The sequence below is a fragment of the Stenotrophomonas sp. YJH_SMC_48-3 genome, assembly GCF_059369375.1.
The window spans coordinates 223,431-336,026 of record NZ_JCAFSQ010000004.1; the positions used below are offsets into that span (position 1 = coordinate 223,431).

General features: G+C 67.1%; 100 protein-coding genes and 7 tRNA genes (2 of these 107 running past the window's edge). 47 read left to right on the top strand and 60 right to left on the bottom strand.

Annotation, left to right across the window (positions count from 1 at the left end; all coding sequences use genetic code 11):
* Positions 1–1,011 carry the 3' portion of a methyl-accepting chemotaxis protein gene (locus AC5P65_RS08270; RefSeq protein WP_111099250.1) on the top strand. Its footprint begins 816 nt before the window's first position, so the window shows 1,011 of its 1,827 coding nt (coding positions 817–1,827); its start codon lies beyond the left edge, outside the window; it ends in the stop codon at positions 1,009–1,011.
* Here the strand turns inward: AC5P65_RS08270 and AC5P65_RS08275 are convergent.
* From AC5P65_RS08275 to AC5P65_RS08285, 3 genes are all read right to left on the bottom strand, one after another.
* A complete protein-coding gene (locus tag AC5P65_RS08275) occupies positions 1,008–2,447 on the bottom strand; it encodes a GGDEF domain-containing protein (RefSeq protein WP_111099249.1) in 1,440 nt (479 codons plus the stop codon). The two genes, AC5P65_RS08270 and AC5P65_RS08275, sit on opposite strands and share 4 nt — an antisense overlap.
* A 115-nt stretch (positions 2,448–2,562) precedes the next feature.
* Positions 2,563–3,105 carry a GNAT family N-acetyltransferase gene (locus AC5P65_RS08280; protein WP_111099248.1) on the bottom strand — a complete coding sequence of 181 codons (543 nt, stop codon included), beginning with the start codon at positions 3,103–3,105 and terminating at the stop codon, positions 2,563–2,565.
* Between the two features lie 70 nt (positions 3,106–3,175).
* A tRNA-Leu gene (locus AC5P65_RS08285) sits at positions 3,176–3,261 on the bottom strand.
* 132 nt (positions 3,262–3,393) lie between these two features.
* Here AC5P65_RS08285 and AC5P65_RS08290 point away from each other — a divergent pair.
* Complete coding sequence (locus AC5P65_RS08290) at positions 3,394–3,774, top strand: response regulator (protein ID WP_069138248.1); 381 nt, start codon at positions 3,394–3,396, stop codon at positions 3,772–3,774.
* 124 nt (positions 3,775–3,898) lie between these two features.
* Here AC5P65_RS08290 and AC5P65_RS08295 read toward each other — a convergent pair whose 3' ends face one another.
* On the bottom strand, positions 3,899–4,855 hold the full coding sequence (locus AC5P65_RS08295; protein ID WP_005417123.1) for an SOS response-associated peptidase family protein: 957 nt from the start codon (positions 4,853–4,855) through the stop codon (positions 3,899–3,901).
* Positions 4,856–4,931: 76 nt separating this feature from the next.
* Between AC5P65_RS08295 and AC5P65_RS08300 the strand changes: the two genes are divergently transcribed.
* Positions 4,932–5,348: a GNAT family N-acetyltransferase gene (locus tag AC5P65_RS08300; RefSeq protein WP_111099247.1), complete on the top strand. Its 417-nt coding sequence runs from the start codon at positions 4,932–4,934 to the stop codon at positions 5,346–5,348.
* Between the two features lie 95 nt (positions 5,349–5,443).
* Here AC5P65_RS08300 and AC5P65_RS08305 read toward each other — a convergent pair.
* The 7 genes from AC5P65_RS08305 to AC5P65_RS08335 form a co-directional block, all read right to left on the bottom strand.
* Positions 5,444–5,519: transfer RNA gene (locus AC5P65_RS08305), tRNA-Glu, on the bottom strand.
* A 47-nt stretch (positions 5,520–5,566) separates the two neighbouring features.
* Positions 5,567–5,642, bottom strand: a tRNA-Ala gene (locus AC5P65_RS08310).
* Between the two features lie 44 nt (positions 5,643–5,686).
* Positions 5,687–5,762, bottom strand: a tRNA-Glu gene (locus AC5P65_RS08315).
* Positions 5,763–5,811: 49 nt separating this feature from the next.
* A tRNA-Ala gene (locus AC5P65_RS08320) sits at positions 5,812–5,887 on the bottom strand.
* A gap of 186 nt (positions 5,888–6,073) precedes the next feature.
* Positions 6,074–6,149 (bottom strand) — tRNA-Glu (locus AC5P65_RS08325).
* 54 nt (positions 6,150–6,203) lie between these two features.
* Positions 6,204–6,279, bottom strand: a tRNA-Ala gene (locus tag AC5P65_RS08330).
* A 103-nt stretch (positions 6,280–6,382) separates the two neighbouring features.
* Positions 6,383–6,781, bottom strand: a complete 399-nt coding sequence (locus AC5P65_RS08335) for a heavy metal-responsive transcriptional regulator (protein ID WP_111099246.1) — start codon at positions 6,779–6,781, stop codon at positions 6,383–6,385.
* A gap of 184 nt (positions 6,782–6,965) precedes the next feature.
* On the opposite strand from AC5P65_RS08335, the gene AC5P65_RS08340 reads away from it, so the two are divergent.
* The 8 genes from AC5P65_RS08340 (at position 6,966) to AC5P65_RS08375 (ending at position 16,979) form a co-directional block, all read left to right on the top strand.
* Positions 6,966–8,033: a GlxA family transcriptional regulator gene (locus AC5P65_RS08340; RefSeq protein WP_019660248.1), complete on the top strand. Its 1,068-nt coding sequence runs from the start codon at positions 6,966–6,968 to the stop codon at positions 8,031–8,033.
* Between the two features lie 80 nt (positions 8,034–8,113).
* Positions 8,114–8,917: a TlpA disulfide reductase family protein gene (locus AC5P65_RS08345; protein WP_021204509.1), complete on the top strand. Its 804-nt coding sequence runs from the start codon at positions 8,114–8,116 to the stop codon at positions 8,915–8,917.
* Positions 8,918–8,947: 30 nt separating this feature from the next.
* Positions 8,948–9,790: a thiol:disulfide interchange protein DsbG gene (gene dsbG, locus AC5P65_RS08350; protein WP_111099245.1), complete on the top strand. Its 843-nt coding sequence runs from the start codon at positions 8,948–8,950 to the stop codon at positions 9,788–9,790.
* Positions 9,791–10,303: 513 nt separating this feature from the next.
* Positions 10,304–11,752, top strand: coding sequence for a DcaP family trimeric outer membrane transporter (locus AC5P65_RS08355; protein ID WP_111099244.1), 1,449 nt, complete (start codon positions 10,304–10,306; stop codon positions 11,750–11,752).
* A 76-nt stretch (positions 11,753–11,828) separates the two neighbouring features.
* Positions 11,829–13,181 (top strand): arginine/agmatine antiporter, encoded by a 1,353-nt coding sequence (gene adiC, locus AC5P65_RS08360; protein ID WP_021204506.1) that lies wholly within the window; start codon positions 11,829–11,831, stop codon positions 13,179–13,181.
* 20 nt (positions 13,182–13,201) lie between these two features.
* The gene (locus AC5P65_RS08365) at positions 13,202–15,490 is read left to right on the top strand and encodes an Orn/Lys/Arg family decarboxylase (RefSeq protein ID WP_019660243.1); all 2,289 of its coding nucleotides are present in this window, start codon (positions 13,202–13,204) and stop codon (positions 15,488–15,490) included.
* Positions 15,491–15,518: 28 nt separating this feature from the next.
* Positions 15,519–16,421 (top strand): cation diffusion facilitator family transporter, encoded by a 903-nt coding sequence (locus tag AC5P65_RS08370; RefSeq protein WP_111099243.1) that lies wholly within the window; start codon positions 15,519–15,521, stop codon positions 16,419–16,421.
* 123 nt (positions 16,422–16,544) lie between these two features.
* On the top strand, positions 16,545–16,979 hold the full coding sequence (locus tag AC5P65_RS08375) for a RidA family protein (protein ID WP_019660241.1): 435 nt from the start codon (positions 16,545–16,547) through the stop codon (positions 16,977–16,979).
* On the opposite strand, the gene AC5P65_RS08380 is transcribed toward AC5P65_RS08375, so the two are convergent.
* The 9 genes from AC5P65_RS08380 to AC5P65_RS08420 form a co-directional block, all read right to left on the bottom strand.
* Complete coding sequence (locus tag AC5P65_RS08380; RefSeq protein WP_134730737.1) at positions 16,976–17,689, bottom strand: energy transducer TonB family protein; 714 nt, start codon at positions 17,687–17,689, stop codon at positions 16,976–16,978. The two genes, AC5P65_RS08375 and AC5P65_RS08380, sit on opposite strands and share 4 nt — an antisense overlap.
* Positions 17,682–18,482: a ChaN family lipoprotein gene (locus AC5P65_RS08385; protein WP_111099241.1), complete on the bottom strand. Its 801-nt coding sequence runs from the start codon at positions 18,480–18,482 to the stop codon at positions 17,682–17,684. Before AC5P65_RS08385 ends, AC5P65_RS08380 begins: the two co-directional genes overlap by 8 nt.
* A complete protein-coding gene (locus tag AC5P65_RS08390; protein WP_111099240.1) occupies positions 18,469–20,940 on the bottom strand; it encodes a TonB-dependent receptor in 2,472 nt (823 codons plus the stop codon). The genes AC5P65_RS08385 and AC5P65_RS08390 overlap by 14 nt, the downstream gene beginning before the upstream one ends.
* A gap of 64 nt (positions 20,941–21,004) precedes the next feature.
* Positions 21,005–21,931: a FecR family protein gene (locus AC5P65_RS08395; protein ID WP_111099239.1), complete on the bottom strand. Its 927-nt coding sequence runs from the start codon at positions 21,929–21,931 to the stop codon at positions 21,005–21,007.
* A complete protein-coding gene (locus tag AC5P65_RS08400; protein ID WP_111099238.1) occupies positions 21,928–22,437 on the bottom strand; it encodes an RNA polymerase sigma factor in 510 nt (169 codons plus the stop codon). Before AC5P65_RS08400 ends, AC5P65_RS08395 begins: the two co-directional genes overlap by 4 nt.
* 124 nt (positions 22,438–22,561) lie before the next feature.
* Entirely contained in the window at positions 22,562–23,068 is a 507-nt protein-coding gene (locus tag AC5P65_RS08405) for a hypothetical protein (RefSeq protein ID WP_111099237.1), read from the bottom strand.
* A 94-nt stretch (positions 23,069–23,162) separates the two neighbouring features.
* Positions 23,163–23,387 carry a hypothetical protein gene (locus AC5P65_RS08410; protein WP_010485009.1) on the bottom strand — a complete coding sequence of 75 codons (225 nt, stop codon included), beginning with the start codon at positions 23,385–23,387 and terminating at the stop codon, positions 23,163–23,165.
* Positions 23,384–24,085 (bottom strand): glutamine amidotransferase, encoded by a 702-nt coding sequence (locus AC5P65_RS08415; RefSeq protein ID WP_111099236.1) that lies wholly within the window; start codon positions 24,083–24,085, stop codon positions 23,384–23,386. Before AC5P65_RS08415 ends, AC5P65_RS08410 begins: the two co-directional genes overlap by 4 nt.
* Positions 24,082–24,855 (bottom strand): YggS family pyridoxal phosphate-dependent enzyme, encoded by a 774-nt coding sequence (locus AC5P65_RS08420; RefSeq protein WP_111099235.1) that lies wholly within the window; start codon positions 24,853–24,855, stop codon positions 24,082–24,084. Before AC5P65_RS08420 ends, AC5P65_RS08415 begins: the two co-directional genes overlap by 4 nt.
* 76 nt (positions 24,856–24,931) lie before the next feature.
* Here AC5P65_RS08420 and ptsJ point away from each other — a divergent pair, with 76 nt between their 5' ends.
* Positions 24,932–26,218 (top strand): MocR-like B6 salvage transcription factor PtsJ, encoded by a 1,287-nt coding sequence (gene ptsJ, locus AC5P65_RS08425; RefSeq protein WP_111099234.1) that lies wholly within the window; start codon positions 24,932–24,934, stop codon positions 26,216–26,218.
* 102 nt (positions 26,219–26,320) lie between these two features.
* Here ptsJ and AC5P65_RS08430 read toward each other — a convergent pair whose 3' ends face one another.
* From AC5P65_RS08430 to AC5P65_RS08460, 7 genes are all read right to left on the bottom strand, one after another.
* Positions 26,321–26,827 carry a hypothetical protein gene (locus AC5P65_RS08430; protein WP_021204499.1) on the bottom strand — a complete coding sequence of 169 codons (507 nt, stop codon included), beginning with the start codon at positions 26,825–26,827 and terminating at the stop codon, positions 26,321–26,323.
* 81 nt (positions 26,828–26,908) lie between these two features.
* Entirely contained in the window at positions 26,909–30,019 is a 3,111-nt protein-coding gene (locus AC5P65_RS08435) for an error-prone DNA polymerase (RefSeq protein ID WP_111099233.1), read from the bottom strand.
* Positions 30,020–30,025: 6 nt separating this feature from the next.
* Positions 30,026–31,435, bottom strand: a complete 1,410-nt coding sequence (locus AC5P65_RS08440; protein ID WP_019660230.1) for a Y-family DNA polymerase — start codon at positions 31,433–31,435, stop codon at positions 30,026–30,028.
* Positions 31,436–31,444: 9 nt separating this feature from the next.
* Positions 31,445–32,059 (bottom strand): translesion DNA synthesis-associated protein ImuA, encoded by a 615-nt coding sequence (gene imuA, locus AC5P65_RS08445; RefSeq protein ID WP_019660229.1) that lies wholly within the window; start codon positions 32,057–32,059, stop codon positions 31,445–31,447.
* Between the two features lie 218 nt (positions 32,060–32,277).
* Positions 32,278–33,285, bottom strand: coding sequence for a cyclase family protein (locus tag AC5P65_RS08450; RefSeq protein ID WP_111099231.1), 1,008 nt, complete (start codon positions 33,283–33,285; stop codon positions 32,278–32,280).
* Positions 33,286–33,318: 33 nt separating this feature from the next.
* Positions 33,319–33,969, bottom strand: a complete 651-nt coding sequence (locus AC5P65_RS08455; RefSeq protein ID WP_111099230.1) for a DsbA family oxidoreductase — start codon at positions 33,967–33,969, stop codon at positions 33,319–33,321.
* 92 nt (positions 33,970–34,061) lie between these two features.
* The gene (locus AC5P65_RS08460; protein ID WP_021204494.1) at positions 34,062–35,012 is read right to left on the bottom strand and encodes a LysR family transcriptional regulator; all 951 of its coding nucleotides are present in this window, start codon (positions 35,010–35,012) and stop codon (positions 34,062–34,064) included.
* Positions 35,013–35,128: 116 nt separating this feature from the next.
* Here AC5P65_RS08460 and AC5P65_RS08465 point away from each other — a divergent pair, with 116 nt between their 5' ends.
* The gene (locus AC5P65_RS08465) at positions 35,129–36,007 is read left to right on the top strand and encodes a sterol desaturase family protein (protein ID WP_227844431.1); all 879 of its coding nucleotides are present in this window, start codon (positions 35,129–35,131) and stop codon (positions 36,005–36,007) included.
* A 9-nt stretch (positions 36,008–36,016) separates the two neighbouring features.
* Here AC5P65_RS08465 and AC5P65_RS08470 read toward each other — a convergent pair whose 3' ends face one another.
* Together AC5P65_RS08470 and AC5P65_RS08475 are read right to left on the bottom strand one after the other, a co-directional pair.
* The gene (locus AC5P65_RS08470; RefSeq protein ID WP_111099229.1) at positions 36,017–36,721 is read right to left on the bottom strand and encodes an AraC family transcriptional regulator; all 705 of its coding nucleotides are present in this window, start codon (positions 36,719–36,721) and stop codon (positions 36,017–36,019) included.
* Positions 36,722–37,105: 384 nt separating this feature from the next.
* The gene (locus AC5P65_RS08475) at positions 37,106–37,540 is read right to left on the bottom strand and encodes a VOC family protein (RefSeq protein WP_111099228.1); all 435 of its coding nucleotides are present in this window, start codon (positions 37,538–37,540) and stop codon (positions 37,106–37,108) included.
* A 338-nt stretch (positions 37,541–37,878) separates the two neighbouring features.
* Here AC5P65_RS08475 and AC5P65_RS08480 point away from each other — a divergent pair, with 338 nt between their 5' ends.
* The 3 genes from AC5P65_RS08480 to AC5P65_RS08490 all read left to right on the top strand — a co-directional run bounded on the left by AC5P65_RS08480 (position 37,879) and on the right by AC5P65_RS08490 (position 41,811).
* The gene (locus AC5P65_RS08480) at positions 37,879–40,674 is read left to right on the top strand and encodes a beta-glucosidase family protein (protein WP_111099227.1); all 2,796 of its coding nucleotides are present in this window, start codon (positions 37,879–37,881) and stop codon (positions 40,672–40,674) included.
* Positions 40,675–40,683: 9 nt separating this feature from the next.
* A complete protein-coding gene (locus tag AC5P65_RS08485; RefSeq protein WP_134955606.1) occupies positions 40,684–41,262 on the top strand; it encodes a hypothetical protein in 579 nt (192 codons plus the stop codon).
* An 84-nt stretch (positions 41,263–41,346) separates the two neighbouring features.
* Complete coding sequence (locus AC5P65_RS08490; protein ID WP_495215500.1) at positions 41,347–41,811, top strand: hypothetical protein; 465 nt, start codon at positions 41,347–41,349, stop codon at positions 41,809–41,811.
* 33 nt (positions 41,812–41,844) lie between these two features.
* Here AC5P65_RS08490 and AC5P65_RS08495 read toward each other — a convergent pair whose 3' ends face one another.
* Positions 41,845–42,750 (bottom strand): LysR family transcriptional regulator, encoded by a 906-nt coding sequence (locus AC5P65_RS08495; protein ID WP_111099226.1) that lies wholly within the window; start codon positions 42,748–42,750, stop codon positions 41,845–41,847.
* 105 nt (positions 42,751–42,855) lie between these two features.
* Between AC5P65_RS08495 and AC5P65_RS08500 the strand changes: the two genes are divergently transcribed.
* The 3 genes from AC5P65_RS08500 to AC5P65_RS08510 all read left to right on the top strand — a co-directional run bounded on the left by AC5P65_RS08500 (position 42,856) and on the right by AC5P65_RS08510 (position 46,724).
* The gene (locus AC5P65_RS08500; RefSeq protein WP_111099225.1) at positions 42,856–44,214 is read left to right on the top strand and encodes an MFS transporter; all 1,359 of its coding nucleotides are present in this window, start codon (positions 42,856–42,858) and stop codon (positions 44,212–44,214) included.
* Positions 44,214–44,600, top strand: coding sequence for a DUF4440 domain-containing protein (locus AC5P65_RS08505; RefSeq protein ID WP_111099224.1), 387 nt, complete (start codon positions 44,214–44,216; stop codon positions 44,598–44,600). Before AC5P65_RS08500 ends, AC5P65_RS08505 begins: the two co-directional genes overlap by 1 nt.
* Before the next feature lie 213 nt (positions 44,601–44,813).
* Positions 44,814–46,724 (top strand): CocE/NonD family hydrolase, encoded by a 1,911-nt coding sequence (locus AC5P65_RS08510; protein ID WP_111099223.1) that lies wholly within the window; start codon positions 44,814–44,816, stop codon positions 46,722–46,724.
* Positions 46,725–46,796: 72 nt separating this feature from the next.
* On the opposite strand, the gene AC5P65_RS08515 is transcribed toward AC5P65_RS08510, so the two are convergent.
* Both AC5P65_RS08515 and AC5P65_RS08520 read right to left on the bottom strand, forming a co-directional pair.
* Positions 46,797–47,234, bottom strand: a complete 438-nt coding sequence (locus AC5P65_RS08515) for an SMI1/KNR4 family protein (RefSeq protein WP_111099222.1) — start codon at positions 47,232–47,234, stop codon at positions 46,797–46,799.
* Between the two features lie 325 nt (positions 47,235–47,559).
* A complete protein-coding gene (locus tag AC5P65_RS08520; RefSeq protein ID WP_111099221.1) occupies positions 47,560–48,513 on the bottom strand; it encodes a helix-turn-helix transcriptional regulator in 954 nt (317 codons plus the stop codon).
* Between the two features lie 323 nt (positions 48,514–48,836).
* Here AC5P65_RS08520 and AC5P65_RS08525 point away from each other — a divergent pair, with 323 nt between their 5' ends.
* The 7 genes from AC5P65_RS08525 (at position 48,837) to AC5P65_RS08555 (ending at position 56,740) form a co-directional block, all read left to right on the top strand.
* Positions 48,837–49,595, top strand: a complete 759-nt coding sequence (locus tag AC5P65_RS08525; RefSeq protein WP_111099220.1) for an SDR family NAD(P)-dependent oxidoreductase — start codon at positions 48,837–48,839, stop codon at positions 49,593–49,595.
* A gap of 128 nt (positions 49,596–49,723) precedes the next feature.
* A complete protein-coding gene (locus AC5P65_RS08530) occupies positions 49,724–50,176 on the top strand; it encodes an MgtC/SapB family protein (RefSeq protein WP_005413774.1) in 453 nt (150 codons plus the stop codon).
* A gap of 222 nt (positions 50,177–50,398) precedes the next feature.
* Positions 50,399–52,057, top strand: a complete 1,659-nt coding sequence (lldP, locus tag AC5P65_RS08535) for an L-lactate permease (protein WP_111099219.1) — start codon at positions 50,399–50,401, stop codon at positions 52,055–52,057.
* A 53-nt stretch (positions 52,058–52,110) separates the two neighbouring features.
* Positions 52,111–52,875, top strand: coding sequence for a transcriptional regulator LldR (lldR, locus tag AC5P65_RS08540; RefSeq protein WP_005417039.1), 765 nt, complete (start codon positions 52,111–52,113; stop codon positions 52,873–52,875).
* Between the two features lie 4 nt (positions 52,876–52,879).
* A complete protein-coding gene (gene lldD, locus AC5P65_RS08545) occupies positions 52,880–54,019 on the top strand; it encodes an FMN-dependent L-lactate dehydrogenase LldD (RefSeq protein ID WP_111099218.1) in 1,140 nt (379 codons plus the stop codon).
* Complete coding sequence (dld, locus tag AC5P65_RS08550) at positions 54,016–55,722, top strand: D-lactate dehydrogenase (RefSeq protein ID WP_111099217.1); 1,707 nt, start codon at positions 54,016–54,018, stop codon at positions 55,720–55,722. Before lldD ends, dld begins: the two co-directional genes overlap by 4 nt.
* 133 nt (positions 55,723–55,855) lie before the next feature.
* Positions 55,856–56,740 carry a hypothetical protein gene (locus AC5P65_RS08555; RefSeq protein WP_111099216.1) on the top strand — a complete coding sequence of 295 codons (885 nt, stop codon included), beginning with the start codon at positions 55,856–55,858 and terminating at the stop codon, positions 56,738–56,740.
* Positions 56,741–56,836: 96 nt separating this feature from the next.
* Here AC5P65_RS08555 and AC5P65_RS08560 read toward each other — a convergent pair whose 3' ends face one another.
* Positions 56,837–57,133 (bottom strand): I78 family peptidase inhibitor, encoded by a 297-nt coding sequence (locus AC5P65_RS08560; RefSeq protein ID WP_010485066.1) that lies wholly within the window; start codon positions 57,131–57,133, stop codon positions 56,837–56,839.
* 171 nt (positions 57,134–57,304) lie between these two features.
* Here AC5P65_RS08560 and AC5P65_RS08565 point away from each other — a divergent pair, with 171 nt between their 5' ends.
* The gene (locus tag AC5P65_RS08565; protein WP_111099215.1) at positions 57,305–57,967 is read left to right on the top strand and encodes a decarboxylase; all 663 of its coding nucleotides are present in this window, start codon (positions 57,305–57,307) and stop codon (positions 57,965–57,967) included.
* Between the two features lie 68 nt (positions 57,968–58,035).
* A complete protein-coding gene (locus AC5P65_RS08570; RefSeq protein WP_058981810.1) occupies positions 58,036–58,812 on the top strand; it encodes a CDP-diacylglycerol diphosphatase in 777 nt (258 codons plus the stop codon).
* On the opposite strand, the gene AC5P65_RS08575 is transcribed toward AC5P65_RS08570, so the two are convergent.
* Positions 58,809–59,408 carry a GNAT family N-acetyltransferase gene (locus AC5P65_RS08575; protein WP_495215501.1) on the bottom strand — a complete coding sequence of 200 codons (600 nt, stop codon included), beginning with the start codon at positions 59,406–59,408 and terminating at the stop codon, positions 58,809–58,811. The genes AC5P65_RS08570 and AC5P65_RS08575 overlap by 4 nt on opposite strands.
* A gap of 216 nt (positions 59,409–59,624) precedes the next feature.
* On the opposite strand from AC5P65_RS08575, the gene AC5P65_RS08580 reads away from it, so the two are divergent.
* Positions 59,625–62,351 carry a TonB-dependent receptor plug domain-containing protein gene (locus AC5P65_RS08580; RefSeq protein WP_111099212.1) on the top strand — a complete coding sequence of 909 codons (2,727 nt, stop codon included), beginning with the start codon at positions 59,625–59,627 and terminating at the stop codon, positions 62,349–62,351.
* Positions 62,352–62,431: 80 nt separating this feature from the next.
* Here the strand turns inward: AC5P65_RS08580 and AC5P65_RS08585 are convergent, their stop codons facing one another.
* A complete protein-coding gene (locus tag AC5P65_RS08585; protein WP_111099211.1) occupies positions 62,432–63,073 on the bottom strand; it encodes a hypothetical protein in 642 nt (213 codons plus the stop codon).
* 182 nt (positions 63,074–63,255) lie between these two features.
* On the opposite strand from AC5P65_RS08585, the gene AC5P65_RS08590 reads away from it, so the two are divergent.
* Positions 63,256–64,416, top strand: a complete 1,161-nt coding sequence (locus AC5P65_RS08590; RefSeq protein WP_111099210.1) for an amidohydrolase family protein — start codon at positions 63,256–63,258, stop codon at positions 64,414–64,416.
* A 78-nt stretch (positions 64,417–64,494) separates the two neighbouring features.
* On the opposite strand, the gene AC5P65_RS08595 is transcribed toward AC5P65_RS08590, so the two are convergent.
* The 3 genes from AC5P65_RS08595 to AC5P65_RS08605 all read right to left on the bottom strand — a co-directional run bounded on the left by AC5P65_RS08595 (position 64,495) and on the right by AC5P65_RS08605 (position 66,624).
* On the bottom strand, positions 64,495–64,932 hold the full coding sequence (locus AC5P65_RS08595) for a DUF3806 domain-containing protein (protein WP_111099209.1): 438 nt from the start codon (positions 64,930–64,932) through the stop codon (positions 64,495–64,497).
* Positions 64,933–65,108: 176 nt separating this feature from the next.
* Entirely contained in the window at positions 65,109–65,582 is a 474-nt protein-coding gene (locus AC5P65_RS08600) for a DUF3806 domain-containing protein (RefSeq protein WP_495215502.1), read from the bottom strand.
* A 160-nt stretch (positions 65,583–65,742) separates the two neighbouring features.
* Positions 65,743–66,624, bottom strand: coding sequence for a LysR substrate-binding domain-containing protein (locus AC5P65_RS08605; RefSeq protein WP_111099207.1), 882 nt, complete (start codon positions 66,622–66,624; stop codon positions 65,743–65,745).
* A 122-nt stretch (positions 66,625–66,746) separates the two neighbouring features.
* On the opposite strand from AC5P65_RS08605, the gene AC5P65_RS08610 reads away from it, so the two are divergent.
* Positions 66,747–67,448 (top strand): ankyrin repeat domain-containing protein, encoded by a 702-nt coding sequence (locus AC5P65_RS08610; protein WP_111099206.1) that lies wholly within the window; start codon positions 66,747–66,749, stop codon positions 67,446–67,448.
* A gap of 51 nt (positions 67,449–67,499) precedes the next feature.
* The gene (locus AC5P65_RS08615) at positions 67,500–68,957 is read left to right on the top strand and encodes an amidohydrolase family protein (RefSeq protein WP_111099253.1); all 1,458 of its coding nucleotides are present in this window, start codon (positions 67,500–67,502) and stop codon (positions 68,955–68,957) included.
* A 114-nt stretch (positions 68,958–69,071) separates the two neighbouring features.
* Here AC5P65_RS08615 and AC5P65_RS08620 read toward each other — a convergent pair whose 3' ends face one another.
* Positions 69,072–70,001: a LysR family transcriptional regulator gene (locus AC5P65_RS08620; RefSeq protein WP_111099205.1), complete on the bottom strand. Its 930-nt coding sequence runs from the start codon at positions 69,999–70,001 to the stop codon at positions 69,072–69,074.
* 92 nt (positions 70,002–70,093) lie between these two features.
* Here AC5P65_RS08620 and AC5P65_RS08625 point away from each other — a divergent pair, with 92 nt between their 5' ends.
* Positions 70,094–71,287, top strand: coding sequence for an MFS transporter (locus AC5P65_RS08625; protein ID WP_111099204.1), 1,194 nt, complete (start codon positions 70,094–70,096; stop codon positions 71,285–71,287).
* Between the two features lie 690 nt (positions 71,288–71,977).
* Here the strand turns inward: AC5P65_RS08625 and AC5P65_RS08630 are convergent.
* Together AC5P65_RS08630 and AC5P65_RS08635 are read right to left on the bottom strand one after the other, a co-directional pair.
* Positions 71,978–72,631: a response regulator gene (locus AC5P65_RS08630; RefSeq protein ID WP_019659979.1), complete on the bottom strand. Its 654-nt coding sequence runs from the start codon at positions 72,629–72,631 to the stop codon at positions 71,978–71,980.
* Positions 72,624–75,653, bottom strand: a complete 3,030-nt coding sequence (locus tag AC5P65_RS08635) for a sensor histidine kinase (protein WP_180833037.1) — start codon at positions 75,651–75,653, stop codon at positions 72,624–72,626. The genes AC5P65_RS08630 and AC5P65_RS08635 overlap by 8 nt, the downstream gene beginning before the upstream one ends.
* Before the next feature lie 97 nt (positions 75,654–75,750).
* Here AC5P65_RS08635 and AC5P65_RS08640 point away from each other — a divergent pair, with 97 nt between their 5' ends.
* The 7 genes from AC5P65_RS08640 to AC5P65_RS08670 all read left to right on the top strand — a co-directional run bounded on the left by AC5P65_RS08640 (position 75,751) and on the right by AC5P65_RS08670 (position 82,527).
* Positions 75,751–76,083: a hypothetical protein gene (locus AC5P65_RS08640; protein ID WP_019659977.1), complete on the top strand. Its 333-nt coding sequence runs from the start codon at positions 75,751–75,753 to the stop codon at positions 76,081–76,083.
* Positions 76,084–76,133: 50 nt separating this feature from the next.
* Positions 76,134–76,577, top strand: coding sequence for a helix-turn-helix transcriptional regulator (locus AC5P65_RS08645; protein ID WP_111098151.1), 444 nt, complete (start codon positions 76,134–76,136; stop codon positions 76,575–76,577).
* Positions 76,574–77,230 carry a hydrolase gene (locus AC5P65_RS08650; protein ID WP_021204298.1) on the top strand — a complete coding sequence of 219 codons (657 nt, stop codon included), beginning with the start codon at positions 76,574–76,576 and terminating at the stop codon, positions 77,228–77,230. Before AC5P65_RS08645 ends, AC5P65_RS08650 begins: the two co-directional genes overlap by 4 nt.
* A gap of 2 nt (positions 77,231–77,232) precedes the next feature.
* Positions 77,233–77,658, top strand: a complete 426-nt coding sequence (locus AC5P65_RS08655) for a DoxX family protein (RefSeq protein WP_005417004.1) — start codon at positions 77,233–77,235, stop codon at positions 77,656–77,658.
* A 119-nt stretch (positions 77,659–77,777) separates the two neighbouring features.
* A complete protein-coding gene (locus tag AC5P65_RS08660) occupies positions 77,778–79,625 on the top strand; it encodes an amidohydrolase (protein WP_495215515.1) in 1,848 nt (615 codons plus the stop codon).
* Positions 79,604–80,887 (top strand): alginate export family protein, encoded by a 1,284-nt coding sequence (locus AC5P65_RS08665; protein WP_021204295.1) that lies wholly within the window; start codon positions 79,604–79,606, stop codon positions 80,885–80,887. The genes AC5P65_RS08660 and AC5P65_RS08665 overlap by 22 nt, the downstream gene beginning before the upstream one ends.
* The gene (locus tag AC5P65_RS08670) at positions 80,881–82,527 is read left to right on the top strand and encodes an MFS transporter (RefSeq protein ID WP_495215503.1); all 1,647 of its coding nucleotides are present in this window, start codon (positions 80,881–80,883) and stop codon (positions 82,525–82,527) included. The genes AC5P65_RS08665 and AC5P65_RS08670 overlap by 7 nt, the downstream gene beginning before the upstream one ends.
* A 122-nt stretch (positions 82,528–82,649) precedes the next feature.
* On the opposite strand, the gene AC5P65_RS08675 is transcribed toward AC5P65_RS08670, so the two are convergent.
* Positions 82,650–83,474: an alpha/beta fold hydrolase gene (locus AC5P65_RS08675; protein WP_111098148.1), complete on the bottom strand. Its 825-nt coding sequence runs from the start codon at positions 83,472–83,474 to the stop codon at positions 82,650–82,652.
* A gap of 186 nt (positions 83,475–83,660) precedes the next feature.
* On the opposite strand from AC5P65_RS08675, the gene AC5P65_RS08680 reads away from it, so the two are divergent.
* Positions 83,661–84,047: a hypothetical protein gene (locus AC5P65_RS08680; protein ID WP_111098147.1), complete on the top strand. Its 387-nt coding sequence runs from the start codon at positions 83,661–83,663 to the stop codon at positions 84,045–84,047.
* Positions 84,048–84,114: 67 nt separating this feature from the next.
* On the opposite strand, the gene AC5P65_RS08685 is transcribed toward AC5P65_RS08680, so the two are convergent.
* From AC5P65_RS08685 to AC5P65_RS08745, 13 genes are all read right to left on the bottom strand, one after another.
* On the bottom strand, positions 84,115–84,828 hold the full coding sequence (locus tag AC5P65_RS08685) for a DUF2968 domain-containing protein (protein WP_019659968.1): 714 nt from the start codon (positions 84,826–84,828) through the stop codon (positions 84,115–84,117).
* 99 nt (positions 84,829–84,927) lie between these two features.
* The gene (locus AC5P65_RS08690; RefSeq protein ID WP_134731540.1) at positions 84,928–87,081 is read right to left on the bottom strand and encodes a TadG family pilus assembly protein; all 2,154 of its coding nucleotides are present in this window, start codon (positions 87,079–87,081) and stop codon (positions 84,928–84,930) included.
* Between the two features lie 8 nt (positions 87,082–87,089).
* On the bottom strand, positions 87,090–87,548 hold the full coding sequence (locus AC5P65_RS08695; protein ID WP_019659966.1) for a DUF3613 domain-containing protein: 459 nt from the start codon (positions 87,546–87,548) through the stop codon (positions 87,090–87,092).
* On the bottom strand, positions 87,545–88,441 hold the full coding sequence (locus AC5P65_RS08700) for a tetratricopeptide repeat protein (protein ID WP_111098145.1): 897 nt from the start codon (positions 88,439–88,441) through the stop codon (positions 87,545–87,547). Before AC5P65_RS08700 ends, AC5P65_RS08695 begins: the two co-directional genes overlap by 4 nt.
* On the bottom strand, positions 88,441–89,376 hold the full coding sequence (locus AC5P65_RS08705) for a type II secretion system F family protein (RefSeq protein WP_111098144.1): 936 nt from the start codon (positions 89,374–89,376) through the stop codon (positions 88,441–88,443). Before AC5P65_RS08705 ends, AC5P65_RS08700 begins: the two co-directional genes overlap by 1 nt.
* 25 nt (positions 89,377–89,401) lie before the next feature.
* Complete coding sequence (locus AC5P65_RS08710) at positions 89,402–90,358, bottom strand: type II secretion system F family protein (protein ID WP_019659963.1); 957 nt, start codon at positions 90,356–90,358, stop codon at positions 89,402–89,404.
* A 2-nt stretch (positions 90,359–90,360) separates the two neighbouring features.
* The gene (locus tag AC5P65_RS08715) at positions 90,361–91,710 is read right to left on the bottom strand and encodes a TadA family conjugal transfer-associated ATPase (protein ID WP_019659962.1); all 1,350 of its coding nucleotides are present in this window, start codon (positions 91,708–91,710) and stop codon (positions 90,361–90,363) included.
* Positions 91,695–92,951 (bottom strand): CpaE/TadZ family protein, encoded by a 1,257-nt coding sequence (locus tag AC5P65_RS08720; protein WP_019659961.1) that lies wholly within the window; start codon positions 92,949–92,951, stop codon positions 91,695–91,697. Before AC5P65_RS08720 ends, AC5P65_RS08715 begins: the two co-directional genes overlap by 16 nt.
* Before the next feature lie 27 nt (positions 92,952–92,978).
* A complete protein-coding gene (locus AC5P65_RS08725; RefSeq protein WP_019659960.1) occupies positions 92,979–94,337 on the bottom strand; it encodes a type II and III secretion system protein family protein in 1,359 nt (452 codons plus the stop codon).
* Positions 94,338–94,355: 18 nt separating this feature from the next.
* A complete protein-coding gene (gene cpaB, locus AC5P65_RS08730; RefSeq protein WP_111098142.1) occupies positions 94,356–95,393 on the bottom strand; it encodes a Flp pilus assembly protein CpaB in 1,038 nt (345 codons plus the stop codon).
* Positions 95,394–95,416: 23 nt separating this feature from the next.
* Positions 95,417–95,893, bottom strand: a complete 477-nt coding sequence (locus AC5P65_RS08735; protein WP_021204286.1) for a TadE/TadG family type IV pilus assembly protein — start codon at positions 95,891–95,893, stop codon at positions 95,417–95,419.
* Positions 95,890–96,435 (bottom strand): A24 family peptidase, encoded by a 546-nt coding sequence (locus AC5P65_RS08740; RefSeq protein WP_058982314.1) that lies wholly within the window; start codon positions 96,433–96,435, stop codon positions 95,890–95,892. Before AC5P65_RS08740 ends, AC5P65_RS08735 begins: the two co-directional genes overlap by 4 nt.
* A gap of 67 nt (positions 96,436–96,502) precedes the next feature.
* On the bottom strand, positions 96,503–96,694 hold the full coding sequence (locus AC5P65_RS08745) for a Flp family type IVb pilin (RefSeq protein WP_021204284.1): 192 nt from the start codon (positions 96,692–96,694) through the stop codon (positions 96,503–96,505).
* A gap of 684 nt (positions 96,695–97,378) precedes the next feature.
* Between AC5P65_RS08745 and AC5P65_RS08750 the strand changes: the two genes are divergently transcribed.
* The 4 genes from AC5P65_RS08750 (at position 97,379) to AC5P65_RS08765 (ending at position 104,912) form a co-directional block, all read left to right on the top strand.
* A complete protein-coding gene (locus AC5P65_RS08750) occupies positions 97,379–98,359 on the top strand; it encodes an AraC family transcriptional regulator (RefSeq protein ID WP_021204283.1) in 981 nt (326 codons plus the stop codon).
* A 236-nt stretch (positions 98,360–98,595) separates the two neighbouring features.
* A complete protein-coding gene (locus AC5P65_RS08755) occupies positions 98,596–103,602 on the top strand; it encodes a YadA-like family protein (protein WP_495215505.1) in 5,007 nt (1,668 codons plus the stop codon).
* Positions 103,603–103,665: 63 nt separating this feature from the next.
* Positions 103,666–104,502: an outer membrane protein assembly factor BamE gene (locus tag AC5P65_RS08760; RefSeq protein WP_495215506.1), complete on the top strand. Its 837-nt coding sequence runs from the start codon at positions 103,666–103,668 to the stop codon at positions 104,500–104,502.
* Positions 104,503–104,621: 119 nt separating this feature from the next.
* A complete protein-coding gene (locus tag AC5P65_RS08765) occupies positions 104,622–104,912 on the top strand; it encodes a DUF6959 family protein (protein WP_019659952.1) in 291 nt (96 codons plus the stop codon).
* Between the two features lie 85 nt (positions 104,913–104,997).
* Here AC5P65_RS08765 and AC5P65_RS08770 read toward each other — a convergent pair whose 3' ends face one another.
* Positions 104,998–105,825, bottom strand: a complete 828-nt coding sequence (locus tag AC5P65_RS08770; protein ID WP_111098138.1) for a class I SAM-dependent methyltransferase — start codon at positions 105,823–105,825, stop codon at positions 104,998–105,000.
* A gap of 63 nt (positions 105,826–105,888) precedes the next feature.
* Here AC5P65_RS08770 and AC5P65_RS08775 point away from each other — a divergent pair, with 63 nt between their 5' ends.
* Positions 105,889–106,296: a MerR family transcriptional regulator gene (locus tag AC5P65_RS08775; protein WP_019659950.1), complete on the top strand. Its 408-nt coding sequence runs from the start codon at positions 105,889–105,891 to the stop codon at positions 106,294–106,296.
* Positions 106,297–106,368: 72 nt separating this feature from the next.
* Here AC5P65_RS08775 and AC5P65_RS08780 read toward each other — a convergent pair whose 3' ends face one another.
* The 3 genes from AC5P65_RS08780 to AC5P65_RS08790 form a co-directional block, all read right to left on the bottom strand.
* A complete protein-coding gene (locus AC5P65_RS08780; RefSeq protein ID WP_010485159.1) occupies positions 106,369–107,085 on the bottom strand; it encodes an MgtC/SapB family protein in 717 nt (238 codons plus the stop codon).
* Positions 107,086–107,213: 128 nt separating this feature from the next.
* Entirely contained in the window at positions 107,214–108,986 is a 1,773-nt protein-coding gene (locus tag AC5P65_RS08785; protein WP_329866533.1) for a chloride channel protein, read from the bottom strand.
* A 62-nt stretch (positions 108,987–109,048) separates the two neighbouring features.
* The gene (locus tag AC5P65_RS08790; RefSeq protein WP_495215507.1) at positions 109,049–111,130 is read right to left on the bottom strand and encodes a TonB-dependent receptor family protein; all 2,082 of its coding nucleotides are present in this window, start codon (positions 111,128–111,130) and stop codon (positions 109,049–109,051) included.
* Positions 111,131–111,261: 131 nt separating this feature from the next.
* On the opposite strand from AC5P65_RS08790, the gene AC5P65_RS08795 reads away from it, so the two are divergent.
* Positions 111,262–112,182: a M14 family metallopeptidase gene (locus tag AC5P65_RS08795; protein ID WP_021204276.1), complete on the top strand. Its 921-nt coding sequence runs from the start codon at positions 111,262–111,264 to the stop codon at positions 112,180–112,182.
* Between the two features lie 68 nt (positions 112,183–112,250).
* Here AC5P65_RS08795 and AC5P65_RS08800 read toward each other — a convergent pair whose 3' ends face one another.
* Positions 112,251–112,596, bottom strand: partial view of a LysR family transcriptional regulator gene (locus AC5P65_RS08800; RefSeq protein WP_021204275.1) — the end only. The gene runs 506 nt beyond the window's last position; 346 of the gene's 852 nt are visible here — the last part of the coding sequence; its start codon lies beyond the right edge, outside the window; it ends in the stop codon at positions 112,251–112,253.

Here is a 112,596-nt window from a genome sequence, read left to right on the forward strand (position 1 = left end):
TTCAAGGTCGTGAAGTATGCCGCCGACATCACCGCGCAGGTGCACGAGAACCAGGCCATGCAGCGCGCCGTGGCGCAGACCCGAGAGGTGGTGGCTGCCGCCAAGCTGGGTGACCTGACCCAGCGCGTAGCCACCGCCGACAAGAGCGGGCCGATTGCCGAGTTGTGCGAAGGCGTGAATTCGCTGGTCGAGGCGATGGCCGCGATCATCGGCCAGATCAAGTTCGCGGCCGACACCATCGCCGTGGGTGCGACTGAAATCGCGCAGGGCAACAGCGACCTGTCGCAGCGCACCGAGCAGCAGGCGGCCTCGCTGGAGGAGACTGCGGTGTCGATGAAGGGTCTTGCCGAGACGGTGCAGCGCACCGCAACCAATGCCCGCCAGGCCAGCCAGCTGGCCGGTGGGGCAGCCGATGTCGCCGCGCGGGGCGGCAATGTGGTGCATGAGGTGGTCGAGACGATGGCGGTGATCAATGCCTCATCGCGGCGCATCGTCGACATCATCGGGGTGATCGACGGCATTGCTTTCCAGACCAACATCCTTGCGTTGAACGCGGCGGTGGAAGCAGCGCGTGCGGGCGAACACGGGCGTGGCTTCGCCGTGGTCGCCACCGAGATCCGCGAACTGTCGCAGCGCTCGGCCAGTGCCGCGAAGGAGATCAAGCAGCTGATCGATGCGTCGGTGGCCAATGTCGGCGCCGGTACCGCGCAGGTTGAGAGCGCCGGACGCACCATGGACGAGATCGTGGTCAATGTGCGCCGTGTCAGTGATCTGATGTCCGAGATCAGCACGGCCGCGCAGCAGCAGAGCGACGACATCCAGCAGATGAACCATGCCGTCGATCTGATCGACCAGGGCACCCAGCAGAACGCCGCGCTGGTCGAGGAAGCCTCGGCCGCAGCGCGCAGCATGGAAGAGCAGTCGGCGCAGCTGCTGCAGACGGTGGCCAGCTTCCGGGTGCAGGGCGGGGCCGGGCACCTGCACGGTGGGGCGGTGCTGCGCGCGGTCTAGGCGCGCCGATTGGCGTGTTGTTCCCCGGCCTCGATGGCCGGGGCAGCATGCACGCAGTTGCGGCCGGCATGCTTGGCCTGGTACAGGGCTTGGTCGGCCCGCTCGACCAGGCCGCGCGGGTCGCCCGCCTCATGCGCAGCCTGCCAGGCCACGCCGATGCTGATGGTCACGTGGGCCTCGGTGGCGGGCAGGGCGGCGGCTTCCACGGCGGCGCGCAGGCGCTCGCCCAGGCTCAGGGCATGGGCGGCGTCGGGCGCGGGCAGGGCGGCGATGAACTCCTCGCCCCCGTAGCGGGCCAGGAGGTCATCACCGCGTTGCAGGCAGCCATCGAGGATTGCGGCGACCGCCTGCAGGCGGCGATCGCCTTCCGGGTGGCCGTAGGTGTCGTTGAGTCGCTTGAAGTGATCGATGTCGATCATCAGCACCGCCAGCCCCACGCCCTGGCGACGGGCGCGGCCGTGCGCGCTGCCGAGCGATTCATCGAAATTGCGCCGGTTGCCCAGACCGGTCAACGGATCGCGCCGGGCCAGCAGCGCCAGTTCGTCGCGCTCGCGCTGGATCTGCACCTGGGTCAGTACGCTGCGCAGGGCATAGCCGAGCATGGCGCCGATGAACCCCACTGTGGCCAGGGCCGGCTGCAGGCGTGCCACCAGCAGAGCCACCATCATCAGCAGCAACGGCAGCATCAGCGGCACGCCGGCATCGACGATGCGACGGAGGCTGCGCGGCACAGCCTCCGCCGGCGGGCGGTGCGTGCTGCCGGCCAGCATCGCCAGCAGCACGAACAATCCGCTGATCAGCAGGTCCCCCCAGCCACCCTCGGGTACCTGCGGCTGCCAGGTGTTGATGTAGAACGCCAGCAGGAAGTAGCTCAGCGCGTAGATCGTCAACGTGCGGAAGAAGTCGCGGCGGTCGGCATTGTCCTCGGCAAGGAAGCGGATCAGCGCGAAGCAGAACACCAGGCTGTTCTGCACGTTGCTCATGGTGTGCAGGCACTGCGTCCACAAGGCGGTGTTCAGGTGCGCCATTGCCCGCGTATGCTCGAAGTACAGCAGCCAAAGCAGCGCGATGATCATCAGGTCCACCGCACGGATACCGCGGTTGCCGCCGCCCGGGCTGGCAGCCACGTAGGTCAGAGGGATCCGGTAGAACACGTACAGGATCAGCGACGATACGGTCATCTGCGCAGGGCCGAGGCCGGCCACATTGCGATACAGCAGGGCCAGCAAGGCCAGAGAGAACAGGCCGACGGCAGCGCCCAGCGTTCGCCATTTGCAGGCCGCCTGGCTGTCGCGCGCGCGCCGCACGCAGGCCATGGCGGCCAGAAGCGGCGCGGTGATCAGCATCAGGTAGGAGCCAATCGGGTCCTGCGGGCCGATCAAGGCAATGACGAGCGCGTGCGCGACCATGAAAAACAGTGCCGCACGCAACGTCATGCATTCCCCCGCCCCCAGATCCGGCTGGGATCACGATAGGCAGAAGTAGGTGAGGCTGGCAAGAAAAGTGTGCGCCCGGTCTATTTGAAACCTTGCTGGACGTCACATTCGAATTTCAGCGGGATGACACAGCGTCTTCGATATGGGCATACATCCAGAAGTCGCGGGGCTGTCCCCGCACATGGCGATAGGCGCTCAGCAACCCCTCGCGCTGCATGCCGAGGCGTTCCAGCAGGGCGATCGAGCGGGCATTGCTGTCCAGAACGGTCGCCTGGACGCGAACCAGCCCACAGGTGCCGTGCGCCCAGTCGAGTACCGCTCGCGCCGCATGCGTGGCCAGTCCCTGTCCCTGCCAGCGTGGGTCAAGGTCATAGGCGAGTTCGCCGCGGCCATGCCGTGGGTCGATGCCGTTCAGGCCGACGGTGCCGATCAGCTGGTCGTCGGCGTCCACCAGCGCCCAGCGCTGATCGGATGCATCAGCCAGATAGCGGGTGATCTGCTGCGCCAGCGCCTGTTCGGAAACGTCGCCCCAGCTGGTGTGCTCGATCACGCCTGGCAGCGAGAGGTAGTGGGACCAGGCGGCGGCATCGGACGCCAGCAGGATGCGCAAGCGCGCGGGAAGGCTGTCGGCAAGCGTGGGCAGGACATGCTGGGGCATGCCTGCCAGTGTCGGCGCTCGGACCCGGGGAATGCAAAAGGCCAGGTCATGGACCTGGCCTTTGATGCAGTGGTGCCGGTGAAAGGACTCGAACCTTCATGGGGTCACCCCCGGCTGATTTTGAGTCAGCTGCGTATACCATTCCGCCACACCGGCAGGCAGCGTGCGAGTGTAACCGAGGTCGGCAGGCGATGCATAGTAGGAGGGCCTATGAGGGCGGTTTCTGTCGGCATTGGCCTCTTGATAGCTATACTCCCAGCGTGCAATTGCCTCCAGGAGCGGTAGCCGATGACAGTGTTGCAGGACCTGAGGGTGCTGGTGGTCGAGAACGACGAAATGAGCGCGGCCCTGCTGCAGATGCAGCTGGTGCATGCCGGTGCGGTCGTGGTTGGCCTCGCAGCGAGTGTGTCCGAGGCCCTGCGGCTGCTGGAGCAGAGCACTCCTGACGTGGCCCTGCTGGATTACCGGCTGGCCCGCAACGAGACCAGTGAGCCGGTGGCTGCAGCGCTTTCATCGCGTGGCATTCCGTTCGTGCTGGCCACCGGGATGCTGGCCGAGCAGCTGCCGGCGCCGATGTTGGCCGGCCTGCTGCTGGTCAAGCCGTACCTGTCGGCTGATCTGTCACGCGCGCTGGCGCGAGCGGTGGGTCGCTCCAGCGTCAAGGCCTGAGCCGTCCGCCACGGACCGGCAGGGGGATACTGCCGACGGCTGAATGCTCGCGTCTGCGAAGTTCGGCGGCAACCCCTGATCCAGGAACCCCGCCCAGGCGGGGTTTTTCAATTGCGTCCGGCGCTCAGCCCGCTTCCTCGTACACGTAACGGATCTCCTCGCGGTCGTCGAGGATGCGGTACTGGCGCGCCAGGTCATCCGGTTCGGGGTTGAGCCAGGCGTCGAGGTGTTCCTTGCGGATCGGCACTACGCCGCGGTCATGCCCGGCAGCGGCGACGTCGCTGGGCGGTGCGTCGGTGATCGTGGCAAACGACAGCAGGCGGCCTTCCGGTCCTTCCCATTCTGCCCAGAGGCAGGCCAGCAGCAGGTCGCGGGGCGGATCGGGACGGAATTCGAGCACCACGTCCTGTTCCTTTTCGTCGGCACCGAGGGTGCGGCCGGCGATGGCGTGGCGGGGCACGTGCTCGTAGAACGCCTGTACCACCACCACGCCATGGCGCAGTCCGAACGCACCCCGCCAGTAACCTTCCAGGCTGTCGCGCCGCGCATTGTAGGTGCCGGGGTAAAGCACGTCGTTGCGCGCCGGCTTGTCCGGCAGCCGGCACTGGTAGCGCATCGGCCTGATCACGCGCTGGCCGTTCTCGCTGACCATCACCGGTGCGTAGGTGCCGGGGAAAATGCGGTTGTCACGCGGCAGCAGCTGCACCCGATGCAGGTCTTCCAGCCGGGCCTGTGCGCGCTCGATGCGGTTGCCGGCCACGCGCAGGTCGTTGCGCGCCTTCTGCGTGGGCCGGGTGGCCAGCGTGGCATGGGCAATATCGCGTCGTTCGCGTTGCCGGGCCAGTTCGGCCTCCAGTGCCTGTTGCTCCTGCGCATGCCATTGCTGGATCTTCGCCACGATGTCCCGCCCCTGTTCGGTACGCGCACCGGCGAATCCGTCATCCATCGCCTTCGGGGTCTTCGGCCGCTTCTTGCCCGGATCGTGTGCGTACAGCTCGGCGAAGTCCTCCAGCGACAGGATGGCGCCGAACTCGCGTACCAGCTTGGCGTAGTCAGCGCGGATCAGGGCGGAATAGCACATGGGACTCTTTGGGCCTGGGTCGCAGCGGCTGCGACGTGGATGCGGCAGGATAGCCCGACCCATCCGGAGATGCCGCATGAATGGTTCCATCACCTGCCAGTTCCGCGAAGCCGTACCCACGGTCGAGGACTACTGCCAGTTGCGCGTGCTCGCAGGCCTCAGCGCCAAGTCCCGCGAAGCAGCCGCCCGCGCGCTGCCCAATACGTTGTTCGGCGTGTGCGCTTACCAGGGTGCAGAACTTGTGGCGATGGGCCGTATCGTCGGCGATGGCGGCTGCCACCTGCAGGTCTGTGATATCGCGGTGCTGCCGCGTTTGCAGGGGCAGGGCCTGGGCAAGGAAGTGATGCGGCGGCTGGACGGCTGGATGCAGGCCAACCTGCCGCCGTCGGCGTACGTCAGCCTGCTGGCCGATGGCGAGGCGCATCGGCTGTATGCGCAGTTTGGTTTCGAACCGACTGCACCGGCATCGATCGGGATGTATCGGCGGTTCTGAGCCGTGGGCGGGGTGAAGCCATCTACGCGCAGGGCGGTTTGATGGCAGATCGCGGGCAAAGAAAAACCCCGGCCGAAGCCGGGGTTTTCAAGAATTGGCGTCCCCACGGGGATTCGAACCCCGGTCGCCACCGTGAAAGGGTGATGTCCTAGGCCTCTAGACGATGGGGACGCACGAAAACTTCAAGTTGTAGATCCTTCGACGGCCTAATGTCGAAGTGGTGGAGCCAAGCGGGATCGAACCGCTGACCTCCTGCATGCCATGCAGGCGCTCTCCCAGCTGAGCTATGGCCCCATGAAACTCTGGATATCTGCCAGGAGCAGAGTCCGTTTTGAAACTGGCGTCCCCACGGGGATTCGAACCCCGGTCGCCACCGTGAAAGGGTGATGTCCTAGGCCTCTAGACGATGGGGACGCACGAAAAACTTCAAGTTGTAGAACTTTCGACGGCCTAATGTCGAAAGTGGTGGAGCCAAGCGGGATCGAACCGCTGACCTCCTGCATGCCATGCAGGCGCTCTCCCAGCTGAGCTATGGCCCCGTGTTACCGAGCCGCCTATCATACCTGCGTGTTCACGTTTGTGGAAGCTTTTTTCGAACTTTTTTTCGTCCCGGTTCAACCTTTGCCACCAAGGGCAGGGGAACCGCAACGCCACAACCTGAATGCCGGTAGGCGGTGAACAAAAAAGACCCGGTTATCGGCCGGGTCCTCGTTGTTCGTGATGAGTGGCGTCCCCACGGGGATTCGAACCCCGGTCGCCACCGTGAAAGGGTGATGTCCTAGGCCTCTAGACGATGGGGACGCAATTCTCATCAATGTTCTTTAGCGACCTTTCGACGGCCTAATGCCGAAAGATTGGTGGAGCCAAGCGGGATCGAACCGCTGACCTCCTGCATGCCATGCAGGCGCTCTCCCAGCTGAGCTATGGCCCCACGTCGCTGAGGAGCGAAATAATAGCCTTGCCCCAGAGGGTTGGCAAGCATTTGTTGCACTTTTCTTCACGCGCGTTGCGAAGGGAACGACGATCACACGTACTCAGTCGGCGCCGTCGGTCAGCGCCGCCAGGATTGGGCACTGATCCAGGGTGCCGTGGCCGGGGCAGGCGTCGACCAGCTGCGAAAGTGCGGTGTGCATGCGTTGCAGCTCCGTCATTCGCTGTGAGATGTCCTGCAGGCGTGCCTGCGCGGTATCGCGCACGCTGGCCATGTCCTGTGAGTGGTGATCGCTCAGTGCGAGCAGATCGCCGATCTCTTCCAGGCTGAAGCCCAGTGCCTTGGCGCGGCGGATGAATCGCAGCCGGCGCAGGTCCTGCTCACCGAAGATGCGGTAACCGCCCGCCGAGCGGGCAGCGGTCGGCAGCAGCTGCTGCCGTTCGTAGTAGCGCACCGTATCGATCGGCACGCCCGCCTGGCGGGCCAGTTGTCCAATGTTCATGGCGGATTCCTGCGGATGCTGCCGGTCATTTTGAAGGATGGAGTCTGGTCGAGAGTCAAGGCTGGGTCCGGGGGCGCGCATTCAGGGCACTTTGCAACTTTCTTCATAGCCCCGCCGCTGGCCCAGTTCCTACCCTTCGCCTGAACCGGCCGTTCGATGGCCTGCAACGAAGCGAGGAGGGGCTGTGGAAGGATTCAGGAACGAAGGATTCGTCGAGATCGCGGTGGTCGAGTACCCCGGAGGTGATCCGTCCGCCGCCTCCGTTCTGGCCGAAATGGCGCACGTTGCCAATCGCCTGGCCCAGCAGCAGCGTCGGCCGTTCAAGCGGGTGCTGGTCACCCGCTGGATCGTGCCGGCCAGCCAGACCGGTGTGCATCGTATTGCCGGTGCGGAAATGCTTGATGCGGCCATTCCGGCCGTGATTGCGGTTCCCGGCCAGATCAGTGCCGGCGCGTGCCTGCGCGCGGACGAGGTCCTGCTGGACTGGCTGCGCGCACACTACGACGGCGGCAGCCTGCTGGCCGCTGCCAGTGATGGCGTCAGCGTGCTCGCACGGGCAGGGTTGCTGGCGGGACGCACGGTCAGTGGCCCCGATCTGGGGCGCCATCCAGGCCTGCTGGCGCAGGCAGCGAGCTGGGTGCCGAGCGAGCGGGCACTGGTGGATGACGGCGACCTGCTGACGGTCGGTGGGGTCCAGGCCTGGCGCTTCCTGGGGCTGCGCCTGCTGTACCGGCTGCATGGGCAGGGCGTGGCCAGCGCGGTCGCGCAGCAACTGGGCATCACCGTGCCCGCCACGATCCAGCAGGATCTTGAACGCTTCAGTGCCAACTTCGCACATGGCGATCGTGATGTGTTGAAGGCGCAGCGCTGGCTGCACACCACGGCCGCACGCGGCGCCACGCTTGCCGCGATCTGCGAGGTTTCCGGGCTGGAGCCGCGCACGCTGCAGCGGCGGTTCCTCAAGGCCACCGGCCTGCGGCCGATCGAATACTGCCAACGGCTGCGCATCGCCAAGGCCCAGACCCTGTTGCAGCAGGGAGCAGGCATCGACGAGGTGGCCTGGGGCGTCGGCTACGCTGACCAGAGTGCTTTCCGCAGGTTGTTTCTACGCATCGTGGGCATGACGCCAGCCAACTATCGGCGTCACGTCAACAGCAAGCGCCGTGAGCGGCCGTTGATGCCATCGGTGGCGGGCAGCCTGCGTGGGCTGCAATCGCCGTCGGTGATGCAACACGGGCGAAGCGCGGCCTGACGGCGCCAACATCGTCGCGCTTGCAACCGGGGCGCGACACTTCGACCATGCAGTCAGTGGACGATTGAACAGGTGGTTTGATGTCGAGCGTTGGGCCGGTGCCGATGCCGGTGGTGTTGATTCTCGCGTGCGTTTTGCTGGCGATGGCTGTGGCTCGCCTGTGGTCACGCAGGAAGGACGGCATGCCGCTGCCTTCTGCACCCAGCATGGTTCTGGACATGTTGCTGGTCGGCCTGCTGTGCGGCCGCATCAGTTTCGTAGCCTTGAACTTCACGCTGTACCGCGAGGCGCCGTGGGGCATTCTGCAGATTGCCGATGGCGGTTATCACCTGGTGATCGTCCTGGTTGCGGGATTGGCATGGGGGCTGTGGCGACTACGCCCGTGGCGGGCGTTACGCATGCCCGTGCTGGGCGCGTCGTTGGCAGGGGTGCTGCTGTGGGCGGGTGGCAGCCAACTGCTGTCCGCATGGCAGGCGCGGCAGATGCCCCTGCCAGCAGTGCAGGTTGCTGACCTGGAGGGGGGCAGGGTTGATCTGCAGCAGTTCCGTGGCAAGCCACTGGTGTTGAACCTCTGGGCCAGCTGGTGTGGTCCCTGCCGACGCGAGATGCCGGTATTGGCAGCCGCGCAGGAGGCGCATGCGGAGGTGCAGTTCGTGTTCCTCAATCAGGGTGAAACCCTCGACGAGGTCCAGGGTTTTGTTGCGCGCGAACGCCTTATGCTGGACAACGTATTGCTGGACGGCGACGCTGCGGCTTCTACGGCGCTGGGCGTGCAGGCCTATCCCTCGACCCTGTTCTTCGACGCGGAAGGGCGCCTGCGAGAGCTGCACCTCGGCGAACTGACGGCAGCCGGTCTTGAACACAAACTGCGTCGGCTGCGGTAGCCTGCGCGGGCATCTCACTACGGAGTTCCCATGTTGTCGACTTCCCTGCGCGCCGCCCCCGCGGTGCTGTTGCTGCCGGTCCTGCTGGCATTGGCCGCCTGCAGCCAGGCACAGATGCCGCCGGGCAAGAGCGCTGCGCCACCGGCCGCGAGCGCCGCAGCTGCTGCCAACAAGGGCGACCGCCCTGCGGTGCTGAAGGGCATCGAGAAGCACGGTTTCGAGGTCGTTGCCGAGTTCGATGCCCCCGAAGGCCTGCGGGGCTTCGCTGGCGTGGTCGGTGGCCAGCAGCCGGCGGCGGCCTATGTCACTGCCGATGGCAAGCACGTACTGGTCGGCAGTCTGTTCGACGCGGAAGGCAATGATGTAGCCGCAGAGGCGGTTGAGAAGCTGGTCGCCTCGCCGATGTCCGCCAGGATGTGGAGCAAGCTGGAAGCCAGCGCGTGGGTGCCTGACGGCAAGGCCGATGCGCCACGCGTGGTCTACACCTTCAGCGATGCCAATTGCCCTTACTGCCACAAATTCTGGGAGGCGGCGCGTCCGTGGGTGGATGCAGGCAAGGTACAACTGCGCCACATCATGGTCGGCGTCATCCGTGAGGACAGTCCGGCCAAGGCGGCAGCGATCCTCTCCGCGCGTGACCCGAGCGCGGCCCTGCTTCAGAACGAGCACCAGTTCGACCGTGGCGGCATCAAGGCCCTGCCGAGCATCAGCCGCGACATCGCGGGCAAGCTCGACGCCAACCAGGTGCTGATGGTCGAGATGGGGTTCCAGGGCACGCCGGGTATCCTGTTCCAGGATGCGCAGGGCCAGGTGCAGCGCCGCGCCGGTCTGCCGCAGGGGGATGACCTGCAGACGGTGCTCGGCCCGCGCTGATCTGAGCCTGCATCATGATGTCGACCACAGGCCCGCATGGTGATGTGCGGGCCTGTTGCGTTCCAGGCCCCAGGCGAACACAACTGCTTGCGCATGGGCTGTTCGTCGTCACGGCTGAATCGTGACTGAGATCAAACATCACGCCTTGATTCCAATCAAGGCCAAAAACGACAGGCGGACTAGCCTGTGACGCATGGAATACAGCGTCAATGCGCCATGGATGCCGCGCCGCGGCTGCCCGGATGCGGACAGGTCGGCACAGCCATTCACGACACTCTCACTCCCTGATTGTTACCCAGACTGCTGCGGTCGCCACCTCTCTGGCTGCGCGGCCTTGATGGAAGCGACATGGATAGAGGCGGGGCAGTGTCATTGTCCTGTTGTCTGCCGCGTGCAGGCTGACTGGTGTCGTCGACGCAGTACCCGCATTTCCAGCAACGGCAACGCGAGGCCAGGGCGGCGCATGCGTGCGCTCCGGAACCGTGATGCGAGTGTTCGTCCGGGGAGGATGCAATGCGTTTGGCGGTACTGAATCTGGCATGTCTCGGGGCACTGGCGGTCATGCCGGCGTACGCGCAACAGGGTGATGCGCAGGATGCGCAGGCACTGCGGCGTGAGATTGCCGCCATGCGCCAGGCGCTGGAAGGCATGCAGCAGCGGTTGGATCGGCTGGAGCAGCGGGATCATGCGCCTGTGCAGGCGCAGCCGCAGGCACAGGCGAAGCCCGGAGCGTTATCTTTCGCCCCCACAGCGGCCACGACGGGGGTGATCCATCCCACCCAGGTGCCGGGTGTCGCCCAGCCCGTATTGCCACAACGCGATTCGGTCGCCGATCCATCCACGGCGGCATCGCGTCCGGACAGTGCCGCGGGCCCGACCGATCCCGATCTGAAGGGGTTCTTTGCCATTCCCGGCACTGATACGGTGATCCGCATCGGCGGCTATGCCAAGTTGGATGCCATCGCGGATTCCCGCGCAGCCGGTGACGAGGACCAGTTCATTCCTTCGTCGATGCCGGTCGGTGGCAGCCACCGTGACGTGTCCAACTTCAACATCCACGCCAAGCAGACCCGCTTCAGTTTCGAGGCGCGGCGCCCGACCACGCACGGCAACCTCCGCTTCTACCTGGAAAACGACTTCTTCGGCAGCAGCGATGGCTACGAATTCCGCCTGCGTCACGCCTATGGCCAGCTCGGCAACACCTATGCCGGCTATGGCTATTCCAGTTTCATGGATCCGGACAGCCTGCCCGACACGCTGGATTTCGCTGGTCCAGGCGGCGCGGGCTATCTGCTGGTGGCCGGCATCCACCACAGCTTTGCGCTGGGCAAGGGCAACATTCTGACCGTCGCCGCCGAAGATCCGAAGACCGAACTTGCCGGTGCCAGCGAAGAGCGCGCTGCAGTGAACCGTCTGCCGGACGTGACCGTCACTGCGCGCATGGAACGCGACTGGGGCCACCTGCAACTGGGCGCAGTGGCACGCAGCCTGGCATACGACGGTGACAACGAGCGCGACCGGCGCATGGCTGGCGGCGTGCAGTTGAGCGGCTCGGCGTCGGTGGGCGAGCGCGACCTGCTGTTGTTCGGTGCGCTGGGAGGGCGCGGTCTCAGCCGCTATACCGCCGACCTGACCGGCTCCGGGCTGGACGCGGTGGTCGGTGCCGATGGCCGCCTCGACGCGTTGGACCTGCACGGCGGCTTCGTCGGCTATACCCACTACTGGTCCGAGCTGTGGCGATCGAACCTGATCTTCGGCCAGTTGACCCTGGAGCGGAATGCCGCACTGGCGGCCGATGCCTTCCGGCAGAGCCGGTACGGCGTATTCAACCTGATCTGGAGCCCCGCGCCGTCGTGGACGATGGGCATGGAGCTGCTGTACGGCCGCCTGGAACAGCAGGGCGGCGCACGCGGCGACACGGTCCGGGTGCAGGGCAGCCTGCAATACAACTTCATCAAATAGGCGCCAGCGGTCGTAAGCCAGCGCAACCGTCCCCACGCCCGGTGCTGCCGGGCTCATGCCAGTACCGGAGATCGTCATGGCAGAAGCAAAGAAAATCGGGGTGGTCGGAGCCACCTTCCTCGTCGCCGGCAACATGATGGGCTCAGGCGTGTTCCTGCTGCCGTCCAGCCTGGCCAAGATCGGTACCGCCTCGATCTGGGGCTGGCTGATCACCACTGCCGGTGCGCTGCTGCTGGCCTTCGTGTTTGCCAAGCTGGGCAAGCTCGCCCCAAAGGCGGGCGGTCCCTATGCCTACGCGCGCGACTGGTTCGGGCCGTACATGGGCTTCCAGACCAACACCATCTACTGGTTCGCCAACTGGATCGGCAACGTCGCCATCCCGATCGCGGCGGTGGGCTATTTCAGCTATTTCTTCCCGATCCTGTCCGAGCCACTGGTGCGTTGCATCGCGGTGCTGGTGCTGGTGTGGGCACTGAGCTTTGCCAACGTGATCGGCCCGGCCTTCGTCAGCCGCGTGCAGACGGTCACCACCAGCTTTGCGTTGGTGCCGATCCTGGGCATCGCAATTTTCGGCTGGTTCTTCTTCGATGCCGACATCTTCAAGGGCGCCTACAACGTGTCTGGCGAGTCGAACTTCGGTGCGATCTCGAGCGCCGCGGCACTGACCCTGTGGGCCTTCATCGGCGTCGAGTCTGCATCGGTGACTGCCGGTGTGGTCGAAAATCCGGAGAAGAACGTCGCCCGCGCGACGCTGGCCGGCGTGTTCCTGGCTGCCATTGCCTACATCGCCAGTTCCTCGGTAATCATGGGCATGGTGCCGAACGCGGAACTGCAGGTGTCCGACGCACCGTTCGCGTTGGCCGCGGCCAAGGCCGTCGGCGGCTGGGGCGGTGCACTGGTCAGCCTGTGCGCGTTCATCGGCGCGGCCGGTTCGCTGGGTGGCTGGATCCTGCTGACCGCGCAGAGTGCCAAGGCGGCCTCCGATGATGGCCTGTTCCCGAGCATCTTCAGCAAGACCAACAAGGACGACGTGCCGGTCAAGGGCGTGCTGATCGTGGCCGTGCTGATGACCCTGGCAGTGCTGGTCACCTCCACCTCGGAAACCGCATCGGCCCAGTTCGACGTGATCACGTCGGCGGCGGTGGTGCTGACCCTGCTGCCCTACATCTACTCGTGCGTGGCCTGCTACTTCGTGGTCGAGCGCTCGCACACCCTGGTCCACACCGGTGCGTTCTGGACGCTCACCAGCCTGACCGTCGTGTACTGCCTGTGGGCGATCTACGGCTCGTCGGGAACCATCGTGCAGTACGCCTTCCTGTTCGTGCTGTTCATCACCGTGTTCTATCCCTTCTTCAGCGAGGAGCGCCGCCAGCAGCGGCAGCGCGCCCGCGAGGCATCGGCCATCAGCGCCGGCGCCCGGCATTCCTGAGTTCGACAAGGAGAATCGACGTGTACTTCAAGTCCCTGGACTATCCGGTCATTGTCATCGACAACGACTACGAGTCGCCGCGCATCGGCGGCATCCTGATCCGGGCGCTGGTGGAAGAGCTGCGCAGCAATGACCAGCGCGTGCTGTGCGGGCTGAACCTGGATGATGCCCGGGCCGGCGCCCGCACCTACGTGGCGGCCTCGGCGGTGCTGATCTCGATCGACGGCAGTGAAGAGGTGGATGGCGAGTTCCAGCGCCTGACCGCTTTCCTGCGCGAGCAGAGCGCGCGCCGCGCCAACCTGCCGGTGTTCCTGTACGGCGAGCGCCGCACCATCGAGAAAGTGCCGAGCAAGCTGCTCAAATACATCCACGGCTTCATCTTCCTGTTCGAAGACACCAAGAGCTTCATCTCGCGGCAGGTGATGCGCGCGGCCGAAGACTACATGAAGAACCTGCTGCCCCCGTTCTTCAAGGCGTTGATCCACCATGCGGCCGAGTCGAACTACTCCTGGCACACGCCGGGCCATGCCGGTGGTGTGGCGTTCACCAAGTCACCGGTGGGCCGTGCATTCCACCAGTTCTACGGTGAGAACACCCTGCGCAGCGATCTGTCGATCTCGGTGCCGGAGCTGGGCTCACTGCTGGATCACACCGGCCCGATCAAGGATGCCGAGGAAGAGGCGGCGCGCAACTTCGGTGCCGACCATACCTTCTTCGTCACCAATGGCACCTCCACCGCCAACAAGATCGTCTGGCATGGCACGGTGGCGCGCGGCGACGTGGTGTTCGTCGACCGCAACTGCCACAAGTCGCTGCTGCATGCGTTGATCATGACCGGCGCGGTACCGGTGTACTTCACCCCCAGCCGCAATGCACACGGCATCATTGGCCCGATCAGCCTGGATCAGTTCACGCCGGAATCGTTGCAGCAGCGCATCGCCGCCAATCCGCTGGCCAGCAAGGCCTATCAGGCTGGCTCCAAGCCGCGCATCGCGGTGGTGACCAACTCGACCTACGACGGCCTGTGCTACAACGCCGAGAAGATTGCCGACGAAATCGGCAGCGCGGTCGATTTCCTGCATTTCGACGAAGCCTGGTACGCCTACGCCGCGTTCCATCCTTTCTACGAGAACCACTACGGCATGGCCAAGGGCAAGCCGCGTGAGCAGGATGCGATCATCTTCACCACGCATTCCACCCACAAGCTGCTGGCGGCGTTCTCGCAGGCGTCGATGATCCACGTGCGCAACTCGGCGCAACGGAACCTGGATGCCGAGCGCTTCAACGAGTCGTTCATGATGCATACCTCGACCAGCCCGCATTACGGGGTGATCGCGGCCTGTGACGTGGCCTCGAAGATGATGGAAGGCGATGCCGGCCGCTCGCTGGTGCAGGAAATGCATGACGAGGCGATTGCCTTCCGCCGCGCGATGCTGCATGTCCGCGATGACCTGGGGCGCGACGACTGGTGGTTCAGCGTATGGCAGCCGACCAGGCTCGAGCGCAGTCTGGACAAGGGCGATACGCCGGCGCCGATGGTGGCCAAGCGCGAAGAGTGGTACCTGCAACCGGACGCACACTGGCACGGCTTCGAGAACCTGGTCGACGACTATGTGCTGATCGACCCGATCAAGGTGACCCTGCTGACCCCAGGCCTGGCGATGGACGGCAGCATGGGCAAGCTGGGCATCCCTGCGGCGGTGCTGAGCAAGTTCCTGTGGGGCCGCGGCATTACCGTGGAGAAGACCAACCTGTACTCGGTGCTGTTCCTGTTCTCGATGGGCATCACCAAGGGCAAGTGGAGCACCCTGGTCACCGAACTGATGGCATTCAAGGAACTGTATGACCGCAACGCGCCGCTGAGCCAGGCACTGCCCACGCTGGCGGCTGATTATCCGAACGCGTACGCCGGTTGGGGCCTGCGCGACCTGTGCGACGCGCTTCATTCGTTCAACCAGGAATTCGCCGTGGCCAAGGTGATGCGCGAGATGTACGTGGATCTGCCGACACCGGTGATGACCCCAGCCGACGCCTACAACCACCTGGTGAAGGGCGAGATCGAGCGGGTCGATATCGAGCAGATCAGTGGCCGTATTGCGGCGACCATGCTGGTTCCGTACCCGCCGGGCATCCCGACCATCATGCCGGGCGAGCGCTTTGGCGACAGCGATGAGCCGATCATCCAGTCGCTGCGCATCGCCCGTGAGCAGAATGCCCGCTTCCCCGGCTTCGAGTCGGACGTGCACGGGCTCATCATCGAGCACGACGGCGATGTGACCTCGTACAAGGTGGAGGTACTGAAGGCCTGACCGGCGACGGTCGGCCCTTCGGCGAACGATGGATACCGCGCGCGAGCAACGCATCCTGAAGTTCTCGATCGGGGTCACCATCGCGGTCAGCGTGGTCGGCTTCAGCGGTGGCCTGCTGGTGGGATCGCAGGCCATCCTGTTCGACGGCGTGTACAGCCTCGTCGACGTTGCGTTGACCCTGGTGTCGCTGTCGGTACTGCGGCTGGTAGCGCGGGAGCAGAGCCCGCGCTTCCAGTACGGCTATTGGCATCTTGAGCCGATGGTCGAGGCGCTGGGCGGGGTGATCCTGTCGCTGGCCTGCGTGTACGCGCTGGCCAACGCGGTGATCGGCTTGACCACGGGCGGGCACGAGGTGAGATTCGGGCCCGCGCTGTGGTGGGCGGCATTGCTGAGTGCCAGCAACCTGGCGATGGCCGCGTTCGTCGCGCAGCGTGCGCGGCGCCTGCGCTCGGCGTTGTTATGGCTGGATGTGCGTGGCTGGCTGCTCGGCGGGCTGATGAGCCTGGCGGTGGTGCTGGCCTTCGTGCTGGCCTTGGCCCTGCATGGTGGTGAGTGGCACCACTGGGTGCCGTATCTGGATTCGATCGTGCTGGCGTTGATCAGCCTGGCGGTATTGCCGGTCCCGGCGCGCAGCGCGTGGAAGGCCATGCGTGAAGTGCTGCAGGTTGCGCCGGACGATCTGGACCGGCGCGTGCAGCAGGTGATGCAGGCGTTCGTGGCCGAGCGTGGCTACCTCGGTTTCACCAGCCACGTGGCGAAGATGGGGCGGATGCGCTTCATCGAGATCCATGTGCTGGCTGATCCGGCCACGCCGCTCGGTTCAGTGGGGGAGGTCGATGCGATGCGCGACGAGATCGCCGTGCGGCTGGATGCGCGGGGCAGCACGTTCTGGCTGACCATCGATTTCACTGCCGATCCGGCGTGGACGTGAGCCGGGATCTACACGTGGGCGCGATCGTTGCGCGTGGCGGACCGGTCTGTTGCACCGGATCTGTTTGACCTGAACCAATGTTGAGGTCGCAGACTGCCTCGCATCCCCCACGAGGCGCGCGGCATGAACCTGTTGACCACCCCGGGCCTCGGCCATGGCCTGCTGGAACTGTTCAATCCTGCGGGGCTTTACGATCCTTCGGCCAACGGCTACTCGCACGTGGCGGTGGTGCGCCTGCCCGCGCGGGTGATCCATATTGCCGGGCAGGGCGGTGAGGATGCCAATGGCCATCTCTCCCCCGGTTTCGAGGAACAGGTCGGGCAAGCGCTGGACAACCTGGAGATCGCGCTGCGGTCGGCGCAGGCAAGCCTGGCCGATGTCGCACGGTTGCGCATCCTGGTGGTGGACCACGACGAAGACCGGCTGGGCATCATCGCCCATCAGGTGCGGCGGCGCTGGCCGAACCGCTCGGCGCCCACCTGCACGCTGATCCCGGTGCCGCGGCTGGCGCTGGACGGCATGCTGTTCGAGATCGAGGCGGAGGCTTATGCCGCCTAGCGCAGGTAGTACTCCACCGGCACCACCAGCTCCTGCGGTGCCTTCAGTTCATCGGGAATGGGCGGCAGCGGCTGCGCGCGACGGAAGGTCTGCAGCGCGGCGTCATCGAGCATCGGCTGGCCACTGGACTGCTCCAGCCGCAGCGCCAGCAGGCGACCTTCGCGGTCGATGCTGGCCCTGACCCACGCAGTGCCCTGCTGCCGGCGCGAGCGCGCGGCGGCAGGGTAGTAGCGGTAACGCTCCAGCCGCGCCATCAGGCGGGCTTCCCACTGGTCGCTGGCGGCGCCGGCCTGGAAGTCTGCCGGTGGCGCGTCTGGAGCGGGCGGCGCGGCCGTGATCGATGCCGGTGCGGGACTTGCATCGGTCGCGGCCGCAGGCGGGGCGACTGGCAGTGGCTGGCGGCCCGTCCCACCCGTTTCGCTGGCGGCCAGCTCTCCCTCGCGTGCCGCCGTAGGCTTGGGTGGCGGCGGCGACTTCGTGGGCTGCGAGGCGCGGGCCTGCTGCGCCTGGCTGGGGGTCTCGGCCTGGCGTTCCTCCACCGGTTGCGGCGGCGTGGCCGGTTCCAGCAGGCGCAGGCTGATGCGCACGTCCTGCTCGGGCGGCGGCAGCAATGGCGGCATCGCGACCCAGTGCACCAACAGCAGCAGTGGCAGCAGATGCAGGACGACGGTGATCGCGATCGCCTGCCAGTGTTGGCCACGCTCACTCATCGTCCAGCACCCACAGCAGATCGGCATCAGCTGCATCGACGGTTTCACCCGGTGAAGCCAATGCGATCACCAGCGCAGGCGTATCCTGTGACAGGTAGCCCGGTACCCCGGTACCGCGCAGTACATGCCAGCGACCTGCTACCAGCAGCGCTGGCGCGGGCGCATCGAGCAGCACCCGCGCCATGCGCGTATCGCGGGCCTGTTGCACGGCCAGCATCCCTTCCAGCATCGGTGCCGCGTCTGCGTGCTGGGCCAGCACCACCGCCGACAGGCGCTGGCGGGCAGCGGCCACCGGGAATCGCACGCCCTCGGTCGAGGTCAGCAGCGCGTTGACCTCGGCACGCGACAGGTTTCCGCCGAACAACGGCGTGCCTGCATCGGCAGCCTCCCGTACCAGCCCGCCATACGCGGCCCACGGCCAGCGCGTATCCCAGTCCAGCAGTTCCCGCAGGCGTGCACCTTCGGCCTGGTTGCCCTTGGCCAGCCAGCGCTGCACCCGCTGCAGGCGTGGCTGGCGCTGGCTGGCGATCATTTCCAGCACCAGTGAACCTTGCGGGCGCTGCCGCTGCAGGGCCTGCAGCAGCCAGCGCTGGGCGGCGTGGTCTCCGGCGAGATCATGGCGTTCACCCAGCAACAGCCGCTGGGCGTCCGCCGCGCGTGTCACGAATGCGGCTTCGTCCAGGTGCTGGCCAGTGGCCAGGTCGATCACTGTGCCGGGCACCGGCTGCGCGCCAGCCACCGCGGCCAGCGCGAGCAGGCATACGGGCAGCCAGCGACGGCTAGAACGCCACATTGACGCCCATCGAAACGGTGCGGCCACGGCCGTTGCCGCGGTCCAGGATCGGGCTGAAGATGCTGTCGATCGAGGCATTGTTGTCATAGGCCTTGTTCTGCAGGTTTTCGATGTTCAGCCACAGCGTGGTGTTGGCCTGGGGCTTGAAGCTCGCGTAGAAGTCCAGCAGCACGCCGGTGCCGCCGGTCTTGCGGGTCTGGAAGAAGTCGTAGCCTTCCTCGGTCGGCCCGGAGTACTCGGCGCGCAGGCCGGCCTGCACGCGCTGCTGCCACCAGCGGCCGCCCACGTCCAGCGTCCAGTAGCGGTCGGGCAGGGAGGTGATGTCTTCCAGGTTGACGAACTCGATGGCCGGCGCACTGGTGTGCGAGCGGGTCCAGCTGAGCGTGGTGTGGTAGTGCTCGCTGGCGTAATGCGCTTCCAGTTCGATACCGCGCATGCGCACCACGCCGGGGTGGTTCATCCAGCGCGTGGTGGTGCTGAAGTCGTCCACGTCCAGTGCATCGGTCCAGGCAGTGAGTTGCGGATCGCCGTCGATCGGCACCACGAACGGTTGCACTTCCGGCGGATGCACGATCAGCAGGTACTGCGGCTTGATGTAGTCGCGGATGCGGTTGTCGAAGCGGGTGACCCGCAGCTGCGCCAGGTCGCCGTCGACCAGCAGCGAGGAGGCGCTGAGGTTGGCGCCGAACTGCAGGTTGCGCGATCGCTCACGGCGCAGGAACGGGTTGGCGCCAACGCCATCGGCATCACTCATGCCTTCCAGCGGGATCTTCTCGAAGAACATCTCCTGCACGCGCGGCGGACGCGACGTCCGCGAGACCTCGGCGAACAGCTGCAGCCAGTCAGTGGCCTGCAGTGAAACCGCCAGGCTCGGGCTGAGTGCGCGCTCGCTGCGCCGCACGTCGATGTCGCCGCCATTGATCTCCGCGCACTGGCCGGGTACATCCGAGCACACCGGGATGTGGCCACGGATGCCGAAGCGGTCCTGGCGCAGGCCGGCAGTCAGCGCGTAGATGTCGTACTGCAGTTCCAGCGTGCTGAACACGCTGTCCAGCTGGCTGCGACCCTGCGGGTTGGCACCGCGCAGGATGGGCGTATCGGCCACATAGATGTCCGACTGGTGCTTGATGCCGGTGTTCCAGCGCGCCTGCAGTGCGCCGATGTCGAAGCGACTGGTGTTGTCGACGGTCCAGCTGCTCAGGCTGCTGTGGGTGCGGCGGCCGATGTAGCTTGAATCTTCCACCGGCGGATAGAACAGCCGGGTCTTGTTGCTCGCGAAGGTCGCACGCAGGTCGATCCATGGCGAATAGGGCGTGTACTGGTAGCTGGCGCGCTGGTTGCGCGCGGAAATCTGCCACGGGTAGTTGTGGTAGAAGTCGTTTTCGTAACGCATGTGGCTCAGGTCGAGCCGATGCTGGTCGCTGGGCTGCAGGCGTGCTTTCAGCAGCCAGCTGCTGGGCTGCTGGCTGCCGGGGTCGGCGCTGTTCTTCTGCCCACGCGCGGTCGCGTATTCGCTGCTGCGGCTGCTGCTGGCGGCGGCCAGCAGGCCGAACTGACGGTCGCCACCTTCTTCGCTGTGGCGCCATGCACCGGCGAAGGTGCGGCCGCTGCCATAGCCGTTGTTGCCATGGCGATAGCCGGCGCGCAGGCCCCAGTCACGGCCCTCACCCAGCAGATCGTCGATATCCAGGGTGCGGAAGTTGGCACTGCCGGCCAGCGTACCAGCGCCGTCACCGCCAGCGACCGCACCGCGCTGCACGTCCACACCGGCCAGCAGGAAGGGATCGACATAGGCGAACGGACCGCCCGAACCATGCCCGGCATTGTTGCGGAAGGTCTGGGTGACACCGTCGATCATGGTGTTGACCCGGCCGGCACCGGTCATGCCGCGGATGTTGACCTGCAGGCCCGGCTGGCTGCGCGAATGGAAGCTGTGGGTGCCGGGCATCGAGCGCAGCAGGCTGTTGCCTTCCTGGCGTTCGGCCATCGCCACGCGCTCGCTGCCGACCGAGGGCGCAAAGCCATCGCGGGTGGCCGGTACATACTGGCTGGCGCCGCCCCCCGGTGCCTGGCCGTGCGCGGTAGTGCCCTGCACCCGCAGCGGGCCGGTGCGACGGCTGCCATCGGCGCGTTCAGCCGGCGCCGGTTCCAGGGCGGCGCGGCGCGCATCGACGAAGCGCGGTCGCAGGCCGCTGCCTGCCAGCAGGCGCGACAGGGCCTGCGCATCGTCGAAGTCACCGCGCAGAGCAGGGGCCGAATGCCCGGCAGGCAGCGCCGCGCCTATCACCAGGTCGACACCGGTCAGCCGGCTGTAGGCGTCCAGCGCGGCCGCCAGCGGCTGGGCGGGCAGATCGTAGGTGCGTGTGGCGGTCTGTGCGTGGGCACTGCCGGGCAGCAGCGGAAGGGCGCTGGTGCAGGCCAGCGACAGGGCGAGGACAAGGGGGCGGGGGCACAGCATCGGGGGCTCCAGGGGCTGACGCAGAGCGTCGTCATCCTGGGTAGACGCAGCCGCAGGCCGGATGTCAGGGTCCATCACGCCGTTCCCGGCGTGGCGGCAGCCACACCTGTATCCCCGCGCCGAGGTGCAGCACGCGCACCTGCAACTGAGTGGCCAACTGGTCGCGGTTGCTGGCTGCACCGTCGGCACTGCCAAGCAGGGTGACCGGCTGCTGGCGCAGCTGCTCGCCGACGACCCACGTGTGCCCACCGTGCCAGCGGTCCAGGCCCTGCGTGACGTCGGCCAGCGGGGCCGAGGCCCAGTGCAGGCGCCGCTCGCGCCAGGCCAGTGTTCCGGGGGCGGTGGTTGTTGCATGGGCTGTTGACTGCCCATCGAAGCGCAGCTGCTCGCCGTCGTCGGCCAGCATGCTGACGTTGCCGCTGTCCACGCGCACGCGATGCTCGGTAACGGTGACCACACTGCTGTTGCCCTGCACGGCAAGATCGAATGCGGTCCCCAGTGCAGTGACGGTGCCCTGTGGGGTATGCACCTGGAAGGGCCGGTCGGCATCGGCGGCGACCTGGAACCAGGCCTGGCCGTGCTGCAGCTGGAGCTGGCGGCGCTGCCCATCGATGCGCACCTTCACTTCGCTGCCAGGTGACAGCAGGACATGCGAACCATCCGGAAGAGTTTCCTCGCGGATCTCGCCAGCGGCCGTACGCAGTACCTGTGCCACGGGTGGCGAGGCATGGCGGCTGTAGAGACCCAGCGCGCACAGCAACAGAACCGCAATGCCGGCTTCGCGCAGGCGACGGCGTTGCCTGCGCTGCTGTTGCCGCTGCAGGCTGGGCGTCGCCGCACCGGCCTGCCACAACTCCTGCAGGTGCAGGTACTGCGCCGCATGGCGTGGATCGGCCCGGCACCATTGCTCGAACGCGTTCTCATCGCGGTCGCCGTCGTGCGCATCCAGCCACCAGCGTGCAGCTTCGCGTGCAATGGTCTCCTGGCTCATGCGCCCGGCACCTGCTGCAACGCGACCAGGGCGCGCAGCAGATGGCCGTGCGCGGTCTGCCGGCTGATCCCCAGCTGGCGCCCGATCTCGGCCAGCGCCAACTGTTCCACACGGGCCAGCAGGAACACCTGGCGCGAGCGTGGTGGCAGCGCGGCGATGATCGCGTCGAGGTGGCGCAGTTGTTCGGCGTCGAGCAGTCGCTGCTCGGGCAGCGGCGCAGGATCGGCGATGGCATTCAACTGCGTGTCATCCAGCACCTCTTCGCGACGGCGCTGGCGTTGCCGGTAGTGATCGGCGATCAGGTTGTGGGCGACGCGGTACAGATAGGCGCGGCCATTGCTCAGCAGGCCACTGGTGGCGACTTTGACGACACGCAGCCAGGTTTCCTGGACGACGTCATCAGCGTCGCTGCGTTGCGGGAGTTTGCGGCGGACATGGGTGTGCAGCGGCCGGTAATGGGCTGCGCACAGCTGCGCGACATCCGTCGGTTCGACAGGCGTGGACACGGGGCGGGCGACAACTGGGAAAGGGAACAGCCCGCGGCGGCAAGGGCAGCAGCTGCACCTTACAGCAAAAGAGAATCATTTGCATCTATAGCATGAGGCGCAGTACGCATGGGCCGCCGCAGCGTCAGCGCGGGCGGTAGTCGCAGTGGATCTGCAGGGCTTCGGTGGGGTTGCGATGCAGTTCGAAGCCGCAATGCTGCAGGCTGCGCTTCACCCGCGCGACCGCTTCGGCATGATGGGCGATGCGACGATCCTGCCAGCGCGGTGGGGTGAACACGCCCAGGGGCAGCAGCCGCAGCCGCTTGCCGTGCAGTACCAGTGAGACATCGATATGACGGCCATCAATGTCGTGGCCGTTGGTACCGAAGATGGCATCGATCTCATCGCGGCGCTGCGGGTAGCAGGTGCGGAACACTGCAATGCCGAGCCGTCGCACCACGCGGCGGAAGCCGCCGAGACGGCTGTGGCTGGGTTCGAAGCCACGAGTGAGCAGCAGGCGCAGCCCGGCAGGCAGCATTGCCTGCGCGTCGAGCAGGCGTTGCAGTACCTCTTCTTCCAGTTGGATGCGGGTGGAAGGCCAGCGCGGGGCGATGAGCAGTCCGTGGTGGCTGCCGCGTTGCAGGGTCAGCATCCGTGAAGCTTCGCACGCGGGCGAACAGCCAGGGTAGTGCCGGCCGCTGGCCGGAAGATTCGGGTGCCGGCCAGCGGCCGGCACTACCATCGGGTCAGATGTCGCGGTACTGGATCTGCGAAGCCAGTACGCGCAGGCCATCGGCATTGCTGGACAGGATGCGCTCTTCGCTGACCCCTTTCTGCCGTTTCAGCTGGAAGCCCTGATCGGCAGGCAGCTGTGCGGCGATGGCGTCCATGCGTTGCAGGGCATCGGGGCCGCTGCAGTCGAAGTGACCCCAGTGGGCACCATCGCGGTGGATCTGCAATCGGTAGTTCATTGTGGTGTCTCCGGCAGGTCCTGCAGCCAATGGTCGAACATCGCGGTGGCGGCCGCAGCCAGTGGTGCGCCATAGCGACGCGCCTGCGCGCGAAGGTCGTTGGGATCGATGCCGGCCTGGGCCAGCTCCAGCGTGTGGCCGATCAGCCAACGCTCGAACTGGCGGGCGTCCAGTTCCGGATGGCATTGCAGGGCCAGTGCGTGGCTGCCGATGGCGAATGCCTGGTGACGGCAGGCCGGCGTGCTGGCCAGGCGGCGTGCACCGGCCGGAAGTTCGAACGCTTCACCATGCCAATGCAGTACCGGAATGCCCTGCAGGGACTGCAGCGGAGAACGCTGGCCTTCATCGGTCAGCAGCAGTGGCGCAAAGCCGATTTCCTTGCCACCACAGGGAGCGACACTGGCACCGAGTGCCCGCGCCATCAGCTGTGCACCCAGGCAGATGCCGAGGGTGGGCCGCTGCTGCTGCAGCCGGCGCTGCAGCAGGGCAATGCTGTCGTTGACGAAGGGATAGGTCCCTGTGTCATTGGCACTGATGGGACCGCCCAGCACGACCAGCAGATCGGCGGTTTCGGCGCCATCGAGCACATCGACGCCGGCCTGCAGCACGTGCAGCTGCCAGCCCTGCGCCAGCAGCAACGGTTTCAGGGTGCCAAGGTCTTCAAAGGCAACGTGTTGCAGGACAACCGCGTGCTTCATGCCGGTGCTCCGCTGTTCGGCCAGTAGAAACTGTCCGGGGTGGCACGGGCACCGAAGATGGCCTGGCCGACGCGGACCACGGTGGCACCTTCCTCGATGGCCACTTCGAAATCACCGGACATGCCCATCGACAGCTGCGACAGGTCGAGGCCGGGCGGGGCGGTGCGCTGCAGCTGGTCGCGCAGTTCGCGCAGGCGCACGAAGCAGGCGCGCACGCGCTCGACATCGGGGGTGAAGATGGCCAGGGTCATCAGGCCGCGCACGTGCAGGCGATCGAACGCTGGAAGCTGCTGCACAAAGGCCTCGACGGCAGCGGGTTCCAGGCCGTACTTGCTGGGTTCGGCGGAGGTGTTGACCTGCACGAACACATCCAGCGTGCGGTCTTCCAGCTGCAGGCGCTGCTGCAGTGCTTCGGCCACGCGCAGGCTGTCCAGCGCCTGGAACTCGCTGGCAAAGCGCGCCACGTAGCGCGCCTTGTTGGTCTGCAGATGGCCGATCACCGACCAGTGCACGCCCAGGTCGGCCATCGTTTCAGCCTTGCGTTGTGCCTCCTGCACCTTGTTCTCGCCCAGTTCGTGGCAGCCTGCGGCTACCGCCATGCGGATGCGGGCGTCATCGACGGTCTTGCTGACCGGCAGCAGGCGCACGCTGGCCGGGTCCCGGCCGACGCGGGCGCAGGCATCGGCGATGCGTTGGCGCACCTTGACCAGGTTGGCGGCGATCTGTTCAACGGACTGGGCGACGGGCCAGTCGGCGGCGGCAAGGGGCATGCGGGCACCTCCAATGCAGGGCGGCCAGGGTGGGATACACTGGCACAGGACAAGAGATATTTTGGCATAGGACAAAATGAAAATCACCGGGCACAGTGCCGAGTCGATCTTCGACAGCATCCGCGACGGCATCGGCAAGGGCCGCCTGCAGGCCGGCAGCGTGTTGCCGCCGGTGCGTGAACTGGCCGAGCAGCTGGGAGTGAACCGCAACACAGTGGCTGCTGCCTACAAGCGCCTGGATGCGGCGGGCCTGGCCAGCACGGCGGGCCGCCGCGGCACGGTGGTGCGTGGCCTGCCGCCGCCGCTGGCGCGTGAAGGCAGTACGCCCGGGCTGGCCCTGCAGGACCTGGCCGGTGGCAACCCGGATCCACGCCTGCTGCCGAACCTGCGCCTGGCCCCGGCCGCACCACGGCTGTATGGCGTGGGCACGGTCGAACCGAGGTTGGAGGCGCTGGCACGCGCCTCGCTGGATGCGGACTGCCCGGAGGGCTATGCGCTGGAACTGACCCATGGTGCGGTCGATGGCATCGAACGCCTGCTGTCGGCGTGGCTGCTGCCGGGGGATCGCATCGCGGTGGAGGATCCGTGCTTCCTCGGCAGCCTCAACGTGCTCAACGCGGTGGGTCACGCGCCGTTGCCGGTGGCGGTGGACGCGCATGGCATGCAGGTCGATTCGCTGCGGCAGGCACTGGAGGCCGGTGCACGCGCGGTGTTGCTGACCCCGCGGGCACACAACCCGACCGGGGCCAGCCTGGATGCGAAGCGGGCGCGGGCGTTGCGGCAGTTGTTGGCGGCCTACCCGCAGGTGGCGGTGTTGATCGACGATCACTACGCGCTGCTCTCGCAGCAGGCCTATCACTCGGTGCTGCCGCTGGATGGCCGGCGCTGGGCGCTGCTGCGTTCGTTGTCCAAACCGCTCGGCCCGGACCTGCGGCTGGCCTGGCTGGCCTGCGATGAAGAGACCGCGATGCGGCTGCGGCTGCGATTGGCGTCCGGCACCGGCTGGGTCAGTCACCTGCTGCAGGATGCGGCGACCTCGGTGCTGTCGTCGGCAACGCAGCGGGCGAAGATCGCTTCGGCAGGTGAGCGTTACCAGCAGCGCCTGCGCTCGCTGCAGGAGTTGCTGCATGCGCGTGGCCTGCCGACACCGTTGCCGATGGAAGGATTGAACCTGTGGCTGCCGTTGCAGGCCGACAGCCATCCGCAGGTGCTGGCCCTGGCTTCGCGCGGATGGCATGTGCGCGCGGGCGAAGTGTTCGCGGTGGCAGCGCCGGGGCATGGCCTGCGCATCACCTGCGCTGCGCTGGGGGCAACGCAGCTGCGGCAGCTGGCGGATGACCTGGCGGCGGTGTTCGCTCTGTAGCGTCGAGCCATGCTCGACGTTGCTTCGCCTTTGTAGAGCCGAGCCATGCTCGGCTGCTGTTGATAGAAGCAGTCGAGCATGGCTCGACTCTACACAAGCAGATCAGGGCGCGGCGTTGGCGCCCGGGCGCACGTAGTAGGACTGGCCACTGTCATCGACGAACATCAGCTCCGGCTTGCCCTGCCAGGAGGTGAGCATGGCGCCGGTGTTGTTCTGGTGCTTGACCATCAGGCTGGCGCCGCGGTCCGGGTTGGCGACGACCTTGAACACCTCGGTGGTGCCGGTGGCATCGTCCAGGGTCAGCAGGGCTTCGCCGCCGCGGTCGCTGGTGCCATAACCGCCGCGCTCGGAACCGTCGGGACCGAGCAGGATCAGGCCGGACAGCGCAGTGGCGCGCGGCCCCTGGCTGCGGCCCTGGCTGAGCGGGTCGGGGACCGGTGCGCCGAGGATCACCCGCGGCTGGCCGCTTGCATCGTGGATGACCAGGCCGCGTGCTTCGATGATGCGCTGTGGCGATTGGCTGCGATGCAGGCTCCAGGCGGTCCAGCCGGAAACCAGCAGGGCGAGGGTCGAGACCACCAGGGTGGTCAGCAGCAGCGCACGGGGCATCGGGTCGTCCTTCCTTGGATGTGCCGACGATAGCGGATGCGGACCGGCAATGGCCAGTTCGTTGTGTGACGTTGTGTATCGTCAGTGGAAATCGCGGCTGTGGCTGCGCAGTCCCTGCAGCAGTTCATCCAGGCAGTGCATGCGTTGCACGATGACGTGCTGGACGCCATCGACGCGTTCCAGGCGACCATCGATCTGCATCAGCTGGGTATCGACCAGCACCCGGTGCTGGCGATCGGCCAGGTGCCGCCAGACCACGGCGTTGACCATGCCGGTCTCGTCCTCGAGGGTGAGGAAAGTCACCCCGCTGGCGGTCTGTGGCCGCTGGCGCATGCGCACCAGTCCGGCGATGCGCACACGGCGGCCGTGGCCGTGCCCGGCCAGCTGTGCGGCATCCAGGCAGCCACGGCTACGCAGCTGCGCGCGCAGGAACGAGATCGGGTGACGGCCGAGGGTGGTGCCGGTGCTGCGGTAATCGGCCTGCATATCCTGCCAGGCGCTGGGCAGGGGCAGCGGCACGCGCGCTTCGGCGGTGGCGCGGGCCTGATCGAACAGCGGCAGCCGGTTCTCTACGCCCGAGATATCCCAGCGTGCACGATGGCGATGGCCGCTTAGCCCGCGCAGTGCCCCGGCATCGGCCAGCAGGCCCTGCTGGCGGCGGTCCAGTGCGGTGCGCTGGCACAGGTCGCCCACATCGTCGAACGGGCGCTGCGCACGTTCGCGCATGATGGCCTGCACGACGGGTTCGTTGCAGCCGTCGATCAGGCGCAGGCCGAGCCGGATCGCCGCCGGTCCCTTGCTGAAATCCAGCGTGCAGTCCCAATCGCTGTGGCGCACGTCCACCGGCAGCACGCGGATGCCATGGCGGCGTGCATCCTGCAGCAGCTGGTCGGGGCTGTAGAAACCCAGCGGCTGGCTGTTGATCAGGCTGGCGGTGAACGCGGCGGGATGATGGCATTTCAGCCAGCAGCTGTTATACGTCAGCAGGGCGAAGCTGGCGGCGTGGCTTTCCGGGAAGCCGTAATCGCCGAAGCCCTTGATCTGCTCGAACAGGTGCTCGCCGTATTCGCGGCTGAAGCCGTTCTCCAGCATGCCGGCCAGCAGCTTCTCGCGATGCGGTTCCAGACCGCCACGGCGCTTCCACGCCGCCATCGAACGGCGCAGGGCATCGGCCTGGCCAGGCGTGTAGCCGGCTGCTTCCACCGCCAGCTGCATCACCTGTTCCTGGAACAGCGGCACGCCCAGCGTGCGTGCGAACACGCGTTCCAGCTGCGGTGGGTAGAGCGGGTTGTCCGGGTCGTTCAACGCGTCCGGGCCTTGTTCGCGCAGGATCCGGCGCCGCTCCAGATAGGGGTGCACCATGTCGCCCTGGATCGGGCCAGGGCGCACGATCGCCACCTCGATCACCAGGTCATAGAACGTGCGTGGCTGCATGCGCGGCAGCATCGCCATCTGCGCGCGCGATTCGATCTGGAACACGCCGATGGTGTCAGCGGCGCAGATCATGTCGAAGGTCTTTGCATCCTTGGGCGGGATGGCGTCCATGCGCCCTTCGTGCAGGCCATGCTGTTTCAGCATCGCCAGGCACTTGCGGATGGCCGTAAGCATGCCCAATGCCAGGCAGTCGACCTTCATCAGGCCGGTGGCATCCAGATCGTCCTTGTCCCACTGGATGACGGTGCGATCGGCCATCGCCGCGTTCTCCACCGGCACCAGGGTCGACAGCGGATGCTCGGAGATGACGAAACCGCCCGGATGCTGCGACAGGTGGCGCGGGAAGTCGATCAGCTCGGCGGTCAGCGCCAGCAGGCGCCGCATCAACGGCGTGTCCGGATCGAAACCGCGCTCGCGCAGGGTTTCCGGCAATGGGATGTTGCCGCCCCAGTGGTCCATGGCCGCGCCCAGTTCGTTGACCTGGTCCATCGGCAGGCCCAGTGCGCGGGCCACGTCGCGGATCGCGCTGCGGCCACGGTAGCTGATCGCCACCGCGGTCAGTGCGGCGCGCTCGCGGCCGTAGCGCTTGAACACGTACTGCAGCACCTCCTCGCGACGCTCGTGCTCGAAGTCGATGTCGATATCCGGCGGCTCGTCGCGCTCGGCGGAAATGAAGCGCTCGAACAGCAGGTTGCTGCGTGCCGGGTCGATCTCGGTCACGCCCAGCACGAAGCACACCGCTGAGTTGGCCGCTGAGCCACGGCCCTGGCAGAGGATGTCCTGGCTGCGCGCAAAGCGCACGATGTCCTGCACGGTGAGGAAGTAGGAGGCGTAGTTCTTCTGCTTGATCAGCGCCAGTTCGTGCTCGATCTGCGTGCGTTGCTTCGCTTCGATGCCGCCTTTCCAGCGCCACCGGATGCCGCGCTCGACCAGCACGCGCAGCCAGCTGTCCGGATCGTGTCCTTCGGGCACCAGCTCACGCGGATAGGTGTACTGCAGCTGTTCCAGGGTGAAGTGGCAGCGTTCGGCGATGCGCAGGGTTTCAGCCAGCAGTTCGGGCGGATACAGCTGGGCCAGCGCGGTACGCGGGCGCAGGTGGCGCTCGCCATTGGGAAACAGGCGCCAGCCGGCCTCGGCCACGCTGCAGCGGTGGCGGATCGCGGTCAGTGTGTCCTGCAGGGCACGGCGGCGGCGCACGTGCATATGCACATCGCCACTGGCGACCAGGGGCAGGCGGTGGCGTTCGCCGAAGGCCCGCAGCTGCTGCAGGCGGCGTGCGTCATCGTGTTCACGGTGCAGTTCCACCGCCAGCCACAGCCGATCATCGAAGCCGGTGCGCAGCAACTCGAGATCGGTGGCGGATGGCTGCCGGTCCAGCCACAGGCACAACAAACCGTCGGGCAGGCCGAGCAGATCGTCGCGCAGGCAGCGGTACTCGCCCTTGGCAGCCCGCCGCCGACAGGTCGTGATCAACTGGCACAGCCCGGCATAGGCGGTCTGGTCGGTGCACAGCAGGGCCAGCTTCGGCCCGTCCTCGACCTGGAATTCGGCGCCGACGATCAGTGCCACGCCATGTGTCTTCGCTGCCTGCCAGGCGCGCACGATGCCGGCCAGCGAGCATTCGTCGGTGATCGCCAACGCGCGGTAGCCTTGGCCCGCGGCGCGCGCGAACAACTCTTCGGCGATCGAAGCACCGCGCTGGAAACTGAAGGCCGACAGGCAGTGCAGTTCGGCGTAGCCGGGCAGTTCGCTGTGCATGGCGGCTCAGCCGAACCAGCCGTGCAGCATCCACGGCGCATGTGGATTGTTGCGGTCACGGAAAGCCCAGCCGCGCTGGCCATGCGCGGTTTCCACCACGTAATAGTCGCGGCGCGCGTCGGCCTGGTCCCACCAGCCCGATTCGATCCGCTCCGGTCCGGTGACGATGCGCAGCCTCGGATCACGCAGCGGTTGCGGCGCATCCAGCAACCAGCCGGGGCGCAGTGGCCAGTACGACGGGGGCTTGGCCGGTGGCTGGGTGCCACTGGCGCGTTCGGGACGATGGTCGGCCTGCACTGCCAGCGGCTGCACGGCGTCATCGCCGAGCCGCGCGCGCAGGCGCTCACGTAGCTGGTTCCACGGCATCGCCTGCGCCGGACGGGTATCGAACAGGTCACGCGCGGCGGGTACGAACGGCGGCAGCTGTTCGGCCTGCAGTCGCAGTGCGCGGCTGCCGGCCGGCAGGGCGAACGCTTCCATGCGGTTGCGTGCGATCTCGAACAGCAGCGTGGGATCGCGCTCGGGCGCCAACAGGCCGATGGTCAGCACGCTGGCCGGCAACAGGTCATGCTCGAAATGCAGGTCGAAGCGCTGCACGCCGCCATCGCGCGAGCACAGGAAGGCGGCCAGGTCGAGCAGCAGGCGGCGCAGCGGGAACAGCAGGGCCTGGCTGGATTCGATCTCGTATTCGAATTCGATGCGCGCATCGAAACGGTCCGGTGGCTGGTAGTAGCGCAATGGCGCGGTGGGCAGCCCGCGCAATGCATCCAGCTGCTGCAGGACCTCGGGGGCGAAGCGCCGGGCCAGGCTGTCGCGCGGCAGCTTGAGCACCGCCCCCAGCGTGCGCAGGCCGGAACGGCCAAGCACGGTCACCGCCTCGCTGGGCAGGCCGCAACGTGCCAGGGGCAGCTGCGCCAGCGCCGCCGGCAGCTGCTGCGCATCAAGGCCGAGGCCATCGTGGACGTTGGCCAGCACGCGCGCGGCATGTGGGGTAGGCGCGGCCACCAGGCGGTGGCGGAAGCCGAGTTCGTGCAGTTCGTTGCGCAGGCGCTGCTGGATCGTCAGCCAGTCACCGAACAGGGCGCGGCTGGCACCGATTTCCAGCACCAGCGCATGCGGAAAATCGAGGCTGACCTGCGAGCTGTAGGCATAGGCCCAGCTGGCCAGCAGCTGCCGGGTGTGCTGTTCGGCACTCGGGTCGTAGTCGTGCAGCTGCATGTCCTGCACCAGTACCTGCGCAGCCGAAAGCAGCATGCCCGGGCGCAGCCCTGCTGCACGTGCCGACGGGCTGACCGCGCGCAGCACGCGACGCTGCGCCGGCCCCTGCAGCAGGACCAGCGGCCGCTGCGGATCCGGCTGCAGGCGCAGCACGCTGTCCAGCGCCAGCTGCGGCAACAACAGGCAGGCCCAGTGCATGGCGCGTCCTCAGTGGGCGATGGCCAGCGGCAACGGCTGCGCCGGCGGCAACCCGCCACGGCACTTCAGCACCCGCACCTGGCCGTGGTCGAGCTGCAGGCGCAGGCTGGCCGGGGAGGGATTGCGCGCGGCCTGCGCCTCGCGGAACACGAAGCCCAAGCACTGGCCGCTGTCGGCAGCCACCTGCAGCCGGCGCAGTGAACGGTCGTCGGCCTGGTGCGGCCAGCACAGTACCGCCGCGCAGGCCGCAGAGCGCAGGCACTGTTCGGCGGCCCACAGTGCCTGCTTCGGCGCGGCGTGGATGATCTGCAACTGGCCCAGGTCCAGCCCGGCGGCGGCCCAGGCCGGGGCATGCGGACGGTAGGGCGGAGCGACCAGGACGATCGGGCGGTCGCGCTGGCTCAGCCTGGCCAGTGCCGGCCATACCAGCGCCAGTTCGCCAACGCCGGGCGCCGCCTGCAGCACCTCGCACAGTCCGCTGGCCGGCCAGCCGCCGCCGGGCAGGCGTGCATCCAGTGCCGGATGGCCGCTGGCCAGATGGTCGCTGGCTGGGCCCTGGCGGGCCGGGCCGCGCCACAGCTGGCGCCCGTCCAGCAGCCGGTCGAGGGCAACGACCGCACCCATCAGCCGATCCTCCCGGGGAGGCGCCGGGTGGGCTGGAAACGGCAGGAACGGGCGGAAACGGCGGGCATGGCGCGAGTATCGACGGGCCGGTATCAGGGGCTGAGACCAGACATGCTACTCGCGTTGTAAGTAGAATTACTAATGAAATCCGAGGGCCGGGTTTCAGGTTGCTGAAGGGGGTAGGAGTGCCGGCCAAGGTCGGCACCCAAAGGATGCGGTTACGGGTGGACCGGCAACGCCACCGGGCGCAGGGGCGCGGCATCGCCACCGCGGATCTTCAGCGGGCCGCCGATGAAGGCGAATTCGTAGACCTTGTCGCGGGCCAGTTCGTCCAGCGCCACCAGCTCGATGATCGGCGCACCCTGCTGGGCCAGCAGGTAGGTGTGCAGCGGCACGTAGTCGTCGGACACCTCCGAGGGGAAGGTCTCGAAGCTGAGGTTGTCGGCACCGACGATCATCGCGCCGCTGTCCTCGACCAGGAAGCGTGCCGCATCCAGGCCCATGCCCGGCGGGTTGGCCATGTAGGCCCTGGGCTGTTCGAACAGGCGCATGCGGCCGGTGCGGATCAGCACCACGTCGCCCTGCTGCAGTTTCACCTTCTGGCGTGCCAGCGCATCCTTCAGGTCCTGGCGGGTGACGCGATAGCTGTCCGGCAGCATGTCCACGCCCTTGGCGGCGGCCACGTCGATCAGCACGCCACGCGCGATCAGCGGCGGGAACTTCTCGATGCCGGTGACATTCCAGCCACGATCGCCGAGATGCTTGTCGGCCTCGAAGCCGTTCCAGATCTTCCCGTGGATGCCGAAGTGGTTCAGCGCATCGATGTGGGTGCCGGTGTGGCTGTACATCGAGAACGCGGTGCCGGTGTAGCTGCGGGTGAGGTTCATGGTCTCGCCCACGCCCATCGGGTCGTCCATCACCGTGCCGCGCGGGGTGTGGGTCATCCAGAACTGGTAGTGCGGGTCGCCGGCATCCTGCCAGCTGGGCATGCCGACGTAGTACTCGGTGGCCAGGTCATAGGCCTTGCCGCCGCTGACCCGCGACAGGATCGCCGCACGCGAGGCCTCGGTGATCAGGTTGAGGCGGCCGATCTCGTCCTTCGGCCCCCAGGGGCTGGTGCCGACCTGCTGGCCGGAGGGGACGCGTTCGTGCGCGGATACGGTGGTGGAAGCTGCGGTGCCGGCCAGCAGCAGGGCCAGCGCGGTGGCCAGGGTACGTGGGGTCATGGGGAGTCTCCTTGCAGGGTGGGGGGGCGCGGCTCAGGCCGCGACCAGGTGCGCCAGGGCCTGGCGCAGGTGTGGCAGCGGCAGGGTCTGCAGGCGCAGGCCGTTGCCGCCGATCACGGTGGGAATGGAGCGGATGCCGAGGGTCGCGGCTTCGGCACGGTCGGCCTGCACGCGCCGGGCTACTGCGTCGCTGCGCATGTGGTCAGCGAAGGCGCCACGCGGGTGGCCCAGCGCTTCGGCGATATCCAGCAGGACTTCGGCGTCGCCGATGTTGCGGTGCTGGTGCAGGTGCGCCCATTGCACGGCATCAAACATCGCGCCATGGGCGTCGTTGCCACCGAGCATGCCGGCAGCCTGGCAGGCTAGTGCGCCGAGCCAGCCGGACGGATACTCGAAGTCCTGTGCGCGCATGCCCTCGATATCGATGCGCGCGGTGTCTTCATGCGCGGCGCAGTCGGTCCAGTGGCGCAGGATGATCGCCTTGGCGCGCTCCATCGAGCCGAACACTTCGACCATCTGCGCGCGCGAGTCCTGCAGCACGAAGCTGCGGTGGCGTACCTGGATGCCGAGTTCGGCGCAGGCCTGCTGCAGGCGCGGGGCCAGCACGAAGCACCAGCCGCAGACCACGTCGTGGAAGAAATCGACCACCGGCGCGGCGGTGGCGGGGGAAGGAACGGAAGACATCTGCCTGCCATCGGTGAGAGGGGAGGCGGCAGAGTAGGCAGCGCGGCGTGGCCGAAACAGCACGCCGCGGGCAGCTCAGTTTTCGCTGGCGGTTACGAATCCAGGCCAGCGCAGCCGGGCAGCTCGGCGTGCAGGAAATCGATGAAGGCACGCACCTTGGGTTGCAGATGGCGCGACGTGGGATAGACCGCATGCACGAAGCGTGGCGGATAGCGGTGGTCGGGCAGCACCTGCTGCAGTTCGCCACGGGCCAGTGCGGGTGCCGCCAGGAACGAGGGCAGGGCGCCGATGCCCATGCCGGCCACCAGCAGGTCGCGCAGCAGCAGGCTGTTGTTGACGGTGACGCGCGCTGGCAGGGTGATCGTCACCTGGCCATCAGGGCCGAGCAACGGCCAGCTGCCGGGGGAGTCGGACAGGCTGTAGGCCAGCACGCTGTGCGCCTGCAGATCGTTCACCGCCTGCGGTGCCGGATGCTGCCGCAGGTAGGACGGGGCCGCGCACAGCACCTGCTGCAGCGACGCCAGCCGGCGCGCCACCAGGCGTGAATCATCCAGCTCGGCACGCAGCCGCAGCGACACATCGAAACCTTCGCCGACCGCGTCGAGCAGGCGGTCTTCCATCACCAGGTCCAGCGACAGCTGCGGATGCTGCTGCAGGAAGCGGGGCAGCAGCGGCGACAGCGTGCTCAGCGCGAACGACTGCGGTGCATTGACACGCAGGCGCCCGGCCACCTCGCCACGCTGTTCGGCGATGCCACGTTCCAATGCGTCCAGTTCGTCGAGCAGGCGGCAGCATTCGCGGTAATAGGCGTGGCCGGTCTCGGTCAGGCTCATGCGCCGCGTGGTCCGCTGCAGCAGTACCACGCCCAGATGCGCTTCCAGCGTGCGCAGCTGTTTGCTGAGCCCGGCCGGCGACATGCCCAGGTCTTCGGCGGCACGAGCGAGCCCGCCGCGTTCGACGATGCGACGGAAGGCACGCATCAGGTTGAAGGAATCCATGCCGGCCCCGGGCGCGATGAGGGCGCCATTGTAGATCCACGCCATGCGTGGATGTGGGAAGCGTGGTGCCCGCAGAGTTGCGCCGTTTGTTCAAGCCAGCAATCCACACGCCACGCCAGCATGCAGGCCCCTCACTTTCCGGGTTGCCCATGAAGCACTGGATGCTCCGCCTGTATGCCCCGCTGTTCCTGCTTGGATTCGTCGCCACTGCCGTCGTCTGGATCGGCCACTGCCACGGTGACCCGCTGTGGCTGCTGGCCTTGCTGGCGGCCGCCATTGCGGTTTCGTTCGCCGCCGAGCGCGCGTGGCCGTATGACCCCGCGTTCAATCACGACCACGGCGACAGCCTGCGTGACGCCCTGCATGCACTGGTCAATGAAAGCCTGAACCTGCTGTCGATCGCGGCGGTGCCGCTGCTGGCGGCAATCATTCCATGGCAGGCCTGGCCTCTGCAGTGGCCATTCGCGCTACAGGCGCTGCTGGCCATCGTCTGCGCTGATCTCGGTATCACCCTGGTGCACTACGCCAGCCATCGCATCGGCTGGTTGTGGCGGCTGCATGCGGTGCACCACAGCGTCACCCGCATGTACGGCTTCAACGGGCTGATGAAACACCCGCTGCACCAGGCGGCCGAAGCGGTGGGTGGCGTACTGCCGCTGCTGCTGTTGGGCCTGCCGATGCCGGTGGCTGCGGTGCTGGCCTTCGCCATTGCCATCCAGCTGCTGCTGCAGCACTCCAACGTGGACATGCGTCCCGGCGTGCTGGGCCGGGTGATGGCATGGGCGCCGCTGCACCGCTTCCACCACATGCGTTACGGCACCGCCGGCGACGTCAACTTCGGCCTGTTCCTGACCGCATGGGATCACCTGTTGGGGACCGCCTTCGATGCACCGGGCTATCGGCTGCAGCAACGCGACCTCGGCATCGGCAGCCAACCGGACTATCCGCGCGATTATCCGGGGCAGCTGCTGGCGCCGTTCCGCGAACTGCCGCATGGCGAGGTGCCGGAGTTGCCGGAAGGCCTGCGCAGGCGCGAATGATTGAACATGTCAGGCCGCGTGCAGCTGCAGGCCCTGCAGCTGCGCGGCACCGATGCCGAACATGCGGCGCAGGCTGCGCGAGAGATGGGCCAGATCGGCGAATCCAGCGGCATGCGCACTGTCGGTCAGGTTGTGACCGCTCAGATGATGCGTGAGCGCAGTGCGTAGCCGTTGCCACAGCACCCAGCCGCGCAAGGTCACTGCCAGCTCGGACTGGAAGCGCCGGTGCAGCTGGCTGGTCGATAGGTGCGCCGCTTTGGCGATGTCGGCAGCCGGCACCGGGCCAGGCAGGTGCTGGGCGATACGGGCCAGTGCCGCCCGCACGCGGCGGTCCAGCGGTTGCGGGCGGCTCAGCCGTGGCAGCCAGTCGTGCAGCGCCAGCGCGTTACCCGGCAGCGCATGCAGGTGCCGCTGGATCTGTTCGGGATCGGCATGCGCCGGCTCAAGGAACACCGTACAGCCCGCTTCCGGCGCTGACAGGATCGCGTGCGGCTGGAACGAAGGCAGCCATAGCCGTTGGCCCTGCTGCTGCACGCCATCGATCTCGATGTGCCAGGACGTACCGTCGCTCAACAGCAGTTGATGGGCGTAGTGCGCATGCGAAGCGCTGTCACCGGCATGACCGTGCAGTACGGCGGCGTGCGCATCCAGCAGCAACGTGCCGTTCCAGGGCAGGGCGGGGGAAGACATGACGGGATTGTAGATCCACGCCATGCGTGGATGAATCTCCATCGGAATCGAGTAATTCGACAATGAAACGAAGAGCATCCACGCATGGCGTGGATCTACTGCAGATTGCGACGAATTGTCGAAGGCGGCGTGGGTCCGGTTGCGGAGGGCGTGAGCGCCATGGGCCCGAGGCATGCCTCGGGCGGGTTGGGCAGGACGCCCAACCCAGGTCTTGCCGTGTGCGCAGGACAGCGCACACGAGCAAGCGGCGATCGAGCTTACATGGACGTACTTGCAGCGCCCCCCGCAACCGGACCCACCCCGCCATCGCACAGGAAGCCCGCTTTTGCTTCGGCTGTTGCTTCTGAGGTTGCCGGCCAGCGGCCGGCACTACCGCGGGGGCCGGGCGCAGCCCGGCCGTGCGCACCCTCACCGGCCGTGCGGGTCGGGCCGGTGATGCACGTACTCGACCACCGTGCCATCGGGATGCACCGCGTTGAACGCCGCCCCGGTCGGTACCACCTGCAACGGGAAGATGATCTCGGCGCCAGCCGCGACCAGTTTGTCGTGATAGGGCCGAACGTCATCGACCAGCAGTGTCCCCGTGGTCGAAGTGAACGGGGCCAGCGCCGCCTGGCTGCCTTCGATCAGCAGGAATGCACCGACCATCGCCAGGCGTAGGCCGGCATCGGGAAACGGGAAGCCCGCATCGGCCACCACACCCTGCAACTGCTCGTAGAACGCCACGCTGCGCTCCAGTTCGCCAGGGGCAACGAATACCCGGATCAGCACGCGTGGGCTGCGCTGGGTGGAGGTATCACAGCGGTCGCGCCAGAGATGGTCGAAGTCGCGGTGTATGTTCATGGGCGGGGTCCAGGGCCGGTGACACCTCATTATCGGCAGCCCCACGCGGCCTGCTGATGACCGCCGGTGATGGCCTGATAACCGCTGGCCGGGTTGCCTCTGTGACTTAGGTCCTGTTGACAGGTGTGAACGCCCTCGCACAATCTTCACAGGATTGGGTCGCCCTGCGCGGTCCGGGCAGGCAGGTTGTCACGCCGGGAGGAGGGTCCCGCGCGCAGACCGGCCCGCCCTTCGGCCTGCGGGACGTTGCCCGGCAACCCCTGCGCGGCATGAACGCTGCACCCTTCGGCGGCACTTTCCCTGGACCGATTGCCTTGGCAACGGAATTACGCCTGCCGATGAAAACGTTTACAAAACCGCTTGCACTGTCTCTGGCCCTGTCTGCCGCACTGGCCGCTCCGGCCTGGGCCGACCCCGCCGCGTTCACTGTGCTGACCCTGGAACAGGCGCCCAACGCCGAGGCGATGCCGGCCCTGGCGGCGCAACTGAAGAGCCTGAAGGTGGACGCGGTGAGCGTGCGCCAGGTGCAGCGCGGCATCGGCCAGGTCGATCCGCTGCAGGTGCTGGCCGACGGCCTGGGCTATGAATACCGCTTCGTTGCCGCCGGCAAGGACGACGGCCAGACCCAGCGCGGCCAGGCCGTGCTGACCCGGCTGCCGATCGCCGCCGAATCCGGCCCCGACCAGCCAGGCCTGAACTACCTGCGCTTGGACGATGGCCGCCATACCGTGGCGGTCTATACCGATGCCGGTGCAGGTGCGGCGCAGCTGCCGGCGCTGGTCACCCGTTCGCGGTTGGGCGCCCCGGCGGTGCTGCTCGGCGCAGTGGCCGGTGAATCGGCCAAGGCCGCAGGCTTCGATCCGGCGCGTGTGGCGCTGGAAGCCGATGCCAGCTATTTCAGCGACGGCTTCCAGGCCGCCAGCAGCGCACCGTTCAAGATGGAGGGCAGCACCCTGCGCGCCACCCTGCTGACACTGGCCTATGCCGCCGACAAGCACGGCGAAAAGCCATGGATGGACACCGCCCTCAACGCCGATGCGCGCGCTGCGCTGCTGCTGAAGGCGATGACCGAGGATGAGAAGTTCCAGATGCTGCACAGCTACTTCGGGCTGGGCAAAGACGGTGGCCCGCTGCCGGAAGGTGCGGTCGGTTCGGCCGGCTTCGTGCCGGGCGTACCGCGGCTGGGCATCCCGTCGCAGCAGTCGGCCGATGCCGGTGTCGGCGTGACCAATCCGGGCGGCATCCGCCCGGGCGATTTCGCCACCGCAATGCCGTCCGGCCCATCCACCGCCTCCAGCTGGAACCGCGAAGTCGCCTTCGCCGGCGGCGCGACCATGGGCCGCGAGGCATGGCAGCAGCGCTTCAACATCCTGCTGTCGGGCAGCGTCAACCTGCAGCGCGACCCACGCAACGGCCGCAACTTCGAATATGCCGGTGAGGATCCGCTGCTGGCCGGCTCGATGGTTGGCGCGCTGATCCAGGGCGTGCAGAGCCAGCACGTGATCTCCTCGATGAAGCACTTCGCGCTGAACGACATGGAGACCCGGCGCAACTTCCACGACGTGCGCATCGGCGAACAGGCCATGCACGAGTCGGACCTGCTGGCCTTCGAGATCGCGCTCGAAGCCGGCCGCCCGGGCGTGGCGATGTGCTCGTACAACAAGATCAATGGTACCTACGGCTGCGAGAACGGCTACCTGATGAACCAGGTGCTGAAGCAGGAATGGAAGTTCCCCGGCTTCGTGATGTCCGACTGGGGCGGCGTGCACAGCGGCTCGAAGGCGGCGCTGGCCGGCCTGGACCAGCAGTCGGCCGGTGAAGTGTTCGACGCGGCGGTGTTCTTCGATGAGCCGCTGCGCCTGGCCGTGCATGGCGGCGTGGTGCCGCAGGCGCGCCTGAATGACATGGTCGCGCGCATCCTGCGCACGATGTTCCTGCATGGCAACTTCGACAACCCGCCGCAGCACCAGAAGGTGGATGCCGAGGCCGGCTTCGCCGTCGCCCAGCGCACGGTGGAAGAGGGCAGCGTGCTGCTGCGCAATGAAGGCAACCTGCTGCCGCTGGCCGACACGGTGAAGCGCATCGTCATCATTGGCGGCCATGCCGACAAGGGCGTGATCGGTGGCGGTGGTTCGTCGATGGTGGGCGTGACCGCCAAGGGCACCAATGCGGTGCCGGGCGTGCTGCCGACCACCTGGCCGGGCCCGGTGATCTTCCACCCGTCCTCGCCGCTGGAATCGCTGCGCGCAGCGCGTCCGGACGCGACCATCGAGTACGTGGACGGCACCAACGTCGCCGCCGCGGCCAAGGCGGCCGCGCAGGCGGATGTGGCCATCGTGTTCGCCACCCAGTGGGCCGCCGAATCGGTGGATCTGCCGGACATGCAGCTGCCGGACAACCAGGACGCGCTGATCTCGGCGGTGGCCAAGGCCAACCCGAAGACCGTGCTGGTGCTGGAAACCAATGGCCCGGTGCGCACGCCATGGCTGGCGCAGGTGCCGGCGATGCTGCAGGCCTGGTACCCGGGCATCCGCGGTGGCGAAGGCATTGCCGCGCTGTTGACCGGCCAGGTCAATCCGTCCGGCCGCCTGCCGGTGACCTGGGTGATGGACGAATCGCAGCTGCCGCGCCCGCACATCGACGGCCTCGGCTTCAAGCCGGCCAAGCCGTTCGGTGATGTGTTCGATTTCGATATCGAAGGTGCCAACGTCGGTTACAAGTGGATGGCGGCCAAGGGCCTGAAGCCCACCTTCGCGTTCGGTCATGGCCTGTCCTACACCTCGTTCGCCTATGAAAACCTCAAGGTGAGTGTGGAAGGCTCGCGCCTGGTCGCCAGCGTGGACATTCGCAACACCGGCAAGCGCGCCGGTGCCGACGTGGCCCAGCTGTACCTGAAGCTGCCGGCCGGCAGCACCACGCCGATCCGCCTGATCGGCTATGACAAGGTGACCCTGCAGCCGGGCGAACAGCGCCGCATCCGCATCGAAGCCGAGCCGAAGACGCTGGCGCACTACGATGCGCAGGCCCGCCAGTGGAAGATCGACGGCGGCACCTACCAGGTGCAGCTGTCGCGCAATGCGGCCGAGCCGCTGCAGAGCGTGGACGTGCAGCTGGTGGAGCAGGTGCTGCGCTGATACTGCGGGTTGTTGATGCTTGAAGGAACGGCCCCGAAAGGGGCCGTTTCTGTTTGTGGGGTGCCGCTGCGCTCGCCGGGCCATGCCCGGCGGACGATGGAACAGCAGGCGCCGGGGCGGATAGTCATGTCGCTTCTGCCACTGGAGGTCAATTGCCGGTCAGCCAATACTGGAAGGCTGGCGCAGGAGGGCCAGCGAATGATCGCGAGCGCATGGGAATTCAAACGGTTGTGTGAAAACGAGTCGGATACCTCGTTCGCTTTGCGGCACGCTGACGATCAGACGTGGCGCGATATCCTGTCGACCTATCCGGAGCTGGCGCGTTGCGTTGCCGGAAACAAAACGATTCCCCTAGCCATCATCGAGCAGTTGGCTGCCAGCGATGACGTAGATGTCCGCTGGAAAATTGCGAGCAAGCGCCGGCTGGATCCAGCATTGATGTCACGCCTTGCAAGGGATTCCGATGCAAGCGTCCGTCACCGAATCGCCTGCAATCCAAAGGTATCCAGGGAGGTCCTGGAGCTGCTAACGGGTGACCCTGACGAGATGGTGGCGGCGTCAGCCCAGCGAAGGCTGCAGCAGGTGTGATCTCGAGCCGAGCAGCACGGAGTGCACTCACTCGGTCAACTCAGTATCAGTGCCAATTCAAGCGAGTGCTACGAGGATCGAACAATGAACAAGATCTTTGAGGAACACGTTTCAGACGCTCAGGCGAGCATGGTTCGACTCGCGCTCGATTATGCCGGTGCGACGGCTGACGAAGTATTCATCTTCGTTGCGAGTGAAGATGGGATTTCAATGTTTGATTTCTTCTACAGACTCAACGGTTCTGTGGTGGAGAAGGAACAGCTGAATGACGTCCGAAAATCTGGAGGTGGGATGTATGACTCGTTGAATGAGAGCTTGGCTTGGGTGCTTGATGCTGGGCTGGATGAAATAGATGCGCTTGAAGAAAAGTGCAATGAGTTCGGCGCTGAGATGCCTACTGAGATCCGCATTCACTACGTTGTGGGGAGCAATGAGATGCGGGCGAAAATGTCGTATGAACCAAAGTTCTCACACAGTGACGATCTGACACCGGGGAGTTTGTTCGATAGCTGGGTTGGCGATGTTCGTGGAAGCTCGTACCCTCTGTAACTTCACTGCGGCCTGGCGATTGGCCGCAGGAGGCTACCCGCGCCCGCTTTCAGACCACCCACGCAGGAAATCGATCAGCTGCCGCACCTTCGGCGAGGGCTGCGTGCTGTGCGGGTAGACCGCGTACACGCTCTGCTGCGGGAAGCGGTGCTGGCGCAGCACCGGGCGCAGCCGGTCCTGGGCCAGGTCGTCCTCGATCAGCCAGCGTGGCAGAACGGTGACCCCGGCGCCGGCCAGGGCGAACGCGCGCAGGCTGCTGGCACCATCCACGCGTACCACCGCGTTGCCCGGGTTGGTGGCAAACAGGGCGCCGCTGCCATCAGGCGCGATCACCGGCACGTCGGCCAGGCGCGGGTAACCGAGGCGGGGCAGGGCGCCCAGCTGCACGGGGTCGTCGGCAGCATCGGCAGAGGGCAGGCGTGCCAGTAGGGACGGAGCCGCCACGGGGCACAGTGGATGGCGTTCCAGTTCGCTGGCGTGCAGGCCCGAATCCGGCAGGCGGCCAAGACGGATTGCCAGGTCGAACCGCTCGGGAATCAGGTCGGCCGGTGCCGGTGAGGTCGACAGGTGCAGCTGCAGGGCCGGGTGCCGCGCACGAAACGCCTCCAACGCAGCAATCAAGCGTAGCTGGGCGTACTCCGGCGTGGTGGTCAGGCGTAGCACACCCTGCAGCTGGTGCTGGTCGCGGCGCGCGGCATCGATGGCTGCCTGTGCGGCATCCAGTGCCTGCACGCAGTGTTGCAGGAACTGTTCGCCGGCCTCGGTCAGGGCCAGGTGGCGGGTACTGCGCAACAGCAGGGTCACGCCCAGCTCCTGCTCCAGCCGCTTCAGGTTGAAGCTGACCACCGCGCGGCTGAGGCCGAGGCGATCAGCCGCAGCGGTCAGGCTGCCGGCCTCGACCACGGCGCGGAAGATATCGAAGCGATCGAGGCTGACCATGGCAATTCATTGTCAAAGTGGATTTGACAGTGTTGCAGTTGCTGTCGTGTTTTTCCAACAAGGCCCGCACGGCATGCTGGCCGCTTCCCTGTTGGAGCGCCGCCGATGCCGTCTCCCCGCCTGCGCCATGAGGCGATCTTCCTGCTGGTGTTCGCTCTGGATCTGGTCAACATGTTCATCGCCACGGTGGCCTATCCGGTATTGGCAGCGGAGCTGCACGCCGATATCAGCACCCTGGCCTGGGTGGGCACCGCCTACATGCTGGGCCTGAGCGTGGTGATCCCGCTGGCGCCCTGGCTGGCCGCGCGCTGTGGTGAGCGTCGCCTGCTGCTGGTGGCGTTGCTGCTGTTCGCGGTTGCCGCTGCGCTGGCCGGCGCAGCAGCGGGTATTGGCTGGCTGCTGGGCTGGCGCCTGCTGCAGGGCCTGGCCGGTGGCCTGCTGATTCCGGTGGCACAGGCGGCAGCGTACCGGCAGTGCACGCCCGACCAGCGTGGCGCGCTGACCCGCCGCATCCTGCTGGTTGCGCTGCTGGTACCAGCACTGGCGCCCGCGCTCGGTGGGCTGCTGGTGCAGTGGTTGTCCTGGCGCGGCGTGCTCTGGGCCAGCCTGCCGCTGGAGGTGGTGGCGATTGGACTGGTGCTGGCGTGGATGCCAGCCGATGGCGCGCGCAGTGCGCCGCGCCTGCAGGCCTATGCGCTGTCCACCGCGATGCTGGCGCTGGGCGCGCTGCTGCTGGCGTTGACCTGGCTGGGTGAACCCGGCCATCGGGCCGCCGGTGCCGTACTGCTGTTGATCGCAATGCTGTTGGCGGCGGCCCACCTGCGGTATGCACGGCAGCAGGCGCAGCCCCTGCTGCGCTGGTCGCTGCTGTCCCATCGGGGCCTGCGCCTGGCGATGGTGGTCTATCTGGCAGTGCCCGGTGTGTTCATCGGCAGCCAGCTGGTCAGTACCCTGCAGCTGCACCAGGCCGGTTACAGCGCGGCACGCATCGGCGCGTTGATGCTGCCCTGGGCGCTGGCCTCGGCCGTGGCGATTACTGCCAGCAAACGCCTGCTGGCCCGTTTCGGCCCGGCCACGGTACTACGCGTGGGCATGCTGCTTCAGGCCAGCGGCCTGCTGTTGATGGCGCTGCTGCCACAGCCGGCCTTTACCTTGGCTGCGTTGTTGTTCTCACTGATGGGCGCCGGTGGCAGCCTGTGCAGCAGCACCGCGCAGACGTTGGCTTTCCACGGCGTGGAGGGTGAAGCGCTGGGCGATGCCAGTGCCCTTTGGAACCTCAACCGTCAGCTCAGTTTCTGCCTGGGTACTGCCGCCATTGCGCTGTTGCTGGCGCTGGCCATGCAGTGGCTGCCAGCACGCGCCACCAGCGTGGCTCTGGGTCTGGCCGCCGCAATGACGCTGTTGCCGATGGCGTTGCTGCGTCGGCCGCAGAGGATCACCCTTTCGCAACCGGAGAACACTTGATGGCTACGACCGCAGAACATGAAATCCACCACCTGCACGACAAGCTGCAGGCCTGGTTCCGTGCCGATGTCGGCGCCGATGCGCTGGACGATCTGATGGCGCACTTCTGTGCAGACTTCAGCATGGTCGGCATCGCGGGGCGTAGGCTGGACCGTAATGCCGTGCAGGCGCTGTTCGCGGGTGGCCATGGCGCGCGGCCGGGGCTGCAGATTTCCATCGAAGCCGTGCAGGCGGTGGATGCGATATCACCGCTGGCGGTGCTGCGCTATCGCGAAGGTCATTCGATCGACGGTGGCGCACCCGCATGGCGGGAGTCGCTGGCGGTACTGAGGCAAGAACAGGGGCGCTGGTGCTGGCTGGCGCTGCATGAGGTAACGGCAGATTGATCGGTGGTGCCGGCCGCTGGCCGGCAACCGTCGTAACGCGCCGCAGGATCATGAAGTTGCCGGCCAGCGGCCGGCACTACCTGTCGTCGGCAAACGTAGCGGCACATGTGCCATCAGTCCTACCCGCATCCACCGCAGAATGCAAAGCCTGCACACACTTCACGGCCCGGGGCAGGAGTAGGCTTGAGGCTTTCCTGCCGGGAGGGGTTGTCCATGCGTGTGCGTGCCGTCGCTGTAGCCATTGCCCTTTGCCTGTCCAGCACCGTGCTGGCCGCCGATACCCCGCCGATGACCCCGGACATCAGCGGCAGGCCCTTCGTTGCCCCTGATGTCGGTCGTGACTACGACAAGCGCGTGGTGATGGTGCCGATGCGTGACGGCACCAAGCTGTATACGGTGATCGTGGTGCCCAAGGGCGCCCGCAACGCGCCGATCCTGCTGACCCGCACACCTTACGATGCCGCTGGCCGCGCCAGCCGCAGTGATTCGCCACGCATGCGCGATCTGCTGCCGCAGGGCGACGAGGTGTTCGTCGACGGCGGTTACATCCGCGTGTTCCAGGACATCCGCGGCAAGTACGGCTCCGAAGGCGATTACGTGATGACCCGGCCGCTGCGCGGGCCGTTGAACAACACCAAGGTGGACCACTCCACCGATGCTTGGGACACCATCGACTGGCTGGTGAAGAACGTACCGGAGAGCAATGGCAAGGTCGGCATGCTCGGCTCGTCGTACGAGGGCTTCACCGTGGTGATGGCGCTGACCGACCCGCATCCGGCACTGAAGGTGGCTGCGCCGCAGAGCCCGATGGTCGATGGCTGGATGGGCGACGACTGGCTCAACTACGGTGCGTTCCGCCAGGTCAACTTCAACTATTTCGCGATGCAGACCGAGAAGCGCGGCAAGGGCACGCCGCTGCCCAGCCTCGGCTACGACGACTACAGCACCTTCCTGCGCATCGGTTCGGCCGGCGACTACGCGCGCTTCACCGGTGTGGACCAGCTGACCTGGTGGAAGAAGCTGGTCGAGCATCCGGCCTACGACGGCTTCTGGCAGGGCCAGGCGCTGGACGCGGTGATGGCAAAGACACCGCTGAAGGTGCCGACCATGTGGCTGCAGGGCCTGTGGGACCAGGAGGACATGTGGGGTGCCAACCACGCCTACCAGGCGATGGAAGGACGCGATAGCGGCAACAACCGCAATTACCTGGTGATGGGCCCGTGGCGACACAGCCAGGTGAACTACAGCGGCAGCGAACTGGGTGCGCTGAAGTTCGACGGCGATACCGCGCTGCAGTTCCGCCGCGACGTGCTCAAGCCCTTCTTCGACCAGTACCTGGTGGATGGCGCGCCGAAGGCCGATACGCCACCGGTGCTGATCTACAACACCGGTGAGAACCACTGGGATCGCCTGAAGGGTTGGCCGCGCAGCTGCGACAAGGGCTGTGCCGCCAGCAGCAAGCCGCTGTTCCTGCGCGCCGGCGGCAAGCTGGCGTTCCAGGCACCGGCGGCGGGCGAGGGCGACTTCGAGGAATACGTGTCCGACCCGGCCAAGCCGGTGCCGTTCGTGCCGCGCCCGGTCCGCTTCGGTGACCGCGACATGTGGACCACCTGGCTGGTCAAGGACCAGCGCTTTGTCGATGGTCGTCCGGATGTGCTGACCTTCATCACCGAACCGCTGACCGCGCCGTTGCGCATCGGCGGCGCGCCGGTGGTGCACCTGCAGGCCTCGACCAGCGGCACCGACAGCGACTGGGTGGTGAAGTTGATCGATGTGTATCCGGACCAGGAAGCGTCCACGCCGGAGATGGGGGGCTATGAGTTGCCGGTGTCGCTGGCGATCTTCCGTGGCCGCTACCGCGAGAGCTTCAGCGATCCGAAGCCGCTGGCCGCCAACCAGGTGCTGCCGTATCGCTTCGATCTGCCCAACGCCAACCACACGTTCCAGAAGGGCCACCGGGTGATGGTGCAGGTGCAGTCCAGCCTGTTCCCGTTGTACGACCGCAACCCGCAGACCTACGTGCCGAACATCTACCTGGCCAAGCCGGGCGATTACCAGAAGGCCACGCAGCGCGTGTGGCACAGCGCCGCGCAGGCCAGCTACATCGATCTGCCGGTGTATTGAGGCGGAGAGGATGACGCCGGGCATAGCCCGGCAGCACGTGGTAGTGCCGGCCGTTGGCCGGCATTTCCATGTTCAAGGATAAAGGTTGTCGCTCGTCAGCAGCCCGCTGTCGAACTTACGAAAGAGTTCGGCAATAGATTCGGCGATGTGCTTGCCTTGGCGGATATCGAGATCGCCCAGATCGAATGAGACGATCTGTCCGCGACTGAGCGGGCAGAGATCGAGCGCAATGAGCGTCGATCCACCGTCCGTTCCAATGCCGATCAGGGAGTCGCCAAGGTAATGGCGGATCTGGTAGCTGCCGTTGAGCTCGATGATGCGGGCGATGGACCATAGGTCCACATGAATATGAGGGAACACGCAGCGCCCGCCGTTTGACCAGTGCAGGAGCTGCATGAAGTCCTCGGGAATCGCAGCTTCGACCCAATGCGCCTGCAGTGTACGCAGATCGTCCGTATGCGCGCCGGCCTCGCGTATCCATCGGCTTTGGATTCGGATGAAGCTCGGCATGCCTGGTTGATCCCGGTTTTCCACGCAGCTCCCCAGTAGTCAATCGTACTACCGTGGCGTAGCTCATCCTTGCCGACAAGTGGCATTGGCGACATGGGCAGGGAGGCGCCGTGATTGCAATCGCATTCAGCGAGTGTCGACCAAGGTCGACACCTACCAGAGTTGAGCCATGGTATGTTGATCGAGGTCGAGCGACGGCGGTAGTGTCGGCCGCTGGCCGGCATCCGCGATGGCACGGGAGCGTGTCGACCAAGGTCGACACCTGCCAGGGCTGGGCCATGGCATGCCGATCGACCAAGGTCGGCACCTATCAGGGCACCAGCCTTCAGTCCACCTTCGATGGGCCCGTGCGCCAGCGGCTGGGCACCAGTCCGAAACGCTTGCGGAACGCCGCAGCGAAGTTACTGGGATGGCGGTAACCACAGGCCGCAGCGGCCTGTTCAACTGTCCAGCCGTCCTCGCGCAGGCCCTGTTCGGCGTGGCGCATGCGCTGTTCGTGCAGATAGTCGAACACCGAGCTTCCATACTGCTGTGCGAAGTGGCGGCGCAGCGAACTGGGACTCATGCAGGCCAGCTGGGCCAGTTCGATCAGGCTGTGGGCATGGCTGGGGTCGTCATGCAGGTAGGCACGCACGCGCTCCAGCCGCTCGCGCTGGCCGGCGCGCAGTGTGCGTACATGCTCGGTCTGCATATCCTCGGCCTGGAGGCCGACGGCCAACACCTGCAGGGCCACGCCTTCGCGCCACAGCGCATCGATGTCGTCCTGCCAGGGACTGTCGAACAATTGGGCGAGCGTTGGCAGCAAGGCATGCGGAATGGCCCAGTGGCGGCACTGCAGAGGGGAATGAAGGACCCGTTGCAGTGCCGGCAGGCGCAGCATGTCCACGTCCAGGTCGGCCGGTACGCTCAAGCTGACCCCGCGCAGGTGGCTGCCACCAGGATGCAGACCGGCCATGGAAACAGGTTCATGGTGACTTGTGGTCATGCCTGTGCCGGCGCGCAGCGTGAACCCCTTGCGACGAGGAAACTGGACATCCACTTCGCCCTGCAGCATCAGGCGGATGGTCAGGCCGGCACCTTGCACAGCGGTGGCCGTGTAGGTGAACCGGTTGTGCACGTCCGAGGCGATCAGGCCCAGGCCACCGCGCAGTGACTGCTCGTGGACGTCGCCACGCCCTGCCCATTGGTCGTCGCGCAGTTCACTCCCTTCGATCCGGTAGTCGTAGCCATGGCGTTCGCCGAAGTGGCGGTAATCAGCAAAAGTGAAATATCGGGACATCGCTCTGCGCAAACACAGGTTGAATTGGATGTGTCGAAGAAACTGGAAGTGTTTCCCATTGTCGCCGCGATTCGCGCGCTTTTGACCTCAATAAGGTCAAAACGATTGGCGATTACGGCCAAAGTGAAAGTGCCGCCGAACATACGCCGGCGTTTTGCATGCATATCCGTACGTAATTCCATACATAAACTTCAGTTGAGGTCTTATGGCTGGAACGATCACCTGAAGATGCGATGTCAGCCTGGCCGTCACGGGCGCGCGCGTAGGGTGGGGCGGTTGGCTGTTGCAGGCCACTTAGATACCCCCACTGACGGAGAACGCAGATGATTGACTACCAACTCACCGGCAAGACCGCGATCGTGACCGGCGGTGTGTCCGGCATTGGTCTGGCCGTGGCGCAGACCCTGGCGGCGTCCGGCGCGCGGATCTCGGTCTGGGACTTGAAGCAGGATGCGGTGGATGCCACCGTGGCGCAGTTGCGCGATGCCGGTGCACTGGCGATTGGCATCGCGCTGGACGTCACCGACGATGCAGCGGTGGAGGCGGCGGTGCAGCGCACCATCAAGGAACTCGACGGCCTGCACGTGGCGGTCAACAACGCCGGCATCAGCGGGCCGGCGGCCAGCAGCGGCGATTATCCGATTGATGGCTGGCAGCGCGTGATCGATGTCAACCTCACCAGCGTGTTCCTGTGCCAGCGTGCGCAGATCCAGGCCATGCGCGCGGCCGGCACGGGCGGCAGCATCATCAACATGGCCTCGATCCTGGGCCAGGTGGGGTATGCCGGTTCCACTGCGTACGTGGCGGCCAAGCACGGCGTGGTCGGGCTGACCCAGACCGCAGCGTGGGAACATGCGGGCGACGGCATCCGTGTCAACGCGGTGGGTCCGGGCTTCATCAGCACACCGCTGCTGGAGAAGATGGACCCGAAGGTGCGCGCCACGCTGGAAGGGCGGCACGCGTTGAAGCGGCTGGGTACGCCGGAGGAAGTGGCCGCATTGGTAGCCTGGCTGGCCAGCGACGATGCCTCGTTCGCGACCGGCACGTACTACGCCATCGATGGTGGCTACCTCGCGCAGTGATGCGCTGAACGCGGGTTACGGGGTCGCCGGGCATCGCCCGGCGCTACCGGGTGAACGCACTGTGGGGTGGCCTTCACCTCTGTGCCACGCATTCCACGCGACGCTCAGGGAAATTCCGGAGCTTTCCCATGGAACTTACCCAGGATGTCTCGATCCTGCTGCGCGTAGCCGCAGCGATGCTGTTCGGCGGTGTGCTCGGTGTCGAGCGGGAAATGGGCAAGCACGCCGCCGGCCTGCGAACGCACATGTTGATCGCCGGGGCCGCCGCGTTGATCGTCGGTCTCGGCGACTCGGTGGCCGAACATTTCCAGCAGGAGCGTTACCGCGACCTGTTGCAGGTCGATCCGGTACGCCTGATTGAAGCGGTGGTGGCCTGCGTCGGCTTCGTGGCCGCTGGCACCATTCTGCGCGGCTCACGCGAGGACCAGGTCAGCGGCTTGACCACGGCCAGTTCGCTGATCATGGCGGCGGCGATCGGGATTGCGGTGGGGATCAGCAAGTACGTGATCGCCATCGGGGTGAGCGTGCTGTGCGTGCTGGTGCTGGCGGTGATGCGGCGGTTGGAGAAGCGGATTTCGTAGGGAAGGTCGCGTTGCCGGCCAGCGGCCGGCACTACCATGACGTTTGTAATGGTCGGACCAATATGACGGCTAGCCCTATGGTCTAATAGGCTCATCGTCGGAGTGGCGGTTAAATCTGCTACAAGTGGTCTGATCGAAATCATCAATGGTAATACCAATGATCGACGGCCACGGCGACCCACCGCTTGCGGTGGGCTCCTCCGTTCCCAGTCGAGAATCTTCATGCAGCCCTGGCAACACCTGTACGACCCCGCCGGCAACCTGTGGTTGTCCAGCCTGATCGCGCTGCTGCCGATCGCGTTCTTCTTCGTTGCCCTGGCCGTGCTGCGCATGAAGGGCTGGCTCGCCGGCACGATCACCGTGGCCATCGCGCTTGGTGTGGCGCTGTTGTTTTACCGCATGCCGTTGGCCCAGGCGCTGGGCGCGGCCGGTTTCGGCTTCGTCTACGGCCTGTGGCCTATTGCCTGGATCATCATCGGTGCGGTGTTCCTCTACAAAGTTTCGGTCAAGACCGGGCAGTTCGACATCATCCGCGCTTCGATCCTGTCGGTGACCGAAGACCAGCGCCTGCAGATGCTGATGGTCGGCTTCGCCTTTGGCGCCTTCCTCGAAGGCGCGGCCGGTTTCGGTGCGCCGGTGGCGATCACCGCAGCGTTGCTGGTCGGGCTGGGCTTCAAGCCGCTGTATGCCGCCGGCCTGTGCCTGATCGTCAACACCGCGCCGGTGGCGTTCGGCGCGATGGGCATTCCGATCATCGTGGCCGGGCAGGTCACCGGTCTGGATGCATTCGAGATCGGCCAGATGGCCGGCCGCCAGCTGCCGTTCCTGACCATCATCGTGCTGTTCTGGATCATGGCGATCATGGATGGCTGGCGCGGCATCAGGGAAACGTGGCCGGCGGTGCTGGTTGCGGGTGGCTCGTTCGCCATCGCGCAGTACCTGACCTCCAACTTCATCGGCCCGGAACTGCCGGACATCACCGCGTCGCTGGCGTCGCTGGTGTGCCTGACCCTGTTCCTGCGCCGCTGGAAGCCGGTGCGGATCTTCCGCTTCGATACCGAAACCAGCGCCGAGGCGGCCGCACAGGCACTGGAAGCCCCCCGCTACAGCGTTGGCCAGATCGCCAAGGCGTGGTCGCCGTTCCTGATCCTCACCGCGATGGTCACGCTGTGGAGCATCAAGCCGTTCAAGTCGCTGTTCGCGGCGGATGGCCCGCTGGAAAGCTGGGTACTCAAGATCCCGGTGCCGGGCCTGGACCAGATGGTGCAGAAGATGCCGCCGATCGTGGATGCACCGTTGAGCTACGAAGCCGTCTACAAGTTCGACTGGTTCTCGGCCACCGGTACCTCGATCATCCTCGCTGCGGTGATCGCGATCATCGCGCTGCGCATGCCGGCCCGTTCGGCGCTGCGCACCTTCGGCGAAACCGTGCGTGAGCTGCGCATGCCGATCTACTCGATCGGCATGGTGCTCGCCTTCGCCTTCATCGCCAACTATTCGGGCCTGTCGGCGACGCTGGCGCTGGCACTGGCGCACACCGGCGACGCGTTCCCGTTCTTCTCACCGTTTCTGGGCTGGCTGGGCGTGTTCCTGACCGGCTCGGACACCTCGTCCAATGCCTTGTTCTCGGCACTGCAGGCCACCACCGCACAGCAGATCGGCGTGTCCGACGTGCTGCTGGTAGCGGCCAACACCACCGGTGGTGTCACCGGCAAGATGATCTCGCCGCAGTCGATCGCCATTGCCTGCGCGGCGGTCGGCCTGGCCGGCAAGGAATCGGATCTGTTCCGCTTCACGGTCAAGCACAGCCTGATCTTCACCACGATGGTCGGCCTGATCACCCTGGCCCAGGCTTACTGGCTGACCTGGATGATTCCTTGAGCCATGCGCGGCTGGCCGACCACCCGCTGCGCGCTTCGGGCCACAATGGCGCCATGAGCACGCAACGTATTTCGGACAAGGTGGCTGCGCAGCTGCGCGGCCTGGTGCAGGAACAACAGCTGCGGCCGGGCGACCGGCTGCCGGCCGAGCGCACCCTGGCGGTGCAGCTGGGGGTCTCGCGCACCGCGCTGCGCGAAGCCATCGCGCAGCTGGCCAGCCAGGGCCTGCTGACCGCACGGGTCGGTGGCGGCACCTACGTGGCCGAGCCTGCGGCACGCGCGCGGCAGGCGCTGGATGAACCGCTGGCGCCGTACCTGCCGCTGTTCCAGGGCGACCCGGAATACCGCTTCGACGTGCTGGAGATCCGCCACGCGCTGGAAGGTGCCACCGCCTGGCATGCGGCGCTGCGTGCCACCGACGAGGACCGCGCGCGCATCGCACAGGCCTTCCAGACCATGATGGACGCGCACGGCAAGGACGACCCCACCGGCGAGGCGGAGGCCGACGCGGCCTTCCACCTGTCCATCGCCGAGGCCTCGCACAACCTGGTGCTGCTGCAGGTGATGCGCGGGCTGTTCGAACTGCTGCAGACCAACATCTCGCAGAGCCGCGAAAAGCTCTACACCTCGGCGAGGACCTTCTCGCCGTTGTCCGACCAGCACCGCGAGATGATGGACGCGGTGCTGGCGGGCGACCCCGAACGCGCGCGCGCCGCCGCGCATGCCCACCTCGAATTCGTGCACACCACGCTGCGCACCCTCGATGACAACGAAGCCCGGCGTGCGCGGGCCTCGCGCCTGCCTTCCCCACACGGTTGACCCCATGATCATCTCCGCCTCCACCGATTACCGTGCCGCAGCGCAGCGCCGGCTGCCGCCGTTCCTGTTCCACTACATCGATGGCGGCGCGTATGCCGAGCACACGCTGAAGCGCAACGTTTCCGACCTGTCCGACATCGCGCTGCGCCAGCGCATCCTGCGCAACATGTCCGACCTGAGCCTGGAAACCGAGCTGTTCGGCGAAAGACTGGCGATGCCGGTGGCGCTGGCGCCGGTCGGCCTGACCGGCATGTATGCCCGGCGCGGTGAAGTACAGGCAGCGCGCGCGGCCGACAGCCGCGGCATCCCGTTCACCCTGTCCACCGTATCGGTGTGCCCGATCGAGGAAGTGGCACCGGCCATCCAGCGGCCGATGTGGTTCCAGCTGTATGTGCTTCGCGACCGTGGCTTCATGCGCAACGCGCTGGAGCGGGCGCAGGCCGCGGGCGTGACCACGCTGGTGTTCACCGTGGACATGCCGGTGCCGGGCGCGCGCTACCGCGATGCGCACTCCGGCATGAGCGGCCCGAACGCCTCGCTGCGCCGTATCGGCCAGGCCATCACCCATCCGCACTGGGCGTGGGACGTGGGCCTGTTCGGCCGCCCGCATGACCTGGGCAACATCTCCACCTACCGTGGCAACCCGACCGGGCTGGAGGACTACATCGGCTGGCTGGGCAGCAACTTCGATCCGTCCATTTCATGGAAGGATCTGGAATGGATCCGCGAGTTCTGGAAGGGGCCGATGGTGATCAAGGGCATCCTCGACCCGGATGACGCGCGTGATGCGGTCAAGTTCGGTGCCGATGGCATCGTGGTCTCCAACCACGGTGGCCGCCAGCTGGACGGCGTGCTGTCCACCGCACGCGCACTGCCGGCCATCGCCGACGCGGTGCAGGGCGACCTGAAGATTCTCGCCGATTCGGGCATCCGTACCGGCCTGGACGTGGTGCGCATGCTGGCGCTGGGTGCCGACACCGTGCTGCTGGGTCGCGCCTTCGTCTATGCGCTGGCTGCGCAGGGCGAACCCGGGGTGGCCAACCTGCTGGACCTGATCGCCAAGGAAATGCGCGTGGCGATGACGCTGACCGGCGCGCGCCGCATCGCCGACATCGGCCGCGATTCGCTGGCCAGCCTGCCATGAGTGGCCACGATGCGGTGCTGGCGCAGTTGCGCGATACGGTCGGCGGTCGCCATGTACTGACCGGTGACAAGGCCACGCGCCGCTTCCGTCGCGGCTACCGCTTCGGCGATGGCCCGGTGCTGGCCGTAGTGCGCCCGGGTACGCTGCTGGAACTGTGGCGCGTGCTGCAGGCTGCGGTGCAGGGCGGCGCGGCGATCATCCTGCAGGCGGCCAACACCGGCCTGACCGGCGGCTCGACCCCGGACGGCGATGACTATGGCCGGCCGATCGTGCTGGTCAGCACGCTGCGCCTGACCGGCATCCAGTTGTTGAACGAAGGCCGCCAGGTGCTGTGCCTGCCCGGTGCCACGCTGGACCGCCTGGAGCAGACGCTGGCCCCGCTGGGTCGCGAACCGCATTCGGTGATCGGCTCGTCCTGCATCGGTGCCTCGGTGCTGGGCGGCATCTGCAACAACTCCGGCGGTGCGCTGGTTCGCCGTGGCCCGGCCTACACCGAGCTGGCACTATATGCGCAGGTCGATGCGCAGGGCCAGCTGCAGCTGGTCAATCATCTGGACATCGCGCTGGGTGATACGCCCGAGCAGATCCTGCAGCGCCTGCAGGCCGGTGACTACACGGCCGCCGACGTGGGCAATGGCGACGGCCGTGCGGCTTCCGATTCACGCTATGCCGAGGAAGTGCGCAAGGTCGATGCCGATACCCCGGCACGCTTCAATGCCGACCCCAGCCGCCACTTCGAGGCAGCGGGATCTGCCGGCAAGCTGGCAGTGTTCGCGGTGCGCCTGGACACCTTCGAAAAAGAGGCTGCAGAGGTCTTCTATATAGGCAGCAACCGCACCGACAGCCTCACCGCGATCCGGCGCCAGCTGCTGACCGGCTTCGAGCGCCTGCCGATTGCCGGCGAGTACATCCACCGCGATGCCTATGATATCGGCGAGCGCTACGGCAAGGACAGCTTCCTGCTGATCGACCGCCTTGGCACTTCCCGCGTGCCCGCCGCGTTCGCGTTGAAGAGCCGTGTCGATGGCTGGTTCGAGCGGTTGGGCCTGCGCGGCGTGACCGACCGTGTGATGCAGGTGCTGACGGGCCTGCTGCCCTCGCACCTGCCCAAGCGCATGGGCGAGTTCCGCCAGCGCTACGAGCATCACCTGTTGCTGAAGGTCTCTGCCCAGGACGCTGCGGAAACCGAGGCCTGGCTACGCAGCTTCTTCGCCGGCCACGAAGGCGGCTATTTCCACTGCACGGCGGAGGAGGGACGCAAGGCGTTCCTGCATCGCTTTGCCGTGGCCGGTGCCGCGGTGCGCTACCGTGAAGTGCATCGTGACCAGGTGCAGGACATCGTCGCGCTGGACATCGCGCTGCGACGTGACGATGCCGACTGGTTCGAACAGCTACCGGCGGATATCGACGCGCGCCTGCTGCACAAGCTGTACTACGGCCACTTCCTGTGCCACGTGTTCCACCAGGACTACATCGCGCGCAAAGGTGAAGACCCGATGGCGATCGAGCATGCGATGTGGGCGCTGCTGGACCAGCGTGGCGCCGAGTATCCGGCCGAGCACAATGTCGGCCACCTGTACCCTGCCAAGCCTGCGCTGGCGGGCTTCTACAGGCAGCTGGACCCGAGCAATACGTTCAACCCGGGCATCGGCCAGACCTCGAAGGCCAAGGGGTGGGGTGGCTGCGACTGTAGTGGGCATTGACGGATACAAACTGGCTTTGCTGTAGAGCCGAGCCTATGCTCGGCTGCTCTTTCCGACAGACAGCAGTCGAGCATGGCTCGACTCTACAACGGCAGCGGTTACCATCTGGATCCCACGAGCAGGAATCTCCTCAATGCCCATCATCGTTGCCCGCACGACCATGGGCGTCGCATGGCTGGCGACCCCGCTGCTGGCGCTGGCCCAGTCCGCGATCCTGCCGCAGCAGCGCGATACCGCCGGCAATGTGATGGAGCCGCTGGGACAGGTGCTGATCGCGAGTGAGACTGGACCGTCGGGGCTTTATGACTGCACGCGGGACGGCAACTGGTGCATGCGCGTGCAACCGGTTGCCGAGGAGGGTGACCGGCCGAGCGTGCTGGAAGTGCTTGAGAAGGTGCAGGGCCGGGGCAAGCCGCACACCTACCACGTCAGCATCGACGTGCCGCAGGAAAGCGAGCTGTCGCTGTGGCCATGGATCGTGCGGCTGGCCCCTGGCGTGGGCAGCGATGAACCGGTGACCGACCCGCAGCAGCGCGCCCGCCAGAATGTGCTGGTGGGTGGCATCGTCACGTTCAGCACCATGTACTCCGGTGGAGGTGCCGACGCGTCCACGCTGCAGCTGGCACGCGTGCGCCACCTGCAGGACGACATCCAGGTGGACGACGACGTGCTGACCGTGCCATGGCTGGGCAATGCGATGATCCGCGCCTGTTTCAGCGAGCAGGACAGCAAGCAGCGTGCAGGTGCCTGCCACGACGAATACGGCTTCTCGGCGAAGCTGGCGCTGGACACGGCTGCCGAGGGTATGCCGGTGCTGCGCTACCAGACCGTGGCGACCCGGTTCCCGGCCGGTGTTTCGCGCTTCGAGGATTCGCTGGCCAAGGGGCCGCTGAAGAAGCAGGATCTGCGCACCGAACAGGACCCTGTGTGTACCTACACGCGGTTGTTCCACTTCCGCGAGGGCATGTTCCACCCGGACCAGGCGCTGCCGGACTGCGCCGGCTATACCGAACCCTGAAGTGTAGAGTCGAGCCATGCTCGACTCGGGTTCTCGCGTGGCCCGGCCGCAGAGCAGCCGAGCGTGGGCTCGGCTCCACAAAAACTGAGGCGGCGCTTACTCGCAGCGGGTGGCGGTGATGACGTTGTCCTTGTCCACGAACACGCGCAGGCGGTCCTGGCGGATGTCCTTGGTGGTGATGGTGCTGGGGCCGATCGGGTTGACCAGGCCGGCACCACTCTCGCGGGACAGGCGGCGGATGTTGGGCTCATTGGCCGGCTGGCCGATCGCCCAGCCCAGCTGGCTGGCGTCGCAGCGGCCGCTGCCTTTGACTTCCGGGCCAGGGGTGCTGACGCAGGCCGACAGCAGCAGGGCAGAGGCTGGCAGCAACAGGGACAGACGGAATGCGGACATGCGAGCGCTCCTGCGCATGGGAAGATGACGGGAACGATAGCACCGGGCGTGCGAAAGGCGTCAGCGATCCGGTCATTGCCGGCACAGCGTGGTCATTGCATAGTGGGAGCAATGGCTGGCAGTACGCCAGCAGGCAGGCCGGGCCCTTCCGGCGCAGGTGTTGGGTACGGTATGACGTCAGGCAGTTTCCGCGGCAAGAACAAGACGATGACGGCGCTGACGCTGTCGCTGTCGTTGCTGGGCGTGGCGTCTGCCGCCTCCGCTGCCGATCCGGAACCTGCGGCGGTCGAAATCCCGGTGTTCGGCGCCTGGCGCAACCTGCAGACCGAAGCGGGCTACGAGCCTGCGCAGCGTAATCTGGCCTTTGCCATGCTGCCGCAGGCGGCGACCCGTGGCGACCGTTTCGCTATCCTCGACCGTGAAGGCAAGCGGACGGTGTGCTGCCTGCAGGTGGCCAGCCCCTCGCTGGGGGTGGCCGCGCTGCGTGAGCAGTACCACCTGCCGCAGGCCTGGGTGACCGACCTGAGCAATGGCCGCAGCCCGGTACGTCCCTATGTGCCGCACGTCTATGCGATGCAACGGGTGGACGAACTGGCCGACTACAGCTTCGCCGACGTGCCGGGCGCCTACAGCGACCTGGGCGGGCTGCTTATTCCCGAAGGTGCCGCGCTGGAGGCCGACGGCAGCGCCGTCCGCCTGGGAGACATTCGCTATCCGCTGCATTTCCAACGCCAGCCGCATGCTGATGACGATGGTGCGCTGGACCGCTACAGCCTGCAGGCGGGCGAGGGCGGGGCACCGATCGTGGTTGAAGTGCCGTTCGGCACCTACTGATTGCAGCAGCGCACTGGCTAGAATGCAGCGCGGCGCTGTGTGCCGTGCCTGTTCCGTGAGTTGTTTCCGTGTCCCTGCGCCCCTTCCTGCTGCCGTCCCTTCTGCTCTTGTCTGCCTGTGCAAGCGCGCCGCCGCCACCGGCTCATGCCGATGCGCTGTGGCGGTTGATCGAGCGTGACTGCCGTGGCGCTGGAGGGCCGCGGGGTGACTGCCTGCGGGTGGAGCCGGCCGCAGACCGCCGCGATGTGCTGGTCAAGGACGCGCACGGCGACTACCAGTTCCTGCTGATGCCGCTGGACAAGGTCAGCGGTATCGAGAGCCGCAGCCTGTACCAGCGCGGTGCACCGAACTACTTCGCTGCGGCCTGGCAGGCGCGCAGCCACACCGAGCAGGCCTTGCGGCAACCGCTGCCGCGCAACGTCGCGAGCCTGGCGTTGAACTCGCCGCACGGCCGTTCGCAGCACCAGCTGCACATCCACGTGGATTGCCTGCGTGCCGACGTGCTGCAGGCGTTGGACGCGCATGCCGCTGCCCTGGGCAGCCGCTGGGCACCGCTGCCGGTGCCGCTGCGTGGTCATCAGTACCAGGCCCGCCTGTTGCCGGGCGCGGAACTGACCGCCAATCCGCTCAATCTGCTGGCCTATGACCTCGCCGGCGTGGGCGACGTGGGCCAGTGGAGCCTGGTGGTGGCCGGCCGGGAACCCGTGCAGGGTGGCCCCGGCTTCATCCTGCTGGCCACCCGTGTGGACCCCGGCACCGGTAACGAGGCCAGCGCTGAAGAGCTGCAGGACCACGCCTGCGCAGTGCTGACCGGCGCAGGTGCATCGCTGGAGCGGGTCCGCTAACCCTGGGGGGGCTGGCGGCTGCGCCAGACCGGCGCGGTCAGCGCCAGCAGCTGGCGATCCTGCCAACCGTCCAGATCCAGGTGATGGTCGCGCAGCAGCCCTTCCTGTTCGAAGCCGAAGGCGTGCAGTGCAGTGGCGAACGGGCTGCTGCAGTCCGGTGGCAGCATCACGAACAGGCGGTGCACACCCACATCCTCGAAAAGGAACGGGCACAGCGCCCGCAGCGCTGCATCCGCGTGCGGGTGCCAATGCTGCAGCGACAACAGCTCGGCGCAGCGCGTCTGCAAGCACTGCAGGCGGACATGCAACTGGTCCAGTACTGTGCCGTGCTCGTCATGGAATACCCCCAGCATCAGCTGATCGTTGTCCTGCTCCAGCCGCGAGCGGTGCATGTGGGCCAGGAAGCGGGCTTCCTCGTCGATACCCGCCGGATGGCGTCGGCCGCGCCGGCGGCGATCATCGAACAGGCGCCAGCGCGGCAGGTCGGTACGCTGGAACGGGCGCAGGGTGACCGGTGCGGCCTGCAGCTGCAGCAGGTGACGGCGCAGCACCGGCCGCAACGGGGGGAGAAGCGGGGTGGGATACGGGATCATCATCCCCGGCACGATGGCCGCGCCCGCCCCCCGGCACCATTCAAAACATTGCAAAAATGCGGTGAGCGGCGCCGGGGGACTGATTCGGTTCAGGCATAAGGCCATCAGGCCTGGTCATTTCCGTTGAAACCACCCATTCAGGACACTTTCGTTACGGGATCGTTATGTGCCCCACAGGCCGCTCCCGCTACCACCCGCCCAACTCCCCCCAGGAAGCCCATGTCCGCCTCCCCCAAGGCGCTGCGCCCGCGTCCGCTGGTGCTCGCACTGTCGTCCCTGATGCTGGTTTCGCTGCCGGCCTTCGCGCAGGAAAGCGCGCCCACCACATTGCAGGAAGTGAAGGTCACCGGCTCGCGCATTCCGCGCGCCAGTGTCGAGGGGCCCTCGCCGGTGACGGTGATCAGCCGCGAGCAGATCGACGCGCAGGGCTACCGCAATGCCTTCGATGCGCTGAGCGCGCTGACCGAGAACACCGGCAACGTGCAGGGCGAGGACTTCGGCAATACCTTCACCCCGGCCGCCAACACCATCAACCTGCGCGGGCTGGGCCCGAACCGCACGCTGGTGCTGGTCAACGGCCGCCGCCAGGCCGACTATCCGCTGGCCTACGAGGGCTCGGTGAACGTGGTCAACCTGGCCAACATCCCCAGTGCGCTGATCGAGCGCATCGAGGTGCTGGCGGCCGGTGCGTCGGCGGTGTACGGCTCCGATGCCATCGCCGGTGTGGTCAACATCATCCTCAAGGACCGCTTTGAGGGCGTGGACGTGAACGTGCGGGCCGGCGGCACCCAGCAGGGCGGGGGTGACAACCAGCGCGCGCAGGTGGTCGGTGGCAGTTCCGGCGAGCGCTGGGATGCCCTGTTCGGCTTCGAGTTCGACGTGCGCAAGGCGATCCATGCGCGCCAGCGCGATTTCATGGACTCGCTGGATGATGACCCCGCCGGCAAGGCGCCGCAGGCGACCGCGATCGCGTATCGCCGCAACGCCGCTACCGGTCGCAACATCGATCCGGGCGCCAATGGCTGCGACGCGGCGTCGGACATCTATGGCGGCAGCGTGTTCCGTGCCTTCAACCCGCGCCAGGGCTGGTACTGCGGCAGCAACGAGGCCGCCGCCAGCTACTGGACGGTGCAGACCGAGAAGCGCAACCTCAACGGCTACGGCCTGCTGACCTTCCACGTCAACGAGACCACCGACCTGTTCGCCGATCTGGCCGTGGGCAGTGCACGCATCACCAACAACACCCGTGCGCCCACCTGGACCTCGGCGCGCAACTACTTCTACAACCAGACCACCGGCAACCTGGAAAGCTGGTACCGCCGCTTTGCGCCCGAGGAAATCGGTGGCCTGCCGCGCAACGCCAACCGCTTCCTGGAAAACTCATGGTCATTCAACGTCGGCGCGCGCGGCCAGATCGGCGACACTGGCTGGGACTATGAGGCGGTGTACAGCCGCTCGCGTTACGAGAACCGCACCCGCCGCCCGGTGCTGCTGGCCGGTATCAACGAATACCTGCTTGGCCCGAAGCTGGGCGTGCGCAATGGCGTAGAGGTCTATGCGCCGGATCCGGCGCGCCTGTTCCAGCCGCTGAGCCCGAACGAGTACCAGAGCCTGTCCGGCTACCAGGAGAGCCGCAACGCGGCGTGGCTGCAGACCTTCAGCGCCAGCGTCAACGGCCGGCTGTTCGCACTGCCCGGTGGCGACGCTGCGCTGGCCGCGGTGGTCGAGGCTGGCAGCCAGGGCTATCGCAATCGACCGGACCCGCGACTGGGCACCGGTGAATTCTGGAACACCAGTGCAGGCGTCGGCGCCGGTGGCGAGCGTGACCGTTACGCCGCAGGTGTGGAGCTGCAGCTGCCGTTGCTGCAGTCGCTCACCACCACCCTGGCCGGGCGCTATGACCAGTACCGTGCCGGTGGTGAGCACATCGGCAAGGCGACCTGGAGCTTCGGCGTCGAGTTCCGCCCGATCGAGAGCCTGCTGATCCGTGGTACCGCTGCCACCAGCTTCCGGGCGCCGGACATGAACTACGTGTTCGCGACCGAGACGCGTGGTTACAACCCGGGCATGACCGATTACTGGCGCTGCCGCACCGCAGGCCAGTCGTATGACAACTGCGATTACAACGGCCTGTCGATCGACTACAGCAACCGCGCCAACGCACAGCTGCAGCCGGAAACCGCCAAATCCTATGGTTTCGGCGTGGTCTGGTCGCCGCTGTCCGGGCTGGATTTCAGTGCTGACTACTACGACATCCGTATCGACAATGAGGTCACCAGCCTCGACACCAGCCGTATTCTTCGTGATGAAGCCGATTGCCGCCTGGGCCGCACGTTGGGTGGCGAAGCACGCGATATCGGTTCACCGCTGTGCCAGGACGCGCTGTCGCGGGTGATCCGCAACCCGTCCAATGCCACGGTGCAGCCGGACCAGGTAACCCGCGTGCTGATCAACCCGATCAACGCGGCCTCCGAATCGGTGCGCGGCCTGGACCTGAAGGGCAACTGGCGTTTCGATGCCGGCCACTATGGCCGGTTCACCACGCGCCTGGCCTACACCGTGGTGCTGGAGCACAAGTACCGGCAGTTCTCCGATGATCCGGAGCGTGACATCCGCAATTCGCTGGATGACTACCAGTGGCGCAGCAAGGCCAACGGCAGCATCACCTGGAACCAGGGTGACTGGACCACTACGCTGTACGGCAACCGCTTCGGCTCGCTGCCGAAGACCGATGGCAGTGGCCGCATCGCGCCGTACATGACGTACAACGCCAGCGTGTTCCGCCAGTTCGGCGAGAACCTGTCGGTGGGCGTGATCGTGAACAACCTGCGCGACAGCCGCCCGCCGGCGGACAGGAACGGTGGCGGCTGGCCGTTCTACCCGGTCGGCAACTACGACCCGTATGGCCGCCAGTACTGGGTGCAGCTGGACTACCGGTTCCGCTGATCGGGCGGGCAGACAGAAGGCCCGGCAATGCCGGGCCTTCTGCTGTGTCCCTATCCGCTGTGATGGCGCGCGCCGGCGGCCTAGGGCAGTGCCTGCTGCAGGTACGACTCGATGACGTAGCTGAAAGGCTGCTGCTGGCGGTCGCGCAACAGGGCACGCACCTCCAGGATCACGCCGCGGTCGCCTTCGCCCCGCGGCGGCCAGAACGTCTGGTCGGCCAAGGTCTGGCGCTGGAAACCGAGCGGGCCGACCACGCGACCGAAGGGTTCGTCGGTGCTGTCCAGCACCTGGTTCATGGCCGGGCTGAGATGGCCGGGCAGGTACCAGTTGTCGGCCTCGGACAGCACGCGGCTGCCGCAGACCAGCTGCACGCGGCGATAGCGCAGGTCGGCACCCGGCTTCACACCCAGCGCCTGCAGCACATCGGCGGGGGCAGGCTTGTCCTGGCCGTGCACACGCACCGCGCGGACCCGCGCCTGTTCGGCCAGGCCATGTTCGGCACACCAGTGTTCCAGCGTGGCAGTGGCGCTCTGTCCGGACAGCACGCGCTGGTGCAGGCGCTCGACCAGTGCAGCCGGGGCAATGCGCTGCTGGCCCGGCGGCGACTGCAGCGGCGCAGCGGCCGCCGCATCAGTGGCGGACAGGCTGGCGATCGGGGCGGCGGCAAGCAGGGACGCGGCCTGCCAGCGGCGGAGACGATCGTGGCGGTCGGACGGGCCCATGCGGCATCACAGCGGAAACAGGCGCCCATGTTACCCGTTCAGGGGTGTGCACGGCGTGGCTGCGACCGGTTGTCGCAGGGCAGTCATCGCTCTGATGAATGCGTGCCATCCAGATATTTCGTTGGCCGATGGCTGCGGCGAGGCGCACGATGGCGCCATTCTTGGCATTCCGGGAGTTCCCGATGACCCTCCAGTTCGTCCATGGCGGTGTCGACCGCGACGGTGCGCCACTGCATTTCCATATCCGTGATGGCCGCATCAGCGGGCTCAATGGCGAGACCGCGCCGGATGACGGAGCGGAATGCGTCGACCTGCAGGGCTTCGCGGTGCTGCCCGGGCTGGTCGACGGCCACATTCACCTCGACAAGAGCTTCGTCGGCGACCGTTGGCACCCGCACCAGCCGGTGAACAGCCTGCGCGAGCGGCTGGCGGTGGAGAAGGCGGCGGTGGCGGGTGCGGCATCGATGGTGGACCGTGCCGAGGCGCTGATCCGCCAATGCAGTGCTTTCGGTACGGTGGCGATGCGCTGCCATGTCGATATCGACGCCAGCACCGGTCTCGGCCATCTCGAAGCAGTGCGCGAGGCGGCGCTGCGCTGCGCCGACATCATGCGGATCCAGCTGGTGGCGTTTCCGCAGGCCGGGGTGATCTCCTGTCCCGGCACCGCCGCCGTACTGGAGCAGGCGCTTGCCGCGGGCGTGGAGGTGCTCGGCGGCATCGACCCGACCACGCTCGATGGTGATGCCGAAGGCCAATTGGCGCTGCTGTTCGGCCTGGCCGAGCGCTACGGCGTGCAGCTGGACATCCATCTGCACGAGCCCGGCGAAACCGGCCTGGCCCAGCTGCTGCGCATCGCGGCGCGGACGCGGGCTGCAGGCCTGCAGGGGCGGGTTGCGGTAAGCCATGCCTATTCGCTGGGCGACGTGCCGCTGGCGCGCGCGCTGCAGGTGGGCGAAGCACTGGCCACGGCGGGTGTGGCGATCATGAGCAATGCGCCGGGCGATCATCCGTTCCCGCCGCTGCGCGCGCTGCATGATGCCGGTGTGCGCGTGTTCGCAGGCAACGACAACATCCGCGACTGCTGGTGGCCGTATGGCAACGGCGACCTGCTGCAGCGGGCGATGTTGCTGGGCTACCGTTCCGGCTTCTACACCGATGCCGACCTGATGCTGGCGCTGGACTTGGTCACCACCCATGCCGCGCAGGTGATCGGCCTGCCGCAGCATGGTATTGCCGAAGGCCGGCCGGCGACCTTCGTGGCCGTGCGTGCCGACCACGGCCCGGCCGCCGTGGCCGGGGTGCCGGTGGAGCGCAGGGTGGTGGTCGACGGCCGCTGGCTGTAGATCCGCGTCATGGCGTGGACGGCACCATCGCGCGGTCTCATTCATCCACGCATGGCGTGGATCTACCCCGATATGCCGTCAGGCGTAATCGTCGGCGCGGGTAGCGACGAACTCTTCCAGCCACGCAAGCAGGTGGGCGATGTCGATGATCTCGCCCTGCTCCACGCGCTTGAGCAGCAGGGTGCTGGCGCCGATCTGCAGGCTGCTGTCGGCATAGCGCAGCACCGCGTCGATGCCCCAGGCATCGGTCACCTGCATCCAGGCCAGGCCCGGCACACGCTGTGCCAGAGTGTCACCGAATGCCACGCCCAGTGCTTCCCAGCCATCGCAGTCGGCGCGGTCGATCAGCTCGGCATCGACCACGCGCTGCAATGTGCTGGGGGCCAGCGGCCATTGCACCGGCAACGTCGGGAAGCTGGCGGCCACGCGCGCGGCGATCAGCGAGCGCTGGTGCTGCAGATGCGTCTGCAGTGCAGCAGGCAGGGGATCGAAACGGGTGGGAATTTCGTCGGACATGGCAAGGCGCCGTGGAGCACGGAAACAAGAGTCACTGTAGCCGGCGATGTAGTGCCTTGGCGTGGCAGGTCTGATCAGATATCGATGATCAATGCGCGAACTCTGATTGCTCCCGCAGGTGCAGCATCAAGGTCCGTATACGTCATTCTGCGCGGCTTAATTGTTCGCTCATGGGCTCAGCTGGGCTTGAGCGCCTGCTGGATGATGAGCTCCTCGAGGGCTTCAAGCAGATGATTGATCTCGATGACCTGGCCTTCTTCGACGCGCTTGATCAACACGGTGACGGCGCTGACGATGCTGTTGGCCTCTCCATAGCGGAGAACCGCATCGACGCCCCAGGCATCCGTTACTTGGGTCCAGGCAAGTTCCGGTACACGCTGTGCCAGACAGTCACCGAATGCGACCCCCAGTGCTTCCCAGCCGTCACAATCATCGTGATCGATCAGCTCTGCATCGACTACGCGTTGCAGCGTGCTCGGCAGCAGCGGCCATTGAACAGACACGGTGGGGAACGCAGATGCGACAAGGGCAGCAACCTGTGCACGCTGCTGCTGCATGTGCGCGATGAGTGCAGGTGGCAGCGGATCGAACCGCATGTCGGCTTCGTCCTTCGGAGCAGGAGTCAAAGTAACCTGGTACGTGCTGGTCATAGGCGGGGTAATCCGGAGAAGGGCGTTCCACCCTATCGTCCAGACTTCGGGGACGCCATCGGTGGGCCTTTTGCGACAAGCGTGCATTTGCTGGCGCACGAGCGCCCTTTCCGATGCCGGAGGGTCGTTTCCATCCACGCATGGCGTGGATCTACTGTGGTCAGTCCGGTTCGCGCTGTACCTGCCGCCACAGCTCGCTGGCCAGTGCCCGCACCGCATCATCGGCGTCGGCACGATGCAGCAGGCCGATCTCGTAGTTGTCGACCACCGGCAGCCCACGCTCGCCATCGATGATGCGGTGCTCGCGCGTGACCGCGCGGCGCGGCAGCAGGCTGATGCCGATGCCATCGGCCACGGCGCCCTGGATGCCACTGAGCGATGAGCTGGTGAAGGCGATGCGCCAGCGCAGGCCCAGCGCTTCCACGGCGTGGATCATCTCGTCGCGGTACAGGCCGCGCGGCGGAAACGTGACCAGCGGCAGCGGGTCCTGCTGCAGGCAGCTGCTGCGCAGGCTGTCGATCCAGTGCATCGGCTCTCGCCGGCAATGCACCGCCTGGCGGCTGTTGCGGCGCTGCTTGACCAGCACCAGGTCCAGCTCGCCGTGGTCGAAGCCCTGCGCCAGGTCACGGCTGAGGCCGCTGCTGATCTCCAGCTTCACCTGCGGGTGGCGGCGGCTGAAGGCGGCCAGCATGCGGGTGGTCTGCGGGTTGACGAAGTCCTCCGGTACGCCGATGCGGACCGCGGTTTCCACCGTCGCGCCGGCCAGCGCCTGTGCCATTTCCTCGTTCAGGTCGAGCATGCGCCGCGCGTAGCCGAGCAGGGTGTGGCCGGCATCGGTGGGGTGCACGTCGCGATGGCCGCGCTCGAGCAGGCGATGCCCGGCCAGTTCCTCCAGCCGCCGCACCTTCTGGCTGACCGTGGACTGGGTCGAATGCAGGCGCGTGGCCGCCGTGGTGAAGCTGCCGCAGTCGGCCACCATCACCAGCGCCCGCAGCAGGTCCAGTTCGAACAGGGTTCTATTCGATTTGGCACTGTCTTGCATTTGAACATTTCACTTCTGGATACCCAGGCCGACTTCTACCATGCGGGGCAGGGGCCGGCAATGCGCGGCTGTTGCTACCGTCGCACGGCGTTCCGTGGCGACGGACACGAGGAGATACTGTCATGCGCGTCCATCATTCCGCTGGCTGGCCTGCGCCCTTCGCGCGCGCGCTGCTGTTGTGCCTGCTGGCCATGGTCACCCCCGCCTGCACCGCCATGTCCCGGGCCGACGCAGACGCGCGCCTGCGGGATGCTGCCAGCCGCGGCGACGCCGATGCGGTGCGACAGGCGATCGAGGAGGGCGCCACGCTGGAGGCGCGCGATGGCCAGGGCCGCACCGCGCTGCTGCTGGCCACGCATGGCAACAACGTGGAGGCCGCGCGTGCGCTGATCGAAGCCGGTGCCGACGTCAATGCCAAGGACGCGATGCAGGACAGCGCCTACCTGTACGCCGGTGCGCGCGGCCTGGATGAGATCCTGGCGATGACTCTGGCGCATGGCGCCGATCTGCGCAGCACCAACCGCTATGGCGGCACCGCGCTGATTCCGGCCGCCGAGCGTGGCCACGTCGCCACCGTACGTACGCTGCTGCGCGCGGGCGTGGCGGTGGACCATGTCAACCGCCTGCACTGGACCGCGCTGCTGGAAGCGATCCTGCTCGGCGATGGCGGTGCGCGCCACGTGCAGATCGTGCAGCTGCTGCTGGAGGCCGGTGCCGACCCGGAGCTTGCCGACGGCGATGGCGTGACGCCGCTGACGCTCGCGCGCCAGCGCGGCTATACCGGAATTGAGACCCTGCTGCGCCAGCACGGCGCGCTCCGCTGAATGCAAACCCCTTCCACCCGCACGCTGGGCGTGCCCATCAGGATGCTGTCCATGTTCCGTTCCCGTCCGTTGTCCCTTGCCATCCTCCTTGCGGTAGCACCTCTGTCGGCGTCTGCCGCCGAGCGCGCCGACCTGCTGATCCGCAATGCCACCGTGGTCGATGTCGAGCACGCCAGCACCCTGGCCGGGCAGAGCGTGGTGATCCGCGGCGAGGACATCGTCGCCGTCGGTCCAGATGCGCAGCTGCGCAGCCAGTGGAGCGCGGCCCGCCAGATCGATGCCAAGGGCAAGTACCTGATCCCGGGGCTGTGGGACATGCACGTGCATTTCGGCGGTGGCCCGGCGCTGATCGAAGAGAACAAGGCACTGCTGCCGCTGTACATCGCGCACGGCATCACCACCGTGCGTGATTGTTCCGGCGATCTGCCCGAGCAGGTGCTGCAGTGGCGTGGCGAGATCGCCAAGGGCACGCTGTTCGGCCCGCGCCTGCTCAGTTCCGGCGCGAAGATCGAGGGCATCAAGCCGGTGTGGAAGGGCACGATCGAAGTGGGCAGCGAGACCGACGTCGACAAGGCGATTACCCGACTGCAGCACGACAAGGTCGATTTCGTGAAGATCACCGACAGCACGCTGACGCCGGAACTGTTCCTGTACTCGGCCAGCGCTGCGCGAAAGGCCGGCTTCAAGGCCTCGGGCCACATTCCAATGGCGCTGACCGTGGAGCAGGCGGTCGATGCCGGCCTGGCCTCGATCGAGCATCTGGACTACGCATTCAAGGCCGGCAGCAAGGACGAAGCGCAGATCGCCGCCGACTTCGGCGCCGGGCGCATCGATCGCGCCGAAGCCAATCGCCGCCTCGACGCCAGCTTCGACCGTGACACCGCGATGCATGCCTACCGTGATTTCGCCAAGCGTGGCGTGTTCGTGACCCCGACCCTCAACGGCGGCCGCATCCTCGATTTCCTTGACCAGGATGACCACGCCAACGACCCGTACCTGGCCTACATCGGCCCCGGCCTGCGCGCGACCTACCAGTGGCGCGTGGACCGCGCGGCGAAGGCGACGCCGGCGCAGATCGAAGCGCGCCACGCGCAGTACCACCAGGTGGCCGCGGTGCTGCCGATGCTGCAGGAGGCCGGCGTGACGATCATCGCCGGTACCGATGCGGGCTTCCTCAATTCGTTCAATTTCCCGGGCATCGCCCTGCACCAGGAGCTGCAGCTGTTCGTGAAGGAGGGCCTGAGCGCGCCGCAGGCGCTGTCGGCCGCCACCCGTTCCGGCCCGGCCTGGTTCGGCCAGATGGACCGCTACGGTGGCGTTGCACAGGGCAAGGCTGCCGATCTGGTGCTGCTGACCGCCAACCCGCTGCAGGACATCGCCGCCACCGAGAAGATCGACAGCGTCATCCTGCGTGGCAACGTGTATGACCGCGCCGCGCTGGACAGGATGCTGGCCGACACCAGGGCCAAGGTCGCGGCGTGGAATGCCGAGGCGGCGAAGGCCAATTGAGGGTGGGGCGGGGCGGAATCCACGCATGGCGTGGATCTACCGGTTGCCGTCCGGGCATCCATACCCGCGATCAGCAGTGGATCCACGCCATGCGTGGATGATGCGGCCGATGACCTAACGCGGTGCCGGCCGCATGCCATGCAGCTGCGGCAGTGCGGCCTTCATCGCATCGATGAAGGCGCGCAGCCGCGGCGGCTGCTGGCGCGCGGCAGGAAACACGACATGCACCGGCAGTGCCGGCGCCTGCCAGTCCGGCAGCAGCTGCACCAGACGCCCTTGGGCGAGGTCGTCGGCCACCAGCCAGGCCGAGACCACCGCTGCGCCCAACCCGGCGCGTGCAGCCTGCTGCACCACGAACAGGTTGTCGCTGAGCAGGCGCGGGCTGATCGAAAGGGTATGCGCGCGCCCCTGCGCGTCATGCAGCAGCAGGCGTTCGCGGTAGTAGGTGACCAGCGAGATCCATGGCAGTGCCTGCGCCTGTTCCGGCGTACTGACCGCCGTGGCGTCCACCAGCGAGGGCGCTGCCACGACGATGCGCGGCACTTCGGCCAGCGGCAGTGCCACCATGCGCGGTTCGTCGACCGGTCCCACACGCACCGCGCAGTCGACGCCTTCGGCGATGAAATCCGGACGACGATCTTCCAGGATCCACTCCAGGCTCAGCTGTGGGTGCTGGGCGAGGAACGCGAGCATGGTCGGAAGCAGCTGCGCCTGGCCAAAGGCATGCGGCACCATCACCCGCAGGCGTCCGCGCAGCGTTTCCGGTTCGCCGTTCAGTTCGGCCTGCAGCGACTCCCATTCGTCGACCACGCGTTGTGCATGACGCTGGCAGCGCAGGCCGTCCTCGGTCAGTTGCAGGCCGTGGGTGGAACGCTGCAGCAGGCGCAGGCCGAGCTGTCGCTCCAGTGCCTGCAGGCGTCGGCTGACCGTCGGCTGGGTGGTGCCCAGCTGCAGGGCCGCAGCAGACAGGCTGCCGGCATCGACGATGCGCAGGAAGGTGCGCAGCAGATCCAGGCGATCAGCGCCGGTGGCGAGGTCATTCATGCATGTGGCGTATGAAATATATGTGCCAGAGCCTACTACAGACGTCTGGCGAATACAGGCAGGATACGCCCACTTCCTATCCGGGCTCCCCCATGTCTACCCCCTCGCTGTCTGTTGCGGCCGCACCGGCGACCGTACCTTCCACCCCGTTGGTGCTGGCAATGGCGGCCGGTGCCGGCTTCTCGGTCGCGTCGCTGTATTACAGCCAGCCCATGCTGGGCCTGATAGCCCAGGACCTCGGCGCAGGTGAGCGCGCCGCCGGCCTGGTGCCAACCCTGACCCAGCTCGGCTACGCACTGGGCATCCTGCTGCTGGCACCGCTGGGCGATCGCTTTGACCGCCGCCACCTGATCCTGTTGAAGTCCGCGCTGCTGGCGCTCGCCCTGGGCGCAGCAGCAATGGCCGGGCAGCTGCCGGGCCTGCTGGTGGCCAGCCTGCTTGTCGGGCTGACGGCCACCCTGGCGCAGGACATCGTGCCCGCAGCGGCGGTGCTGGCGCCGGACGCGCAGCGCGGCCAGATCGTCGGCCGGGTGATGACCGGCCTGCTGCTCGGCATCCTGCTGTCGCGGGTGGTCAGTGGCGTGGTGGCTGAAGCGTGGGGTTGGCGCACGCAGTTCGTGCTGGCGGCGGTATCGGTGGCGGCGATGGGCGCGGTGATGGCGCGTGCGCTGCCGCGCTTCGCGCCGACCAGCACGCTGCGCTATCCGGCGTTGTTGGGTTCGTTGTTGGCGTTGTGGCGCGAGCAGCCGCAGCTGCGCCGTGCGGTGGCCAGCCAGTCGCTGCTGGCCGTGGGATTCAGCGCGTTCTGGTCGACCCTGGCGCTGATGCTGCATGCCCGCCTGGGGCTGGGTAGTGCGGCGGCGGGTGCGTTTGGTATTGCGGGTGCGGCCGGTGCACTGGCCGCGCCGTTTGCCGGCCGTTTTGCTGATCGACTGGGGTGCCATGCGGTGGCACGGCTGGCGATTGCGGTGGCGCTGCTGGGCTTCGGCCTGCTGCTGGCCGAAGCCTGGTTGCCGGCCGCCGCGCTGCTGCCGTTGCTGGTGGTGAGTGCGCTGCTGTTCGACTTCGGCTTCCAGTCGGCGCTGGTGGCGCACCAGACCCTGGTCTACGGCCTGGTACCGCCGGCACGCAGCCGGCTCAATGCGCTGTTGTTCACCGGCATGTTCATCGGCATGGCCGCCGGCGGTGCGCTGGGCAGCTTGGCGCTGGCGCAATGGGGATGGCACGGCGTGGCCTGGTTGGCGGTGGTGTGTGCGGGCAGCAGCCTGCTGCTGCGTTTGAAGTAGGGGGGTGTTTGGCAGGGCTTGCAGCCCTGCACCTGCTGGAGGCAACAGCAACAGCAACAGCAACAGCGGGGTTACTGTAGGGAGGCGGGGTGGGTCCGGTTGCGGGGGACGCCGTGAATCCCCAGTCCGGCCCAGCCGCTGGCGGCTGGGCGTTCGGGCGCTTGCGAAGCAATGCTTCGCAAGCGAAGCGCCCTCACCCATGGGGGCTCGGTCGCGCCTTGCTCGTGTGCGCTGTCCTGCGCACACGGCAAGACCGGGGTTGGGCGTCCTGCCCAACCCGCCCGAGGCATGCCTCGGGCCCATGGCGCTCACGCCCCCGCAACCGGACCCACCCCGCCTTCGACAGGTTCCTGCGGTCTGTTGGAATGGCTCTTGGGGTCAGATCCGTTTTCCTTCGGAAAACGGATCTGACCCCTGATTGATTTCGATATCTGACAGAAGTGTCGACCAAGGTCGACACCTACCAACCGCCATCGGAATCTGTCAGAGGTGGGGCGGTGTCGGAGTGCGGGGTGTCAGCCGCATGGATGCGGCTGCCAAGCTTACAGGGACGTACTTGCAGCGTCCGCGCAGTCCGACACCGCCGCGCCATCCCACGGAGAGCCCGCTTTTGATTTTGCTGTTGAGGTTGCCGGCCAGCGGCCGGCACTACCGCGGGTGCAGGGCTGCAGGCCCTGCCGAACCCCCCCCCTAATCGTGCCCGCTGTCGTCCAGGCTGATGATGCCGCGCCGCAGCGCCTGGGTGACCGCATGGGTGCGATCACCCACGCCGAGCTTGTCCATCAGGCTTTTCATGTGCGCCTTCACCGTCTGCTCCGAAATCTGCATGCGCTCGCCGATGCGCTTGTTCGACAGCCCTCCGGCCACGTGCCGCAGTACCTCGGTCTCGCGCGGTGACAGGCGGTCTTCGATCACATGCGCGGCGATGCTGGCGGCCACCGCTGGAGGAATCGGCGCACGGCGGCCACCGGCCACCATGCGGATGGTGTCGACCAGTTCGTGGCGCAGCATGTCCTTGAGCAGATACGCGCTGGCGCCGGCCTGCAGTGCCCTCACCGCACGTACGTCACCGCGATAGGTGGTCAGCACGATGATGCGGGCGCGTGGGTCCAGCGCGCGGATCCGCACGATGGCTTCCACACCATCCAGGCGGGGCATCTGCAGGTCCATCAGCACGACGTCAGGCTGCAACTGCTGGTAGCGTGCGATGGCTTCTTCGCCATCGGCGGCTTCGCCGAGCAGGCGCAGGTCGGCATGAGCGCCCAGCAGTGCCGCCAGGCCATCACGCAGCAGCGGGTGGTCGTCGACCACCAGCACGCCGATCGGGGCAGGGGACTCAGTCATGGTTTTCTCTACTCCAGGGCCAATGCCAACGCGATCGGCGGCGCTGATACAGCCGCCGGGCCGGAACTGCCAGCGCGACTTCGGTACCCAGCCCGGGGCGGGTCCACAGCTGCAGTTCCGCGCCGAGGCGCTGGGCGCGCTCACGCATGCCCTGCAGGCCCCAATGGCCATGGCCGGCATTTTCGTGGGTGATGCCCACGCCATCGTCGCGCACGTGCAGCAGGAAGCAGCGCTTTCCGTAGGAAAGTTCCACTTCGATGGCGCTGGCGTTGGCATGACGCAGCGCATTGCGGATGGCCTCGCGCCCGATCAGGAACACCTCTTCGGCCGCGTCGGCCTGCAGCGGTGGCGTCGCGCCTTCCACGGTCAGGCGCAGGGGATTGATGCCATGCCCGGCGTATTCGGCGTGCACGTCGGCCAGCGCCGAAGCGAGGTCGCGGCCCGCGAACGGCGCCTCGCGCAGCGCATTTACCCGCTCGCGACCCTCGGCCAGGTTGCGCTCGGCCAGCTGCATCGCTGACTCAAGCTGGCTGCGCACCGGTTCCGGCGTCTGCGCTGACTGGCTGATCGCGTGCAGGCGCAGGATCAGGCCCTGGCTACCCTGCAGCAGGGTGTCGTGCAGGTCGCGCGCGATGCGTTCGCGTTCGCCGTTGCGCTCCTGCAGGCGCGCGCGGAACAAGGCTGCCAGCTGGCCGCTGCGGATGCGTACGGCCAGCACCAGCAGTGCAAGCACGGCGGCGGTGCATAGCAGCTTGAACCACAGGGTCTGCATGAAGGTGGGAGCGATGCGGAAGCTGCGGCTGGCCGGTGCGGTGCTCCAGATGCCATCCTCGTTGGCGGCTTCAACCTCGAACCGGTAGCTGCCGGGCGCGAGGTTGGTGTAATACGCACGTGTGCTGCTGCCAGCGTCCTGCCAGCCGTCATCCACGCCCGACAGGCGGTAGCGGTATCGGTTGCGCTCCGGACGTGCCAACGACAGCGCCACGTAGTCAATCTGCAGCTGGCTGGTGCCGGCCGGGAGGCGCAGACCATCGCGTAGCGGCGCGTGCTCGCTGCCATACAGCACCTCGCCGATGCGCACGCTGGGAGCCATCGTATTGACGTGCGAGCGGGTGGTGTCCAGCCAGGCCAGGCCCTGGTTGGTGGCCAACCACAGCAGGCCGTCGTCGGCCAGCGTTGCGGTGGCGATCGGTCCGCTCTGCAGGGCAATGCCCGGCATGCCGTCAGCTGCGTCGAACAGGCGTGGCATGACCGGCAGGCCGCTGCGCACGGCGCGGCGCAGCAGGCCGGTTTCCAGGCGAACCAGGCCACGGCTGCCGTTGAGCCACAGGTATCCATGTGCATCGGTGACCATGCCGGTGATGCCTTCCAGTACGCCGGCCATGTCAGTGCGCACCGGAACGAAACGGCCATTGCCCAGGCGTGCTGCCAGCCCGGCCTCGCCGGCGATCAGCAGAAGGTCCCGGTGGTGCAGCATCGCGGTGATCGGCCCTACCGACAGGCCGTCCCCGGAGTCGAAGCTCTCAGTGCCATTCGCACCCAGGCGGCGCAGGCGGCCATCGGCATAGCCGAGCAGCAGCTGGCCATCGGCATCCAGCGCCAGCGATGAGCAGGCCTGCTCTGGCAGGCGGATTTCACGTTGCCACTGGTCATGCTGGTAGTGCAGCACCCCGCGTTCTCCGGCGCAGACCCAGGCCTGTCCGTCATCGGGGAACAACAGGGCATGCAGCGGCTGCCCGGTGAACGGCGCCGGCAGCGGGATCAATGTGGTGTGGCCGGCGACCGTGCGCGCGAGGTTGACCCAGTCGAACTGCCAGATCGGCGTGGGTGCCTGCCGAGCGGCGGCCTGCAGCTGCGTGGCGCTGCCATCCAGCAGGGGGCGCCGCAGGTCGTAGGGCTTGAGGTCTTCGCCATAGCCATACACGCGCCCATCGCTGGCCCGTACCAGCGAGCGGTAGGGATCGCTCGGGCCGACCACCAGGGCGTGCACGCTGCGTGCGCGGAAGCGGTTGAGGCCGAGATTGGTGCCGACCCAGAGATTGCCTTCGCGATCGACGATGATCGGCACTGCCGATGTGGCAGTCAGTCCTTGCGGCGAATCGAAGCGTTCCATTCGCACGGCCCGGGTGCCGTCGAAGGTGATGCGGGCGACGCCGCCGTGCGGGCTCATCGTGGCCCACAGCGCGCCATCGGCAGTGAACTGCAGGCGCGCAGCAACCAGTTCCGGCAACCGCCGCGCCTCACGTTCGCCGGCCGCCAGCAGACCCTGCGCGTTGGCCAGCGGCGAGGTGCCTCTCACCCGGTCGGCCAGCCACACTTCACCCTGCGGGCTTTCGGCCAGCGTCGCCATCTGCGAGACCGCGATGCCGGTGTCCTCGAACGCGGCCTGGCCCGCCGCGCGCATCCAGATCTTCAGGCCGGCCAGCACCCAGAACCTGCCCCGGCTGTCGTGCAGCACCCACTGCACACGGTGCTCGGGCAGGCCGGCAGCGGCCGGCAGTGGCTGCCAGCGGTGTCCGTCAAAGCGGCGCAGCCCGCCATTGATCGCCGCCCAGAGTTGGCCATCGCGATCCTGGCTGAAGCGCGGCACCACGCCGACCGGCACCCCCTGCTCACGGCCGTAGCTGTGCAGCCGTCCCTGCGCGAAGCGGCTGATGCCGGCCTGGAAGTAGCCGATCCACAGGGCGCCGTCGGCGGCATGCGCCAGCGTGACCATGTTGGTGGACGGGAACTGGCTACCGACGGGCGCTGCCTGCCGTTCGAAGCGACGGCCATCGAAGCGGTACAGGCCCGAGCCGGTAGCCAGCCACAACAGGCCCTCACGGTCCTGGGCAATGTCCCATATATCGCCTGGGGCGCCCTGGCCGACACGCCAGGCCGTATGTTCGTAATCGGGCAGCCCGCCGCTCACCGGCGGGCGCTGCACGGCGAGGGCGGGCAGGGCGGTCAACAGCAGCAGGCACGTCAGCAGCGCCGGCAGGCAACGCAGGAACGGGAAGGGGCGGCCACGCATGGCGCGCATTCTGGCAGGTGCGGGGCAGTCCGGGGTGACCCGAACGGGGTAGGCGGTGGCCGCTGCGGTCGGCTATCACGCCGGCATCTCCTCCTGGAACCTGGCCATGCAGCGCCTGTTCGTGATGTTCCCTGATCGGGGGCCGGGCATCGGCCTGCTGTGGTTCCGGCTGTGCGTGACCGCCGCGCTGTGCGCGCCGGATGCTCAGGGCAGTGGGTGGTCGGCGCTGTGCCTGCTTGCAGCGGCCATGCTTGCACTGGGTATGTTGACGCCACTGGCAGCGCTCACTGCGGCCGTGGGCCTGTTCGCGCAGCAGGCGCCCTGGCCACTGGTGGCATTGCCGCCGGCGCTGCTGCTTGTGGGGCCGGGGGCCTATTCACTGGATGCGTGCCTGTTCGGGCGCCGCCTGCTCGGCCGTCGGCCTCCCCCATTCGGGTAGGTGCCGGCCTCGACCGACGGGGGTAGGGCATCGCGCAACGGCCACGCACCATGGGGCACCCCCTCGCGGCGCCCCGCATGGTCACCGTCACTCCGCCCGATCTGCCCGCCGCGCCACTGGCACCGCAGCAGGCCGCCGCACTGCAGCGCGCCCTGCGCTATGTCGATGAGCATCTGTCGCAGCCGCTGCGGGTCACCGAACTGGCGGCCGTCGCCTGCGTCAGCCGCTTCCACCTTGTGCGCCTGTTCCGTAGCGGCACCGGCGCCAGCCCGCTGCGCTATGTGCGCCGTCGCCGCATCGAACGCGCACGCCAGCTGCTGCCTGGCGCGCGGTTGCCGATGGCGTGCCTGGCCCAGCAGCTGGGCTTCTTCGACCAGAGCCACTTCGTCCGCAGCTTCCGCGCGGAGACCGGCTGCAGCCCCGGCCAGTACCTGGCCGGCGATGCCGCCCTGTCGCTTCCCCTTGATCGTGTTTCCAACGGAGTCCATCCATGACCCATGCCACCGCCACGCCCGCCCCGGCCCTGCTGTCGCCGACCGACCACGCCCTGGTGCTGATCGACTTCCAGTCGCAGATGGCGTTCGCCACCCACACCATCGACATCTCCGCGCTGCGCAACAACGTGTCGCTGATCAGCAAGGGCGCCAAGGGGTTCAACGTGCCGGTCGTGTTGACCACGGTGGCCGAGACGTCATTCTCTGGCCCGATGTTCCCGGAGCTGCCGCAGATCTTCCCGGGCCAGCCGGTGTTCGACCGCACTTCGATGAACACCTGGGAAGACCAGCCGGTGATCGATGAGATCAACCGCATCGGCAAGCGCCGGCTGGTTCTTGCCGGCCTGTGGACCAGCGTCTGCATCGTTGGGCCGGCACTGTCGGCGCTGGCGCAGGGCTTTGAGGTGTATGTGATCACCGATGCCTGTGGCGATGTCAGCGAGGAAGCGCACGAGCGTGCGATCACCCGCATGGTGCAGGCCGGCGCGGTGCCGATGACCAGCGTGCAGTACCTGCTCGAACTGCAGCGCGACTGGGCACGGGGTGAAACCTACGACCTGACCACCGGCATTGCGCGCGATCACGCTGGCGGCTACGGCATCGGCATCCAGTACGCCAAGCGGATGTTCGGTGCGCAGGAAGGCGGGCACTGAGCATGGTTGCCGGCCATGGCCTCGACCTGGCCTTGCTGATGCTGCGCGTGGCGGCAGGAGGCTTCCTGCTGCCGCACGCGCTGGGCAAGCTGTTCGGCTGGTTCGGGGGGCCGGGGCTTTCCGGCTTCGCCACCGAGCTGCGCGGTTTCGGGCTGCCCGCAGTGGCACCGTTGCCATTGCTGTTGGCCTTGCTGCAGGTGTTGTCCGGGCTGGCCGTGCTGCTGGGCTGGCAGACTCGCATCGCTGCGCTTGCGGCGGCTGCCTTCATCGGCTTCACCGTGCTGTTGGCCCTGCCCAAGGGCTGGTTCTGGATGCGCGGCGGCAGTGAGTACCCGTTGATGTGGACCACGGTGCTGCTGGCCCTCGCGCTGGCCGGCCCCGGCGCCTGGGCGCTGGACGGCCAACGCTTTCCGGGAGAATTCGCATGAGTCACGATCCCCTCGATCACGGCCGCCGCAACGTGGTGCTGGCCAGCGGTGCCGCTGTTGCGCTCGGCTTGGCAGGTCGCGCCGGTGCCGCACTCGATTCCACTTCCAAGGAGCGTCGCATGAGCACGCTGGTCATCCGCAATGCCCGCATCACCACCCTTGACCCACAGCAGCCGCATGCACAGGCGCTGGCCGTGCAGGAAGGGCGCATCGTTGCCGTCGGCAGCGACGAGGAGATCATGCGCGGCTGGGGCAATGAAGCGACGCTGATCGACGCGCAGGGCAGGCGCCTGCTGCCTGGCCTCAACGACAGCCATACCCACCTGATCCGCGGTGGCCTGAACTACAACCTGGAACTGCGCTGGGACGGCCTGCGTTCGCTGGGCGACGCACTGGACATGCTGAAGGCCCAGGTCGACCGCACGCCCGCACCGCAGTGGGTGCGCGTGGTTGGTGGCTTCACTGCCGCGCAGTTCAACGAGAAGCGCCTGCCGACCCTGCAGGAGCTCAACGACATCGCGCCGGATACGCCGGTGTTCCTGCTGCACCTGTACGACCGCGCGCTGCTCAACCGCGCCGCGCTGCGTGCGTGCGGCTACAGCAAGGACACGCCGGATCCGCCGGGCGGGCAGATCGTGCGCGATTCGCTGGGCAACCCGACCGGGCTGCTGCTGGCCAAGCCGAATGCGTTGATCCTGTACGCCACGCTGGCCAAGGGGCCACGCCTGCCGATCGAGTACCAGGCCAATTCGACGCGCCACTTCATGCGCGAACTGAACCGGCTGGGCGTCACCTCGGTGATCGACGCCGGCGGTGGCTTCCAGAACTACCCCGAGGACTACCAGGTCATCGAGCAGCTGCATCGCGATGACCAGCTGACAGTGCGCATCGCCTACAACCTGTTCACCCAGAACAAGGGGAAGGAGGCGGATGACTTCCGTGGCTGGAGCGAGATCCTGCAGCCGCGCCAGGGCGATGACCTGCTGCGCCACAACGGCGCGGGCGAGATGCTGGTGTTCTCCGCCGCCGACTTCGAACTGTTCAACGAGCCGCGCCCGGAACTGCCGCCGGAGCTGGAGCCGGAACTGCACGACGTGGTGAAGCTGCTGGTCGAGAAGCGCTGGCCCTTCCGCATCCACGCCACCTACGACGAGAGCATCACGCGCATCCTGGACGTGTACGAACAGGTCAACCGCGAGGTGCCGTTCGATGGCCTGCACTGGTTCATCGACCACGCCGAGACCATCACCCCACGCAACATCGAGCGCATCCGTGCGCTGGGTGGCGGTATCGCCGTGCAGCACCGCATGGCCTACCAGGGCGAGGCGTTCGTCGAGCGCTATGGCGTACAGGCTGCGCGGCATACGCCGCCGGTCAAGCGCATGCTGGCCGAAGGTGTACCGGTCGGCGCCGGTACCGATGCCACCCGCGTGGCCAGCTACAACCCGTGGGTGGCGTTGTCCTGGCTGGCGACCGGGCGCACCGTGGGCGGCCTGGCGCTGTATGGCGAGGAGAACCTGCTCGAACGCGAGCAGGCGTTGCGCCTGTGGACGCAGGGCAGTGCCTGGTTCTCCGGCGACGAAGCGGTGAAGGGCACGCTGAAAGCTGGCCGCCTGGCTGATTTCATCCTGCTCTCGGCCGACTTCTTCCGCGTTGATGACGCGCAGATCGCCGACATCACCAGCCTGCTGACCGTGGTCGGCGGCCGCATCGTGCATGCCGACGGGGATTACGCCGGCCTGGCGCCGCAGCTGCCACCGGCGATGCCGGACTGGTCGCCGGTCAACCGCTTCGGTGGCTACCACGTTGGCGGCGCCGCCAACGGATTGGCCGCCGCGCATCGCCACCATCACGGTGTGGCCTGCAGTACGCATGGTGCTCACGGCCATGCCGCGCTGCATGCGGCGCCCACTGACGACCTGAGCGCCTTCTGGGGTGCGATGGGATGCTCGTGCTTCGCGTTCTGAGCCTGGCGCTGCTGGCCATGCCATGGATGGCGCTGGCTTGTGACACCGGCCGCTGCACCGACGTGGGCGGCGGGCAACTGCAATGGGACGCCTCGCTGCGCCTCAGGGGGATGTACTACGACCCGGCCCGATTCGGTATCGGCGGCAGTGAAGACGGCTACGGCCTGCTGCGTGCACTGGCGTCGGCCACCTATGTCGAGGACAACTGGCAGGCACGGCTGCAGCTGGGCGTGCATGCCGAGAATGGCAAGGCAGGCGGCCCGGGCCGTACCGACAGTGGCGCGTTGGACGTGCAGCAGGCCTACTGGCGCTGGCAGCGCGGTGGGTTCCATCTGCAACTCGGTCGGCAGGAAGCCGGCTATGGCAGTTCGCGGCTGTTGTCGGTGCGCGATGGGCCGAACATCCGGCTGGCATTCGATGGCGCCCGTGCAGGCTGGAAAGGCCGCCTCGGCACGCTGGACCTGATGGCGCTGCGACCGCTGGAGAACCGACCCGGCGCCTTTGATGACCGCGGCGAACGCGGTGCCCACCTGTGGGGCGCGTATGCGACCACCGCGCGGGGTCGTGGCCCAGGGCAATGGGATCTGTACCTGCTGGACTACCGTCGTGAAGGCGCGCGCTTTGCGGCGGGCTCCGGTACCGAGCGCCGGCAGACACTCGGTGCGCGCTGGTTCGGCCAGTCAGGTCTGCTGGACTGGAACAGTGAGCTGGTGGCGCAGGGCGGTGAACTGCAGACGGTTGCCGGCACGCTGGATGTCCGCGCCTGGACGCTCGCCACCGACACCGGCTGGCGCTGGACCGAGCGGCCGCTGCAACCGAGGCTGGGGCTGAAGGCGGATATCGCCAGTGGCGACGGCAAGCTGCATGACGGCCGCCTGGGAACCTTCAATGCACTGTTCCCTAAATCGGCCTACTTCAGCGAGGCCAGCCTGCTGGCCCCGGCCAACCTGATGGACCTGCAACCGACCCTGACCCTGCGCCTGCATCATGCGGTGACCACGGAACTGGGCGTACAGATGGCGTGGAAGCAGCGTCGTGCCGATGCGGTCTACACCACACCGGCACCGCTGCTGGCGTTGCCGGGGAGCGCCGGTGGCGCGCGCCGCATCGGCACCCAGTACAAATCTGAAACCCGCTGGCAGGCCAGCAAACACTGGCAATGGCAGCTGCAGCTGGCCTGGGTCGACGCCGGTCCTGCACTGAAGCAGGCCGGAGGCCAGGACACGCTGTTCGCCTCGATCGTTGGAGCATGGCAATGGTGAACGCAACCGCGTCGCAACACTCCACACAGGCCGCAGGCGCCTGGTCCCCGCTGAAGATCCAGATGTTCCGTTCGATCTGGCTGGCAATCCTGGCCAGCAACATCGGCACCTGGGTCAATGATGTAGCCGCCGCCTGGGTGATGGCCGAACGCACCGGTTCGCCGTTGATGGTGGCCCTGGTGCAGTCGGCCACCACTGTGCCGATCGTGCTGCTGGCGCTGGCCGCCGGAACGCTGGCCGACATCGTTGATCGCCGCAGGTACCTGCTGGCGACCCAGGGCTGGATGCTGCTGGTCGCGGCAGCGATGGCGGCGCTGACTGCGATGGACATGCTGACCCCGCAGTTGCTGGTGCTGCTGACCTTCTGCATGGGCTGTGGTGCGGCGATGGCAATGCCCGCGCAGGCCGCCATTGTCTCCGAGCTGGTACCGCAGCCGATGCTGGCCTCGGCGGTGGCGCTGAACTCGATCGGCATCAACATCGCGCGCTCGATCGGCCCGGCCATTGGTGGCGTGATCGTGGCGCAGCTGGGTGCGGTGTGGGCATTCGGCTTCAACGCCATCACCTTCGCCGCGATGCTGTTCGTCGTGTGGGGCTGGACGCGTGATCCCAAGCAGTCCAGGCTGCCACCGGAAGGTTTCGGTGCCGGCTTGAAGGCGGGCCTGCGTTACGCCAGCCGCGCCGGGCGGCTGCAGGCTGTGCTGATCAAGTCGGTCGGCTTCTTCTTCTTTGCCGCGGCGATGAACGCGCTGTTGCCGGTGGTGGTGCGTGGGCAGATGCATGGCGGGGCGGGGCAGTACGGCATGCTGCTGGGCTGCATCGGCATCGGCGCATTGGGCGGTGCGCTGCTGCTGCCGAAGCTGCGTGCGCAGCTGGATCGTGACCTGTTGGTACTGCTGGCGACCTTGTCGCTGGCCCTGAGCCTGGTCGGGCTGGCGCTGACCCGCAGCTGGTACGTGCTTCCGGCGGTGATGCTGGTCAATGGATTTGCGTGGATCACCGTGCTGTCGTCGCTGCAGATCGCTGCGCAGACTGCGGTTCCGGCATGGGTACGTGCGCGTGCACTGGCGCTGTACATCATGGTGTTCTCCGCTGGCATGGCGGCCGGTGGCCTGAGCTGGGGCGCGCTCGCACAGCGCACCTCGCCGGAGCTGGCGCTGCTGGTGGCTGCCGCAGGTGCGGTGATCGGCGGATTGCTGGTGTGGCGTGTGCGCATCGCCGGTACCGAAGACCTGAACCTGCGTCCGGCCGGGCACTGGCCGGCACCAGAGCTGTCGGTGCCGGTGTCGAATGATCGCGGCCCGGTGCTGGTCACCATCGAGTACCGCATCGACGATGCTGATCGTGCCGCGTTCCAGGCGCAGATGCGCGCGCTGGGCACGATCCGCCGCCGCGATGGGGCCGTGGTCTGGGGCGTGGTCGAGGATGTGGCCAGCCCGGGCATCCACCTGGAGTATTTCGTGACCCCGTCGTGGCTGGAGCACCTGCGCCAGCACGAGCGCATCACCGCCGACGACAAGGCGATCCAGGAAGTGCTGCGGGAACTGCATCGCGGTGAGCGCGCACCGGTGGTACGTCACTTCGTGGGTGGGCATGACCCGCTGCCTGCCGCCGTGCCGCATCACCACACCGACATCTGACCCGCAGGTGGTAGAGCCGGCCGCTGGCCGGCTGCGCGTGATCACGATGGATGATCGGGTTGCCGGCCAGCGGCCGGCACTACCGAAGGAGCGGCGGCGCCCTGGGGCGCCACCGCGGGACATCATTTGCGTGCGAACGCCAGCAGGTCGGCGTTGAACTGGTCGGCGTGGGTGATGGTCAGGCCATGCGGCGCGCCGGTGTACACCTTCAGCTCGGCGTCCTTGATGATCTGCGAGGACAGCTTGGCCGAAGCATCGAACGGCACGATCTGGTCGTCATCGCCGTGTACCACCAGCGCCGGCACGTCGATCTTCTTCAGGTCTTCGGTGTAGTCCACTTCCGAGAATTCGTGCACGCAGTCGTACTGGCCCTTGACGCCACCGAGCATGCCCTGCAGCCAGAACGCATCACGCATGCCCTGGGTGACGGTATTGCCATCGCGGTTGGCACCGAAGAACGGTGTGGTCAGGTCCTTGAAGAACTGCGAGCGGTCACCGCCCGTGCCCTTGCGGATGCCGTCGAACACCTCCAGCGGCGTACCGGCCGGGTTGGCATCGGTCTTCAGCATCAGCGGTGGCACCGCGCCGACCAGCACCACCTTGGCCACGCGCTTGCTGCCGTGGCGGCCGATGTAGTGGGCGACTTCGCCGCCACCGGTGGAATGGCCGACCAGGATCGCATCCTTCAGGTCCAGTGCTTCGATCACTGCGGCCAGGTCATCGGCGTAGGTGTCCATGTTGTTGCCGTCCCAGGTCTGGCTGGAGCGGCCGTGGCTGCGACGGTCGTGAGCGATCACGCGGAAGCCGTTCAGGCCCATGAACAGCATCTGCGGGTCCCAGGCATCGGACGACAGCGGCCAGCCGTGGGCGAACACGATCGGCTGGCCGGTACCCCAATCCTTGTAGAAGATGCGGGCGCCGTCGGCGACGGTGATGAAGTTGCTCATTGTGGTTTCCTTGGCGGAAGGGAGGGACGGCCGCGGCGTGGATGCCGGAGCCTCCGGCAGTACAGCGCAGGGCAAGAGCGGCGACTTGCACGGCTGTGCTGGATTGCGCCGGATGTGACGCATATCGCTCTAGCACGAAGCCGTTCCGGCATTGACGATGGCGGCTGCCCTGTCGAGGAGCCTGCAATGTCGAATGCGTTCTGGAGCCTGTGGGTGTGCCTGCTGCTGACCACGGCGGCGCACGCCCGGACCAACGTCTACAAATGCGTGGACGGGCCGCATCCTGTCTACCAGCAGACGCCGTGCCAGGGGCGTGCGGAATGGCGCTGGGAGGTGCCGCCGGAGCCGCCTTCGACAGGTGCGACCGTGGCCAAGCCAGCGAGCTCGGCCTCAAGCCGTCCGCGTGTGGTGCAGCAGGGGCGTGCGCGGGCCGCTCTGATACCCATCAGCACCGATCCCGCCGCCTGTGAGCACGCGCGGCAGCAACGCGGGAAGGTGCTCGCCAAGGCCAAGCGCCTGGACTTCGTACAGCGGCGGCAGCTGGATGATGCGGTGCATGACGCGTGCCGTTGAATCCAGGTGCCAGAAACGACAACGGCGCCCAAGGGCGCCGTTGAGAGCAGATGCCAGGTGCCGGACCTCAGCGACCGTCGCTGGCCGTCGCCGGTGCCGGCGAGGGCACGCTGTCAGGTTTGGGCAGGCTCAGCTCCGGGTTGCCCTGTTCGGCCTGCAGGATCTGGATGCGGCGCTGCAGGGCGTCCAGCTGGCTGTTCGTGCTCTGCACGTCGCTGCTCAGGCTGACTGCCTGCTGCTGGGCCTGCTGCAGGGCCGCGCTGACCTGGGCCGACTGCGCCTGCTGCTGTTCCATTTCCTGCTGCAGGGTGCGCAGGCGTTCCTCGTTGTAGGCCACCAGGCGCTCGGTATAGCGCTTGCCGGCTTCCAGGCGGGTGGTGTCGATGTAGACCTGGGCAAGCTGCTCGGACTGTTGCGCGAAGGTGCGGTAGACACGCTCGGCGTTGTCGACGGCGTCAGTCTTGATCACCCGCCAGAAATTCTTCTCCTGGAACAGGGCGACGTAGTAGGTCAGGGTGTTGGCGTTGAACAGCAGGCTGGCGCCGTAATTGCCGTTGTAGGTGGTGCGCAGCTCGGTCAGCTGGCGGGCATCCATCAGCTGCTTGAGCTCGTCAACGGTATTGCGCACCACCGGTGCGCTACGAGCGGCCGGCTCTGCGGCAGCTTCGCGGTCGCCACGGGCAGCCATCGCCGCTGGTGCCACCAGCATCATGCTCACGGCCAGCAGTGCCGCGCCGTACGCGCGCCGGGCGAAGACCGCGCCCCCTGAAGTTTCTCGCATGTCTAGACCATCCACGGATGAGTGTGGGTTGAGATGAAAGTGGTTCCCCGCCGGGAGTCTAGCATGTGCGCGGGCGCCGCCAAGGGCGCCCGTCACGGGTCAGTAGACCAGCTGTGCGGCGCTGCACTGGATCGACTGCACGTTGACGTCGGTGCGCCCCAGCTCCAGGCCCAGCACGCTGGCCAGCAGGTTGGTCAGCAAGGTGCCGACGCTGTTGAGGACCGGGCGCAAGGCGGACAGGATCGGCTTCAGCAGCGTGCACAGCAGGCCACTGCAGCTGACCGTGCCATCGGGGTTGGTGACGCCGGTGCCGCCGGTGCCGTCAAGGAACCCGGCCGGCGCGGTCTGTATGTACGAGGCCAGGTTGTTGCGCACGCAGCCGTTGTAGTCGATCAGGTTGCCCAGCAGGCTGTCGCAGCGGTTGATCAGCAGGCCGCCCACCAGCGAGCCGAGCAGTCCATCGAGCACGCCCAGTCCTTGACCGGTGACCGTCACCTTGAACGCATCCCAGACCGGACCGTCCTTGTGGCAGGTGGACAGGTTCAGCAGGCCACAGGCGTAGGGCAGGCCTCCGGGTACGGTCCAGCTGTTGAGCGGTGCCAGTTGCCGGCTGGCGTCGCCATCGCGCAGCAGTGGAATCAACTTGTCCACCTCATACCGGGTGTTCGGCGGGAAGGTGGCCTGCAGGTAACGGTCGGCCAGGGCCTTGGCCGTGTCGTTGGCACTCATGCCCTGCTTGGGTGAACTGAGCATGCCCGACAGCACGCGCAGCAGCTCATTGACAAGGTCGGATACTGCGTTGCCGAGAGCAAGTGGATTGATGCGCGTCGAGCCGGTTTCGCCAGCGGCCAGGGTGAGGTTCTGCGAGCTGGTCAGGGCCGGCAGCGTGATCTTGTCGTTGATCAGGGGTTGTCCGAGCAATTTCAGCAGCTGTTCGTTGTTCAGCGTCGCGTCGCAGACATTGTTCTTCGAGAAACGCTGCGATGGATCGACGTTGCCGACGCAGGCCCGCAGGACCGACGAATCCACCTGGATGGTGGCCCTGGGTGGATTGGCGCCACACTGGATTCCGGTCAGCGTTCCCATTCCGTTGGCGACATCGACATGCAGCGGCAGGTGCAGGCGCGTGCCCAGCAGGTTCAGAAGTGGCCCCAGTGCGAACAGGTTGTTGCTGTCCACGTCTGCCACCAGCCTTACCTGCGCGTTGTAGGCGCGGCTGCCGACACCGCCGATGGCGATCGATGGCGGCTCGACCACGCCGGCCTGGATCTTGATGCCCAGCAGGTCCAGCCCCTTGACCGCCACGCCGTTGCCATCGTTGGCGATGGAGATCGCAGTGTTGATCAGGTTGAGCACGTTGATCTGTGACTCCAGTGCACTGCCGACCGTGCCGTCGGGCGAGACGACTTCGGCGAAAAGGCCGCCGCCGCCGGACTGGCTGCCCAGCACGATGTTGAGCTTGTTGATGTCCAGCTGGGTGGCAACCAGGTCGGACAGGGCGCGCAGCTGCACGCCCACCGTGGAGTCGCGGCCGACCACGGTGGCGGTGGCGTCGACCAGCTGCGCCAGCGAAACCTTGTTGACCGACAGCAGGCGGTTGAAGTCGGCCACGCTGAGGTTGGCGCTGACCGGGATGTTCAACGCCTTGAGCAGGCCCGATGGCGTGATGTTGGCCTGGGCGAGGCCGTCATAGGAGAGCACGGTGGCGTTGGTCACATCCAGGCCGACCAGGCGCAGGGTCGACAACAGTACCGAGTCGCCATTGGTGCGCAGTAGCTGCGAACCGACCGCGAACACCGCAGTCGGTTCGGAACGGCGGGCCACGGCCTCCACGCTGACGGTGGGCAGGGTGGTGTTCTGCCCGAAGAACGGCAGCACGCTGCGCTGCGCGACGACCTGCACGGCATTGCGCGGGTTGCTGGCATCGATGGTGGTGACGAAGCGGTTGGCGGTGGTGCGGTTGGCGCTCCAGTTGCCGCAGCGGATCTGCAGGCTCCCTTCGAACGTGTTCTGGGTGAGTGCGCTGTGCCGCGCAGCGCTGTTGTCGCTGTTGTCCGAGGTGCACAGCTCCAGTCGTTGCGCTCCGGCCAGTGCGGCCAGATCAGCAACTTTCTGCGCATCGCGCTTGGCCCAGAACAGGTAGCCGATCTCGATCAGGCCCAGCATCGCCAGCAACGCCAGCATGACCAGCATCATGGTGATCGACATGCCGCCCCGTGGGCGGCTGAAACTGAACTGGCGTGGGCGTTTCATGGCCTACCTCAGCGTCCGGATGAGGATGATCCCTTGGACTTGGCGACATCGGTTTCAAAGAAGTCCGGGATCTCGTGTTCGAAGCTCTTCATGTAGCGTGCGTAGCTCAGCGTCGCCTGGTCGCCGAGGATCGGCAGGTGCTGCCCGGCCTGCTGTCCGGACGCCTGCAGGCGGAACAGGTTGCGCGCGGTATCACCGATCTGGCTGCGGCCGGGTCGCGCGGTTGCAGCGTTGCCGTCGGTGATGTCCACTGCAGCAGGCGCCGCCTGCGGCACTGGTGCGGGCCGGGCCGCCAGGTCCACGGCGGGCAATGACTCGGACTGCAGCGGCTGCGCAGCCGGCGCTGCCGGTGTGCTGCGGCCAAGCATCTGTCCGGTGAGCGGCTGTTGCTGCGCCTGCACTGCGGCGGCCGGCAGCAGGCAGATCAGAGCGGGCAGCAGGCGTCGGGCCAGGGGCGTCGCGGTCATGGTGTGTTTCCGTTCGGATGGTCGGAGGCTCTGAAGCGTTCCAGCATCGAGGGCGGCAGGCGCTGCGGATCGCGTTCGTCGCGGCTGTCGCGGCGTGGTTCCGCCGCCAGTCGCGTGGCGGCGGGCGGGTTGCCGACGGCATCTCTGGCGAGAGCACGCGCGGTGGCCGGCACGGCTGCGGCAGCGGCCGATGCGGCCTGGCGTTGCTGCAGGCGGGCACGGATCTGCGCCGCCTGCTGCTGGATGCTGAGCCGGGTCTCGTCGTTGAGGTTGGCCTGCTGGGCGAGGCGTTCGGCGGTGGTGGTGTCGCCACGCAGCACCGCCCACAGCGCGAGGTTGGCAGTGGCCTTGGCATTGCCCGGCGACAGCTCCAGCGCCTTGGCGAGGGGTTCGCGCGCGCGCTCGAACTGTCCCGCGCGCAGCCGCGCATAGCCGAGGTCGCCGAGATAGCTTGTATTCAATGGCTGCAGCTCGGTCGCCCGCGCCAGTGCCTGCTCACTGCCGGCGTCGTCGTCGCGGCGCGCGGCAATCAGGCCCAGGCCATGTGCGGCCGCGGCGGCCTGGGGGCCGCTGGAAAGCGCGCGGTACAGTGCGATCGCGGCATCGGCCTGGCCGGTCTCGCGCAGCGCGTCGGCCTGCAGCAGACGCAATGCCGGCGGATCGCCGTAGCGCTGACGGAAGGCGTCGACGTGGGCGAGCGAGGCATACCATGCGCCTTGCTGCTGCATGCGTTCGATCAGTTCCAGGTAGGCATTGCGGCTGTCCTGCGGCGCCGGTTCGGGCGCGGCCAGGCTGGGCGCGCGCAGGTACTTCGGTGTGGTCGATGCACAGCCGCTGGCGCCGGCAACGGCGGCCAGGGCAACAATCAGGCAGGAAGTGCGCAGGGCAGGCATCAGGGCGATCCCATCTTGGACAGGGTAGTGGCCAGCGCGACCAGCGCCGGCCCGGCGAGCACCAGCATCAACGCTGGCAGCAGGGTCAGCATCATCACCACGGTCATCTTCACCGAGAGCTTGCCGACCTTTTCCTTCAACGTGTTGCGACGCTGCTCACGCAGGCGGAGGCTGAACTGCCGCAAGGGCTCCTGCACCGCACCGCCATGGGCATGCACCTGCAGGATCAGCTGCATCAGGCTGGTCAGGTCATCGTCGGCATAGACCTCGCTCAGCCGCCGCAGGGACTGCGCGCGCGTGCGGCCATGGGTATAGGCGACATTGGCCTCCTGAAGTTCGCTGCCGAGTACCGGCAATGCATCGCGAAGCTTGTCGCCGAGCGTCTGCAGGCTCTGGTCCATGCTGAAGCCTACGCCCTGCAGCAGGCGCAGCAGGTCGACCAGCAGCGGCAGCTCGGTTTCGACTGCACGCCGGAGCCGCTTCACCCAGGAAGAGAGAACGAATTTGGGCAACAGCAGTCCAGCGGCCAAGGCACCGATGATCACCATGATCCTGGCCAGCCCGGTGACGCTGCTGAATGTCAGCACCAGTGCCAGCACCAGCACGGCCAGCAGCAGGCGCAGGCCGAGGTAGATGGCCGTACCGCGACGGGTGTTCCACCCGGCCAGATCCAACAGCAGCCGATCTTCATTGGCCAGCAATACCGTTTCCAGGCGGCCGCCGCTGAGGGCACGGCCGAAGCGTTCGAGCCAGCCCAGCGAATCGTGCCGTGCAGGTTCGGTGTCACGGGACGTCTCGCGCGGCTGCAGGGCGGTCTTCAACGTGGCCGTTGTACGCTGCTCACGATGGCTGCGTATCCAGCCGCCGATACCCAGCAGGGCGATGCCGGCAGCCAGCACGAGCAGGGAGAGGGCGAACCAGACGCTGGCGCTCATCGGTCGTCTCCGGCGGGGCGGGGGTTCATAGCGATTTGGCCAGGCGATACAGCAGGAAGCCGCCGACAAGCTCCATGCCCAGTGCAAGCAGCAGGATCTTGTGGCCAAGCGGATCGTGCAGCACCGGCTGGAAGAAGTCCGGGCTGGCGATCGCCATCAGCACCGCGCAGGCCGGTGGCAGCAGGCCCAGCACCCACGCAGACATGCGTGTCTCGGAGGTCGTCGCCGAAAGCTCCTGCTGCGCCTGTTCCAGGTCGCGCATGAAATCACCCATGCGCTGCAGGATCTGGTCGGAGCGCCCGCCGATGCGCACGCTGACACCGATCACCACCGACAACACCTTCAGCACCTCCATGCGATAGGGTTGCGCGGCCTGCGCGAGTGCACGGTCCAACTCCATGCCGCTGCGCGCAAAGCGCACCGTGGTGTCCAGCAGCCCGCGCAACGGCGCGCTGGTCTGCATCGACGCAACCTGGAACGCGGCCTGCAGGCTGTTGCCTAGTGCAGTCAGCCGCACCAGGTTGTCGAGGAAGTCCGGCAGCTGATGCAGCAGTTGCGCACGCAGCTTCGTGGTCCGCCGCATCACCCACAGCCAGCAGCCAAGCAGGTACAGCAGCAGGGTCAGCGGAAACATCCACGCGGTGCCCAGCCGCGCCATCGCTACCACCGACAGTACCAGCCCCGGTACCAGCAGCATGATGGGGATTTTCCAACCGGTCTGCAGCCCTGCGCGCTGCAGCAGGCCATCCAGCGGCAGCACGCGGCGCCCGGTGCTGGCGGGCCGCGCCGGATCGTTGGCAGCGGTGACGGACGGACCGGCGGGTGCCCCGCCCGTGGCGCTTCCGCGCGAAAGCTGCTGCTCGGCGTGCCGCATTGAAACCTGGCGTTGTTCACGGCTGCTGGCCGTGCCCCACAGCCAGGCTGCCAGCGCCAGCAGCACCGCGATGATGCTCAACATGCCCAGCAGCGCGCCGGTTCCCATGCTCAGAAGTCTCCGTAGAGCGATTCGCGCAGCTGTTGGCGGAACGGCTCCAGCTTGTGCGAGTGTGGATGGAAGCCCAGTCCGACCCAGCGATCGATCTCTTTGCCGTTGCCGTCGATCTGCAGTTCGTGGCGGAACATTTCCTGGGTGGTGATCAGGTTGTCGCTGACACCGGTGATCTCGGTGATCGATACCAGCACGCGGCGGCCGCTGCCCAGGCGCGAGATCTGCACGATGAAGTCGATGGCACTGGCGATCTGCCGGCGCAGGCTGTCCTCGCTGCCCTGGAAGCCGGCAAATCCAGCAAGCATCTCGATCCGGTACAGGCAGTCGCGTGGTGAATTGGCGTGGATGGTGGCCATCGAACCGTCGTGGCCGGTGTTCATGGCCTGCAGCATTTCCAGCACCTCGGCGCCACGCACCTCGCCCACCACGATGCGATCAGGGCGCATGCGCAGGCTGTTGCGGACCAGATCGCGGATGCTCACCGCGCCATGGCCTTCGGCGCCACCGATGCGGCTTTCCAGGCGGACCACATGCGGGTGGTTGAGCGAAAGTTCTGCGGTGTCCTCGACGGTGATCACGCGCTCGTTCGCGGGGACGTAGCTGGCCAGGGCGTTCAGCAGCGAGGTCTTGCCGGAGCTGGTGCCGCCGGATACCAGGATGTTGCAGCGGCCCAGCACCATCGCCTTCAGCAGGGCGTGCATCGGTTCGTCGAAGGTGCCCTTGGCCAGCAGTTCATCGGGAGTGAATGGATCCTTGCGGAACTTGCGGATGGACACCATCGGTCCGTCCACGGCCAGCGGCGAGATGATCGCGTTGAGACGGCCGCCGTTGGGCAAACGCGCATCGACCATCGGGTTGGAGTCATCCAGGCGGCGCCCGAGCGGGGCCAGGATACGTCGCAGGATGCGCAGCAGGTGCGTATCGTCGGTGAATCGCTGGGTGGCCCGCTTGAGCTGGCCACCCTGGGAAACATGCACATCCTTGAAACCGTTGATCAGGATGTCTTCGATGGACGGGTCGTGCAGCAGGTCGTCCAGCGGGCCAAAGCCGGTCAGCTCCTTGACCAGGCCGTCGGCGACCACCTGCATCTCTTCTTCGTTGATCGGGATGCGCCACTCCTGGATGAAGCCCACCGTCTGCACCTGCACCCAGCGGGCGATGGTGTCGGGCGCCCAGGAATCGATGTCGATGCGCTCGTCCTCGATGCTGTTGAGCAGGTGCTCATGCGCTGCCGACAGCACCTTCTGGTACTGCTCGGTCTGCGCGAACGGCTGATGGCCCGGCGTGCTTTCGGGCAGCACCGGCCGGGCAACGGCATGCGGGAAAGGGGTTACCTTGTCTTCCATTGCGATCCACCCAGGGCAAGGGAGAGTCTTTCCCGCAGGCCCTGCGCCTGCACCCGGCAAGCGGCCGGGTCCAGGCGCGAAACCAGTGGGGCGAGGGCACGCAGATAGGGGTCACGCGGCGCATCCTGCAGCAGCAGGTGGCCCTGGCTCGCTGACAGGCGCACGCGGGGGCGCTCGGGAAGCGTGGCCAGCAGGGGCACCTCGAAGCGGCGCGCAATCTGCTCCGGGCTCATTCCGCTGCTGTCATCGTGGCGGTTGATCACCAGCTGCAGCCGCTTCTCGCGTTCGCGTTGCCCGGCAAGGTGCTTCAGTGCCTGATCGAGCGACACCAGCGTGGCGATCGAGGCATCTGTGACCAGCCAGATCTCGTCGGCCTGGTCCAGCAGCAGCGGTGGCAGCTGGCGCACCGGGCAGCCGCCGGCATCACACAGCACGCTGGCGAACACGGTGCGCAGGCGCTGCAGCAGCGCACCCGGATCGGAAGGCGGCACCGCGTCGCTTCCGCTGGCGCGGTCCAGCAGCACCAGCCCGGAATCGTGCCGGGCCATGGCCGTGCGGGCGAGGGTGGCGTCGATGCGGCTGGCGTTGCGCAGCGCGTCTTCGTAATGGAAGCGGCTGTCCAGGTTGAGGTACAGCGCAAGGTCACCCGAAGGCTGGGCCAGTTCCATCAGCAGGCCGTCCTGCTGCACTGCCTCGCCCTGTGCCAGCGCACGGGTCTGCTGTGCCAGCACCGAAAGGTGCGCGGCCATCGTACTGGTGCCGACCCCGGCGCGCACGCCCAGCAGGACGATCAGGCGCGCCTTGTGCGCGTGTTGCGCGGCGGCAGCTGGTCGTGGTGACAGGGCACGACGCAGTGCGGCCTCGACACCGGCGTTGTCGCTGTCCAGGTCCAGTACGTCACGCAGGCCCGCCCGCAGTGCGATGACGACGCCCTCTACCTGTCCGGCACTGGTGGCACCGACGGCAACCAGTGCGAGGTCCGGTTCTGTCTGTTGCAGTTGCTGCGCCAGCACGCTGGAGGCGGCGGCATGCTCGGGGCGGAAGTCGAGCAGCACAAGGTTCTGCGGCCCGCGGTGCAGGTCCTGGGCGGAGGTCGGGGCGCTGCTGTCCTGCCAGTGCAGGGTGGTGGTCGGCGGCAGTTTGGCCGCCAGCCGGGGCAGCAGTTCGCGATCCATTCCGTACAGGACCAGGTTCATCGGCGGTCCTTGCGGATGCAGCGGCTGGGCAGTGGCGTAGGGCATGGGCGTGGTATCGCAGGCATCATGGAATCAGCGTGAGAAGCCGGGTACCGGGTCCTGGCTGATTGGACCCAGCAGCCAGGCACCCCATTCGGGCATGTGCGGCTTGGCTTCGCGGTCGCCGGGCAGTGGCAGTTCGGTGTTGCGGGCCAGCGGCTTCACCAGGCGTGGCGTGACGATGATCACCAGCTCCTTGTCCTGGCGCTTGTAGTCGAAGTTGCGGAAGAACGAGCCGATGACCGGCAGGTCACCCAGCAGCGGAATCTTGCCGACGCTGGAAACCACGTTGGAACTGACCAGGCCACCGATCACGAAGCTCTCGCCATCGCCCAGCTCGACCGTGGTGTCGGCGCGGCGGGTGGTGATCGATGGAATCTGCACGCCATTGAGCGCGATGGCGTTGCTGTAGTCCAGGTCGCTGGCTTCCGGCGCGACTTTCAAGGCGATGCGGTTCGGCGCCAGTACCGTCGGTGTCACGGTCAGGCCGATGCCGAAGGGCTTGTAGGTGATCGTGGTGGTGCCCAGCCCCTGCGGCTCCAGGATTGGCAGCTCGCCGCCGGCAAGGAAGCTGGCGCTCTGGCCGGACAATGCGACGAGGGTAGGTTCGGCCAGCACGCGCGCCATGCCATTGCTCTGCAGCAGGTCGACGTCGGCATTCCACAGGCCCTTGGTCGAGCCGAACACCAGGCGGAACGCCGAAGAAATGGGCGATTCGGCTTCGTTGCTGGAGTTGCCTTCCTGCATGCCGGGCAGGATGCCGGTGTTGCCCGGCAGCTGGCCGCCCGGGCGGGCGAATCCGTAGGCGAAGCTGCCATTGCGGTTCTGGAAGCTGATGCCGATCTGCTTCAGAGCGGTCTTGTTGAATTCGACCACCTTGACCTCGACCTGCACGACGCCGCCGCTGCTTACCGTCGATGCGTCGGCAAGCAGTCCGTCCTTGCCCAGGGCCATCGCGGCGGTCTTCTGTTCCTGCATGTGCGACAGCACACTGTCGGTGCTTCCCTGCAGCAGGCCCTGATTGTCCTGCTGGGTGAACACCAGTCCGTTCGCGCCCGCGTCGGCCGCGCCCTGCACCGCGCTTTGTACCCGCACCTGCAGGCGCTGTGGCTCGGCCTGCTTGCGGTGCCAGAGCAGGAGCGTGGTGGTGCCCGGTGCCTTGCCGACCAGCAGTGCCTGGCGCTGGCCGCGCAGCATCACGATATCGGCCACGCCCGGGTCGGCAATGGCCACCCGCTCCAGGTCACCCGGCAGGGGCCAGGGGCGCTGCTCGCGCGTCTGCAGTACCAGGTCGTCGGCGGCCACGCTCGTCGCCGGTGCCAGCAGCACCAGCAGCAGGGCCAGCCAGCGCTGGCGGGGGGAAGGGCGTGGACTGCGGCGACGTTCGGTCATGGATGCGCTCGATGCAGGTCAAAGGGAACCACGGGGGGCGGAGCTGTCACCTCGGATGATTTCGATACCCGATGCGCGCGGGGCGCTGCGCCGGGGGGCGGGTATGCGTGCCGGGGCATCCTGGGTGCTGCGGGCCGGCGTGTTGCTGCGGCCGGCCAATGCATCACCGTCGATGCCGGCGTAGGCGTGATTCTCCGGCCGTTGCAGCGCAAGCTGCTGTTCCGCATCCAGCCCCCGCAGCGGATCGATCACACCGCGTGCCTGCGGGAACAGCGCCAGATCGGGCTGGCCGGGATCGGCAGGGTTGCGCAGGGCCAGGAACAGTTTGCCCTGCTGCGCACCCAGCAACAGCCGGTTGGCGTCGGCCACCGGTACCGCCAGTACCGCGCTGCGTGCCGGCTGGGTGGTCTCGCTGCCCGTGCTCTGGGTGCTGCTGCTTCCGGTGATGTCGGCGGCGCGTGGATCGTTGCGCGCATCGGCTTCAGTGCTGGCGACAGCGCCAGCGTTGGCCAGGGCGATGTCCTGCTGGCCATAGCTGAGCACGCGCAGGCGCGACAACAGCAGGCGCGTCTGTGCTGCATCGGCCGGCCCGCTGGCGTTGGGTTGGGCGTTGCGCAGGTTGAGGAACACGTCGACAAAATCGCCCGGCACGATGCGGTTGCCGGCACCCACCAACTCGTCAACCGGTACCGCGAGTGCGCGCTCTCCGGGGCGCAGCTGCAGCGAGAATCCCTGCGCAAGCGCATTGCTGCTGATTGCCGTGCCTTCGGCAATGTCCTGCACCGGCACCTTTCCCACCACGGCGGAAATGCTGGAGGCGGCACCGGCAATCGGGGCGCTGCGCTGCGCCAGGCGCAGTCCATTGGCAGAAATGGGTTCGCCGGCCGGCAGTCGCGCCACCGCCTCTACCACGGTGATTGCTTGGGCTTCGCTCTGCGCGGCCGGGGCAACCGTGGCCGGCGCGGCTTGCCTGCGCCCGATCATCAGGGCGATGACCGCCAGCAGCACGGCCAACCCGATCAGGGCGACGGCGGCGATGCGGGTCAACTTGAGCATGGAACCGTCTCCTGTAGCGATCGTCAGTTGCCGCTGCCGAGGTCGAGTTGCGCGACCGCCACGCTGCGGATGGGAGCCCGCATTACCCACTTGTAGAGCGTGGCGGTGCCGGGCAGGAAGGGATGGCTTGCGTAGTCGTAGCTGACGGTCACGGTCATGCACTGGGCGCTGGCCAGTCCGGCGCAGGGCGCCTGCGCGGAAACCAGGATGGCGTTGCTTCCCCCATTGCTGCAGTCGACGGACTGCCCGGAGAAGTTCAGCAGCCACTGCATCGAGCTGCGCGCCGCAATACACGCCGCGGTACGACGTTCATTGGCGCTGCCATAGCGCAGCGATGCGCGCGCACCCTCGGCCGAAGCGGTTGCCAGCGTCTGCTGGGCCGCCATGATCATCACGCCGGAGAACGTAAACAGCAGCAGTGGCAGCAGGCCCAGCATGAGCATCAAGGCGAACTCGATGCTGGCTGCACCACGTTGCCGGTGCGGGTTGGGGGTGTTCATGGCACACCTCCATACGTAGTGATGAGGATCCAGGCGATGGCCGACACGGCCAGGTAGGCTGCATAGGGAATGCCATGGCGTCCCTGGCGGGCGTTCTGCATGTCGCGCAGCGCCGGGTGTGAATGCCACTGCGAACTGGCCCGGTTCAGCTGGGCTTGCAGGCCGATGGGCAGTACTGGACCCACCCGGCGTGACGCCAGCACCAACGCGGCATGTGCGCCCGCTGCGAGGCTGGCCGCGATCCAGATCGGCAGCAGTGTCTGCCAGCCCAGCATCAATCCCAGCACGGAAAAGAACTTGACATCCCCGGCGCCCATCCAGCGCAACGCATGGAACGGCAGCAATGCGACCAGGCCGAGCGCCGCGCCGGCAACGTGGGAAGCCCACGGCAGGCGCGGCGCGTTGAACTGTCCGGCGATGAGCACGACAACGGTGATCGCGCATGCGGACAGCAGCCAGGCGTTGGGCACCCGCCGGGCGTACAGATCGCTGATCGCGATCCGCAGGCATACGCCGATGGCCAATAAACCCAGCAGTGTCATCGCACACTCCGTCGCCCGTCAGTGGACGCTCAGCAGTTGCTGTCCCTGATCCAATCCAGGAGGCGGCTCAGGCGGGCGTGCTGCCTGAAGCCTTGTTGGCAAGCTTGGTGAGATTCTCAAAGAGCGTGCTGAAGAATGTCTGGATCTGCGTACTGCCCAGTGCGATCAGCACTCCCGCAATCACAGCGGCCAGCAGCCCGTACTCGAGCGCGGTGACACCATCTTCTTCCTTCAGGAACTTGCGGATCGATGCGTTCATGACGATTGTCTCCCTCTACCTGTCTGCTACAGGACACCTGTTGGGCGGTGGCCCGGCTCCGCCGGGATCGTCCGTGGACCTCCGCACGTCCTGGCGGAGGAGGCAAGGCGGGATGGACCCGCTGTGCTCAAGCAGGGTGATCGCTTCCAGGCGGGACGCCGTTCGCACAACCGCGACCGCGCGGCGCGGGGCCGGTGGTCGACGTGTCGAGCGATACGTGCATGGTCATGCTGTCCCCCTGGGTGCGGTCATTATCAAAGACCGGATCACCGTGTTATCGACTTTGCCTGAATGGCGGCCGGCTGCAACCGGAACCTATATGCAAATTCGGCAGAATCCCTTCGGTCCTTAATTTTTCACGCGGGTTCTGTGACGGAAATCCGTTAGCTCGCACAACGATTCATCGACGTGCAGATAATGTGATTTTGGTTTCAGTCGAATGCGAGAACTGTGCCAATCACGTCAGCATGATTTTCACGTCTGTATCCATCCTGTTCAACGCGGGGCAGATGTTTACCCCGCTGAATTATCGGGCATACTCGTATTCAAGTACTCGCGTTTCTTTTGGGGTGCGTGCGTTGGCGGCGCGCATCCCGGTGATGGAAGAGATTCCATGAGAGGTGCGCGCCCTGTCAGGCAGTGGGGGCCGTATCGCACGACGGATAATCGGGGGACGACACTGTCATGGTCGATGGTGGGGTAGGAGACAGCGACGACAGCGGCCTGCGGTCGATCGACCTGGCGACGCTGAGCGGCGTGCTTCGTGTATGTGATGTTGAACTGCTACTGCTCGATGGCAATGGGCCACGGGCGGCCTTCGCTTCACGCGTGCACGAGGAGGCGTTGTTCTGCAGCATCAGCTGTGGATTCCATTGCCGTGGACGATTCATGCTGCCGCCGGACTGGGCGATGCTCGGCTATCTGCACGCCACCGATGAGACGCTGAGCTGGTGCCATGGTGTACCGCTTGCGGCGGGTATGGCGTTGACCGTGATGCCGGAGGGCATCAGCGAGTTCACCCTGAGCCCGGGCACGCACATGACGCTGATGCTGGTGCCGGCGGCGCGCGTGCAGCGCAAGCTGACCGAACTGAGCCTGCGCAGCACGCCACCGGCTGGGCAGGCACTCTCGTTGTTCAGCCTGGCCAACGAAGCAGCGCCGTTGGCGCGCCATTATCAGCAGCTGCACCTGCAGCTGGGGCAGGGTTCCGGCCTGCAGCCGGAAGAAGCCGAGCGGCTGCTGCATGAGCATGTGCAGGCACTGCTGGGCGCGGGTACCGCCGACCGCCCGGGCTGCAGCCGTGCGCGGCGCACACATTATCTGATTGCTCAGCGTGCCGAGAATTTCATGCGGCTCAACCTGCGCCGCAACATCTACATGAATGAAATCTGCGATGCCGCTGGCGTCAGCGAGCGCGGCCTGCGTTATGCATTCGAGGACCTGTTCGGCACTTCGCCGAACCGGTACCTCTCCATGCTGCGCCTGTGTGCCGCCTGCCGGAGCCTGTCGATGGCCGATTCCAGCCGCCGCTCGGTGAAGGCCATCGCGCTCAGCTGCGGGCTTTGGGACCTCTCGCGCTTCGCTGACAATTATCGCAAGGTATTCGGCGAACTGCCGCGCGATACCCTGATGCGCGCGCCCGCGCAGATCGGCCAGCCGGCCTGAGCCAAGGTCCCGCAAGGGTTTCCACGGCATTTATGCCGGAATTGCGCATCCGTTTGCCGATCATGCTGCCGCTTCTGCGTAGACGGCTGCCGATTCCGGCCGTGGATTTGCCGGAATGCGCGATTGCCGTGCCGGATTGAAGTGCGCCACCGCCGTTGCAAACGCTGAAATGTCAGTCACCTGCCTAACGGCAAGTCCACTGACATTCCAGTTGTTCGCCTACGGGGGAAATGCTCATGAACCGCATCTACCGGCGTGTATGGAACCGCCAGCTCAATGCTCTGGTTGTGGCCTCGGAACTGGCCACCGGCGACAGCGGCGGCAGCGCCGCCCGCGATCCGCGCAGTGCACTGCTGATGCCGACCGCACTGGCCCTGGCCCTGCTGTGTGCGCTGGCCAGCGGGCATGCAGGCGCAACCGAATCCAATCAGTCGCTGCGCGACCTGCAGGCGCTCGCAGCCAAGTACGCGCAGCCGATGCCGGTCAAGGTCGACGCGGAAGTGGCGCTGGCTGCCGCATCGCGCCAGGCGCAGAGCAGTCCGGCTATCAGCGCTGACGCGCGTGTCGGCCTGCAGCTGAGTACGAACTCGCTGCCGATCGTACGCGACGTGCTGCCGGCCACCGTGCAGGTGAAGCTGGCGGCGAGCGCTGCGCCGAAGCAGGTCGCGGTTCCTGCGCTGGCTGCCGATGTCCGCGCCAATGTCGGGCTGGGTCATGCAGCGTCCCATGTGGCGAAGATTGATGCATCGCTGGCGGCCAACGTTGCGCCGTCCGCGCATGCGCCGCTCGGTGTGGCTGCGGATGCCCAGGCGAAGGCCGGCGTTGGCATCGCCGGTACCCAGGTGGCCTCGATCGATACCGGTGCCAAGGCGGCCGCCGCTGTTGCTGGCGCACCGGCTGGCTCGCTGTCCGGCCTCAAGGCGTCCGTTGACGGCAAGGTGGATTCGCAGCTGAAGCTGGCGGGCCACCAGATCGACGGCCAGGGGCAGGTCAAGGCGACGGCGGCGGTCACGCTGCCGGCCAAGGAGGAGCTGCCGGGCGAGACTCATGATCGTGCGATCACCGCGGCCTTCGATACCGGTGTTGCCGGCAACGTGCGCGTGCAGGCGCCGGGTGGCCACGAAGTCGTGGCCGACCGCAATCTGAAGCTGGCCGGCCAAGCGACCGTGGCGGCGCAGGACAGCGCGCTGGGCGTCGATGGCCTGGTGGGCGGCGTTGTCGGCGCGGCAGGCGGCGCCGTAGGTGGCGTGCTTGATGGCACCGTAGGCAACACGGTTGGTGCGGTCGGCGGCGCCTTGCACGGCACGGTTGGAACGGTAGGCGAAGCACTGGGCAGCACGCTCGATGGCACCGTTGGAACTGTCGGTAGCGCGGTGGGTGGTGCAGTGAACGGGGCTGTTGGCACGGTTGGCGCAGTTGGCGGCACCGTGGGTGGTGCACTCAACGGCACGGTCGGTTCGGTCGGCAGCACCGTCGGTGGCGCGCTCAACGATGCAGTTGGCACCGTCGGTGCCGTTGGCGGTGCCGTTGGCGGCACGCTCAACAGTACAGCGGGTGCAGTGGGCAGCACCGTCGGCGGTGTACTCAACGGCGCTACAGGTGGCAGCCTCGGCGGCCTGGGTGGCCTGCTGGGCGATACGCTGGGCAATGTCGGCAGCGCCGTAGGCAACCTGCTCAACGGCAACCTCAACGGCACCATCGGCAATCTCGGCAGTGCCGTAGGCGGGCTGGTCGGCGGCACGCTTGGCGGGCTCGGCCTGACCCAACCCTCGGCCATACCGCCCACCAGCCCAAAGGCGCCGGCGCCGGCCGACCCGAACGCGGGCCTGATCATCGGCACCGGTGGCCTGGTCGGCAATGTCGGCCAGCTCATCGGGCCGACCACCAGCAGCCTGTTCGGCGGCGACGGCTACCTGAGCAACGGCAATCTCAAGCTCAGCAACGCCAACGTGATGCAGACCTACTCGACGGTCAATGTGCTGGGCCTGCCGGTGGTCAACCTGTCGCCGGTCGGTAGCACCCTCAATGGCCTCGGCGGCGCCGTCACTGGCGGCAGCTCGCACCTGACGCTTATTGGCGGCGTTACCTCGGACAGTTACATCTACAACATCAACAACGGCAATCCGGGTGGCCTGCTCGGGCTGCTGCTGCCAACGGATTCGCCGGAATGGGCGGCGAAGTGCCTGGACATCGCGCTGGCCGACATCTCCTGCTGGGCCGTCAACGCGGCACAGGACTACCAGGTGCTGATGGGTGACGGCGCCTTCGCCAACGGTTCGAAGGAAGTGGTGATCGGCGCCAATGCACGGCACGAACTGCCCAGGGTCGATGCCAACGTTGCCTTCCCGGGCGATGGCGTGAACGATCCCACCAACCCGACCGGCGTCCCGACCGCAGACTACGCTGCGCGCATGGGCCATTCGGTGATCGTCGGTGACAGTGCCGTCGGTACCGCCAACGGCCAGACCCTGCTGGGTGCTGAAGCCACCTCCAACCAGGCGAACTCGGTCGCACTGGGCTACCGTTCGGCTGCACTGCGCGGCGCGCAGGCCAGCTACAGCGCTTATGGCCTCACTGCACCGCAGGTCTCGGCCGGCGAAGTATCGGTGGGCACCGCCGGTGGCGGCGAGCGCCAGATCACCAACGTGGCTGCCGGCAGCGTCAACACCGATGCGGTCAATGTGGCCCAGTTGAAGGGCGCCATCAGCCTGATCGATGATGTGGCGGCAGCTGCGGTGACCTACGACCTGGACGGTGCCGGCAACCCGAACTACCGTCGGGTGACGCTTGGCGCGGGCACTGGCACCACCACCATCGGCAACCTGGCCGGCGGCGCGGTCACCGCGGGCAGCCTGGAAGCAGTCAACGGTGGCCAACTGGCTGCGACCAACGCCGCCATCGCCAGCTTCTTCGGTGGCCGCGCCGCGTTCGATCCGGCCAGCGGTGCCTTCACTGCGCCGCTGTTCGAGATCAGCACGATCTCCACCACCGGCGCCATCGCCCAGGGCCTGTACACCAACGCCACCGATGCCTTCGCGGCGGTGGATGGTTCGCTGGTCAACCTCAACACGCAGATCACCGATATCCGCAACGGCGGTACCAAGTACCTGCGGGTGAACTCGACCGGTACCGAGGCCGTGGCCACCGGCGCCGACTCGATCGCGGTTGGTACCAATGCCCGCGCCACCGCCTCCAACAGCATCGCGGTGGGCGCCGGCAGCCTGGCTGACCGTGCCAACAGCGTATCCATCGGTGCCGCCGGTGCCGAGCGCCAGGTCACCAACATGGCGGCCGGTACCGCAGCGACCGATGCGGTCAACCTGGGCCAGCTGCAGGCCTCGGAGCAGGGCGCCCTGCGCTATGACCTCAACGGCGACGGCAGCGTCAACTACGCCAGTGCCACGCTGGGCCAGAGCGGCACCGCCACCACGCTGCGCAACCTGGGCCCGGGCCAGGTCAGTGCCACCAGCAGCGAGGCCATCAACGGTGCCCAGCTGTTTGCGGCCAACCAGGCCGTTGCCACCCACCTCGGAGGTGGCGCGGCGGTCAACGCCAGCGGCGTACTGACCGCGCCGACCTATTCGATCAACAACGTTGCCGCCAACGGCACCGTGACCAAGGGCAGCTACAACGACGTCGGTACCGCCTTCGACGCGGTCAGCAATTCACTGGCCAATGTGGCCGACCAGACCGGCGAGATCGACAAGCTGGCCGTGAAGTACGACGTCGACGGCAGCGGCAACGTGCTCAACAGCGTGACGCTGACGGGCACCGGCAGCGGTGCGGTGAAGATCACCAACGTCGCCGCCGGCAGCATCCTGGCCGGCAGCAGCGACGCCATCACCGGCGACCAGCTGTTCAGCACCCACAGCACCATCGCCAACTACTTCGGCGGCACCACTGCCTACAACGGCACCACCAACGCGTGGACCGCGCCGACGTTCAGCATCTCCAGCATCGCCACCGATGGCACCTTCAGCAGCGGCGATTACAACAACGTCACCGCCGCCTTCACTGCCGTCGATGGCTCGCTGAAGGTCCTCAACCAGCGCATCACCAACGGTGGCGGTGGCAGTGCCTACCTGGCGGTGAACTCGACGGCGGCCGCAGCCACCGCGGCCGGTGCGGAAGCGGTGGCGGTCGGCCCGCAGGCCAGTGCGGCCGGTGCCAACAGCGTGGCGGTCGGCAACGGTGCCAGCGCCAGTGCAGGCAACAGCGTCGCCCTGGGTGCCGGTTCGGTGGCCAGCGTTGGTGCGCAGAGCGGCTACACCGGTGCCTACGGCCAGACCGGCGCCAGCAACTCGGCCGGTGAGGTCTCGGTCGGCAGCACCGGCAGCGAGCGCAAGATCACCCATGTCGCCGACGGTTCCGACACGTACGACGCGACCAATGTCGGCCAGCTGAAGAACGGCGTGAACTACGCCATCGACGAATCGAAGAAGTACACCGACCAGAAGATCCAGAACATCACCAACGTGGCCGGCAGCTTCCGCGCCAACAATACCAACAACCTGGCCGACCCGTCCGCCAGCGGTGCCAACTCGGCCGCCGGCGGTGCAGGCTCCACCGCCGCCGGGACCAACTCGACCGCGCTGGGCAATGGTTCACAGGCGCAGGCCGACAACTCGGTGGCATTGGGTGCGGGTTCGGTGGCGAACCGGGCCAACACGGTCTCGGTGGGTGCGAGCGGCGCCGAACGCCAGGTGGTCAACGTGGCTGACGGCTCGCAGGCCACCGACGCGGTCAACGTGCGCCAGCTGCAGGCCTCGCAGCAGGGTACGCTCCGCTACGACACCACGGTGAACGGTGCGACCAATTACAACAGCGTCACGCTGGGATCCACCGGCAGCGGCCCGACCACGGTGCGCAACGTTGCCGCTGGTACCGCCGGTACCGACGCGGTCAACGTGGATCAGCTGAAGTCGGGGATGGCGCAAACCCTGGACTGGTCCAAGGCCTACACCGACGAGCGCATGGGTGGCTTCGAGCGCGACCTGCGCAAGACCGACAACCGTGCTTCGGCCGGTATCGCCTCGGCGATGGCCACCGCAGCGCTGCCGCAGCCCAGCGAGGCGGGCCGCAGCATGGCCTCGATCGCGGCTGGCAGCTACAACGGCGAATCGGGCGTGGCGCTGGGCATCTCCGGTGTCTCCGAAGGCGGCCGCTGGATCTACAAGTTCAGCGGTTCGACCAACAGCCGTGGCGAGGCCGGCGTGGCCGTCGGTGCCGGCATCCAGTGGTGATATCTCCGCCGCCGGGCCGCACGCGCGGCCCGGTACCGCGGAAACGTCTACAGGGGGAATGACATGAAACAGCATCGTATCGCCCGCGCCGGCCAACATGCCGCTACGCTGGGCCTGATCCTGGGGATGGGCCTGCTGGCCGCCTGCCGCAGCCATGCGCCGGCCACGGACGTTCCTGCCGAAGCCACCGCCGTGCAGTTCCCGGAGGCCTTCAGGGCCTCGTTGAAGGAAGGCATCTATCCGGACGTCGCCGACCTGCGCCGCTTCGCGCCGGGCATGAGCAAGCGGCAGTTGTACACGCTGCTGGGCACGCCGCATTTCAATGAAGGCATGTGGGGCGTGCGCGAGTGGAACTACCTGTTCAACTTCCGCACCGCGCAGGGCGCGGAGTACTTCACCTGCCAGTTCCAGGTCCGCTTTGACAGCAAGGGCATTGCCCAGGCGGGGTACTGGAAGCCGGAATCGTGCGCGGCCGTGCTGGAGCCGCCGCGGCCACCGGCCCCGCCGGCACCGGCACCGCTGCCAGAACAGCCGCTGCGGCTGTCTGCCGACGCGCTGTTCGGCTTCGACAGCGCTGTACTCAGCGCCGAGGGCCAGCAGGCGGTGCAGGGCATCCTGGCGCAGGTGCGTGAAGCCGCACAGGTGCAGTCGATCCGGGTGACCGGCTACACCGACCGTATCGGCAGTGCCAGCTACAACCAGACCCTGTCGCAGCGCCGCGCCGAGGCCGTGCGCAGCGCGCTGGTGCAGGGCGGCGTGCCTGCAGCCAGCATCAGCGCCGAAGGGCGCGGCGCGGCCGAGCCGATCGTGCAGTGCGAGCAGCGCAATCGGCGCGCGCTGATCGCCTGCCTGGCGCCAAACCGCCGCGTGCAGATCGCCGGAGTGGCACAGCCGCGCTGAAATTCCCTCACCGGGGCCAGGCCCCGGTCCCGAGTCCCCCCTGACCGCCGGCAGGCGTGGCAACGTCTCCCCCGTCGTCCACGCCTGCCTGCGGCTCAGGTCTTCTAACGGTGCACGCGATGAACGCTCAATTCCTGCCTCTTTCCATGAAGACGGAAACCACACTCAGCGTGTACGGCCAGCTCGGCAACCATGCCGTGGTACGCATTCCGGGGCGGCGCCTGCCAGGCCTGATCCTGCAGGCCGATACCGTGGCCGGGTTCCTTGCCCAGCTGCAGGAGGCCCAGGCCTGCCTGCGCAGTGGTCGCGCACAGCGCACCGACGCCGAACTGGACATGCTCATCGACGTGTTGCAGCAGTGGTATGCGCTGATCGAATCGCGCCTGGCCGACGCCGGCGAGGCACTGTAGAAGAAAAAGGGGACGGAGGGGATTAAGTCGTTCCCGGCACGGCAGGGACATGGACGACTTAATCCCCTCCGTCCCCTTTTCTGTGTCATGCGCGTGCGCGGATCAACCAGCAGGCAGCACCCACGCGGACCCGATCGCCCTCGATGAATGGTGTGAATGCTGCCAGCGCCTGGTCGCGCAGCCCGGCGGCCTCCGCTTCGGGCAGCGCCCGCAGCGCCTGGCCCACCGGGCCCAGCTGGCCGACGTAGGTCGGCAGCTCATCGCGTGCGATCGAACACGGAAGGTCCACCGCAACCACCTCCACATCCTTCCAGCCGGCGGCCTGCAACAGGCGCTGCACGCGTTGGCCATCTGCGAAGGCGAACTGTCCCGGGGCACCGGGTGCGCGCGGCGGAAGCTCAAGCGCATCGCCGATCGCGCGCTCGGCCGTGGTCATGAATGGATTCTCGTCAGCGCTGCGCCAGGCAATGAAACGCAGGCCGGCACCGGGCCGCGTGGCGCGGCGCAGGTTGACGAAGGCGGCCTCGGTATCTTCGAAGAACATCACGCCCAACCGAGATTGGATCCAGTCGAAGTGCGCGGTGGGCAACGGATGCTGCTGTGCGTCGGCGACGATGAAGTCTGCGTCCAGCCCTGCCGCCTCGGCGCGTTGACGGGCCAGCGCCAGCATCGGCGCGGAGATGTCCAGGCCGGTGCAGTGCGCCGACGGGCGTGCGGCGGCTGATGCCAGCAGGCTGGCCCCGGTACCGCAGCCGATGTCGAGCAGTTGCGTGACGGTTTCCGGAAGTTCGGCCACGAGCAGGTCGGCCATCGGCTGGAACAGGCCATCGAGAATGGCCTGCTGCGCAACCCAGACCTGGCCGCCAGGGCCGTTCCACAGGGCGTTCTGATCAAGGGGGGGGGTGCTGGCCATGGCCTTGCCTCGGTGGGTAGTTGCCCATAGGTTGGCGCTTGAAGGTCACTTGAGGTCAAGCCCGTGCGCGAACTGGATATTGGCGAGGTGGTCAAGCGCAGCGGCGTGCCGGCCTCGACCCTGCGCTACTACGAACAACTTGGGCTGCTGCAGGCACTGGGCCGTCGCGGCCTGCGCCGGCAGTACGACGAGCAGGTGCTGGAACGGCTCGCGTTGATCGGCCTCGGCCAGGCGGCCGGTCTGTCGCTGCAGCAGATCGGGGCATCGCTGCCACTGCAGCGCGGGTGCATCTCCCTGGATCGGGAGGCCCTGCTGGCGCAGGCCGATGTGCTGCAGCGGCAGATCACCCGGCTGCAACGGGTGCGCCGGCACCTGCAACGCGCGGCGGCCTGCCCGCAGGCGGAGGACGCCCGGAAGTGCGGTTCGTTCCAGAAACTGCTGCGTGCGCAGCAGCGCATGGCGGGTCGGTGAGAGATGCATCCACGCATGGCGTGGATCTACTTCACCACGACCTCGGTAGATCCACGCCATGCGTGGATGGAATCAATCGCGGGTACTGACTTCCCAGGTGGCATGCAGCACGCCCGGCACGTGCTCCATCCGCGCCAGCACCACGTCCAGCTCATCGGCACTCACCGCCGTACTGACCAGCACCGCGATCACATCGGTAGGCGCGTCGGCATGCTCGACCAGCTGCACATCACCGACCGGATACTGCGCTGCTTCCAGCGCGTCGACCAACCGCTCGCGCACGCGCGGCACGGCTTCGGCATCCACGCTCAGGCGCACTTCGTAGGTCGCCTCGGTGGCGGCCTCATTGATCGGAATGCGGTTGATCGCATTCACCAGCGGCCGCAGCAGGGTGTTTCCGGCGATGATCAGCACGGTCAGCAGCACGCCTTCGGCCAGCATGTCCGCGCCGGTGCAGCTGCCCACCGCCGCAGAGCACCACAGGGTGGCGGCGGTGTTCAGGCCGCGCACGTTCATGCCTTCCTTCATGATCACGCCGGCGCCGAGGAAGCCGACGCCGGAGACCACGTAGGAGATCACCCGCACCGCCTCGGCACTGCCGGCGATGCGCATGCCGAGGTCGACGAAGGCAGCGGCGCCGACGGCCACCAGCACATTGGTGCGCAGGCCGGCGGTGCGTTGCCGGTACTGGCGCTCGGCGCCGATCAGCGTGCCCAGCACGAAGGCGGCCAGCAGGCTGACCACGGTGTCGGCGAAGGGACCGGCCTGGAAGGTCTCAATGAAGCGCATGGCCGGAGTCTACCCGGTCGAGGTGACAGTAGATCCACGCCATGCGTGGATTTCCAGCGGTCCACGTCACGCGTGGTTAGTCAGCGTGCCAGAAACGACTTAATCCCCTCCGTCCCCTTTTTGCGGGGTCAGTCGGTGTCCTCGACGCGCTCGCCCATCAGCTCGCGCTGGCGCTTGTCCAGTTCCTCGGCGTAGCGCTTGCGCACGAAGGCTTCGGAGACGACGCCCAGCACCTGGCCGTCGGCGCCGACCACCGCCAGTTCGTCGGCCTGGGTCTGGTCGAAACGCTGCATCACGCTGACCACGTCCGCGGCCGGCGACAGTGAAACGTCACGGTTCTCGGCCAGCTCGCCGATCATGGTCTCCGGTTTCACGCCATCGCCGTAGACCCGTGGAATCTGCACGATGCCAGCGTAGTGGCCCTCGCTGTCGATCAGGATCACCCGGCTGCCCGAGCCCAGCGGGAAGCGCTGGCGGAACGCGGCGGCATCGAGATCGGCCGGAGTAGTGGCCACGCCCTTGCGCATCAGCCGGCCGGCGTTGAGGTTCTGCACCCAGCCCACGTCGCGGGCGCTCTTGATGGTCTCGCCGCGCAGGTGCATGCGCCAGGTCGAGAACGAGTAGCCGAACCACTGCCGCACCAGCGTGCTGGACACCAGTACCGCGCTCATCACCACGCTGGTCAGCAGGAAATCGTGCGTGCCTTCCAGCACCAGCATGGCCATGGTCATTGGCGCGCCGACCACCGCCGCGGCCAACGCTGCCATGCCGGCCAGCGCGGCGGACGTGGCGTCGATTACCGGCACGCCGGTGGCCATCGCCAGCACGCCGGCGAACAGGGCGCCGACCAGGGTGCCCATGAACAGCGAGGCGAAGAACAGGCCGCCACGGAAGCCGAAGCCCAGCGAGATGCCCGAGGCCAGGCACTTCAGGGTCAGCAGGCCGCCGATCCAGATCAACGGCAGGTGGGTAGTCAGGTCCAAGTGCAGCGCGCCATGGCCGGACGACAGCACCTGCGGACTGGCCAGGGCCAGCGGGATCAGCAGCAGGCCACCCACCACCGGGCGGCCCCACAGCGGCAACGGGCTGCGCTTGACCCTCCCTTCAATGGACGCGATCAGGCGCATGATGACAATGCCGACCATCGCGCAGCAGCAGCCCAGCAGTCCGTAAATGGCGTAGTCGGCGGCGCGTACGTCTATGGTCGAAGCGGCGGGCAGCAGGTAAGCCTCGATGCCGGCCTGATCGGCCACGAACGCACCGGCCAGTGCGGCCACGGCCACCGGTGCCAGCGCAGCGGGGGTGTAGGCGCCGATGACGATCTCGAAGGCGTAGAACGCACCGGCTAGCGGCGCACCAAACGCAGCGGCGATGGCACCGGCGGCACCGGCACCGACCAGGATGCGCACGTCGTTGCGACGCAGGCGCATCACCCGGCCCAGCTGCGAGCCGCTGCCCGCGCCCATCTGCGTATACGAAGCCTCAAGGCCGACCGACGCGCCGCAGCCGTTGGACAGCAGGGTCTGGGTCAGCACGATCAGGTTGTCGCGCATCGACATGCGGCCGCCGTGCAGCGCATTGGCTTCCACCGCATCGAGCAGTGGCCGTTTCAGTCGCGTCGCCGCCAGGCTGACCAGGCCGACCAGCAGCCCGCCCAGTGGCAGCACCAGTAGCGCGGTCCAGGTCAGCGAGGGCAGGGAGCTCAGCCGCATGCCGTCGTCCAGCCCATACAACGTGCCCTGCAGCCAGCGCGCGATGCCCGACTGCAGCAGGGTCAGGTAGCCGGCGATCAGGCCAACCAGCAGCGCCAGCGCGATGAACCACAGGTCGCTGCCGCGCAGCCGCAGGCGCAGGCCCTGGAAGGCCAGATGCAGGCGCGATGGCGGAACGGGCGAAGACATGGTGGCGGCATGATACGCCGCCACCGTGAGCGCCACCGTCACCGCATCGGGCGGCTACCGGCTCAGAAGCGGTAGCGGCCCTGTACGTAGAAGGTGCGCGGCGCGGCCACCATGCGGCCTGCGTTGCCATCGACGTTGCGGGTGTACCAGCGCTTGTCGGCCAGGTTGTTCACGCCCAGCGCGATCTCGCTGTTACCCAGCCCCGGCACCTGCCAGGCCACTTGGGCATTCCACAGGCGTACGCCCGGCACGCGTCCCACGCGCGCGTCAGCGCTCTCGGCCCAGGTGTTGGCGGCGTCGGAGAACTGGCCGCTCTGGTGGGTGCTGGAGACGTTGAAGGTCCAGCCGGCCAGCGCGTAGCGGGCGCCGATGCTGTCGGTGTCGCGCGAGTAGAACGGCACGTCCAGGCCACGGTTGTCGCCGGACTGCTGGATCGCCTTGGTCCAGGTGTAGTTGGCGTACAGCTCCAGCCCGGCCAGCGCGCCGTCCTCGGCGAAGTGGTACTCCAGTGCGCTCTCCACACCCTTGTGGTCGGTGGCACCAATGTTCTGGAAGGTGGGCGGGGTGATGCCCGGCACCTGCAGGATCTGGTTGTCGAAGCGCATCTTGAACACGGTCACTTCCGCGCGCAGTGCCCCATCCTGCCAGCGTGCGCCCAGCTCGGTGGTCTTGGCCACTTCCGGGTTCAGCGGATTGCTGGCGGTCTGCGAATTGAGCTGGATGTTCTGTACCGGTCCGAACGAGGTGGTGTAGTTGCCGAACACGGTCAGCTGCGGCGTCAGCAGGTAGGCGATGTTGAGCGAGGGCAGGGCCTTGTCGTTGCGGCTGCTGAAGGTCGCCGTGCCTCCGGCCTGGCGGCGGTCCATGTCGATCCATTCCATGCGCACGCCCGGCGTGATCCGCCACTGGCCGATCGCAATGCGGTCGTCGATGTAGAAGGCGTGCGCGTCGGTGGCGTTGTCGAAGCGGGTGGTGGCACTGGCCGCGCCGGTGCGGCGGGCGACGGTGTAGCTGCGGTCGTTGCCGCGCTCGCGCAGGAAGCGGTAGCCGGCGGTGATGTCATGCACCGCGCTGCCCCAGTGCAGGCGCTGGGTATTGCGCGGCTCGATGCCAAGCACGCGGTAGTCGCGCGGCTGCACGGTCAACTGGGTGTTGGCGGCGTTGATCAGCGAGCTGGCACGGGTGCTCTCGTTGTAATAGGCCAGCACCTCGAACTCGCTGTTGGCCGACAGGGTGTTGGTGTAGCCCAGGTCGATGCCGGTGCGGTGGCCCTTCCAGAAATCGGTGGGGCGGGTGTTCTGGAACGGATCGGCCTCGTACTGCGCACGGGTCAGGCCGCCCGGGGTCAGTGAACGCACGTCATAGTAGGACAGCTTGGCGCGCAGCTCCTGCTGTTCGTCGATCGCGTAAGCGAACTTCAGTGCGAGATCGTTGAAGCGGTCATCGCTGCCCTGGCGCCAGCCGCGGCCGTCCTGGCCGGAGTAGAGCAGGGCGGCGCCCAAGCCGTTGTCGCCGGTGCCGCCGAGGAAGGCGTTGTACTGGGCGCTGTCGCCGCCGCCATGGTCGTAGGCGGTGTAGCGCACGCCGGCTTCGCCGTGCAGGCCGGCCTCGGTGGGAATGGCGCGGGTGCTGAAGTTGATGATGCCACCGACGTTCTGCGGCCCGTAGCGCACCGCGCCGCCGCCGCGCACCACGTCGATCGACTCGATGTTGGACAGGCTGGTCGGCGCGAACGACAGCTGTGGCTGGCCATACGGCGCCACCGCCAGCGGCACGCCGTCCAACAGGACGGTCGAGCGCGGCGAGTAGCGCCCGGTGAGGCCGCGCACGCCGATGTTGAGCGACACCGAACTGCCAGCGGTGCCGGAGTTGTCGGTGACCTGCACACCCGGAATACGGCGCATGGCATCGCCGATGCTGGCCGCGCCGCTGGCCTCGATGCGCTGGCGGTCGACCACGGTGCGCGCGCCGGCAAAGCGCTTGACGCTGTCATGCAGGCCGGTACCCAGCCAGCTGCCGGAGACCTGGATGCTGTCCAGCGTGGTGGCGCCGTCCTGGGCGAAGGCACGGGTGGTCGGGAGCAGGCACAGGGCGAGGGCGGCGGCCAGGGGCAGGCGGGCCGGTTGCAGGGCGAGGATGGGCATCGGTGCAGGTTGTGGAAGGTCGTAAATGAGAATTATTGCTGATTCCATTCGCTATTGGAATGCGCCTCCGGTTCATGCCGATGCCCCGGTGATAGAGTGGGCGATTGCTTACTGACTCGCTGAGATCTGCCATGTCCCAAGCCGCTTTCTACCCCGTCGGAACCCCTGGCCAGCCGTGGGGAGCGGCGGAACGGGAGGTGTGGCGTGGCCGCCAGCAGCGCCTGCGTCGCTATGACGAGGAGGTGCTGCCCCGCATCGAGGCGCTGGCATCGCGCTTCGACAAGGTGGCCTATGGCCAGCTCGACTACGCTGGCGAGACCTACACTCTGTTCGCCCTGCGCAGCCGCGATTGGAACCCGGTGCTGCCGGCTGCCCTGGTTACCGGTGGCGTGCACGGTTATGAGACCAGCGGCGTGATGGGCGCGCTGGAATTCCTCGAAAAGCACGCCGCCGACTACGCCGGCAAGGCCAATCTGCTGGTGGCGCCGTGCGTGAATCCGTGGGGCTTCGAGCGCATCAACCGCTGGAACTTCGATGCGATCGACCCGAACCGCAATTTCCGCGCCGATGGCCCGGCCCGCGAGTCGACCGCGCTGATGGAGCTGATCGCACCGATCAAGGACCAGTTCGTGCTGCACATCGACCTCCACGAGACCACCGACAGCGACGAGAGCGAGTTCCGCCCGGCGCTGGCCGCGCGTGACGGCAAACCGTTCGAGCCGGGCCTGATTCCCGATGGCTTCTACTTGGTGGACGACAGCGAGAACCCGCAGGCGGCGTTCCAGCAGGCAGTCATCGCCGCGGTGGAGAAGGTCACCCACATCGCGCCGGCCGACGACAAGGGCGAGATCATCGGTTCGCCGGTGGTGGCCCACGGCGTGATCGAGTACCCGCTGGTGAAGCTGGGCCTGTGTGCCGGCATCACCGGTGCGACCTACACCACCACCACCGAGGTCTACCCGGACAGCCCGCGGGCGACCCCGCAGCAGTGCAACGACGCCCAGGTGGCAGCGGTGTGCGCGTCGCTGGATTACGCGCTCGCCCATCGTTGACCGGTAGTGCCGGCCGCTGGCCGGCAACCACGCGACAACAGGATTGCCGGCCAGCGGCCGGCGCTACCTCACCCCAACGCGTCGGCCCACCACAGCGCCGCTGGCCCCGGCGGCGTGTCGCGGCGCCACAGCAGGTCGCTGTGGATGCGCCGCGGCCACCCGGGCAGGGTCAGTTCCACCAGTTGCCCGCGGTCGTAGCGCTGCACCAATGCGCGGGGCAGCTCGGCCCAGCCGATGCCATCCTCGGCCATCTCCATCACCATCAGGTAGTCGGTGGCGGTCCACGCCAGCCCGGTAACCGCCCGCGCATGGTCGACCTCCGCGCTCAATCGCACCTGCCGGTACCGTGCCAGCTGGGAAGCTGCGCGACGGCCGGCGTCGGCCAGCGCATGGTCGCGCGCCACATACACCGAC

Bases quoted from the DNA above. Each gene is read 5' to 3' on its own strand.
- AC5P65_RS08475 (WP_111099228.1), bottom strand. From the start codon at position 37,540: ATGAACATACACCGCGACTTCGACCATCTCTGGCGCGACCGCTGTGAT.
- AC5P65_RS08620 (WP_111099205.1), bottom strand. From the start codon at position 70,001: ATGAATGACCTCGCCACCGGCGCTGATCGCCTGGATCTGCTGCGCACC.
- AC5P65_RS08375 (WP_019660241.1), top strand. From the start codon at position 16,545: ATGAACCTGTTGACCACCCCGGGCCTCGGCCATGGCCTGCTGGAACTG.
- AC5P65_RS08695 (WP_019659966.1), bottom strand. From the start codon at position 87,548: ATGACCGCGACGCCCCTGGCCCGACGCCTGCTGCCCGCTCTGATCTGC.
- AC5P65_RS08565 (WP_111099215.1), top strand. From the start codon at position 57,305: ATGACGTCAGGCAGTTTCCGCGGCAAGAACAAGACGATGACGGCGCTG.
- AC5P65_RS08500 (WP_111099225.1), top strand. From the start codon at position 42,856: ATGCCGTCTCCCCGCCTGCGCCATGAGGCGATCTTCCTGCTGGTGTTC.
- AC5P65_RS08420 (WP_111099235.1), bottom strand. From the start codon at position 24,855: ATGCCCCTTGCCGCCGCCGACTGGCCCGTCGCCCAGTCCGTTGAACAG.
- AC5P65_RS08355 (WP_111099244.1), top strand. From the start codon at position 10,304: ATGCGTTTGGCGGTACTGAATCTGGCATGTCTCGGGGCACTGGCGGTC.
- AC5P65_RS08430 (WP_021204499.1), bottom strand. From the start codon at position 26,827: ATGCCCCGTGCGCTGCTGCTGACCACCCTGGTGGTCTCGACCCTCGCC.
- AC5P65_RS08690 (WP_134731540.1), bottom strand. From the start codon at position 87,081: ATGAAACGCCCACGCCAGTTCAGTTTCAGCCGCCCACGGGGCGGCATG.
- AC5P65_RS08700 (WP_111098145.1), bottom strand. From the start codon at position 88,441: ATGCCTGCCCTGCGCACTTCCTGCCTGATTGTTGCCCTGGCCGCCGTT.
- AC5P65_RS08610 (WP_111099206.1), top strand. From the start codon at position 66,747: ATGCGCGTCCATCATTCCGCTGGCTGGCCTGCGCCCTTCGCGCGCGCG.
- AC5P65_RS08450 (WP_111099231.1), bottom strand. From the start codon at position 33,285: ATGACCCCACGTACCCTGGCCACCGCGCTGGCCCTGCTGCTGGCCGGC.
- lldP (WP_111099219.1), top strand. From the start codon at position 50,399: ATGCAGCCCTGGCAACACCTGTACGACCCCGCCGGCAACCTGTGGTTG.
- AC5P65_RS08510 (WP_111099223.1), top strand. From the start codon at position 44,814: ATGCGTGTGCGTGCCGTCGCTGTAGCCATTGCCCTTTGCCTGTCCAGC.
- AC5P65_RS08665 (WP_021204295.1), top strand. From the start codon at position 79,604: ATGCTCGTGCTTCGCGTTCTGAGCCTGGCGCTGCTGGCCATGCCATGG.
- AC5P65_RS08600 (WP_495215502.1), bottom strand. From the start codon at position 65,582: ATGACCAGCACGTACCAGGTTACTTTGACTCCTGCTCCGAAGGACGAA.
- imuA (WP_019660229.1), bottom strand. From the start codon at position 32,059: ATGGGTGCGGTCGTTGCCCTCGACCGGCTGCTGGACGGGCGCCAGCTG.
- AC5P65_RS08615 (WP_111099253.1), top strand. From the start codon at position 67,500: ATGTTCCGTTCCCGTCCGTTGTCCCTTGCCATCCTCCTTGCGGTAGCA.
- AC5P65_RS08460 (WP_021204494.1), bottom strand. From the start codon at position 35,012: ATGGCGTGGATCTACAATGGCGCCCTCATCGCGCCCGGGGCCGGCATG.
- ptsJ (WP_111099234.1), top strand. From the start codon at position 24,932: ATGAAAATCACCGGGCACAGTGCCGAGTCGATCTTCGACAGCATCCGC.
- AC5P65_RS08710 (WP_019659963.1), bottom strand. From the start codon at position 90,358: ATGGGAACCGGCGCGCTGCTGGGCATGTTGAGCATCATCGCGGTGCTG.
- AC5P65_RS08630 (WP_019659979.1), bottom strand. From the start codon at position 72,631: ATGACTGAGTCCCCTGCCCCGATCGGCGTGCTGGTGGTCGACGACCAC.
- AC5P65_RS08765 (WP_019659952.1), top strand. From the start codon at position 104,622: ATGAACGCTCAATTCCTGCCTCTTTCCATGAAGACGGAAACCACACTC.
- AC5P65_RS08415 (WP_111099236.1), bottom strand. From the start codon at position 24,085: ATGAAGCACGCGGTTGTCCTGCAACACGTTGCCTTTGAAGACCTTGGC.
- AC5P65_RS08580 (WP_111099212.1), top strand. From the start codon at position 59,625: ATGTCCGCCTCCCCCAAGGCGCTGCGCCCGCGTCCGCTGGTGCTCGCA.
- AC5P65_RS08680 (WP_111098147.1), top strand. From the start codon at position 83,661: ATGTCGAATGCGTTCTGGAGCCTGTGGGTGTGCCTGCTGCTGACCACG.
- AC5P65_RS08635 (WP_180833037.1), bottom strand. From the start codon at position 75,653: ATGCGCGCCATGCGTGGCCGCCCCTTCCCGTTCCTGCGTTGCCTGCCG.
- AC5P65_RS08780 (WP_010485159.1), bottom strand. From the start codon at position 107,085: ATGCGCTTCATTGAGACCTTCCAGGCCGGTCCCTTCGCCGACACCGTG.
- dld (WP_111099217.1), top strand. From the start codon at position 54,016: ATGAGTGGCCACGATGCGGTGCTGGCGCAGTTGCGCGATACGGTCGGC.
- AC5P65_RS08790 (WP_495215507.1), bottom strand. From the start codon at position 111,130: ATGCCCATCCTCGCCCTGCAACCGGCCCGCCTGCCCCTGGCCGCCGCC.
- AC5P65_RS08715 (WP_019659962.1), bottom strand. From the start codon at position 91,710: ATGGAAGACAAGGTAACCCCTTTCCCGCATGCCGTTGCCCGGCCGGTG.
- AC5P65_RS08465 (WP_227844431.1), top strand. From the start codon at position 35,129: ATGCTCCGCCTGTATGCCCCGCTGTTCCTGCTTGGATTCGTCGCCACT.
- AC5P65_RS08520 (WP_111099221.1), bottom strand. From the start codon at position 48,513: ATGTCCCGATATTTCACTTTTGCTGATTACCGCCACTTCGGCGAACGC.
- AC5P65_RS08640 (WP_019659977.1), top strand. From the start codon at position 75,751: ATGCAGCGCCTGTTCGTGATGTTCCCTGATCGGGGGCCGGGCATCGGC.
- AC5P65_RS08590 (WP_111099210.1), top strand. From the start codon at position 63,256: ATGACCCTCCAGTTCGTCCATGGCGGTGTCGACCGCGACGGTGCGCCA.
- AC5P65_RS08380 (WP_134730737.1), bottom strand. From the start codon at position 17,689: ATGAGTGAGCGTGGCCAACACTGGCAGGCGATCGCGATCACCGTCGTC.
- AC5P65_RS08440 (WP_019660230.1), bottom strand. From the start codon at position 31,435: ATGCACTGGGCCTGCCTGTTGTTGCCGCAGCTGGCGCTGGACAGCGTG.
- AC5P65_RS08750 (WP_021204283.1), top strand. From the start codon at position 97,379: ATGGTCGATGGTGGGGTAGGAGACAGCGACGACAGCGGCCTGCGGTCG.
- AC5P65_RS08645 (WP_111098151.1), top strand. From the start codon at position 76,134: ATGGGGCACCCCCTCGCGGCGCCCCGCATGGTCACCGTCACTCCGCCC.
- AC5P65_RS08370 (WP_111099243.1), top strand. From the start codon at position 15,519: ATGGATACCGCGCGCGAGCAACGCATCCTGAAGTTCTCGATCGGGGTC.
- AC5P65_RS08515 (WP_111099222.1), bottom strand. From the start codon at position 47,234: ATGCCGAGCTTCATCCGAATCCAAAGCCGATGGATACGCGAGGCCGGC.
- AC5P65_RS08470 (WP_111099229.1), bottom strand. From the start codon at position 36,721: ATGGCGTGGATCTACAATCCCGTCATGTCTTCCCCCGCCCTGCCCTGG.
- AC5P65_RS08575 (WP_495215501.1), bottom strand. From the start codon at position 59,408: ATGATGATCCCGTATCCCACCCCGCTTCTCCCCCCGTTGCGGCCGGTG.
- AC5P65_RS08605 (WP_111099207.1), bottom strand. From the start codon at position 66,624: ATGCAAGACAGTGCCAAATCGAATAGAACCCTGTTCGAACTGGACCTG.
- AC5P65_RS08480 (WP_111099227.1), top strand. From the start codon at position 37,879: ATGAAAACGTTTACAAAACCGCTTGCACTGTCTCTGGCCCTGTCTGCC.
- AC5P65_RS08625 (WP_111099204.1), top strand. From the start codon at position 70,094: ATGTCTACCCCCTCGCTGTCTGTTGCGGCCGCACCGGCGACCGTACCT.
- AC5P65_RS08395 (WP_111099239.1), bottom strand. From the start codon at position 21,931: ATGAGCCAGGAGACCATTGCACGCGAAGCTGCACGCTGGTGGCTGGAT.
- cpaB (WP_111098142.1), bottom strand. From the start codon at position 95,393: ATGCTCAAGTTGACCCGCATCGCCGCCGTCGCCCTGATCGGGTTGGCC.
- AC5P65_RS08490 (WP_495215500.1), top strand. From the start codon at position 41,347: ATGAACAAGATCTTTGAGGAACACGTTTCAGACGCTCAGGCGAGCATG.
- AC5P65_RS08455 (WP_111099230.1), bottom strand. From the start codon at position 33,969: ATGTCTTCCGTTCCTTCCCCCGCCACCGCCGCGCCGGTGGTCGATTTC.
- AC5P65_RS08720 (WP_019659961.1), bottom strand. From the start codon at position 92,951: ATGCCCTACGCCACTGCCCAGCCGCTGCATCCGCAAGGACCGCCGATG.
- AC5P65_RS08760 (WP_495215506.1), top strand. From the start codon at position 103,666: ATGAAACAGCATCGTATCGCCCGCGCCGGCCAACATGCCGCTACGCTG.
- AC5P65_RS08705 (WP_111098144.1), bottom strand. From the start codon at position 89,376: ATGAGCGCCAGCGTCTGGTTCGCCCTCTCCCTGCTCGTGCTGGCTGCC.
- AC5P65_RS08530 (WP_005413774.1), top strand. From the start codon at position 49,724: ATGGAACTTACCCAGGATGTCTCGATCCTGCTGCGCGTAGCCGCAGCG.
- AC5P65_RS08525 (WP_111099220.1), top strand. From the start codon at position 48,837: ATGATTGACTACCAACTCACCGGCAAGACCGCGATCGTGACCGGCGGT.
- AC5P65_RS08655 (WP_005417004.1), top strand. From the start codon at position 77,233: ATGGTTGCCGGCCATGGCCTCGACCTGGCCTTGCTGATGCTGCGCGTG.
- AC5P65_RS08345 (WP_021204509.1), top strand. From the start codon at position 8,114: ATGTCGAGCGTTGGGCCGGTGCCGATGCCGGTGGTGTTGATTCTCGCG.
- AC5P65_RS08745 (WP_021204284.1), bottom strand. From the start codon at position 96,694: ATGAACGCATCGATCCGCAAGTTCCTGAAGGAAGAAGATGGTGTCACC.
- AC5P65_RS08505 (WP_111099224.1), top strand. From the start codon at position 44,214: ATGGCTACGACCGCAGAACATGAAATCCACCACCTGCACGACAAGCTG.
- AC5P65_RS08595 (WP_111099209.1), bottom strand. From the start codon at position 64,932: ATGTCCGACGAAATTCCCACCCGTTTCGATCCCCTGCCTGCTGCACTG.
- AC5P65_RS08585 (WP_111099211.1), bottom strand. From the start codon at position 63,073: ATGGGCCCGTCCGACCGCCACGATCGTCTCCGCCGCTGGCAGGCCGCG.
- AC5P65_RS08735 (WP_021204286.1), bottom strand. From the start codon at position 95,893: ATGAACACCCCCAACCCGCACCGGCAACGTGGTGCAGCCAGCATCGAG.
- AC5P65_RS08650 (WP_021204298.1), top strand. From the start codon at position 76,574: ATGACCCATGCCACCGCCACGCCCGCCCCGGCCCTGCTGTCGCCGACC.
- AC5P65_RS08435 (WP_111099233.1), bottom strand. From the start codon at position 30,019: ATGCACAGCGAACTGCCCGGCTACGCCGAACTGCACTGCCTGTCGGCC.
- AC5P65_RS08685 (WP_019659968.1), bottom strand. From the start codon at position 84,828: ATGCGAGAAACTTCAGGGGGCGCGGTCTTCGCCCGGCGCGCGTACGGC.
- dsbG (WP_111099245.1), top strand. From the start codon at position 8,948: ATGTTGTCGACTTCCCTGCGCGCCGCCCCCGCGGTGCTGTTGCTGCCG.
- AC5P65_RS08660 (WP_495215515.1), top strand. From the start codon at position 77,778: ATGAGCACGCTGGTCATCCGCAATGCCCGCATCACCACCCTTGACCCA.
- lldD (WP_111099218.1), top strand. From the start codon at position 52,880: ATGATCATCTCCGCCTCCACCGATTACCGTGCCGCAGCGCAGCGCCGG.
- AC5P65_RS08675 (WP_111098148.1), bottom strand. From the start codon at position 83,474: ATGAGCAACTTCATCACCGTCGCCGACGGCGCCCGCATCTTCTACAAG.
- AC5P65_RS08295 (WP_005417123.1), bottom strand. From the start codon at position 4,855: ATGTGCTATTCCGCCCTGATCCGCGCTGACTACGCCAAGCTGGTACGC.
- AC5P65_RS08785 (WP_329866533.1), bottom strand. From the start codon at position 108,986: ATGTCTTCGCCCGTTCCGCCATCGCGCCTGCATCTGGCCTTCCAGGGC.
- adiC (WP_021204506.1), top strand. From the start codon at position 11,829: ATGGCAGAAGCAAAGAAAATCGGGGTGGTCGGAGCCACCTTCCTCGTC.
- AC5P65_RS08385 (WP_111099241.1), bottom strand. From the start codon at position 18,482: ATGTGGCGTTCTAGCCGTCGCTGGCTGCCCGTATGCCTGCTCGCGCTG.
- AC5P65_RS08560 (WP_010485066.1), bottom strand. From the start codon at position 57,133: ATGTCCGCATTCCGTCTGTCCCTGTTGCTGCCAGCCTCTGCCCTGCTG.
- AC5P65_RS08275 (WP_111099249.1), bottom strand. From the start codon at position 2,447: ATGACGTTGCGTGCGGCACTGTTTTTCATGGTCGCGCACGCGCTCGTC.
- AC5P65_RS08410 (WP_010485009.1), bottom strand. From the start codon at position 23,387: ATGAACTACCGATTGCAGATCCACCGCGATGGTGCCCACTGGGGTCAC.
- AC5P65_RS08770 (WP_111098138.1), bottom strand. From the start codon at position 105,825: ATGGCCAGCACCCCCCCCCTTGATCAGAACGCCCTGTGGAACGGCCCT.
- AC5P65_RS08280 (WP_111099248.1), bottom strand. From the start codon at position 3,105: ATGCCCCAGCATGTCCTGCCCACGCTTGCCGACAGCCTTCCCGCGCGC.
- AC5P65_RS08390 (WP_111099240.1), bottom strand. From the start codon at position 20,940: ATGCTGTGCCCCCGCCCCCTTGTCCTCGCCCTGTCGCTGGCCTGCACC.
- AC5P65_RS08555 (WP_111099216.1), top strand. From the start codon at position 55,856: ATGCCCATCATCGTTGCCCGCACGACCATGGGCGTCGCATGGCTGGCG.
- AC5P65_RS08335 (WP_111099246.1), bottom strand. From the start codon at position 6,781: ATGAACATTGGACAACTGGCCCGCCAGGCGGGCGTGCCGATCGATACG.
- AC5P65_RS08795 (WP_021204276.1), top strand. From the start codon at position 111,262: ATGTCCCAAGCCGCTTTCTACCCCGTCGGAACCCCTGGCCAGCCGTGG.
- lldR (WP_005417039.1), top strand. From the start codon at position 52,111: ATGAGCACGCAACGTATTTCGGACAAGGTGGCTGCGCAGCTGCGCGGC.
- AC5P65_RS08725 (WP_019659960.1), bottom strand. From the start codon at position 94,337: ATGACCGAACGTCGCCGCAGTCCACGCCCTTCCCCCCGCCAGCGCTGG.
- AC5P65_RS08670 (WP_495215503.1), top strand. From the start codon at position 80,881: ATGGTGAACGCAACCGCGTCGCAACACTCCACACAGGCCGCAGGCGCC.
- AC5P65_RS08300 (WP_111099247.1), top strand. From the start codon at position 4,932: ATGAATGGTTCCATCACCTGCCAGTTCCGCGAAGCCGTACCCACGGTC.
- AC5P65_RS08755 (WP_495215505.1), top strand. From the start codon at position 98,596: ATGAACCGCATCTACCGGCGTGTATGGAACCGCCAGCTCAATGCTCTG.
- AC5P65_RS08405 (WP_111099237.1), bottom strand. From the start codon at position 23,068: ATGCTGACCCTGCAACGCGGCAGCCACCACGGACTGCTCATCGCCCCG.
- AC5P65_RS08740 (WP_058982314.1), bottom strand. From the start codon at position 96,435: ATGACACTGCTGGGTTTATTGGCCATCGGCGTATGCCTGCGGATCGCG.
- AC5P65_RS08290 (WP_069138248.1), top strand. From the start codon at position 3,394: ATGACAGTGTTGCAGGACCTGAGGGTGCTGGTGGTCGAGAACGACGAA.
- AC5P65_RS08495 (WP_111099226.1), bottom strand. From the start codon at position 42,750: ATGGTCAGCCTCGATCGCTTCGATATCTTCCGCGCCGTGGTCGAGGCC.